This window comes from Pseudomonas sp. Pso3, assembly GCF_055393275.1.
On sequence record NZ_AP043687.1, the window covers coordinates 4,760,131 to 4,870,351 of the forward strand.

Sequence of the window (110,221 nt, forward strand, 5' to 3'; positions counted from 1 at the left end):
CCTTCTCGGGAGTCTTCCATGCGCGCACCCTACGCCACCGCTTGCCTCATACCCGCCTGCGCCGGGGCGGCCCTAGGCCTACTGCTCCAAGGCTGCACCCCACTGCCATCCGACCCAGAAAGCGCGCTGTCTGACACCCCTCCTGTGCGCTCGCCAGCGCCCGTACCGGAACAGGATCTTTTGGTTGTCCGCCAGGGACGCTACACCCTGGTCGAGCAAGGACCTGAACTCGCTCAACGCAACCTGATGCGTCAGGTTGTGGGCGTTTCCATCCCCACCGGCGCCGACCGTACCGTGGGCGATGCCCTGCGCTACGTGCTGATCCGCTCCGGCTTTTCGCTGTGCGAGACGCCAGAGGCGGCTCGGCTCTATGCGCTGCCCTTGCCGGCCGCACACCTGCAGTTGGGACCGCTGCCGCTGCGTGACGCCCTGCAGACCCTGGCAGGCCCTGCCTGGACGCTACAGGTTGATTCGCTCGCTCGGCGTGTGTGCTTTGCACCTGCGCCCACCCATCCAATCGAGGGCCGGCCATCGTGAGGGTGCGAGCGCCTTTTCTGGCCATGCGTGCTGATCGTCTACAACGCCTGGGCGGCGCTGCCTGGTTACTCGCGCTCAGCATCCTGATCGTGCATGACCACAGGGGCCAATCGCGTCTGCATCAGCAGCTAGCGCAACACGATGACCAACCGGGCCTTCATGCACTGCAGGCGGACATGGTCACCCTCAGCGCCCGACTGGATGCCCTGCCAACGCCAGAGCGCCTGGTCAGCCCGACCGAGCTAAGCGCGGTACGCGAGGACCTTGAAGCCAGATTGGCCGCTGTTGTTCATCAGCAGGAAAAGCATGCCCAGACCGCGGACGTGCTGACCTTGCAACAACGCACTGACCGACTTGAAGCTCGGTTGCAGACCCTGATGCACCAGGCAACGGCGCCTCGCGAGAAGCGCCAAACACCGGCACGACCTGCGCCAAAGGCCAAGGCGTCCAAACCGCCCTTTCAGCTACTCGGTGCAGAACAACGTGGCGGCCACACCTTTCTGTCCCTGTTACCTGCTCATCAGCAAGGGCTCAACGCCGTCACGCTGCTCCGCGTGGGCGAGTTCTTGGGCCAATGGCAGCTCACCGGCTTGACCCAGTACACCGCGACATTTCAGGTGGGTGGCCAGGTGCGGCGTCTGCCGCTGCCTGGAGGAGACACGCGATGACACAACGGTTACCTGCTACCGCGTTGCTCAGTCTGATCCTTGGCTCTATTCAGGCTGTTCAGGCATCTCCTGCGCCCGCCTCCCACGACCAGACGCGTTGGAGCGAGACCCAACACAGCCGACTCATGCTGAGCGAGGACGCACATGCCCGGGCCTGGGGTCTGCAGGCCAGTGACTGGGTCCGCTATCGCGAGCTGATGCAGGGTCCGCTAGGCATCTACGCGCCGCACCTGGACCCGTTGACCGCCCTGGGTATCGAGGCACGCAGTGACGAAGAGCGTGCGCGCTTTGCGGAGTTGCAGGTCAGAGCCGAGGCCCGACGCGTCGAGAAACTGCTGACCTATCAGCGCGCCTACGACGCTGCCTGGCAGCGCCTTGCACCTGACTTGCAGCGGGTCACGCTCGAGGATGCCAAGGTGGTAGAGGAAGCGCGCCTTTCCGTGTTCGTCAAAGCGGACTGCCCGCCCTGCCTTGAACGTGTCCGGCAGCTGCAGGCACAAGGTCGGGCCTTCGACCTGTACCTGGTGGATAGTAAAGGCGATGACGCACGACTCCGGCGTTGGGCGCGTCAGGCGCGCCTGGATCCGATGCGGGTTCAGCAGCGGACCATCACCCTCAACCATGACAATGGCCGCTTTCAGTCGCTAGGTCTTGCCGGCGAATTGCCCGTCGTCGCACAGCGGGTGAATGGACAATGGCAGCGACAGTAGCCACGCCAACAAGGCGCCGTCGAGCAGTCGCTGGACTGTCGTTTTTGTTGTCGGCTTTGGTCAGCGTCGCCACCTGGGCGCAGGCTCAGCTGCCGCCACCGGCCTATCAGCTTGCAGCCCAGCAAGCCGGCGTTCCCTCTCTGGTTCTGTACGCCATAGCACTGCAGGAAAGCGGGCGACGCTGGCAAGGACGGTCAGTACCGTGGCCCTGGACCCTGAACGTGGCTGGCGAGGCCAAGCGGTTTGCCAATCGCCATACGGCATGCACCGGCCTGCTGCAGGCCATGGACACTACCCCAGACCGCAAAATCGACGTGGGTCTCGGCCAGATCAACCTGGGTTACCACCGCCATCGCGTCACTCATCCGTGTGACTTGCTAGACCCCTATCAAAACCTTGCGATTGCCGCTGCAATCCTCGTCGAGCAGCGCGCAGCCGCTCCTGATTGGCCAGCCGCCATCGGCCGCTACCACCGCCCGGCCGGCGGCGCCCTTGCCGCACGCTATCAGCGCCTCGTCCAGGCGCATCTGGATCGCCTACAGGGTCAGGTAGCCAGTGGACTGCAGGTGGGAGAGCTGCCGTGAGACCTGGGTTCGGAAGACGCTCACTGTTCGTACTTGGTACGGGATGGCTATCCCTGCAGGCAATGGCGGACCCACTCATCGTGGTGGGGCACGAGGGAGGTGTTTCCACCCAGCCGTACTTCGAGCCGTTCAAGCGGACAGCTCCACCACGTACGTCTACTGTGACCCCATTTCCTGCCGATGCTCATGAGGCTGAGGCCGCAATGCTACCGGTGCGGTCACAAAGACTGCTTCCTGGCGAAGCCTCGACACGAGCGCTCCAAGCACCTGGGCTTAGCCCCCTATTTCTCATCGGTGATGATGAGTACTCACGTCATTGGCTGCGCCAGCAGCGGCGGCAGCTGAAGGACCAGCAGGCTATTGGCCTGGTGGTAAATATCGACACTGCCGCGGCCTTGGCAAAACTTCGGCGCCTGGCCCCCGACCTCACCCTCATTCCAACGTCGGGGGATGACCTCGCCCAACGCCTGGGGCTGCACCACTACCCTGTGCTGCTCGTGCCAATGGCGGATGACAGGTAGCGCAGGCCATGTCCCATCCGACCGGCTATGAGCGCTGGCTTCGTCCAGCCGTGGAGTTGTACAGCGTTGGCGCCTGCATGCTAGCGGCTGGCCTTGTTGCACTCATTCCCGAAACGCTCGGGCTCTCGGCCCCAATGGCCTCGTTCGCCACAACGGCATTCCTATGCCTCGCCGCCGCACGGCTGTATCAGGCTTATCGCATCCTGCGCTACCGACGCAATCTTCGGCGGCTGCCTGCCTACACCCTGTCCAGCGCTGCGATACCGGTCAGCACGCAAACGCTGTTCATCGGCCGTGGGTTTCGCTGGGAGGCGCGGCATACCCAACGCTTGCTCGAGACCTATTTGCCGCAGTGCCGCCGCTATGTCGAGCCAGGCCGGTATGGCCGCTTTATCCAACACCTTTTCAAACAGTCTTCGCGGCGCGCTCCCCTGACTCAAGCCGCCATTGGCGGCTTGCCTCGCCTGCATGGCGTCGAGCCTGACGAACAAGACGTCTGCCTACCCTTGAACGAGCGTGTGGGCCATACGCTGGTACTGGGTACCACGCGGGTCGGCAAGACGCGGCTGGCCGAGCTCTTCATCGCGCAGGACATCCGCCGTCGCAATGCGCAGGGCGAGCATGAAGTGGTCATCGTGTTCGATCCCAAAGGCGATGCAGATCTGCTCAAGCGGATGTACGCCGAAGCCAAACGCGCCGGCCGTGAGCAGGAGTTTTTGGTGTTCCACCTGGGCTGGCCCGACAGCTCGGCTCGGTACAACGCCGTCGGCCGTTTTGGTCGTATCTCCGAGGTGGCTACTCGTCTTGCCGGGCAACTCTCCGGTGAAGGCGATAGCGCCGCCTTTCGCGAGTTTGCCTGGCGCTTCGTCAACATTATTGCGCGCGCGCTGGTGGAGCTGGGTCAGCGCCCTGACTATCGGTTGATCCAGCGCTATGTCATCAACATCGATGCGCTGTTTATTCAGTATGCCGAACACTACTTCGCCACACGTGAGCCCGACGCGTGGGAGGCGATCCTCAAGCTTGAGGCGGGATTGAACAACCGTAATCTGCCGCGGCACATGATTGGGCGGGAGATCCGAGTCGTTGCCCTCGAGCAGTACCTTTCCAGTACGCATCACTTCGATCCGGTGCTCGATGGCCTGCGCAGCGCCGTGCGCTACGAGCGCAGCTTTTTCGACAAGATTGTGGCATCCCTCCTGCCCCTGCTGGAGAAGCTCACCACCGGCAAGATCGTCCAGTTGCTCTCGCCTGACTACGAGGATCTGCAGGATCCGCGGCCGATCTTCGACTGGCTACAAGTCGTTCGCCAACGCGCCATTGTTTATGTGGGCTTGGATGCCCTGTCCGATGCCGAGGTCGCCGCAGCGGTAGGCAATTCCATGTTTGCAGATCTGGTTTCGGTGGCCGGACACCTTTACAAGTTCGGCGTCGACAGCGGATTACCCGGCGGCAAGCCAGGCACCAAGCCCACCATTAATCTGCACGCCGATGAATTCAACGAACTGATGGGTGATGAGTTTATCCCCCTGGTCAACAAGGGCGGCGGCGCTGGCGTTCAGGTGACGGCCTATACCCAGACCCTGTCGGATATCGAGGCACGGCTAGGTAATCGCGCCAAGGCAGGTCAGGTGATTGGCAACTTCAACAACCTGTTCATGCTGAGGGTACGCGAAACAGCCACAGCCGAACTGCTGACCCGCCAGCTCCCACAGGTCGACGTCTATACACCCGCGCAATCCAGTAGCGTCACCGATACCTCTGATCCACAGGCCGCCAGTGCCTTCACCTCCAGCACCCAAGATCAGCTCGTGGGCAGCCGCCGGCCTCTGATTGAGCCTGCTCATCTCGTCGCGTTGCCCAAGGGGCAGTGCTTTGCGCTGCTTGAAGGCGGTGCGCTGTGGAAGGTTCGCATGCCCTTACCGCTACCAGACACCGATGATGATTTACCGGCTGATCTTCGCGCGTTGACCGCTGCCATGCGTCGGCGCCCGTTCAGACCCAAGACGGCTGAGCCATCTGGCGAACCAGACTCACCACTCCCGACCGCCCCAGAGCCACCGGTGACTTCGATTGCTGAGGCATCTCCTCATGAGTGAAGCTGTAGACGCCCGGCCGCGTCGTTACGGAGGGTTTACCCAGCTTCTGCTACTGCCCTTTACCGTCCTGGGCCTGCTGTGCGCCGCGCTGCTCCTTCGGCTTTTGCTGGAAGGTTTCGGCATGCTGTTCGTTTGGCCGGATAACCGCGATCTGCACGCGCAGATCCTTTACGAGCAGGATCGACGCGATCTCACCCGCACGCCTTGGCCGGATCGATGGCAGTCGATTTCTCGTATGTGGCGAGATACCCAACGCTCAGTACAGCTCATGGCGCTATCCAACCCATGGATCGAGCTGCAGGGCAGGCTCCCAGCCGTACCCAGCCTCCTTGGCCACAGAACGCCGAGCCTGCCTTGGGCAAAAGAACGTTCGGGGGTAAAAGAGGCGTTATCTGCAGCCCGGCATAGCGCGCTGAGCGTTGGCATGCGAAGCCTACTGCTGCTTCAGGCGCTTCCTTTGCTGATACTGAGCGCGCTCGTCGGCACCGTAGACGGCTTGGTCCAACGGCAGGTGCGCCGCTTTAACGTACAACGTGAATCGGGCTATCTCCATCACCGCGCGAAGGCCCTCTTCGTTCCACTCACGCTGCTGCCAGGGTTCATGTACCTGGTGCTGCCCATCAGTCTGTCTATTGCCAGCTTTGCGATTGTGAGTGCGATCTTGTCCGGACTGATGGCCGCAATCGCCATTGGATCATTCAAGAAGCATCTCTGACGAACAGCTTCGGCTATTCCGTCTAAGCAAGACATCTAGGGCAGTAATCGCCAGCCGGGCTACGACACGTTTCACGTGGAACCCTGCACTGTCTTTTGATCGTGCGGGCCCAGATTATAACCCTTAGCAGTTCTCCAGCTGTTCGCTCATCAAGCCAAGCACGATAAGCCGCCCAACGAGCGGTCCTTTTACTTCACCACCTGATGGATAGAAGCTGCTCCCAGGCAGGGCTTTAAGGATCAACCCGAATCGCACGAAGACGTTACGCTCTGGTCGTCTCGAGTAGCTCAGCATGCTGTTCGAAGTCATCCGCTAGCTGCTGCAGCGTGATACTTCGTAGGCGCGTCAGCAGCAAAGCCTGCGCGGCATCGAATGCCTCGGTCAGCGCATTGTTTACGGCTCGCTCAACCAGACATTCGGGATGATCGGTCGCCAAACCTATGGCGAAAATCGACGACGACCCGAGCGCCTGATGGATATCTAGCAGTGTGATCTCTGCAAGGGGCTTTGCCAGCATCCATCCTCCCCGATGACCCTTTTCAGAGCGAACGTACCCCTGCTCCTTGAGCAGGGCCATCGTCCTGCGCACGACTACCGGATTAGTACTCAGCATCTGCGCCAACGTGTCAGACGTCGCAGGCTGTTCATGGCGAGCCATGTGAATCAGCGTATGCAGCATCCGCGATAGGCGCGTGTCATTTCTCATAGCTCAAAAGCCTCATTCCAGCCGGCCAGCATCTCTCGACACAGGAAAAGTTACAAGATCTAGACTTTCGCTCATCACGTAACTTATGTTGTTTCCTGAAATTCACGAGGGAAATTCCATGATCTACGATGTGATCGTTGTGGGGGGTAGCTACGCCGGCGTGTCCGCTGCCATGCAACTGGCCAGGGCGCGCCGTTCTGTGTTGGTGATTGATGCTGCGCAACGCCGTAATCGATTTGCTGCCATGTCTCATGGGTTCCTGGGGCAAGACGGCAACAGCCCAGATGCAATTGCTGACCAAGCACGTCGGCAACTACTCGCCTACCCATCCGTCACCTGGCATGACGCGTCTGCGGTTGCAGTAGAGAAACAGGCCGATGTGATCTCTATCGCTACAAGCGATGGCCTCACCTTCAATGCCCGTCGGCTGATTCTGGCTTCCGGCGTCACCGATGAGCTGCCAGATATTCCTGGCTTGGCTGAGCGCTGGGGGCGACAGGTCTTCCACTGCCCTTACTGCCATGGGTATGAGCTGGACAAAGGAAACATCGGTGTCCTGGCCAGCTCACCACTCGCTATCCATCAGGCCCTGATGCTGCCTGATTGGGGAGCAACAACCTTATTCCTCAACGGCGCCTTCCAGCCCGATGCAGAGCAAAGCGAGAAGCTTGCACAGCGTGGCGTTTTGCTCGAGCAAGAGCAGGTTGTTTCTATTGGTGGGGAGCGGTTGGAAGTGACACTGGCCAGTGGTCATGTGATTACGCTTGCAGGCCTGTTCGTCCAACCACGCACGCATCTGAACAACCCCCTGATCAAGCAGTTGGGCCTTGCCGTTGAAAGCGGTCCCTTAGGCGATTTCCTGACAGTAGATCAGATGCGGGAAACCAGCGTGGCAGGCGTGTTTGCCTGCGGAGATGCGGCAGTGGCTGCCGGTAACGTGGCGATCGCGGTCGGCGACGGTGCTCGCACAGGTGGCGCAGCTCACCAGTCGTTGATCTTTCGCTGAGCGAAGCAACTTCAGGCCGCCGGCTTTCTACCAAAGCACTAGCACGTATTAACCTGTCTTCTTGGCAAGGACAGTAGCGCACCTGCCAGCTCTACCTTATCTGACAGGTGCAGCGTCATTGCTCAAGAGGGTTGTTAACGTCGTGCTTCTGTCAGGGCTTGGCGGTAAAGCACGACAACATCGTTAAGCAACTCGCGCATCATCGACGCAAGCAGTTGCTGACGAAGTTCTCCGTTCTCTACCGACTCAGACGCCAACTGATCCAGCAGATCGTTCAGCACTGAAATATGCAACTCAGCTTCGGCTTCCGGCGTATCCGACTCGAAGTCTGGCTGGCGCGCTCGAAGCAGAGGCGTTGGAAAAGGGACTATGGTGCTAGTGCGACTAGTCATGGCGCACCTCCATGCGAGAGGTAAGACACGTAGTCGGATGTGCCAGGCGGAGCCCGGGCTTGAAAGGAGGACGAGGCATTTTCCTTTTACTCCTTGGACAGGTTAAGGAACCGCCTACCAGCCTTCTCACGAGCATAGGAGGCGGACCGTGCAAGGGTGAGAATCCGGCGTCCAAGGGAACCGGCCAGGCAAAAGCCTGCCTCACACGGCCCGCCATAGAGGAGCATTAGCGCAGCATGCAAATACTGGCTAAGCACTATGACGCTACCGCGCCTTGGACAACTTCCAGGTTCTCACGCCCGGTCGCGGGATTGACCACGACAGCCAAAATCTAACGTTCGCGGTTACCGGTTGCAACCAACAAACCGGCTGGCGTGCGCTCCGCTTTCTCGGTGAGGCCACCGTCTACAAAAAACCGGGTACGCGCTGAATCGGATTTTCTGCGGCGTGACGCTCCCGTAAACGGCACCTTCGCGCCATCGAATCGCTCAGGACGCGAGCAAGATGGCAACGCGCAAAGGCCTCGCCCTACTTCAGTGGGCACTCCTCCTCACACCGCTCTCGGTTGCCCTAAGCGCCCCCCATGCATGGGCGGGCGACGGTGACGCTGAACGTGAGCAGCTAGCTGCCGTCATCCGGCAATTGACGATCTCTGAACACCTGGCCGTTCAGACCGCTGCGCACGCAGCCCCTGCAGGCACCCGCTACCACTTCGACTATGCCCGCCTGCAGCAAGACCTGCAGCGCATCCGCCAGGGCATCGAACACTACCTGACACCGTCCCGTGCCCAGCCCAGGGATCTGCAGCAGCTGGCAGGTGACTACGCCCGCGAGGTCGATCCACATGAGGCGTCCTCGCTATGACCCTCTCCGCCGCACAGAGCACCGCCTTTCAGGCCAGCGGTGGCTTCACCCCTGCTGCCGTCTCCACGGTGGTGCTGAGCCTGGTCTTTGCCGTCTTTCAGCTCTGGGGCGTCTGGGCCCTGCGTACGGCCTTCGTGAGCTGGGCCGAACACCGCATGACCCAACGCCAATTGCTGGGCGTCGCGGTGCGTTTTTTCTTCCTGTACCTGGCCCTGATTTTTCTACTGCTCTCCTGACTTGTGGAGGACCTGAACGTGTCTACGTCGCTGCTGCGCATCTGCCCTCGCCGTCTTGCTCAATCCCTGACGGCCGTCAGTGGTATCGGGCTGATTGAAGGCGCCTACGCCGCTGGCTTACCCAAGATGGAAGCGCCCACCCGTGGCCAGGGCACCGGCATCCTACAAACCCTGCAGAACTACGGCTACGACATCGTCATGCTGGTTGCGCTGCTGGTCGTGGCGTCCATGTTTATCGGCGTGTGCTACCACGCCTATACCCGCTACTCCGAGATCCACACTGGCCGCGCCACCTGGGGGCAATTTGGTCTCACCGTGGCCGTAGGCGCCATGCTGTTGGTCGTGGGGATCTGGCTGCTGACCACCGCCATCGGTGTGCTCTGACGCGCGGAGCCGATCCTTAACATGGAGACCGTACGCGCCGAAGACGGCCAGGTTCTGTTCCTGCCCCATCGACTCAATCGCCAACCGGCCGTTGTTCGAGGCCTGACCGCGGACGAACTCTGGTTTGCCACCACGCTGTTTGCTTTGATCGGGCTAGGGCTGAGTCTGCCGCTGGCGGTTGTGGTTGGGCAGCTGGCGGTGTTGCCCACCGGCATCCTCATCACCCTGGCGGTTGGGCTCTACCTGAGCAGCGGATTGCTGCAGACCCTCAAGCGCGGACGACCTGATACCTGGCTGCATCGGCACCTGCAATGGCAGGTAGCAACCCGCCTCCCCTTCCTGGCCGCCTGGGTCGGCGGACAGGCGTTGATCCTTCGCTCAGGCACCTGGAGCACACGACGCTCCCGGCCGGTCCTGCGTGAAGGGGAGCGCTGGTCATGAGCCGCTTTCGCCACGAAATCGTGCATCTGCAGGCGCACATACGCACCCTTCGCCTGGCCGCCGGTGCCCTGGCCCTACTGGCGCTGCTACTGGGCCTCGGCTGGTGGAGCGCGCCGCGGGATCTGACCATCCATATACCGCCTGACCTGCGTTCAGGCAGCACTCGACGCTGGTGGGACGTACCGCCCGAAAACGTCTATGCCTTCGCCTTCTACATCTGGCAGCAGCTGCAGCGCTGGCCCAGCGATGGCGAGGCGGATTACCCGCGCAACCTCAAAACCCTCTCGGCCTACCTCACGCCCGCCTGCCAGGCCTTCCTCGAGCAGGACTATCAGCGTCGACGCGCCAACGGCGAGCTGCGGCTACGTGTCCGGGGCCTCTACGAAATCCCAGGACGCGGCTACGGCGAGGACCCGGCGCGTAGGGTCAGGGTGATCTCGGCTCGCGACTGGGTCGTCACGCTGGATCTGACGGCGGATGAGTACTACAGCAGCGAGCAGATCAAGCGGGCGCTGGTGCGCTACCAGCTCAAGGTCGTACGGCTGGATCAAGACCCCGAGCACAACCCGTTCGGCCTTGCGCTGGACTGCTATGCCCAGCCGCCACAACGCATCGACCCCCATCCGGACCCGACGCCTGCTCAAGAATCAGGAGCCGCCACATGACTCGCCAGCCCCTATCCCTGCTCGCCGCGCTGTTCCTTGGGCTCGGTGTGGCAGCACCCGGTCATGCCACACAGATCCTGCATTGGAAGCGCCTGCCCCTCGCGGTGCCGCTTACGGTAGGCCAGGAACGTGTCGTGTTCCTTGATCGCAAGGTGCGCGTTGGCGTCCCTACAGCCCTGAGTGATCGCTTGCGTATCCAAAGCACCGGCGGCGCGCTGTACCTGCGCGCCAGCACCGTGCTTCCGCCCACGCGGCTGCAGGTACAGGATGTGCAGACGGGCATGATCATCCTGCTCGACATCGCCGCAGAGCCGGCCAAATCGGGTCAACCGCCAGCGGAGCCGATTCGAATCGTTCTGGATGCGCCAGGCGAAGAGTCGTCGCCCGCGTCGACTACGCCCGAAGCCGGTACTGCTCAGAGCGCTCCGGACGCGGCCCTGGCGATGACCCTGACCCGCTATGCCGCCCAGCGTCTCTATGCCCCCTTACGCACCCTTGAGCCAGTCGAGGGCATTCGCTCCGCCGCGGTGGAGAAAGAGCTGCCGCTGGACAGCCTGTTGCCGGGGCTACCGGTTAGGGCACACGCCCTTGCCGCCTGGCAACTGCAGCACCTGCGAGTCACCGCAGTTCGCCTGAGCAATCAAAGCGCACGTCCTATCGCGTTGGTGCCCGAGGCACTACAGGGCGACTTTGTGGCTGCCACCTTCCAGCACCCCGACCTTGGCCCGTCTGGTCAGGCCACCGATACCACAGTGGTTTATCTCGTTACTCGCCACCAGGGACTGCGGGGCGCCGTGCTCCCCAGGGTCACGCCCTTCCCAGACGTCACACCTCGCCCTCCTGTCTTGCCCGCGCTGCGCCACGGTAATGTCGATGAAGATCAGTAGCCTACTCAAATGGGCAGCCATTCCCCTGGCCGGAATGATGACTGTCGTTGGCCTTACGCGATGCACCGGGTCCTCCAGTACGTCTGATGTTGAGCCCGAAACCGCTAATGCGCTGACCCAAGAGGAGCGCGCTGCCTTGGGGGTTGAAGGCGACTCCCCTCGGGACACCGTCGCGACCCTGGTGGCGCAGGTCAAGCAGCTGCGTCAGGAGCTGGAGACTGCAACGCGCGATGTGCAGCACTCACGTCATGCGCCCGGCCGTCCAGAGGATGCAACCGCGCTGGTTGATCAGCGAATCGAACACGCCCTGCAGGCTGAGCGGGCGCAGCTGCAGCAGGCTCAGGAGCAGCTGGCGCGTGAACGGCAGCAGACCGAACAACTGCTCAACGACGTCAAGCAGCGCCTGCACACCCCCGCACAGGACGATGCCACGGCGCTGCCGGTAGGGCTCGGCCTGGAGCCCACCCAAGAGGCGTCGACTGAAGTACCACTGCGCTGGATTGAGCCAAGCGATGTGCCGCCTGACGCTGCGTCCAGCAAGAGCCAGGCGCACCCACTGCAGCTGGGATTAGCCCCTGAGTCGCCACCTGCGCCAGCCCCTGACGACCGAATGAGCCACGCACCTGATGCTCCGGCCAAACCGGTCTATACCTTGCCGGCCAATGCCACCCTGGTGGGCTCGGTCGCCATGACGGCCCTGATCGGCCGCGTCCCCGTCGACGGCACGGTGAATGACCCCTACCCCTTCAAGGTGCTGATCGGCCCAAACAACCTGACCGCCAACGGCATCGAATTACCCGACGTGGCCGGCGCCGTGGTTAGCGGAACGGCCTCCGGTGACTGGACTCTGTCCTGCATCCGCGGACAGATCCGCAGCCTGACCTTTGTCTTTACCGACGGCACGATCCGCACCCTACCTGACGATGACCCGCCCAGCGGCCAGGCCCGACGCGGTGAGTCGGCAGACAACGCTTTGGGCTGGATCAGCGATGACCAGGGCATTCCCTGCGTAGCGGGTGAGCGGCGTAGCAATGCGGCCCAGTACCTGGGCTCGCAGGCCTTGATGACCGCAGCAGGTGCTGGCGCGGCATCGCTCCTGTCAGCCGACAAGGGCACGCATGCCGTCTTCAGCGGCGCCGGCACGTTCGGCACCACCCGCATGTCCGGACAGGGGGCGCTCAACCAGATCCTGGCCAGTGGCATGCAGGACCTGTCGCAGTGGGTCAATCGGTTCTATGGCCAGGCCTTCGCGGCGGTGTACGTCAAACCCGGCGCCCAGGTTGCCGTTCACCTGGAGCGGCCCGTCACGCTGGATCACGCCCCCCAGGGGCGACGCGTTCATCACCTGACAGGAGGCTTCCATGCAGCGCCCTTGGACTGACGTGACCTTCGCGCTTGCCACTCCGCTGCTGGCCCTAGTGCTGGCAGGCTGCGCCAGCAAGGACAAGCTACTGCCGCCCGGTGATCACACCATGCTCGACCTCTGGCGTACCTACACAAGCAGTGTCCAGGGCGCCGAGGCTCGCCTGAGCGAGGCCCGGCAGCAGGTGCGTCGCCCACTGTCCGTCGCAGATGAGCACCCCTCCAGCGGCACGCGTGCGGACCTGCGCCAGCGCGCTCAGGTACTCAACCAGCAATTTCCCCGCCTGCCCAACCCTGACCTGGTGATGTATGTCTTCCCGCATTTGGCCGGCGAGGAGTCGGTTCCGGTACCAGGCTACAGCACAGTATTTCCGCTCTATCGACACGTACCCTACGCCCTGCCCGGTGAGCGCGTGGAGGACTACTGATGCGCCGCGTTTGGCTCCGCTGGCCGCGCCTGCGCCAGACGACACTGGATCCTCACTCGCCGGATGCCTGGCAGGCCCATGTCATGCGGCTAGCCAAGCACGGGCTGGCCGCCCCGGGCGCCTGCCTGGACCCGTCCAAACGCCGGCCTGCTACCCAGGCGGATCAGGACAGGCTGTACGGCCAGGTGCCCTCGTTCGTCGATCTCCTGCCGTGGGTGGAATACCTGCCTGATGCGCAGTGCATGCTCTTGGACGATGGCCGCTCGGTGGCGGCCTTCTTCGAGTTGCAACCACTGGCGACAGAAGGACGCGAGCCTGACTGGTTCGCGCAAGCGCGCGACGCCGTAGAAACCGCTCTGCAGGAAACACTCGATGAGCACGACGAGAGCCCCTGGGTCGTACAGTTCTATGCCCAGGACGAGCCCACCTTCGAGACTTACCTAAACACACTGTCCGACTACGTCCGCCCTCTCGCACGTCACAGCGTCTTCACGGACTACTACCTGGGCCTGACCGCCCGCCACCTGCAGGCCGTCAGCACGCCCGGCGGACTGTTCGACGACACCACCGTGACCCAGTTGCCCTGGCGTGGGCAGCACCGCCGTACCCGGATGGTCGTCTACCGGCGCCTTCCCGCCACCACGCGCCGCAGCCCTGTGTCAGCGCCTGAGCAGGATCTGAATGCAACCTGCGACCGCCTTACAGCGGCGCTCGCCAGCGCGGGTGTGTCCAGCACACGCCTGGACGCTGCCGCCATCCATGATTGGCTGCTCCGCTGGTTCAATCCCGATCCCACTCACCTGGGCCATACCGACGCCGACAAGGCACGCTTCTATACCCTGACCCGCTATCCGGACACGACACCACCCGACGCCCTGGAATTGGCCAGCGGGACCGATTTTGCGCAGCGCCTTTTCTTCACGCCACCTCGCTCAGACCGAACAACAGGGGTGTGGTACTTCGACGATCAGCCTCATCGCGTCCTGGTGGTTGATCGACTGCGTCAGCCTCCGGAAGCAGGCCACCTGAGCGGTGAGATGCGGCATGGTGAGGCTCTTAACGCGGTAATGGATCAGCTACCAGCGGGCACGGTGATGTGCCTGACGGTAGTCGCAACGCCACAGGATGGATTGGAAGCGCAGCTCAATACGCTGGCACGCAAGGCCGTGGGCGACACTTTGGCCTCCCTGCACACCCGCCAGGACGTCGAGCAGGCCCGCGCCCTGATTGGCGGACAGCACAAGCTGTATCGAGGCGCGCTGGCGTTCTATGTGCGCGCACCGGCGATGGAGAGTCTGCGCCAACGCTGCCACACGCTTAACAACGTGCTGCTGACGGCAGGCCTGCAGGTGGTACGCGAAGACGCGGAGGTGGCGCCGCTTAACAGCTACCTTCGTTGGCTACCCGCAGTCTTTGATCCTGCGGCCGACCGCCGGCATTGGTATACCCAGTTGATGTTCGTGCAGCACGCCGTGAACCTGGCCCCTGTCTGGGGCCGTAGTACGGGAACGGGTCATCCCGGCATCACCTTCTTCAATCGAGGTGGAGGTCTGGTGACCTTCGACCCGCTGAGCCGCCTTGATCGCCAGATGAACGCCCACCTGTTTCTGTTCGGTCCAACCGGGTCGGGCAAGAGCGCGACCTTGAATTACCTGCTGCAGCAGGTGACCGCGCTGTACCGACCTCGATTATTCATCGTCGAGGCCGGTAACTCCTTTGGACTGTTTGCCGACTTCGCCGCCCGCCTGGGGTTGTCCGTTCACCGCGTAACCCTCACACCGGGCAGCGGCATCAGCCTGGCACCCTTCGCCGATGCCTGGCGGCTGGTCACACCGACCTCCCCCAAAGCGCTCGACAGTACAGAGGGTAATCAGTCAGAGGCGTCGGATGAGCAGCGTGATGTCCTGGGCGAACTGGAGATCATCGCGCGCCTGATGATCACCGGCGGAGATCCACGCGAGGACGCACGCATGACCCGCGCAGACCGGAGCCTGCTGCGTCAGTGCCTATTGGCGACCGCCGAACGTTGTGTAGCGCAGGGACAGCCCGTGCTGACCCGCGATCTTTGCGCCACGTTACGCGAACAGGCGCGCGACGACGCCCTTCCCGAACCTCGACGCGCCCGCCTCTTGGACATGGCCGAAGCCATGAGCCTGTTTTGTCAGGGCAGCGACGGCGAACTCTTTGATCGCCCTGGCACGCCGTGGCCTGAGGCTGACATCACCCTGGTGGATCTGGCGACCTTTGCCCGGGAGGGCTATGGCGCGCAGCTTGCCGTGGCCTACGTCAGCCTCATCAACGCCGTGAACAACCTGGCTGAGCGCGATCAGTTCCTGGGGCGTCCCTTGATCAACGTCACCGACGAAGGACACATCATCACCAAGAACCCACTGTTGGCACCCTATGTGGTCAAGATCACCAAGATGTGGCGAAAGCTCGGCGCCTGGTTCTGGCTGGCCACTCAGAATCTGGACGATTTGCCAGCGGCGGCTGAACCCATGCTCAACATGATCGAGTGGTGGATCTGCCTGTCGATGCCGCCCGATGAGGTCGAGAAGATCGCCCGCTTTCGCGAGCTAACGCCTGCTCAGAAGGCCTTGATGCGCTCGGCACGCAAGGAAGCCGGCAAGTTTAGCGAAGGAGTCATCCTGTCCAAGTCGATGGAAACGCTCTTTCGCGTGATACCACCTAGCCTGGTTCTGGCCTTGGCCATGACCGACCCGGAAGAAAAAGCTGAGCGCTACCGCTATGTGCAACAGGACGGGCTCAGCGAGTTGGACGCAGCGTTCAAGATGGCAGAGGCGCTTGACCAGCAGCGTGGCATTACCACGGCCCTCCTTGACCCTCCTAGGCCGCCGCCTAACTGAACGAGCGGGCGCTCAGGCAGACCTGTCGCTCATTATCCGCAGGGATGATCAGTCGCCGCGCTGCCATAGGCTTTCTAGAAAACGCCTACCCCAATCTGCATGCTCCACCCAAGCGTGGCCAAATCGATTTATCCAAGCGAGGCGGTAATTTACCGTCAGCAGGAGCGGTGCTTCACATCCGTAAGGCTGGTTTCACGCTGGAAAATCCACCCGAAAGCATGCGAAACGCAAATCAGAGTTATGGGTTTGCGTTAGCAACGCTTTTGATCTTTCTACTCTTCGCTCACTTTTTTAAGCAATCTCGTATCGAGGCCAAACCGCTCCTGGCTTTCCAACCGGTATGAGCCTTCTGCCAAATCGCAGCTCATGAGCAGATTCCACGAGTGTCGAGATACCGTGGAGGGGATGAGAACAAACGGATGCTTATCTAACAGGTTGTCCCCGAACTGACACTGATTCGAGGAAGGCCGGGCACCTGTTAACCAATTGGGGTTAGGAACGTCCTCGAGTTGCACGACCTTGATCAGGTCTGGATCAAGCACAGTGAAGCAAGTCAGCACATGCGGGACGATGTCCAGCAGGTCAAACCCGGTGTGGACCGCGACTTCCAAGATCGCGGTAGCAGGATCCGCAGCCGCGTACACAACGTGGCGCCCCGGCGGATTCCATCGGCCACCCACCTTATGAGCTCCGATTCCTTTGTCCCATGTGTCCGCAAACTCAGCACGATCGAGGCGCCAGGCATGCCACGCTCCCGACCAAGGCAAAGCATTCACTGATAGACCCCGTACTTAATCCGCTCTAGATAGTCCTCGACCGCCTGAAACCCCATCGGGTTATGGATGACATCTAAAGGAATGTCTCCGTCGAGATACTTACAGGGCCGACTCAACCACTGCTCTGCAAGCTGCTGGTCACCGAACACATTGATCGCGTCCTCTAGCACCTTGGCGTACTGGAACGCGATAGCGCTTTGAAGAGCATCCAGCCTTTCAGAGCGGCCTGCGCTGTTCTGGCGTTGCAGCGTACGGATCGATTTGCCAATGATGCGGCTGGTGATCTTTTTGTGCGCCAGAGGCTGATATGCCGAAATCAATGCATCTACGTCGTGACGGTAAAAGCCCTCTGTAGTGCGTTTGTAGATGTCGTAATCACTAAGCTGGCCAGCATCAACATGGATGAGAAACCATGTCGGCTTGGCTAGGTTGTAGTCTTTGGTCGACCGGCTGGTGACAGTAGTCATGACAAAATCCTCCAGCGTCATTTGACGCATACACTACCGCCGTTTGGCGCATAACGCACTATACCTACGAGCGATTGCGCGCTGGCCTGGCGCTCATTTCAGCCTTACAACGCAGCATGGGGCAGTGAGGTCCAGACCCGCTGCCAATTGAATTTTCGTTGAGCGTCGATCACTGCAGCTCACAAAGGATGTTCTCCGGTGCTGACCGCATGCGCGCTCAAGCAAAAACGTCGCTAAAAAATCCGGTAAGGCCCGCTTCCCTATTCTTTCTGGTACTCGGCTTCGTCGTCTTTTGAACTAGGCATATCCCCGCGCCTGGAGACGACTGCCGCCATGACCCATCGTAATGCCCGGTATCGCCCTACCTGTCTGGGACCCTTGGTCCTGGGGCTAGCCTGCCTTCGCGCAGAGGCTGTGGACGTTGTGGCCTATACGGACCGCCACCATCCACTTACCCAGACTCAAGGTGCCCGTGTCGTTCTGCTCGACGAGGCCTCGTGGCTGCAAGAAGCGCTTTCTCGAGACCTACCACCCAACCTTACGACTGCTGAACAAAGGGTTCGCCATCGTCTGGAACAGACGCCGGCCCTCGCCCCGCAACTGGCCAATGCCTACCAAGACCTCCTACAGGCCTGGCATCTGGGCCTTACTCACCTGCCGGCCGTAGTGGTTGATCACCGCTACGTCGTCTATGGCGATACGAACGTGGCCCGGGCCGTGGCACGTATCGAACGCCAGCTGGGCCGCCGGCCATGAAGCGCTCTGCTCGCCTGCGCCCTTTGCTGCTGGCCGGCACCCTTGCCAGCACGACCGCGGCTTTGGCGCTGGATACCCCGGCGATCGTGGCTTCGGTGGCCTCACCCGACTGCCTGCAGTACCGCGTTGTCGGCATCTGTTACTGGCTTTACTGCACCTTAAGCGGCTGTAGCGTCCGCACCTCGCTCAAGGTCAGGCATTACGTTCCGGACGCCGTCGTTGCCAGCTATTCGAACACCGGTGAAAACCCGTGGCAGGCCCTGCGTGCACTGAGTCCGGCGACTGCCATGGCACGCTCAGGCGGCGCAGGAACCAGCGCCGAGGTGCATGAAAACAACCTTGCCCTATTCAAGAATGCGGATGTGATCGGTCATCCCGGCGCTGCCGCCCTGGGTCAGTATGCCGGCCAGTTTGGCTACACCTGCGGTGGCGCCGGGACACCGTTCAAACCCTATTTGCTCAGCACGCTCGATACCCTGGCCTGGCGATATGGCATACCCGAGCGCGCCTATCCTGAAGCGGTGTCACCCGGCCTACGGGAGATTGGCACCCGCGCGCAAGCCAACCTCTGGGGCACCGTCTATCCCCGGACCGGCTTTGTGCATCAAGCCGATGACTACAAGGGCGCTGCCGTCATCGCCCAGCGCGCAGGCGATATCGTCACACGCGAGGGACAGCCCCACGTCTACCAGCCGCTGCGGGCGCAGCCGCAACCGGGTTACTGGCCCGCCGGCCCGCTCAAAGAGGGCGATGCCCAAACCGGTAGGTGGCAGCCCTTGGCGCCTCGGCTTTCGTCCACCTGCGTGGTGTTCCCGCATGACCAAGCAGGGCCACAGGCCATGCAGGGCGACTACGCCTGGGCGTTGTGGCGCCCCTATGCCTGCTGTGAGCGCCAGGGCCAGGTGCTGCTGGGCAGCCAGGACTTTCTGTAGCGATCTCAGTAGGTATCTCCATGACCCCTTCTCATCGAATGGGCCTTTGGCGGGCTCTGCACCTCGTCACAGGCATGCTGCTGCTCACCACCAGTAGCGCGCAATCACTTCGCCTGGATAACACAGGCATCAACCTCAGCGGACCAATCTTCAGTGACGAGGTGTTCTACAGCATCGGCGGCGGCCGGGCGGTGTCCATGAGCCCGGCGGGCAACATGGAGAGCCTGGGTGTGGGCGTTGGCTGGAACAGCAACCTGGTCTGTGGCGACATGAGCCTGTCGACCACGGTGCAAAATCAGCTCAATGGCGTCACCAACGGCTTTCATAGCCTGATGAACAACGTCATCCAGAACGCCACCAGCGCGGTGGCCTCACTGCCCGCGCTCATCATCCAGCGGGCAGATCCTGCCCTGTATAACCTCCTCACCAACGGCATCCTGCAGGCGCGCCTGGACTTCGATCGCTCCAAGGCCAGTTGCCGCGCCCTGGCCGGTCGCATGGCAGATCTTGCAGGCGGAAGCGCCGGATGGGATCAGCTGGCCGAAGGCATGGCGCTCAAGCAAACCCTTGCCAGTCGCGACGGAGTGTCCGCGGTCGAGCAGGCTGAAACCCGCGGGGGTCAGCAGGGCGTGCCCTGGGTGGCCGGCGCGCCAGCGGGAGGACGTGATCAGCCCCCGATCCGCCTGATTAGCGATGTCACCCGGGCAGGCTACAACCTGCTCAACGGGCGAAATGCTCAGGAGACCACCGACCTGGACCCCGCGCAGTGCCACGACCGGTTGATCTGTCAGGTCTGGCCGTCGCCCCACGCCGCGACAGCCTGGGCCAATCGAGTCTTGGGAGAGCGCGAACTCAGAACCTGTACGCAGTGCACCAAGACCCAAACCACACCCGGCGTAGGCCTGACGCCGCTGATCCAGGAGGAGTACGACAAGGTCCTGCGCGCGCTGCGCGACCTCGTGGCAGGCACCACGCCCACCACCTCCGAGCAGCTTGCCGCTGCGGGTAGCCGCGCACTGCCCGTCACCCGAGGTGTCATCGAGGCCTTACGCGATGAGCCGGACCGAGATGTACTAAGCGAGCGTCTTGCCTCCGAGGTGGCCTTGTCACGCGTTGTGGAGCAAGCACTGTTGCTCCAGCGGTTGCTGCTGACCGGGCTCAAGGAGCCCAACGTCGCCGCAAATGAGATCGCCACGCGCACCCTTCGTACCGAGCAGGAAACCCTGACCCAGGAGGTCGGTAACCTGAAGACCGAGCTGGAGCTGCGCAGGACGCTGACGACCAATGCGGCGTCGCGTGTGGTAGATCGCCAACGCGAACGCGCCGCTCGCTCAGGCGGCATCTTCCAGGGTGATGCCACGCCCCGCCGCCTGGATGTGATTCAGGCTCCTCAGGAGGATGCGCCATGAGGCAACTCATTTGGCGTGCGGTCCGCAAACAATGCCTGCGGCGTCGCTCACTGGCCGCGCTGGTGCTCTTGGTGGTGTTCCTCCTGGCACCACAATTCGGCCAACCCTCCCTAGACCGACTACAGGCCTGGACCGCTTGGCTGGAGGCGCACGCGATGCTCCTGTTGCTGTGGCGGCTGTGCCTGTATGGCCTCACGGCGTGGGGCTGGTATGGGCTGCACCAACGGGTACGTGCCCGCGAAAGGTCATCGCGTGAGCTGGTACGTCTGTACCTGCTGGAAGGCCTCGCCCTGTCGACGCTGGCGGCTGCGGAATGGCGCCTTTGGACCCACGCCGTGTAGTGAGGACACCCTGCCATGACGCTCTACACCACGGACTACCTCGAGTACTACCTCACCCTGGTCGGCTGGCTTATCCATAACGGCATCTGGAATCTGTTGCTGGCCAGCGGTCTCTTTGCGCTGCCCTTTCTGCTGATCGTGATCCAGGAATGGCTGCACACCCGCACCATCAGTGCGGATGAAAGTCAGCAGAGCCTGCTCTCTACCCGACGCATCGAAAGCCGCATGCTCCTGGCGATCGGCATCATCGCCTTTGCAGCGATTCCCATGATCCCGGTATCGCTAAACACCCTTCAGTTTGATATGACCCGCTCCCGCCAATGCCAGGTCGATGTGGCAGCCCCTTCCAAGACGGGCTGGGCCCTGAGCTATACCCAGCTCAATGGACAGCAGGCCCTGATACCGGTCTGGTGGTTCTTCGTGCATGGGCTGTCCAAGGCCGTCACCGGCGCGGCCATCGCGGCCATTCCCTGCGGTACGGACTTGCGACAGATCCGTATGGAGCTCGATGCCACACGCATTGCCGATCCACTGCTCGCGCAGGAAGTAGCCGACTTTACCCGTGAGTGCTACGGCCCCTCGCGCGCCCGACTGTTCATGCAGCGCCCGGGCCTGGCTGCGGATCAGCGTTATGACGTCACCTGGATCGGCTCTCGCTATTTTCTCAACTCACCTGGCTTTTACGACACTGACCGCGCACGCACCCCTCGCCAGGCCTGGCCTTACGAGCCCACCCGTGATGCGGGCCTGGCACCGGGCGCGAATGGCGCGGGCTACCCAACCTGTCGCCAATGGTGGTCCGATCCGGGGCGCGGGCTGCGCGAGCGATTGCTGACCCAGGTCGATGCTGGACTGCTGAACCGCTTGGCACACTGGGCAGGCTTTGTCTCCCGGCAGACCGTAGACGATGCGGTCATACGCACTGTCGTCGCGCCGCGCCAGCAGAAGCTCAATCAGGGACAGGTCTATAGCGACTATGGTGGTCAGGTGGATATGTCGCTGCCCAACATGGCCGCACGCCTGGCGGGCGACACGGGATTAGCCTTGGGATCCCTGGGGTTCTTTCCAGCCATGGACGTCGTGCGTCAGGCACTGCCGATGGTGCTGTCACTGCTGAAGATGGCGCTGGTGATTGGCCTTCCCTTGCTGCTGGTCATAGGCACCTACGACCTCAAGACCACGCTGACGCTTAGCACCGTGCAGTTTGCGCTCTTCTTCGTGGAGTTCTGGTTTCAGCTGGCCCGTTGGCTAGACAGCACCATCCTGGATGCTCTCTATGGTTGGGGCTTTGGCGCCGGACGTCCCCATCGAAATTTCGATCCACTGATCGGCCTGAACAACGCCTTCGGTGACCTCCTGCTGAATTTCGTCATGGCCACCATGTTCATCGCCTTTCCAACGTTCTGGATAACGGCTCTGACCTGGGCAGGCTTACGGGCCGGTGCGGCCCTTCAGGCGCTGGCAACGGCCACCCAAGATGCACGAGGCGCAGGCGGCAAGGGAACCCAAGCGCTGCGACAAGGGATGCAGTAAAGGCTTACTCCTGACGCACGAGGTACCACCCGTGAACCAGCACATACGCTTTTTCCATCAGGTGATGCGATTAGCCACCAGAGACCTCAGCCTGCTCAGACATTGGCTCAATCGTCGCACCGACGCCTCTCCGCCTGATCCAGGCCCTACGACAGATTCGGCTCAACGCCTACGTCACCCCCTGCCAGGAGACGTCTTGTTGGCGCGTCCTGCGCGCACTGTCCTGGTCGAACAAATCTGGCAGCGCACCGCGGTCTCGCGCGAGCAATTCGCACAGCTGTACCTCGCTCCCCTGCAGCGGTACGCCCATTTGGTTCAGGAATTTCCCGCTTCACAGGACGGGCACTACCGGTACGCCGGAGGCATGCTCGATCAGGCGCTTCACCGCGTCATCTGCGCACTTCGTCTGCGCCAGGCCTGCCTGTTACCTGCCGGCGCGCCACCCGAGGAGCAGGCCGAGCAAGCCGAAGCCTGGACGGCCGCGGTGGTCTACGCCGTGCTGCTGCAGGATCTGGGTAAGCTGGTCGTTGATCTCCGCGTAGAACACGATGACGGAACACCATGGCGGCCTTGGCAGGGCCCGCTGCAGCGCCCCTATCGCGTTCACTATCCGGATGAGCGGCCCTATCGCTTACAAGCCGCGGCCACCGCACTGCTCCACGTCCACGTGCTGGATCCGGAGCTGCTCACCTGGCTCTCAAGCTACGATGTGCTCTGGACACAGATGCTGTACATGATGAGCGGCCAGGAAGCGCACGCAGACATCCTGGGAGATCTCGCCTTTCAGGCCGCTCAAGCTGTGGCAGATCAAGCCTCCTGTTAAGCGCGCGTAAGGGGCTCTAAGCTAAGTCGCAGCCTGAATAGCGCATGCGGATAGGCCATTTCAACGCTACCTGCCAGGTTCCACGTGAAACGTTTAAGGCCTGGGCTAGGCCAGACGACGGGCGTCGCGTCGGATCATCTGTGGCGGCACGCCGAAGCCGCGCATGAACAATCCGCGCAGATGGCGGTGATTGCGAAAGCCGGTCTCCCGCGCCACCGTTTCCAGGGAATGACGGGGCTGCTCTATCATCAAACGTGCCGTCTCCAGGCGCAGCCCCTCGACGGCCTTTGCCGGTGACTACCTCGTCTCGGCGATAAACACCCGACTAAATTGCCGCGGACTCAGGTGAGGCACCTCGGCCAGCTTCTCAACACTCAGGGGGCGGCCCAGGTGCTGCCGGGCGTATGCGAGCGCGGTCTGAATCCGATCCGATTTGGGCATCAGGGTCAGCAGTTCTGAATGCTAAGTCTGGCCGCCAGAGCGGAATTGCTGCATGACCAGCCGATGCGCCACCGAGCGCGCTACCTCCATATCCAAGCCTTTTCCACCATGCCCAGCGCCAGGTCCAGGCCGGCGGTGGTCCACACGGGGCCGTCGACGATGAAGATGCGGTCCTCCTCGACACGGATCTGTGGATAGCGATCCTGCATGGCCCGTGCGAAGGACCAATAGGTGGTAGCCCGGCGCCGGTGGAGTAGACCGGCCGCGACCAGCGCAAAGCCACAGGTACAGATCCCCGCTGTGCGGCGCGCCTGGGCGCCGGCCAAGCGGACGAAATCCAGCAGTGTGAGCAACGGCTCGATGGCCAGGGCTTAGTCTCCACCAGCAACTGCTGGCGACAGCCGCGCCATGCCACTGGACGCTTTCGTCTCCTAGACTTTGGACAAGCTGGTCACTGCCGAGACCGAGGTGCTAGTGGATCGTGTGGTGCCGCTGCGGGCCAATGCCGGCCCGCAGGAGCATGCGCTGATCAACCGGTTCAACCAGGCACTGGCCGACAACCCCATCCCCGTTGCCTGACCAAGATTGCCGGCCGCCTCCCGCGGTCGGCAGGTATCAGTGGTCGACGTGCATGTCACTCCAGCAGTGATAAGTAGGCATCAACGTTCTTTCGTTTATTTCGAATATTGCACGTTTCGTTTATTTCGACTATAAACGCTAGTGGCGTATGAGACGCCAGGAATGTGCGTTGCCTTTGGGAGATACATCATGACCACCGCCGATCTTGCTCGAACCATTCTCCCGGATGAAAAAGCAATCGCTACGGCTACTGAATCAAGCCGTCAGATCGCTGCTTTCGTTTCAACGAAGCTAGATACTCAGCGTATTGAACTGGTTGATGAGGCCCAGCAACGCCAGGTTGTTGAACTACCTACGCTCGCGCTTAAGTTGCTCGGGGACATACTCAGCGAATTGGCCTTAGGCAACACCGTGAAGGTAGTGCCGATTCATGCAGAGCTGACGACCCAAGAATGTGCCGACATGCTCAATGTCTCGCGCCCTCATCTCGTTAAGCTGCTGGACGAAGGCCAGATTCCGCACACCAAAACCGGTAGCCATCGACGTATTAGGTTCACCGACCTCATGGTCTACAAAGCTGACCGTGATAGGGCGAGTCAGGACGCTATGGAAGAACTGGCTGCGCAAGCCCAAGCGCTTAACATGGGGTATTGATGAGACATTCACCGTTCACTGTCATCTACGATGCCTGTGTTCTGTACCCCGCACCTCTGCGCGATTTGCTGATGCAACTGGCCCTCACTGGAGCGTATCGAGCGCGCTGGTCCGAGCAGATCCATGATGAGTGGACGAGAAACGTGCTGAAGAACCGTCCCGACCTGACAAGCGCGCAGCTCGATCGCACTGTCGAACTCATGAATCGGGCAGTTCCTGACTGTCTTGTGAAGGACTATGAGCCTTTGGTGAAAGGGCTCGACCTACCAGACGAAGACGACCGGCATGTATTAGCCGCTGCCATCAAATGCGGTGCTTCGGTCATCGTCACCTATAACCTCAGGGATTTTCCTGCTGAAATCCTCAAGTGCTTCGAGATCGAGGCGTTGCATCCCGACGTCTTCCTGTCCGACATCTGGGACTTGGATCAAGCAGCTGTGCTTGAAGCGGCCCGAAGACAGCGTGCTTCTTTGAAGAACCCTACCCATACGCCCTGCGAGCTACTCGATACGTTGCTTAAGCAGCAGCTCCCCGAGCTCGTTAAGCATCTCTCCAACTTCGAGTCATTGATCTGACCTCTGCTAGGGCCAGAGCTCTAGGCCGGTAGGTGCGGGCCAGGTCCATCTGCTGCGCGGCGGACGCCTGAGCTTCGAAACCGCACGGGGCGAGCGGCGGGACTTGGTCGAGCCTAGCCTCATGCTGATGATTCGCCCGCGTGCGCATCAGCGCTTGCAGCAGCGCCGCCCCCTGGCGCTGATCGCCGACGAGGTCGGCTACGATAGTCCCTCGGCCCTGGCCCGCGCCTTTCGCCGCATCACCGGCGCGAGCCCGACCGAATGGCAGCGGGCACAGGCTCAGGCCTTCCCGGCAGCCGCCCCATCCCGCCATTCCACCACCCGATCCGCCCGCGCCCGGTCGCCGTCGATCAGTCGTGCATTAGGCTCATCGGTGCTTTCCACCCAGGCTTCGGCGTCCGCACGGCTGCGGCCAAAGTGCATGTGGCGGGCGACCAGCCGTTCGCGACGCTCTTCAGGATCGACACGCACATACCAGCACTCGTCGAACACCTCGGCGACATCGCTCCAGGGCGCCTGGGTCAAGAGCAGGTAGTTGCCCTCGCTGATCACCAGCTGGGTCTCGGCGTGGACCGGAATGGCATTGGCGATGGGCTCTTCGATCTCGCGATTGAACAGCGGCGCATAGACGGTCTCGCCGGCCACCGGCGCCTTCAGCCGCTGCAGCAGGGCGCGATAGCCGCGGGCGTCGAAGGTGTCCGGCGCGCCCTTGCGCTGGGCGCGGCCCAGACGCGCCAGCTCGCGATTGGCCAGGTGATAGCCGTCCATGGGCACCACCACGGCGCGCTCGCCGAGCGCTGCGGCCAAGAGTTCAGCGACGGTCGACTTGCCCGCGCCGGGAGTACCGGCGATACCCAGCAGGCGACGTCCACCCTGGGCCAGCAGCGCCTCGGCGCGGGCCAGGAGTTCAGCGGGGAGTTGCAGGCCCTCGACCGGACGCTGACTGCTCATGCCGGCACCCCCGGCAGCGCAAGGATGGAAATGGCAGGCAGGCACAGGAGAGCGGTCATGGCGGAGGTTCCGGCAGTGGGGATCGCGGCACGCTAGCACCCAGCGGAGCTGGTCGTCGACTCGGCGCCGGCATGGTCGGAAAGCCATCACAGTCTGCAGCCCGGCGAGCCGATACCGGCTGCTCCCCCTCGGCATCCACCCGGCGCTCTCGTACACTCCGCCTCCTATCGGCCGCGCGCCGCCGTGAGCCTCATACAAAAGGATTTGGTCACCATGAAGAAACCGCTACTTACCACCCTCGCCGGTGTGGCCCTGGTCGCCGTCGGCACAGCCGTGGGTGGCGCCTGGTACACCGGCACTCGGCTGGAAGGCGAATTGCGCCAGGCCGCGAGCCAGGCCCAGCTGGCTCTGCAGGCGCAACTCCCCGAGTACCCCTTGCAGCTCCAGCTGGTCGAGTTGCAGCGGGGTATCTTCAGCAGCACCGCCACCTTCAGTCTGAGCGTACAGGCCGAGGATCGGCCGCCCGTAGAGGTGCTGCGGGTGCTCGACAACATCCAGCATGGCCCCCTCCCCCTGACCCGCCTTAAGTCCCTGCAGTTGGCGCCGGTCATGGCGGTCAACCGCTTCACCCTGGCGCGCACGCCGGTCACGGCCGATCTCTTCACCCTGGCCAAGGGCGCCGAACCTGTACAGCTCGACGCCACCCTGGGCTACGACCGCGCGGTGGATGGCGGTCTCGCCCTGGCCGCCCTGCACGTGGACCAGCCCCAGGGCGCGGTGGCCTTCTCCGGCCTGACTGCCACCTTCAATACCGACATGGAAGCCAGTCGGCTGCGCCTGGACAGCACCGTCGGGCAATTCAGCCTTAATGTGCGCACGCCGGATGGCTGGGCCAAGCTGGAGACCGAAGGCTTCGGCCTGACCGGCGACAACCGTCGCAATGCCGATGGCTTCTGGCTTGGTCCAGGGCAGCTGCGTCTCGGCCGCCTGCTGTTGGCCATGCCCGGTAAGCCCGCAGTCGAGCTGCGGGATCTGCAGATTCAGGGCGACACCCGGCAACAGGGCCAGCAACTGGCAGGTACGCTCAACGCGAGCCTCAGTCAGCTTAATATCGCCGGCCAGACCCTGGGCAAGGCGACCCTGAGCAGTCACTACAGCAATCTCGACAGCCCGGCCCTGGCTCAGCTCAATGCCCTGCTGCAGCACCTGCAGCTGGATACCGAGCAAGGTCTCGACCCCACCACCCAGGCTACCCTGCAGCAGCATCTCGGCGATGTGCTCGCCGCGCGTCCCCAGCTGGTGGTGGATGATCTGCGTCTCGACACCCCAGGCGGCAGCAACCACCTGCGCCTGGACCTGACCCTGGCCAAGCCGGCGACCTACGATCTGCCGCCCGAGCAACTCGCGGCCCAGATGCTGGCCGGTCTCGATGCGCGCCTGTCGGTCGCGCGGGGCAGCCTGGTGGATGGCGTGCTGTTCCAGGCGGGCGCCCAGCGCACCCAGCCGGCCATGCAGCAGCAGGCTCAGGCCACCGCCGAAGCGCTGGCCGGCATCGGCCTGAACAGCGGCCTGCTCAAGGCTGAAGGCGAGGATCTGGTGGCTACCCTGAATTACAGCGCTGGGCGGCTGCTGCTCAACGGCCAGGAAGTCCCGCCAGAACAGCTGCTGGCCTTGTTGGAGCGCCCGCAACCCGCGGCACCCGCCAAACCCCAGGGTAAGGCGCCGAAGCGCTAGCGGATGCTTGGGCTGTTGGGCTTCGGCGATAGAGCCGCCTCAATTCAACCTACGTCACCAATCTCGTAGGTTGAATTGAGCAACGCGAAGCCCAACGCTTTAACCGCCTTACTTGAGCTCTAACCCGCCACTGGCCTTGTTCAGCTCACGCAGGTGCTTGCCGAGTAGGTCCAGGTTGGCTTCGGTCAGGTCCAGGCCATCGCGGGCCTCCGGCGAGAGCAGTTGGCGGACCTCGTTGTTGAGGGTGTCCCGGAGGCTGCGCAGGTGCGCTTGGCGCTTCTGGCTCTCGGCGGTCAACTGTTCCCACTCGCCCGGTTGCGGCAGGCCATAGCCGTCGGTGCCGAGCAGCTCGGCCGGACGGCTCAGGTAGCCGCTGTCCTTGAGGATCTGCTCCAGGGCGCCACCGGCCTTGCCGAAACGCGCCTTGTCCACCGCGTCCTGGCCCAGGTAGCGATCCTTGAGCTCGGTCTGCGCCTGCAGCAGCGCCCGGCGATAGGCCGCCTGCTCCAAGAGCAGCAAGGCGGCGCTGGCGCGCAGGTCGGCGCGCTGGAACTGCTCGCGACGCTGCTGCGGAGTCAGTGCCAGCCAGGCCTCGACATCCGCCTGGGGCAGCTTCAGGCGCTCTCGGGCCACCTTGAACATCGCCTGGAAGCGCTCGCGGAAGCTGTCGAAGCGATAGCCCAGCCGCAGCGCCTCACGTGGATCGTCTAGCACCGAGGTGTCCACCAGGTCCTTGAACCTCAGCGCATCCATCAACCCAGTGGGGGTGATGACATCGAGCTGGGCATCGGCCAGGCGCGGCACCCCGTCGTGCAGCAGCTTGAAGGTCTCCACCGCGCAGTTGTTGGTCACGAAGTAGTACTGGCCGTCATAGCTCCAGTGCACCTGGGCGGTTCGCTCGAGGAAGTCGGCGATCTCCGGACGGGTCAGCTTGAGCGGCACGGATTGCAGGCCGCGCAGCTCCACCTTGGTGTACTCGTCCACCACCTGGGCCAGGGGCAGCACGAACAGCCGCGACGGATAGGAGCCGGTCAGGCCGCGCCAGCTGGAGAGCTGGACGTCGTTGACGAAGGCGCGGAACGACAGCACCAGGTGGTATTGCAGATCCAGTCGGCAATCCGGGCCACGCGGCCGGCCGGGCGCGCAGACCACCAGGCGCAGCATGCTGTGCCCCCAGCGGCTCATGACCTTCTCGTTGCCCTCGGCCAGCAGGTAGTCCACCGCATAGACCCGCTCCGGATCGAGCCAGCCCAGGGGCGCCTCGCCGAAGTCGTTGCCGGCGTTGAGATAGGGATAGCGCCCCGGACAGGCATCGTGCTCGGGCGACCAGCCGAAGTGCTCGGCGAAGTAGCGCTGCAGCGCCGGCCGCCGGCAGGCGTAGCTGGGGTCGAGCAGGAAGTACTCCATGTTCACCGCCACGAATTCCTTCGGGTTGGTGACTTCATAGAGATCGGGACTGCGGGCGATGAAGAGATTCTTGGACTCGCGATTGCCGTGCTTGCGGGTCTTCACCTGCCAGCCTGCCAGGTCCAGCAGCCGTGGATCGTCGGACAGGGTATAGCTGCGCCCGGCCTGGCCCTGGCATTTCACCGGCAGCTGGTCGGAGGTCAGCCCCAGGCCGCCGCAGGAGAGGATCAGCTGGCGCTGCGCGGGCGTCCAGACGCGCTCGCGGTCATAGAAGTGGGTCAGCTCGTGCAGCACCGTGGCCAGCAGCTCGCGGTGCTGGGTGCCATGGGGCCGGCCGGTCTGGATGCGGGTGTCGCTGCCGTCGACCAGGCTGGGCAGCAGGCGGCGATTGAGCAGCAGATTGCGCCGATCCGCTTCGCCATAGGCCTCTTCCAGCAGCTCGCTGCTCCAGCGCACCGGGATGCGCTCGTCCAGCGCCGCCTTGAATCTGGGTGGCAGCAGGGCCTGGCCTTCATCCAGCAGTTGCTGGGTCGCCTGGATCTGCGCGGGCGTCAGGCCCTGGGTATCGAGTTCGAGGTGCAGGGCGGCCTGGGCCCCACCGAGAGCCAGGCCGGCCGCGAGGCCGGCCAGCCACTGCCGCAGCCGGCCGGCGCGGTTCTTCACAGTGCCAGGATGGCCTGGGCCAGCTGCAGGTCGTTGGCCTGGCGCGCGGCCGGGAACTGGTCGCGCAGGCTGCGGAAGGCTTCTTCCAGCTGGACGCCACGGATGTCGCCGTCGGTGGCGACAAAGCTGGCGGCATCGCCGCGCGCGGCCTGGATCATCTTGGCGTCGCGGATGGAGGTGGTGGTATCGGAGGTGAAGTCGATGCTGCGCTGCAGCGCCCGCACCACGATGTTACTGGTGGCCACCAGGGTCTGGGCCTGAGCCAGGCTCGAAACGCCCAGGGTCAGGGCAGCGGCGATAAGCAGGGAACGGCGCATGGATACTCCAGGGATGTCACGGAATTGAAACGGACTACTGACTCAGAATCGCCTGGGCGAGTTCCCGGTCGGAGGCGTGCAGTGCCGGATCGGCTGCGCGCAGGGCGCGGAGGGTTTCCTCCAGCTGAGCACCGCGCAGGGCGCCGTCGGTGGCGACGAAGGCCGCGGCATCGTCACGCGCCGCCAGGACCAGCTTGTTCTGGAAGGGGCCAGTGGTGAGCTGGCTGGTGCCGTAGATGGTCTTCACCAGACCCTCGGTGGTGGAGTCGAACGCCAGGACCGGCGTGGCGAGACAGAGGCCGAGCAACAGCGCGGCAGAACGACGGATATGCATGGATGACGACCCTCCGGTGGCAGATGGTCGCCAAGGCTAACGCAGCCCCCCGCTCCGGGCTAGCAGCCACGGGGTACGGGGGGTATCGCGGTGTTGCGCGTCAGATGGCGAGAATCGCCTGGGCCAGCTGGTCATCGCTGGCCTGCCGCAGTTCGGGCGCCTGACTGCGCAGGTGGTCCAGCGCCGCTTCCAGGCGTACGCCGCGGATGTCGCCGGCGCTGCCGACGTAGGTGGCCGCATCGTCACGGGCTTCCTGGACCAGCTTGTCGTTCTTGAAGGAGCCGGTGATGGACGAGGTGGTGTCCGAGGTCGCATCGATGGCGTTGACGATGATGTCGGTGGTGACATAGAAGCTCGACGCCGAGGCGGCGGTGGACAGGCAGAACAGCGCCGCGGCGGCGCCCAGGTGCAGGGTTTTCATGGGGGACTCCCGTCTGGATAGGCCTGAGTGAGACTACCGTCAGCCCGAGGAAGTCGCATCCCGGCGCAGATTTTCACTCCCGCCAGAAGGGTTTGTCGCCTTCCCGCCGCTGATCCGCCAGATTCAGACCCAGATCGCCCAGCGCCCGGCCGTCCAGCTGCTGCAATTGCCGCCGGCCCAGGGCACGCAGGCGCCAGCGGACGAGCAGCGCGAACAGGGCGCGGCATCCGCGCCGAGGGGAGACCGAGCGGGCAATGGCACTGTCGGGCGAAAGGCGATCCATGGCGATATCCAGCGAAGCGGCAGAGGAGACTCAGCTTCGCCGCTGACGTGGAACCAGACCACTTACAGCTAAAGAATACTGTATCCGTACAAAATTCCAAATCTCGGATCTGTACCTGTCACTCCTGTCCGAACCACTCTGGCACGGCTCACTGCGCCGGTCGGACGGGATACGGCTGTATCACCTGCCTGCGGCGTATGCCTGATCTGTCCGAGTCGCTACAATCGAGGCTTTCAGCGCCCATCCGCGAGAGGCACCGCCATGAGCTTCAAAGTTTTCGTCGACGGCCAGGAAGGCACCACCGGCCTGCGTCTGCTGGACTACCTGACCGGCCGTTCGGACATCGAACTGCTGCGCATCGACGAGAGCAAGCGCAAGGATCCGGCCGAGCGTGCGCGCTTCCTCAATGCCGCCGACGTGGCCTTCCTCTGCCTGCCCGATGCCGCCTCCCGCGAAGCGGTCAGCCTGGTGACCAATCCCAACACCTGCATCATCGACGCCAGCACCGCCTTCCGCACCGACAGCAGCTGGACCTACGGCCTGCCGGAACTGGCGGCCGGTCAGCGCGAAGCGCTGCGCGCCAGCAAGCGCATCGCCAACCCCGGTTGCCACGCCACCGCCTTCATCCTGCTGGCCCGGCCGCTGGTGGATGCCGGTCTGCTGGCCCCGGACACCCCGCTGTCGGCCTTTTCCCTGACCGGCTACAGCGGTGGCGGCAAGCAGATGATCGCCGCCTACGAAGCCGGCGGCGATGCGCGCCTGCTGAGTCCGCGCCCCTATGCCATGGGCCAGGGCCACAAGCACCTGCCGGAAATGCGCGTGCAGAGCGGTCTGGCCGCCGCGCCGGTGTTCAGCCCCATCGTCGGCCCCTTCCTCAAGGGCCTGGCGGTGACCATTCCGCTGCATGCCAGCCAGCTGCGCCCGGGCACCACCGCTGCCGACCTGCAGGCGGCGCTGGCCCGTCACTATGACGGCGAAGCCTTCATTCGGGTGGCCCCGGTGGCCGCCGAGGAGGAGCTGGACAATGGCTTCTTCGACGTCCAGGCCAGCAACGACACCAACCGCGCCGATCTCTTCGTCTATGGCAATGCCGAGCGGATGACGCTGGTGGCGCGCCTGGACAACCTGGGCAAGGGCGCGGCAGGTGCTGCGGTCCAGTGCATGAACGTGCACCTGGGCGCCGACGAGGGTCTGGGGCTCGCCAGCGGCCGCTAGTCAGGGCGCCGGCTTTCTGCTCGGACGGGGCGAACCTTTTTCCTGGCGCCCCGTCTGAACTGCTGAACGGTTTGGATAGCCGTTCTGCTCCTTTGCTGTTTAGTGTTGGCAGATGCTGGACCCCTGCTTGGCGGTCCAGTCTTGAACTCCGGACTTCTCCCCTCCCCCGATGGAAGTCCGGAGTTTTTTTATGCCTCGGCGACGGGCTCGTCGAGGCCCAGCCAGCGGGCCAGCACACGCTGCGCGTCTTCCACGCCCTGACGCTTGGGCGCCGAGAACAGCTGGATGCTGGCGGTATCGCCCCAGCCCTGGCGTACGTCGCGCTGCACCTTGAGCAGGGCATTCTTCTGGGCGCCGAAGGCCAGCTTGTCGGCCTTGGTCAGCAGGATGTGCAGCGGCATGGAGCTGGCCTGGGCCCAGTCCAGCATCAGGCGGTCGAATTCGGTCAGCGGATGGCGGATGTCCATCATCAGCACCACGCCGCTGAGCGAATTGCGGCTGCTCAGATAGGCCTCCAGGTGCTCCTGCCAGTGCTGCTTGAGCGGAATCGGCACCTTGGCGTAGCCATAGCCGGGCAGGTCCACCAGGCGCCGCTCGTCGTCGAGGCTGAAGAAGTTGAGCAGCTGGGTCCGCCCCGGCGTCTTGGAGGTACGCGCCAGATTGGCGTGGGTCAGGGTGTTGAGCGCACTGGACTTGCCGGCGTTGGAGCGACCGGCGAAGGCCACTTCCAGGCCGCTGTCGAGCGGGCACTGATCGACCTTGGCGGCGCTGATGAGAAAGGACGCCTGCTGGCACAGACCGACGATGGGATTCTTGAAGCTGGACATGGGGGTACTCGCGAGCGCGCGGCAAAGCCAGCAGTATATCGGATGCGCCGGGCGAGAGCCGTGCCCCCGGCAACCTGAACGAAGCCTGAACATGGCCGGCCTCGGGCGCGCCGGCGACTAGGCGCGGCGATGCACCCGGCTACAATGCCCGCAATCCGTCATGCCCGGTTGGTGGGCGTGCCTTCTTCCAGGAGTAGTCCCATGCGCAACCTGCTTTTCTCCGCCGTGTTCGCCGCCGCCAGTCTGTTCGGCGCGGCCGCCCATGCCGACGACATCCAGGCCGGCAAGCAGTACACCGAACTGAGCAGTCCGGTTCCGGTGTCCGAACCCGGCAAGATCGAAGTAGTTGAGCTGTTCTGGTACGGCTGCCCGCACTGCTATGCCTTCGAGCCCACCCTCAACGCCTGGTCCAAGAAGCTGCCCGATGACGTCGCCTTCAAGCGCGTGCCGGCCATGTTCGGCGGCATCTGGAACGTCCACGGTCAGCTGTTCGTGACCCTGGAAGCCATGGGCGTGGAAGCCAAGGTGCATGACGCCGTCTTCGCCGCCATCCACAAGGAGCACAAGAAGCTGGCCACCCCCGAAGAGATGGCCGATTTCCTCGCCACCCAAGGCGTGGATCGTGACAAGTTCCTCAGCACCTACAACTCCTTCGCCGTGAAGGGTCAGGTGGAAAAGGACAAGAAACTGGCCATGGCCTACCAGATCACCGGCGTGCCGACCATGGTGGTCAACGGCAAGTACCGCTTCGACCTGGGCTCCTCGGGTGGTCCGGACGAGACCCTGAAGGTCGCCGACTTCCTGATCCAGAAAGAACGCGCCGCCAAGTAAGCGTTACCCGCCGCCGCGTCCCGCGGCGGCGGCTCCTCAGCTCGTCCCTCTCAAGCGGCCTCCGGTCGTCCTGCTCAAACTTTCCCCGAAACCGCCGATACCCTAGCCACTATCAAGTCGGCTGGCCGCCCCGTCGTGCCTGCCTGCTGGCCACCCTCAAGCCTTTGGAGCGGGCGGATGGAGCGCGCGGACGTCGAACGCTGGAAAAGCAAATACCTGGAGAGCCTCGAGAATCTCGAACGCCTGGAAAGCCGGTGGGAAAACCGCCTGGACCTGGTGCGTCGTGGCCTCGTGCGCAGCAGCCTGGCCGCCGAAGGCAACGACGCGGCGGTGGACGCCTGCCTGGTCGAACTGCGCGACATCCTCCGCCGTGACGACAGCGACGCCGACCTCGCCAAGCTGATTCCGCGCCTGGAGCGCACTGTGCTCGACTCCGAGCAGCGCCGGGAATTGCGTGCGCGCCAGGTGGCCGAGGCCTTTGCCGAACTCTGCCGGCTCTTGCAGACCCTGGAGTTGCCGCGCGACCAGCGCAAGGCGCTCAAGGGTTTCGCCAAGCGCGCCCAGGCCGCGGCCGACCAACCGGGTGAATTGCCCGCGCTGCTCGGTGAATTCAGCCGTCTGCAGCAACAGGCGCTGAGTCAGCTGCACCCCGAACAGCCCGCCCGCGCCGGTTTCCTGCAGCGCCTGCTGGGCGGTCGAGGCGAGGCGGCGGAAGAGGCGCCGGCGACCGCGTCGAGTCCGCTAGCTACAGACGCCTCGCCGGCGCCAGTAGCCTCGCCAGCGACGGAGGCGCTGGCAACGCCCGAACCGCCGCCGCTGCCGGTCGAAGGTATAGCCGCTGCGCCATCTGAAGCCCCTGTAGAGCCCCTGGCAGTCCAGGCCGATCCGGCCTATGCCCTGCCCCCGGTGCCCGAACCCGGCTACAGCGCCATTGCCCCGCACCTGGAAGCCACCCTGCTGCGGCTGCTCGACGACCTGGCGCTGCCGGACAGCCACAAGCCCCAGGCCGAGCACCTGCGCCAGCGCATCCAGGGCAGTCTGAACTGGTACGAACTGGTGCCGGTGCTCGACGATCTGTCGGTGCTGGTGCTGGCGCTCAACCATTCCGGGCAGAGCGAATTCCAGCTCTACCTGCGCCGCCTCAACGAGCGCCTCGCCGCCTTCCAGACCGGTTTGCAGGACGTCCATGTCGGGCGCCAGGACGGCCAGACCCAGGAGCGCGCCTTTGGCGACGCCCTGCGTGGCCAGGTCAATGAATTGCAGAACGAGGTGCAGGAGGCGACCGACCTGGACAGCCTCAAGCTGTCGCTCGACAGCCGCCTGGAAGGCCTGCTGACCAGCCTGGCCGACCAGCAGAGCCAGCGCGAGACCCGCGAGCAGGAAGCCAGCGAAAGACTCAGCGCTCTCACCGAGCGCGTCGCCGGCATGGAGCGCGAGGCCCAGCAGTATCGCGGCCATCTGGAAGAACAGCGGCAGAAAGCCCTCTGCGACCCCCTCACCGGGTTGCCCAATCGCGCCGCCTGGAGCGAGCGCCTGGAGCTGGAGGTGGCCCGCTGGCAGCGCCACGGCGGCGACCTGCTGCTGGCGGTGCTCGACGTCGATCTGTTCAAGCGCATCAACGATGGCTACGGCCACCTGGCCGGTGACAAGGTGCTCAAGATCATCGCCAGCGAATTGCAGCGTCGCCTGCGCAAGACCGACTTCATCGCCCGCTTCGGCGGCGAGGAATTCGTCATGCTACTGGGTGCCACGCCGGTCGCCGGCGGGGTCACCCTGATCGAGCAGCTGCGTGCCGCGGTCGCCGCCTGCCCCTTCCATTTCAAGGGCGAACGGGTGGTGATCACCCTGTCCGCTGGTCTCGCGGCCTTTGCGCCGGGCGAGGATGCCGATACCGTATTCGAGCGTGCCGACCAGGCGCTCTACCGCGCCAAGCGCGCCGGACGCGATCGCCTGGACGTGGCCTGACCCCTTCCACGTTCGCGAGGTAATCGTGCGAAAGCCCTTCAAGCTCCTCCCCTGGCTGCTCTGCGGCCTGCTCCTGGCCGGCTGTTCCAGCGGTCCGCGCATCAATGACGACTACACCGCCCGCGATCAGGACAGTCGGGTGCAGTACATCGTGCTGCACTACACTGCGGCCGATTCCAAGCAGTCGCTCAAGCTGCTGACCCAGGCCGGCGTCAGCGCCCACTACCTGATCGATACCGACGGCACCATCTATCGCCTGGTGGACGAGAATCGCCGCGCCTGGCATGCCGGCGTGAGCGAATGGGAAGGCCGCACCTGGCTCAATTCCACCTCCATCGGCATCGAGATGGTCAACCTGGGCTTTCGCGACACCCCGGCCGGACGCCAGTGGTATCCCTTCAGCGAAGCCCAGATCGAGGCGCTGATCCCGCTGCTCAAGGACATCGAACAACGCCACGGCCTGGATCGCCGCGCCATCGTTGGCCACAGCGACATCGCCCCGGGGCGCAAGCAGGATCCGGGTCCGCTGTTTCCCTGGGCGCGCCTGGCCGCCGCGGGCCTGATCAACTGGCCGGATCCGGCGGTGGTCGCCCAGCGCCAGGCCAGCCTGGGGGGCGTGCTGCCACCCCCGGCCTGGTTCCAGGATCAGCTGGCACGGATCGGCTATACGGTGCCCCGCACTGGCGTGCTCGATGCGGCCACCCGCGATGTGATCGGCGCTTTCCAGATGAAGTACCGGCCGGGCCGCTTCGACGGCCAGCCGGATCTGCAGACGGCGGCGCTGCTGCTCAGCCTGCCCAGCGGTCGCTAGGCGGCCGCAGGCGGCTTACAGCCGCACGCTGGCAAAGGTGGATTCGCCCTGGGCCTGGCTCAGGGCCGCCAGCGCGGACGAGGCCGGCATCAGCGACAATTCCTGGGACAGCGGCATTAGCGCAATGGGCTGCTGGATGGTCGGACCCTGGCGCTCGTCACGCGGCGGGATGCCGAAGTATTCGCGGTAGCACTTGGAAAAGTGCGGAGTGGAGACGAAGCCGCACACCGAGGCCACCTCGATGATCGACAGGGTGGTCTGCTTGAGCAGCTGCCGGGCGCGGATCAGCCGCAGCTTGAGGTAGTAGCGCGACGGCGAGCAGTGCAGGTACTTCTGGAACAGCCGCTCCAGCTGGCGTCGGGACACGTCCACGTAGACCGCCAGTTCGTCGAGGTCGATGGGTTCTTCGAGGTTGGCTTCCATCAGCGCCACGATTTCCTGCAGCTTGGGCTGGTTGGTGCCCAGCATGTGCTTGAGAGGGACGCGCTGGTGATCCTGCTCGTTGCGGATGCGCTCGTAGATGAACATTTCCGAGATCGCCGCCGACAGCTCGCGGCCATGCTCGCGACCGATCAGGTGCAGCATCATGTCCATCGGCGCGGTGCCGCCCGAGGCGGTGCAGCGATTGCGGTCGATGGTGAACAGGCGGGTGCTGAGCACCACGCGCGGATAGGCTTCCTGCAGGGCCGCCAGGGTTTCCCAGTGCACGCTGCAGTCGTAGCCGTCGAGCAGGCCGGCCCGGGCCAGGGCCCAGCTGCCGGTACAGACCGCGCCCAGCTTGCGGCCCTGGCGCGCTTGGCTCTGCAGCCAGGTGCAATGTTCGCGCGACACGCTACGCTGGATGCCCACGCCGCCGCAGACGATCACCATGTCCATCACCGGGGCGGCGCTCACGGCGCTTTCCGGGGTGATCTGCAGGCCATCGCTCGCCCGCACCGGTCGGCCGTCCAGGCTCAGGGTGCACCAGCGATAGAGTTCCCGTCCCGACAGCTGGTTGGCCATGCGCAGCGGCTCCACCACCGACGCCAGGGAAATGAGTGTGAAGTTGTCCAGCAGCAGAAAGCCGATGGACTGGATCGCACGGGCCTGTGACGAGGTGGGAATGGGCGACATGGTTTGAATCTCCTTCACGCAGGCTGGGGCCCTTGGCTGGGCTCTAATGAGGTGCGGCGGACAACGTTGGGCGAAAGATGTGTCGCGGACGCATAAGTCATGTCGCAATTCCCATGCCGAAACTGGGTGAACCCCTGTCCAGGCAAGCTGTCTGGCACGAACAACCCATTCAGCAGCGCTCAATGACGTTGATTAGCTAGGGTTTTTATTTGCGACCTTTCTGATCCGAGACCGACCCTTTGCCGATGGCACTTCGCCAGATAAACGCCATCGGTAACACCGGGACGTAACCGACGCGCGCCAAAATGTGGCATGGCGACTCAACGGGCACGGTTGTAGGTCAGGCCCTACGACCGTCCGTCGCCCTTCTGGCCACTTATGGCGAAAAGCCACCAGGCCCCGGGTCAGACGGACCGGTACGTGCAGCGGCCAGCGGCCCTTCCCCTCGCGACCCCTAGAGTTCAGGATGAAAATCTCCCCAGCGCTGTGGTTGTCCGGTCTGTTGCTGAGCGCTGCCGTACAGGCAGGCGAAGCCGAGAATTGTCAGCAAGTACGCCTGGCCGATGTCGGCTGGTCGGATCTCAATATCACCAACGCCACGGCCCGCTATCTGCTCAGCGCCCTCGGCTACGAGACCGAGGTGCTGCGCCTGTCCCTGCCGCAGACCTACGACGCCCTGGCCGCGGGCGAAGCCGATGTCTTTCTCGGCAACTGGATGCCGGCGCAGGCCAAGCTCAGTCAGCCGCGGGTTGATGCGGGTGCGGTCGAACGCCTGCACGCCAACCTGGAAGGGGCCCGCTACACCCTGGCGGTCCCCCAGTACGTCTATGACGCCGGGGTGAAGAACTTCGCCGATATCGCCCGCTTCGCCGAGCGCTTCGATCACACCCTCTACGGCATCGAGCCCGGCAACGACGGCAATGCCCTAGTGAAGAAGATGATCGCCAGCAACGCCTTCGGCCTGGGCGACTTCAAGCTCGATGAATCCAGCGAGCAGGGCATGCTCACCCAGGTGCGGATGAAGGAACTGCTGGACCACCAGTGGATCGTCTTTCTCGGCTGGGAACCCCATCCGATGAACGTCCGGCACAAGCTGGCCTACCTCGACGGTGGCGACGAGTATTTCGGGCCGAACCAGGGCGGGGCGACGGTCTACACGGTGGTGCGCAAGGGCTATGCCCAGCAGTGCCCCAACGTGGCCCGGCTGCTGGGCAACCTGGTGTTTTCCCTGGACATGGAAAACCAGCTGATGGATCGGGTGCTCAACGAAAAGGACAATCCGCGCCGCGCCGTGCGCAACTGGCTCAAGCACAATCCCGAACGCCTCGACGCCTGGCTCAAGGGCGTCGCCACCCGCAGCGGCGCGCCGGGTAACGTGGCGGTGAAGGCCAGTCTGGCCAACTGATCCAAGGCCGCTCCGGCCGACGCCAACGCCTCTGGCCAGCGTTCCGCTACGGCGATGGACGCTGCTGCCCGCCTCTCTCGCTCTGCCGCAACGCTCCGGGCGCGGACGTGCCCTGGGGCTCACGCTGGATACGACATCTCCGCTTCTGGTTACGACGCCGCGTACACTGGTAGCGACGCAGGCGGTAGGCGAGCCTGGGGGGATGGGTTACAGATAAATACACGTGGGGCGCACCGAAAGGTACCCCGCCAAACGCAAGGAGATGTGTCCATGAAAGGTTGTTCCCGTTGGCTCTTGAGTGCTGCCCTGCTGGCGCCACTCGCTGTTCAGGCAGCCGAGCCGGCTTCCTGTGCCAAGGTGCGCTTTGCCGATGTCGGCTGGACCGACATCACCGTGACCACGGCCGTGACCAGCGAGGTGCTGCACGCCCTCGGCTACCAGACCACGACCAACATGATCTCCGTACCGGTCACCTACAAGTCCTTGCAGAACAAGGACATCGACGTCTTCCTCGGCAACTGGATGCCGAGCATGGCGGCGGACATCAAGCCCTATGCCGACAACGGCAGTGTCGAGACCGTACGCGCCAACCTGGAGGGCGCCAAGTACACCCTGGCCGTGCCCCAGTACGTCTACGACGCCGGGGTGAAGAGCTTCGCCGACATCGCCAAGAACGCCGACAAGTTCGACGGCAAGATCTACGGCATCGAGCCGGGCAACGACGGCAATCGCCTGATCCAGGGCATGATCGACAAGAACACCTTCGACCTGGGCAAGTTCAAGCTGGTGGAATCCAGCGAGGCGGGGATGCTGTCGCAGATCCAGCGCGCCGAGCGCCGCCAGCAGTGGGTGGTCTTCCTCGGCTGGGAACCCCATCCGATGAACACCCGCTTCAAGATGGCCTATCTCGAAGGCGGCGACGACGTCTTCGGTCCCAACTTCGGCGGCGCCACCATCTACACCAACGTCCGCAAGGGCTACGTCCAGGAATGCCCCAACGTGGGCAAGCTGCTGACCAACCTGTCCTTTACCCTGGACATGGAAAACCAGCTGATGGACAAGGTCCTCAACGAAAAACAAGCCGCGAGCGCCGCCGCCAAGGCCTGGCTCAAGGCCCATCCGCAGGTGCTCGACCAATGGCTGGCCGGCGTGACCACCCGCGATGGCAAGCCTGCGCTGGAAGCGGCCAAGGCCACCCTGGCCCCTTGATAGAACAATAACATTCGACTGTCCCGCGCCAGTTCGGGCGGGTACTGCCACAGCCGAAGCACGAATCCGCGGTTCTCGTGCTTCGACCTGTCCACTCCTACCTGACGGGCACCGTTATGTTACTTACCGACCACAAGCTCCCTCTCGGTCAGCAGATCGCCGACTTCATCGACTGGCTGACGCTGCATGGCGCCAGCGTCTTCGACAAGATCTCCGATGTGCTGTCCGGCCTCATCCACGGCCTCACCGCCGGCCTGATGTGGTTCAACCCGCTGGCCTTCATTGCCCTGGTCGCGGTAGGGGTCTATCTGCTGCAACGCAGCATCGGCCTGGTGATCTTCGCCCTCGTCTCCCTGCTGCTGATCCTCAACCTGGGGTACTGGCAGGAAACCATGGAAACCCTGGCCCAGGTGGTCTTCGCCACCCTGGTGTGCATCGCCGTCGGCGTACCGCTGGGCATCGTCGCCGCGCACAAGCCCTGGTTCTACACCGGCCTGCGCCCGGTCCTGGACCTGATGCAGACGGTCCCCACCTTCGTCTATCTGATTCCGACCCTGACCCTGTTCGGCCTGGGCGTGGTGCCCGGGCTGATTTCCACGGTGGTGTTCGCCGTAGCCGCGCCGATCCGCCTGACCTGCCTGGGCATCCAGGACGTTCCCGCCGAGCTGATGGACGCTGGCAAGGCCTTCGGTTGTTCGCGCTGGCAGCTGCTGACCCGCATCGAGCTGCCCCACGCCATGCCCAGCATCGGCGCCGGCATCACCCAGTGCATCATGCTGTCGCTGTCCATGGTGGTGATCGCCGCCCTGGTGGGTGCCGACGGCCTCGGCAAGCCGGTGGTGAACGCCCTCAACACCGCGGACATCGCCCTGGGCTTCGAAGCCGGCCTGTCCATCGTCCTGATCGCCATCCTGCTCGACCGGGTGTGCAAGCAACCCGCCCCTCGCGAGGTTAAGTAAATCATGACCGCCATACGTTTCGAACATGTCGATGTCATCTTCGGCAAGCAGAACAAGCGCGCCTTGGAGCTGCTCGACCAGGGCAAGGGTCGCAGCGAGATCCTCCAGGAGACCGGCCAGGTGCTGGGTGTCGAAGACGCCTGCCTGGAGGTCCAGAAGGGTGAGATCTGCGTGCTGATGGGCCTGTCCGGCTCGGGCAAGTCCAGCCTGCTGCGCTGCATCAACGGCCTCAACACCGTGAGTCGCGGCAAGCTGCTGATCGAGCACAAGGGCAGCGAGGTGGATATCGCCAACTGCTCGCCCGCGGTGCTCAAGGACATGCGCACCACCCGCATCGCCATGGTGTTCCAGAAGTTCGCCCTGATGCCCTGGCTGACCGTGGCCGAGAACGTCGGCTTCGGTCTGGAGATGCAGGGCCGCTCGGCCGCCGAGCGCAAGAAGCTGGTCGAGGAGAAGCTGGAGCTGGTCGGCCTGACCCAATGGCGCAACAAGAAGCCCGACTCCCTGTCCGGTGGCATGCAGCAGCGCGTCGGCCTGGCCCGCGCCCTGGCCATGGACGCCGACATCCTGCTGATGGACGAGCCCTTCTCCGCTCTCGATCCGCTGATCCGCCAGCAGCTGCAGGACGAATTGCTGCAACTGCAGGCCAAGGTCAACAAGACCATCGTCTTCGTCAGCCACGACCTCGACGAAGCCCTCAAGATCGGCACCAACATCGCCATCATGAAGGACGGTCGCATCATCCAGCACGGTCGTCCCGAGGACATCGTGCTCAATCCGGCGGACGAATACGTGCGCACCTTCGTCGCCCACACCAATCCGCTCAACGTGCTCAGCGGCTACAGCCTGATGCGCGGCTTGGACAAGTGCGGCCGCGAGGGCAACGAGATCTGCCTGGAGCGCAGCCACGACATCTGGCTGGCACTGGACAACCAGACGGTCAAGGCGCTGCGCCGCGGCGGCGAGAGCCTGGCCCTGCAACGCTGGACCCCGGGCATGCCGATCAACAGCCTGCAACGCCAGCCGACCCTGGCACCGGCCGATATCCGTATGCGCGACGCCCTGGAGATCCGCTACCACACCGGGCACAAGCTGGTGCTGGAGACCGATGGCCGCGCCGTGGGCATCCTTGGTGACAAGGAGCTCTACCACGCCCTGCTGGGCAAGAACCTGGAAAAGGCCGGCGAAGACGTCGCCCCGCCCGCGGTCCGCTCCACCCTGTCCCAGGCGGGCTGACCGCCCGCCCCGCCACCCGCCTCTCCGCTGCAGAGGCGGGTGCGCCCCTCTCCTGCTCCATCGCCGGCAGAGCCAGCAGGCTCGCCTGACAGGCTCCCGCCTCCCGTGCCCCTGAGCTACGCCTTTGACCCTGGCCAACAGACGCGCAGACGCCTTCCCCGGCAACGCCTGACGGTGCCGCCGAGCGACCAGGAGATGATCGAGGTAATACAAGGCAGGCGGGCTGCGAGCGCCTCGGCGCTCTCGCAGCCTGCCTGGAGAAGTAGTGGAAAACCCTAGAGCACCACCGTCCGCCCGGCGTTGAGGAAAACGCGGCGTTCCAGGTGATAGCCCACCGCCCGAGCCAGGGTCAGGCACTCGATGTCGCGGCCGCGGGCCACTAGGTCCTCGGCGTAGTGGGCATGGTCCACCGACTCGACGCCCTGGGCGATGATGGGGCCTTCGTCCAGGTCGTTGTTGATGTAGTGCGCCGTGGCGCCCACCAGCTTGACGCCCTTGGCATAGGCCTGGTGATAGGGCCGCGCGCCCTTGAAGCCGGGCAGCAGCGAGTGGTGAATGTTGATCGCCCAGCCGTCGAGGCGACGGCACAGCTCGGGCGACAGCACCTGCATGTAGCGCGCGAGGATCACCAGCTCGGCACCGGTCTCCTGCAGCACCTGCCAGACCCTGGCCTCCTGGGCCGGCTTGTCCTGGGGATCCAGAGGGAAATGGTGATAGGGAATGCCGTGCCAGGCCGCCAGGGGCTCCAGATCCGGGTGGTTGGAGATCACCGCCACCACGTCCATGGGCAACTGGCCGATGCGCTGGCGATAGAGCAGGTCGTTGAGGCAGTGGTCGGCCTTGGAGACCATGATGGCGACCTTGGCACGATAGCCGGGTGGGGTCAGTTCGAAGGTCATGTCGAAGGGCGTGAAGCGCAGGTCCAGACCGACGCGGAACAGGCCTTCGTTGAAGTCGCTGGGTACCTGGAATTCCACCCGGATGAAGAAGCGCTGGGCTTCACGGTCGTCGAAGCTGTGGTGCTGGGTGACATAGCAGCCCTGCTCGAACAGATAGCGCGTGACCACGTCCACGGTGCCGAGGCGACTCGGGCTCTGGGCGGTGAGAATCCAGGTATCGGGCGTGCGGCTCATGATGAATTCCTTTGCATGGAGATTAAGCCAGAATCACAAAACCCGACCTGCGCCTCACGCAGGTCGGGTTCGAGAGAACGACTGGACGCAGCGACCGATCAGGCCTCGATGCGCAGTCCGTACTCGGCGCTCGCGTCCTGCAGCCACAGCCAGACGTAGTCGGCGAAGCTGCGTCGCACCACCAGCTCCCAGGTGTCTTCCGCGGTATGGCGGATCATCAGCTGGGACTTGGCGAACACCGTCCCCACCGCCTTGCCCACCGGGAAGTTGCTCGGATGGACGTCGTAGGAGGTGGACTTCATCAGCACTTCACGCACCTTGGGGCCCTTGAGCTCGACCAGGGTCTGGCCGCCGCCGACGTTGACGATGGCGACATGGCGCTCGCCCAGGGCCTGGCGCAGGGCCTGCTCGGTGGCGAACTCGCTGCCACCAGGCACCACCAGCAGCCACTCGTCCGGGCCGAGCCACTGCAGCGAGCTCTCGCCCTTTTGGGTGATTGCCAGCGGACCGGGCACTTCCAGGCCGACCACACTCTGCACCGCGCCAGTGAAGCCTTCGTCATGGGCGTCGCCACGGAGGACCAGATGCCCCAGCAGGGCCCGCTCGCGCAGGGTCACCCCGGCGGTGGCCGGGCCGCGGCCGGCGAGCTTGTTCAGCTCGGCGTGGAACAGCGGGGATTCGGCGCGCGCCGTGGCGGAGTATTGGTCGTAGACATTGATGTTGTTCATGGGGCGCTATCCTCGTTAGGCGACGTTCTGCCGCTCACCCTTGGGGTCGTAGAACACCGGCGAGACGATCTCGGCAGCGATGTAGCGGCCATCGGCCAGCGGGGCGTAGACGGTCTGGCCCATGCGGCCCAGGCCACCCTTGACCATGGCCATGGCGAAGCCGTAGCCCAGGGTCGCGCTGTGGTAGCTGGAGGTCACGTGACCGACCATGTCCATGGGGATCGGCTGGTTGCGCTCGAACACCAGTTGCGCCCCTTCCGGCAGGACGTCGCGGGCATCCAGGGGCTTGAGGCCGACCAGCTGCTTGCGATTCTCGCGGACGCAATCCTGGCGATGCATGCCGCGCTTGCCGATGAAGGAGAAGCTCTTGTTCAGGCTCACCGCCCAGCCCATGCCCAGGTCCTGGGGCGTGACCGAACCATCGGTGTCCTGCCCGATGATGATGAAGCCCTTCTCCGCCCGCAGCACGTGCATGGTCTCGGTGCCGTAGGGGGTCAGGTCGAATTCCTTGCCCGCCGCGACCACCTGCTCGAGTACGCCCATGGCGTAGTTGGCCGGCACGTTGATCTCGTAGGAGAGTTCGCCGGTGAAGGAGATACGGAATACCCGCGCCGGTACCCCGCCCACCTGGCCTTCCTTCCAGGCCATGAAGGGGAAGGCGGCGTTGTCCAGAGCGATGTCGGTCAGCTTGGCCAGCAGCTTGCGGCTGTTGGGACCGGACAGGGTCAGGGTCGCCCAGTGGTCGGTGACCGAGGTGAAGTACACCTCCAGTTCCGGCCATTCGGTCTGGTGGTAGAGCTCCAGCCATTCGAAGACGCGCGCGGCGCCGCCGGTGGTGGTGGTCATAAGGAAGTGGTTGTCGGCGAGACAGGCGGTGACGCCGTCGTCGAAGACCATGCCGTCTTCCTTGCACATCAGGCCGTAGCGGGCCTTGCCAATGTCCAGCTTGGTCCAGGCGTTGGTGTAGACGCGGTTGAGGAATTCCCGCGCGTCCTTGCCCTGGATGTCGATCTTGCCCAGGGTCGAGGCGTCGAGCAGGCCGACGCTGCGGCGCACGGCCAGGCACTCGCGATTGACCGCGGCGTGCAGGTCCTCGCCCGCCTTGGGGAAGTACCAGGGACGCTTCCACTGGCCGACGTCCTCGAACAGCGCGCCCTGCTTGAGGTGCCAGGCATGCAGCGCGGTGTAGCGCTTGGGCTCGAACAGGTGGCCGCAATGCCGTCCGGCGATGGCGCCAAAGGTGATAGGCGTGTAGTTCGGGCGGAACATGGTGGTGCCGACTTCCGGGATGGCCTTGCTCTGCACCCGGGCAGCGATGGCCAGACCGTTGATGTTGCCCAGCTTGCCCTGGTCGGTGCCGAAGCCCATGGCGGTGTAGCGCTTGACGTGCTCGATGGACTCGAAGCCCTCGCGGCAGGCCAGCTCGATGCCGGCGGCGGTCACGTCGTTCTGCAGGTCGACGAACTGCTTGGGGGCACGCGACGACGGCTTGTCGTGGGGCACCTGGAACAGCGCCAGACTCGGCTCTTCCTGACGGAATTCGGCCTGGGGCAGCTCGCCGCTGACCACCTTGGCACCGGCTTCGGCCGCGGCGGTGGCGCCGGCCTCGAAACCGTCGGCCAGGACATCGCCCAGGGCGAAGACGCCATTCACGCCACCGGCGCAGAGGCGCTTCTGCGGCGCCGGACCGGGCACGAAGGCCTGGATGTCATCGCGCCACAGCGGACGACCGCCCAGGTGCGAGGCCAGGTGGACCACCGGGCTGTAGCCGCCGGAGGTGGCGATGAGGTCGCAATCGAGCCACTCGCCGCCACCCAGGGTACGGAAGGCGGTCAGATCGATGGTGGCGATCTTGGCGCCGGTCACCCGGGTATTGCCGCGGGCTTCGCTGACGGCGGTACCGCCCATGACGCGCACGCCACGCTTGCGCACTTCCTCGACCCAGGCGCCGCGGGGATTGGGGCGCGCATCGGCGACTGCCACTACCTGGCGACCGGCTTCGAGCCAGTCCAGGGCCACGCGGTAGGCGTAATCGTTGTTGGTGGACAGCACCAGGCGCTGACCTGGGGCCACCGCATAGCGACGGATGTAGGTGGACACGGCGCCGGCCACCATGTTGCCCGGCAGGTCGTTGTTGGCGTACACCAGCGGCCGCTCGTGGGCGCCGGTGGCCAGCACCACGCGGGTGGCGCGGACGCGGTGCAGGCGCTGACGCACCTGGCCATGGGGCGCGCGATCACCCAGGTGATCGGTGAGTCGCTCGTGAATGGTGAGGAAGTTGTGGTCGTGGTAGCCGTTGACCGTGGCGCGCGGCAGCAGCACCACGTTGTCCAGGCCCTGCAGCTCGGCCACGGCCTTGGCGGCCCAGTCGGCGGCCGGGGCGCCGTCGAGACGCTCGCGGCTGTCCAGCAGGCTGCCACCGAATTCTTCCTGTTCGTCGGCCAGGATCACCCGGGCGCCGCTGCGACCGGCGGCCAGGGCGGCGGCCAGGCCGGCGGCGCCACCACCCACCACCAGCACGTCGCAGTGCTGGTTGAAGTTGTCGTAGGTATCCGGATCGACCTGGGTCGGCGCCCGGCCCAGGCCGGCGGCCTTGCGGATGTACTTCTCGTAAGTCATCCACAGGTTCTGCGGATACATGAAGGTCTTGTAGTAGAACCCGGGCGGCATCATCTTGCCGCCGACCTTGCCGAGGATGCCCATGAGGTCGTTGTTGACGCTCGGCCAGCCGTTGGTGCTGGCGGAGACCAGGCCCTGGTACAGCGCCTGCTGGGTGGCCCGCACGTTGGGCACCTGGGTGGCCTCGGTGGCGCCGATCTGCATGATGGCGTTGGGTTCTTCGGCACCGGCGGCGACGATGCCGCGCGGCCGGGAGTACTTGAAGCTGCGGCCGATCACGTCGACGCCGTTGGCCAGGAGGGCCGAGGCCAGGGTGTCACCCTTGAAGCCCTGGTAGGTCTGACCGTTGAAGGTGAAGGTGATGGCCTGGCTGCGGTCCAGGCGACCGCCCTGGGTGAGTCGATGGACCTGGCTCATGTGCGCTCTCCTCGCTCGGCGGTGAAGCGGGGTTGCTCGCCGATCGGATAGGTTTCGAGAATTTCGTAGGTCTCGGTGTTACGGGTCGCGTTGAAGTACTGGCGGCAGCCCGAAGCGTGGACCCACAGCTCGTGACGCAGGCCGCGCGGGTTGTCGCGGAAGAACATATAATCGCCCCACTCCGCGTCGCTGCAGGCCTCGGGATCCAGCGGACGCGGGATGTGCGCCTCGCCGGCGGCGTGGAATTCTTCTTCGGAGCGCAGTTCCCCGCAGTGGGGACAATGGATGTACAACATGCTCGGGCTCCTTAGTGCGCGACGGCCGCTGCGCCGTGTTCGTCGATCAGCGCGCCGGTGTGGAAACGGTCGATGGAGAAGGGCTTGGCCAGCGGATGCATCTCGCCGGAGGCCAGGGACGCCGCGAAGACGTTGCCCGAGCCGGGGGTGGCCTTGAAGCCGCCGGTACCCCAGCCGCAGTTGAAGAACAGATTTTCCACCGGGGTCTTGGAAATGATCGGGCAGGCGTCGGGCGAGGTGTCGACGATGCCGCCCCACTGGCGGTTCATGCGCACCCGCGAGAGGATCGGGAACATCTCGACGATGGCCTGCAGGGTGTGTTCGATCACCGGGTAGGAGCCGCGCTGGCCGTAGCCGACCCAGCTGTCGATACCGGCGCCGATCACCAGGTCGCCCTTGTCGGACTGGCTGATGTAGCCGTGTACCGCGTTGGACATGATGACGCTGTCGATGATGGGCTTGATCGGCTCGGACACCAGCGCCTGCAGCGGGTGGGATTCCAGCGGCAGGCGGAAGCCGGCCAGCTTGGCCATGTGCCCGGAGTTGCCGGCGGTGACCACGCCGACGCGGCGGGCGCCGATGAAGCCACGGTTGGTTTCCACGCCGATCACCTTGCCGTCCTGCTTGCGGAAGCCGGTGACCTCGGTCTGCTGGATCAGGTCGACGCCCAGGGCGTCGGCGGCGCGGGCGAAGCCCCAGGCCACGGCATCGTGACGGGCCACGCCGCCGCGGCGCTGCACGGTGGCACCGAAGATCGGGTAGCGGGTGTTCTTGCTGCAGTCCAGGTAGGGAATCTCTTCGGCCACCTGACGGGTGTCGAGCAGTTCGCCGTCCACGCCGTTCAAGCGGTTGGCGCTGACGCGGCGCTCGGAATCGCGCATGTCCTGCAGGGTGTGGCAGAGGTTGTAGACGCCGCGCTGGGAGAACATGACGTTGTAGTTGAGGTCCTGGGACAGGCCTTCCCACAGCTTCATGGCGTGCTCATAGAGGTGCGCCGATTCGTCCCACAGGTAGTTGGAGCGGACGATGGTGGTGTTGCGCGCGGTGTTGCCGCCGCCCAGCCAGCCTTTCTCGATCACCGCGACGTTCTTCACGCCGAACTGCTTGGCGAGGTAGTAGGCGGTGGCCAGGCCATGACCGCCACCGCCGACGATGACCACGTCGTACACCGGCTTGGGCGTCGGGGTGCGCCACATCCGCTGCCAGTTCTCGTGATGGCTCAGGGAGTGCTTGAAGAGGCCGAAGCCGGAATAGCGTTGCATCTGGAGACTCCTGCAGACGACGCCCCTTTCCGCAAAGGGGGAAAGGGGTTGGATAAGGGTTGCGTCAGGCGCGCGGCGACTAGCGGTAAACCGGGTAGTCGCGGCACAGCGCGGCCACTTGGCGCGCCACCTGGGCTTCCACATCGGCATCGCCGAGGTGGTCGAGGATGTCGCAGATCCAGCCGGCGACGCGTTCGCTTTCGCTGACGCCCAGGCCACGGGTGGTCAGGGCCGGAGTGCCGATGCGCAGACCCGAGGTCACGAAGGGCGACTGGGGATCGTTGGGCACGGCGTTCTTGTTCACGGTGATGCAGGCGCGCCCCAGGGCGGCGTCCGCGTCCTTGCCGGTGATGCCCTGCTTGATCAGGCTGACCAGAAACAGGTGGTTGTCGGTGCCACCGGAGACCACGTCGAAGCCGCGGGCCTTGAACACGCCGGCCATGGCCTGGGCGTTCCTGATCACCTGCTGCTGATAGGTCTTGAAGCCCGGCTCGAGGGCTTCCTTGAAGCACACCGCCTTGCCGGCGATGACGTGCATCAGCGGACCGCCCTGGGCCCCCGGGAATACCGCGGCGTTGAGCTTCTTCTCGATGTCGGCGTTGGCCTTGCACAGGATCAGGCCGCCTCGGGGGCCGCGCAGGGTCTTGTGGGTGGTGGTGGTCACCACGTCGGCGAAGGGCACCGGATTGGGGTAGACCCCGGCGGCGACCAGACCGGCCACGTGGGCCATGTCGACGAACAGCAGGGCACCCACGCTGTCGGCGATGTCGCGGAAGCGCTGGAAGTCCAGGGTCTTGGAGTAGGCGGAGAAACCCGCCACGATCATCTTGGGCTTGTGCTCTTCGGCCAGACGCTGGATCTCGTCGTAGTCGATCAGCCCGGTGTCGGTGTCGATGCCGTACTGCACGGCGTTATAGAGCTTGCCGGAGGAGCTGACCTTGGCGCCGTGGGTCAGGTGACCGCCGTGGGCCAGGCTCATGCCCAGGATGGTGTCGCCAGGCTGCAGCAGCGCCAGGTACACGGCCGAGTTGGCCTGGGAACCGGAGTGCGGCTGGACGTTGGCGTAGTCGGCGCCGAACAGCTGCTTGGCGCGCTCGATGGCCAGCTGCTCGACCTTGTCGACATGCTCGCAGCCACCGTAGTAGCGCTTGCCCGGATAGCCTTCGGCGTACTTGTTGGTCAGCACGCTGCCCTGGGCTTCCATGACGCGCTGGCTGGTGTAGTTTTCGGACGCGATCAGTTCCAGGTGATGCTCCTGGCGCCGCGCTTCCTCGCCCATGGCGGCGAACAACGCATCATCGTAGCCCTGGATTTGGTCCTGCTTGCTGAACATCGCGGCGCTCCTAAAGTCTGTGGCGGTGAAAACCACCCCCTTGGCCGCGATGGTAGGCCCGGCCCCAGACCCCAAGATGCCTGTTTACGCCCCGGGCCGGCGCGTTTGCGACAGCCACTCAACGGCCGAGTTCTGCCGTTCGCCGCGTGCAATCAAGTCGCCCCGATCCGCGCCGATAGGCTGACTACCTCTCCCCCGGCCAGCGAGTTCTGCCATGTTCAATGCGCACCACAAGAAGACCATCGCTCGGCTGGAGGCCGAGTTGCACGCCAACCAGGGCCTGACCCAGGCGCTGGAGCGGTCCATGGCGGTGATCGAGTTCGATCCCGACGGCACCATCCTGCGTGCCAACGACAACTTTCTCCGCCTGACCGGCTATAGTGCCGACACCCTGGTCGGTCAGCACCATCGCCGCCTCTGTCCGGCCAACGTGGTGCAGGGTCGCGACTATGGCGATTTCTGGGCCCGCCTCAAGCGCGGCGATTTCGTTTCCGGCACCTTCCACCGCCTGGACGCCCAGGGCCGTACCCTCTGGCTGGAAGCCAGCTACAACCCGGTGCCCGACAGCAGCGGCAGGATCGCCAAGGTGGTGAAGTACGCCCTCGACGTCACCGCCCAGGTCGAGCGCGACAGCGAAGCCCAGAGCAACCTCGAGGCCTTGGACCGCGCCCTGGCGCGCATCGAATTCGACCTGGACGGGCGCATCCTCACGGCCAACGACAATTTCCTGGCCACCCTGGGCTACAGCCTCAAGGAGATCCAGGGCCAGCAGCATCGCCTGTTCTGCGAGCCGGCCCTGGTCAATAGCAGTGAATACGCCGACTTCTGGCGCCGCCTCAATGCCGGCGAGTTCTTTCGCGGCCAGTTCAAGCGGCTGGGTAAGCACGGCCGGGTGGTCTGGCTGGAGGCGAGCTACAACCCGGTGTACGACGCCACCGGTCGGCTATACAAGGTGGTCAAGTACGCCAGCGACATAAGCGAGCGGGTGGAAAAGCACGAAAGCGACAGCCGCAGCGCCTCGCGGGCCTATCACATCTCCGCCGAGACCGAGAAGGTCGCCGAGCACGGCACCCGGATCATCCAGGCGGCCGCCGGCGAGATGCGCGAGATCGCCCACAACGTCAGCGCCTCCGCCGAGGTGATCGGCCAGCTGGGACAGCGCTCCGAGCAGATCACCGCCATCGTCAACACCATCCGCGGCATCGCCGACCAGACCAACCTGCTGGCGCTCAACGCCGCCATCGAGGCCGCGCGCGCCGGTGACCAGGGGCGTGGCTTCGCCGTGGTCGCCGACGAGGTCCGCCAGCTGGCGGGACGTACCAGCAGCGCCACGGCGGAAATCGCCGAGATGATCGGGCGGATCCTGAGCGAGACCCAGCAGGCGGTCGCCAGCATGGAAAGCACCCAGGGTCGAGCGGTCAAGGGCGTCGAGCTGGCCGACCAGGCCGGTGCGGTGATCGTGCAGATCCGCGATGGGGCCAGCGACGCCGTGGAAGCCGTGAGCATGTTCGCCAGCAAGCTGGACGAATCCGAGGTGATTCCCAAGGGCGCGCGCAACTGGGTGGGGCATTGAGGCCGCGGCCTTGATTGGGATCAAGCGTCCCTGACAGCCAGGGTCTAGCATGAAGGCATACCCCTCTCGTGGAGATGCCCCATGCACAATGTCCTGGTCGCCTACGACGGTTCCCCCAGCGCCGACAACGCCCTGCGCTACATCCTCGACCTGGTGAAGGCCGGGCTGTCGCTGGAGCTGCACCTGCTCAACGTCCAGAACGAGCCGGAGATCTACGGCGCGCCCTTCGACGACCGCATCCTGCGCGAATGGCGCGGCAGCCTGCAGGACAAGGCCGAAGACATCCTCGTCCGGGCGCGCCCGGCCCTGCTCGAAGCCGGTATCGAGGCCCAGACCCACGTGGGCTTCGGCGGCATCGCCGAGACCATCGGCGAGACGGCGCGGCGCCTGCAGGTGGACACCGTGGTCATGGGCACCCGCGGCCTGGGCTCGCTCAGCGGCCTGCTGCTCGGCTCGGTGGCCCATCGCGTGGTCCATCAGGTGCCCTTGCCGGTGATCCTGGTGAAATAGTCGCCCAACAAAAAACCAGCCCTCGGGCTGGTTTTTTCGTTCTGGAGCAGCGTCTGGATCAGATGCTCAGGGTCCAGTCGTAGTCGACGATCAGCGGCGCGTGCTCGGAGAAGCGCGGCTGCCGTGGCAGGCGCGCCGAGCGGACGAAGCGGCGCAGACCCGGGGTCAGGATGTTGTAGTCGAAGCGCCAGCCCAGGTTGAGGTGCTCGGCCTGGTCGCTGTCCGGCCACCAGCTGAACTGGTCGCCTTCGCGGCTCACTTCGCGCAGGGCATCCACATAGCCCATGTTGCCGATCACCTCGTCCATCCAGGCCCGCTCGGGCGCCAGGAAACCGGGGATCTGCTGGCAGTCGCGCCAGTTCTTCACGTCCTGCTTCTGGTGAGCCACGTACAGCGAGCCGCAATAGATGTACTCGCGACGCTTGCGGCGCTGCTTGTTCAGGTAGTGGGTGAAGTCGTCCATGAACTTGAATTTCATGTTCAGGTCTTCGTCACCGCGCTTACCCGAGGGCAGCAGCAGGCTGGCGATGCTGACCTTGTCGAAGTCCGCCTGCAGGTAGCGACCGAAGCGATCGCAGGACTCGAAGCCCAGGCCGCTGATCACCGCCTTCGGCTGGACCCGCGTATAGAGTGCCACCCCGCCCTGGGACGGCACTTCGGCGTCGCAGGCATAGAGGATGTAACCCTCCAGCGCATAGGCCGGATCGTCCATGTCGTAAGAAGAGGCGCGCGTATCCTGCAAGCAGATCACGTCGGCATTCTGCGCCTTAAGCCAGGGCAACAGGCCCCGCTCCACAGCGTCCTGAATACCATTGACGTTCAAGCTGATGATCCGCATAAATGGCCCCCAAAAAATCGTGGATGTATGATACCCGAGCTAAACCGGTTTAGCTAAATACAAGCCGCGCAAGGACTTATATGCAGGCGTATCAGCGTAATTTCATTCGTTTCGCCATCGAGCGCGGAGTTCTGCGCTTTGGTGAATTCACCCTGAAATCGGGTCGTATCAGCCCCTATTTCTTCAACGCCGGCCTGTTCCACAGCGGTGCGGCCCTGGCCCAGCTCGGCCGTTGCTATGCCGATGCGCTGGTGCAGGCCAACCTGCCCTTCGACGTGCTCTTCGGCCCGGCCTACAAGGGCATCCCCCTGGCCGCGGCCACGGCGGTGGCCCTGGTCGATCACCACGGCCGCGACGTGCCCTGGTGCTTCAACCGCAAGGAAGCCAAGGACCACGGCGAAGGCGGCCTGCTGGTGGGCGCGCCCCTGACCGGTCGGGCGCTGATCATCGATGACGTCATCACCGCCGGCACCGCCATCCGCGAGGTCATGCAGATCATCGAAGGCCAGGGCGCCAGTGCGGCCGGGGTGCTCATCGCCCTGAACCGCCAGGAGCGTGGCCGCGGCGAATTGTCGGCCATCCAGGAAGTCGAGCGCGACTACGGCATTCCGGTGCTCAGCATCGTGGCGCTGGATCAGGTGCTCGAATACCTGGCCGAGGACGCCGAGCTCAAGCGTCACCTCCCCGCCGTCCAGGACTATCGCGCTCAATACGGCATCTAGCCCCAGGAGAGACAGCCATGGTCGTACGTCGCGCCGCTGCCAGCCTGTTGCTCATCGCCCTGCCCCTGGCCGGCCAGGCGGCCGAGCTGTACCGCTATCTGGACCGCAACGGCACCCTGGTCATCGACCGCCAGGGCGTGCCGCCGGAATACGCTGGCAAGGGCTATGACGTGCTCAACGAGCAGGGCCGGGTGATCCGCAAGGTCGCCCCAGCCCTGCCCGCCGCCGAACTCGACCGCCAGGCGCGCGAGCGCCAGCAGGCGGTCGTCGATGGCCAGTTGCGCAAGCTCTACAGCAATGTCGAGGACGTCGACCGCGCCAAGGCGCGCAAGCTGACAGAGCTCGATGGCCTGATGCAGATCAAGAAGGCTAACCTTGAGGCGGCACGCCAGCTGCAGAGCCAGTTGATGGAGCAGGCGGCGGTGCAGCAGCGCAATGGCCAGGCGCTGCCGGCGGACCTTCAGGCCCGCCTCGACGCCGCGGCGGCCGATCAGGTGCGTCTGCAGGCCGATCTGCAGCGCTACGCCCAATTGCGCACCAGCACCAGCGCAGCCTTCGACGCCGATCGTGCGCGCATGCAGCGCCTAGAAGCGGCTCAGGCCACGGATCGCTAGCCTTTCTGCGTTCACTGCCGGCGGCCCCCTCCGCCGATGGCATGCTGGGCGGCACGACAAGGTTGCCGCCTCTTCACGCCATATTCTGGCACGTACCGTGCAGTTCGATTTTCTACGTATTGTTGAACAATCGGGCTTGAAGACCTATGAGCGGCAAAGACGCAGGCGCGCTGTCCTTGGGGGCTCAGCTGCTGCAGGAAATGCGCGAGGACATCATCGGCGGTCGCCTGCTACCCGGTACGGCGCTGGTCGAGGCTGAACTGGTCAAGGCCTACAACGCCTCGCGCAACACCATTCGCGAAGCCCTGCACCAGCTGGATCGCGAGGGCCTGGCCACCTATGTGCGGCACAAGGGGGTGATGGTGCGGCGCCTGGGCCTGGCCGAGGTGCGCGACCTCTTTACCGTGCGCCGCACCCTGGAACTGCAGGCCATCCTCACCAGCCGCCCGCTGCGCGAATACCAGTCCGATCGGATGCTGGACGCCCTGGAGGCCGCCGAACTGGCGCAGTCGCGTGAAGACTGGCGCGCCCTCGGCACCCATGGCCTGCATTTCCATCAGCACATCGTCGGCCTGCTGGGCAGTCCGTTGTTCGATGAATTCTTCGCCACCGTCGCCGCCCAGATACGCCTGCTGTTTTCCCTCGCGCCCGACGAGGAGCACTTCCAGCGGCCCTGGATCATCCGCGACCGCCAGATCCACGACCTGCTCGCCGCCGGACAGCGCCAGGCGGCGGCCGAGGCCATGGCCAGCTATCTCGACGATTCCGAAAACCGGCTGCTGGATCTGCTGAGCGCAGCCAGGCCGCTCTGACCGAGGAGACCTCCCATGTACAAGGACTACCCCGCCGCCTACCAGTCCACCCAGGGTTCCGCCCTGCAGGTCGACCAGGCCTTCTACGATCGCCTGCGCGAGGACAAGGACGCGCGTACCCTGATCGAGCAATTCGAGATCCCGATCCGTACCGGTCGCGCCTGGAAGGTCCCGGCGGGCCATCTGTTCCGCGTCACCACCCCGCACGGTCCCCAGGTGGGCGACTTCAACGTCTGGAACGCCGAGGACCCACGCGAACGCATGTGGGCCGCGCGTACCCGGCAACTGCAGGGGGCCCACGTCAGCACCTACGACCGCCTCTGGTCGAACCTGCCCTTCCTGCGTCCGCTGCTGACCATCACCGACGACAGCCTGGCCGGCTACGGCATCGACGAACACGGCGGCCGCCTGCACGATCTGCTCGGCACCCGCTGCGATCCCTACGTCAACAAGATGCTCACCGGCGAGGACTTCCACCACCACTGCCACTCGAATCTGACCCGCGCGGTGCTGCCCCACGGTCTCACCGAGTTCGATGTCCACGATGTGCTGAACATCTTCCAGTGCACCGGGCTCAACCATGACGACCTGTATTTCATGAAGGCCTGCCCGGCCAAACCCGGCGACTACCTGGAATTCTTCGCCGAGATCGACGTGCTCTGCGCCCTGTCCACCTGCCCGGGCGGCGATCTGTCCCTGGCGATGTGGGGTCCTGACGCAGAGGACCCGCTCAAGGTCTGCCGCCCGTTGGGCGTGGAGATCTACCGGGTCGAGGAGGCGTTGCTGCAGGGTTGGGAATCGCCCAAGCGGGCGGCCTACAACGGCCAGCATGGCCTGACCCTGCCCAAGGCCAGTTGGGAGTCCTGAATCCGGGCCAGCAATAGAAACGGCGCCCTGGGGCGCCGTTTCTGGTCCGACCGAAAGCGCTCAGCGCTTGCGGTTGGAGATCAGGGTACCGACGCCGACGTCGGTGAAGATTTCCAGCAGCACCGCGTTGGGCACCCGGCCATCGATGATGTGGGCGCTCTGCACGCCGCCCTGCACCGCTTCCAGCGCGCAGCGGATCTTCGGCAGCATGCCGCCGTAGATGGTGCCGTCGGCGATCAGCGAATTGACCTGCTCGGTGGACAGCCCGGTGAGCACCTGGCCCTGCTTGTCCATCAGACCGGCGATGTTGGTCAGCAGCATCAGCTTCTCGGCCTTGAGTGCCTCGGCCACCTTGCCCGCCACCAGGTCGGCGTTGATGTTGTAGGACTCGCCGTCCGGACCCACACCGATGGGCGCGATGACCGGGATGAAGTCGCCACGCACCAGCATGTTGATCAGGTCGGTGTTGACCCCGGTGACCTCGCCCACATGGCCGATGTCGATGATCTCCGGCTTGGTCATTTCCGGCGTCTGCCGGCTGACCTTGAGCTTGGTGGCGCGGATCAGGCCCGCGTCCTTGCCGGTCAGGCCGATGGCCTTGCCGCCATGGCGGTTGATCAGATTGACGATGTCCTTGTTGACCTGGCCGCCCAGCACCATCTCCACCACATCCATGGTCTGGGCGTCGGTGACGCGCATGCCATCGATGAAGTGGCTTTCGATGGACAGGCGCTTGAGCAGGTCGCCGATCTGCGGACCGCCGCCATGCACCACCACCGGGTTGATGCCCACCGCCTTCATCAGCACGATGTCACGGGCGAAACCGGCCTTGAGCTCGTCGCTCTCCATGGCGTTGCCGCCGTACTTGATCACCAGCGTCTTGCCGACGAACCGGCGGATATAGGGCAGCGCCTCGGACAGCACCTCGGCGACGTGCGAGGCATCCTCGCGGCTCAGGGTCATGGCTCACCTCTCAAGGTCGACATAGAAAAGACAAAGGGCGCCTAGGCGCCCTCTGTGCTACCGCTGACCCAAGGTCAGAACGGCAGATTCAGATCCGGCTGTACCGCCAGCAGCTGCTTGCGGAACACCGTCTTGATGCGCTCCAGCTCTTCGAGGGTTTCTGCCTCGAAGCGCAGCACCAGCACCGGCGTGGTGTTGGACGCACGCACCAGGCCCCAACCGTTCTGGTAATCGACGCGGACGCCGTCCAGGGTGGTGATCTGGGCATCGCCCCACTGGGCGTCGCGCTGCAGGGTTTCGATGATGCCGAACTTGCTCTCTTCGGTCACCTGGATATTGATCTCCGGGGTGGAGATGTCTACCGGGAAGGTATCGAACACCTGCTGGGCGCTGTTCTTCTCCTGACTGAGGATCTCCAGCAGGCGCACGGCGCTGTAGATGCCGTCGTCGAAACCGAACCAGCGCTCCTTGAAGAACACGTGGCCGCTCATCTCGCCGGCCAGCAGCGCGCCGGTTTCCTTCATCTTCTTCTTGATCAGCGAGTGGCCGGTCTTCCACATGATGGGACGACCGCCGTAGCCGGCGATGAGGTTGTTCAGGCGGCGGGTGCACTTGACGTCGAAGATGATGTCGGCGCCCGGGTTGCGGGAGACCACGTCCTTGGCGAACAGCATCAGCAGCTGGTCGGGATAGATGATCTTGCCTTCGTTGGTCACCACGCCGACGCGGTCGCCGTCGCCGTCAAAGGCCAGGCCCAGGTCGGCACCGGTTTCCTTGACCTTGGCGATCAGGTCTTCCAGGTTCTCGGGCTTGCCCGGATCCGGGTGGTGGTTGGGGAAGTTGCCGTCCACCTCGCAGAACAGCGGGATGACCTCGCAGCCCAGGGACTCGATCAGCTGGGGCGCGTTGACCGCGGCGACACCGTTGCCGGCGTCCACCACCACCTTGAGCTTCTTGGCCAGCACCACGTCGTTGCGGATGTAGTCGGCGTAGCTCTTGAGCACGTCGACCTGCTTGATCTGGCCCTGGCCGCTGGCCACGTCACCGGTCTCGATGCGCTCGCGCAGACGCTGGATGGATTCGTTGGCCAGGGTCTCGCCGGCGATGACGATCTTGAAGCCGTTGTAGTCCGGCGGGTTGTGGCTGCCGGTCAGCATGACGCCGGACTTGCCTTCGAGCACGTTGGCGGCGTAGTAGAGCACCGGGGTCGGCACCATGCCGACATCGCTGACATTGGCGCCGCTGTCGGCCACGCCCTTGATCAGTTGGGCGACCAGCTCGGGGCCGGACAGGCGGCCATCACGGCCGACGGCCACGTTGGGCTCGCCACGCGCCAGGCTCTCCGAGCCGATGGCGCGCCCGATCCAGTAGGCGGCTTCGGCGGTCAGGGAGTCACCCACCACGCCACGGATATCGTAGGCGCGGAAGATGCTGGCGTTGAGTTGGGGGGCTTGCGAGGTAGTGCTCATCGGGGGTTTCTCCAATCCCAGGAGATCCTGGTCTTCGTCGAGGATACTGATATCGAGGATGTCGGTGGTCTGGAACAGCGGCTCGCTCTGCTGAGAGCGGCCTCTGTCGGCAAACTCCGCCAGGGTCTTGGCCACCGCATCGCTGGGAGCGGTGGCGTACAGGTCCGGCGACGACCCGGCCGATCGGCTGGCCAATCGGGCCGTCGACTTGGCCACGGGTTCCATTACCGCCAGGCGCAAAGTCGGGCTTTTGGCTATCTGATTGGCTTCTAGTTCCTCGGCATAGGCCGTCAGACTGCGGACGTCGTCACGGAGCCGGCGTGACAGCTCCCGGGAAAACAGCCAAAAGCCCGCCAGCACGCCAAACAGCGCCAGCAGCAGCGCCACCAAGGGAATGCCCAGCGGTGTATCGGCGCCGGCCTCGGCGGCAGGTGCCAACTCAAGCGTCCAGAGCGGGCTGCCGGTGGCGAGCCGCCGCATCAGCGCCGGATCACCGGGGCTGCCGCCACTGGCCAGCACCTGCATGCTGCCCCCGGGAAATTGCTGCAGCAGGCGCCACTGGCCGACGGTCGCCGGTGGCGTGGCCCAGCCCTGCAAGACGGCCGGGAGTTCTTCCACCAGCACGGCGCTGCCAAGCAGCTGATCGCCGCGGCGGATGGGTTGGGCGCTGTAGACCAGCCAGCGATTGCCCAGTCGATAGGCTTCCGGCGGGGTCCGCTGGCCGCTTTCCAGGCGCTTGAGCAGATCGAGGGCGGCATAGTTGAGGGGGCCGGGACGATCGTCTTCGATCTGGCGCATGCCGGCTGGCACCACCAGCACGTCGACCACGCCGAGGCGCTCGCGCAGCTGGCTTTCCGCCGCCGCGCGCGCCGCCGGATCGTCGCCCTGCAGGGCCTGCAGCACCAGGGCATCCCCGGCGACACCCTGCAGCCGGCGGGTCAGGCCGACCAGCAGCTGATTGAGAGAGGTCGCCTGCGCCTGCAGCGCCTGGTCCGCCTGCTGCTCCTGGTTGCGCGCGCCCTGCGGCTGCAACACCAGGAACCACAGCAGCAGCGCGGCCAGCAGCAGGCCGGCGAGCGCCAGCAGCAGTCCCGCGCCCATGCCGGGCAAGCCAGCGACCCGGGGAGCCGCCTTGCGCACATCCTTGTCGTTCTTGCCCCTTGCCATGCCGTTCTTCTCCTTTATGTCACGGCGCGCCTTGCGTGTCTGGCGTCAGCGGGTACCGGAGTGGCCGAAGCCGCCAGCGCCCCGCTCGGTCTCGGTAAAGCTGTCGACGATATCGAAGTGCGCCTGCACCACAGGTACGAGCATCAGCTGGGCGATACGTTCGCCCACGCTCACGGTGAAGGTGGTCTGGCCGCGATTCCAGCAGGAGACCATCAGCTCGCCCTGGTAGTCCGAGTCGATCAGGCCGACCAGATTGCCCAGCACGATGCCGTGCTTATGGCCCAGGCCCGAGCGCGGCAGGATCAGCGCCGCCAGCGACGGATCGGCCACATGGATGGCGAGCCCGGTGGGAATCAGCGCGGTCTGCCCCGGCTCCAGCACCAGATCCTCCTGCAGCATGGCGCGCAGGTCGAGGCCGGCCGAGCCGGGGGTGGCGTAGGACGGCAGCGGGAAATCGCGCCCCAGGCGCGGGTCGAGGATCTTGGCTTGAAGGCTATGCATGGTTCTGGGTGGTGTCTTTCAGGTGGGTGGAAATCAGGGCGATGAGCTGCCGGGCGATCTTGCCCTTGCTGGTCTGCTCGAAGCGGATCTCGTGCAGGCCACGGTCGATCACGGTAACCGCGTTGTCTTCGCTGTTGAAGCCGATGGCCGGATTGGCCACGTCGTTGGCGACGATGAGGTCGAGATTCTTGTCGCGCAGCTTGCGCTGGGCGTACTCCAGCAGATTCTGGGTTTCCGCGGCGAAGCCGACGCTGAAGGGGCGATCCGGGCGCCCTGCCAGGGTGGCGAGGATGTCCGGGTTGCGCACCAGCTCCAGCAGGAGACCATCACCGCGGGTGGGATCCTTCTTCAGCTTGTGCGGCGCGATGACCTCGGGGCGATAGTCCGCCACCGCCGCCGAGGCGATGAGCACGTCGCAGGGCATCAGCGCCTCGCAGGCGGCCAGCATGTCGCGAGCGCTGATCACGTCGATACGCTCGACGCGATCGGGGGTCGGCAGATGCACCGGGCCGCTCACCAGGCTGACGCGCGCGCCCGCCTCCGCCGCCGCTTCCGCCAGGGCGAAGCCCATGCGGCCGGAGCTGTGGTTGGTGATGTAGCGCACCGGATCGATGTTTTCCTGGGTCGGCCCCGCGGTGATGACCACATGGCGACCGGTCAGGTCCAGGCGCTGGAAGCAGTCGGCGGCGAGCTGGGCAAGGTCGGTGGCCTCCAGCATCCGGCCGGGGCCGACGTCGCCACAGGCCTGACTGCCGCTGGCCGGGCCGAACAGCTTGATGCCACGGCTGCGCAAGAGCTCGGCATTGGCCTGGGTGGCCGGATCGCGCCACATGGCCTGATTCATGGCCGGTGCCAGGGCGACCCGGGCATCGGTGGCCAACACGATCGTCGTGAGCAGATCATCCGCCACGCCCTGGGCCAGGCGCGCCATGACATCGGCGGTGGCCGGCGCGACCAGCACCAGATCGGCCCAGCGGGCCAGCTCGATATGCCCCATGGCCGCTTCGGCGGCCGGGTCCAGCAGATCCAGATGCACCGGCAGACCCGACAGTGCCTGCAGGGTCAGCGGCGTGATGAATTCGCGACCGCCGCGGGTCAGCACCACCCGCACTTCGGCGCCCTGATCCTTGAGTCGGCGCACCAGCTCGGCGCTCTTGTAAGCGGCGATGCCACCTCCGACGCCCAGCACGATGCGTTTACGATGGAGCCGCTGCATATAGCCTTTCCGTTCTCAAACCGTCTAGAGCGGGCATCGCACGGCCAATCGAGGCCTGCGCGCACCCGCGAATGATCCGGTTAAGATAGCACAGCGCCTGCCGGACGCAGGCGCCCCGCCAGACAAGGAGCGTCCATGAGCATCAAGGATTGGCCGGCCCAGGAACGGCCGCGGGAGAAACTGCTGGAACAAGGCGCCCAGGCCCTCACCGACGCCGAACTGCTGGCGATCTTCTTGCGCACCGGCGTAGCCGGCAAAAGCGCGGTGGACCTCGCCCGCCACTTGCTCGGGGAATTTGGCAGCCTGAGGGCCCTGCTGGAGGCCGATCTCGCCGCCTTCAGCGCTCACCTCGGCCACGGCCCGGCCAAGTTCAGCCAGTTGCAGGCGGTCCTGGAAATGGGCCGCCGCCACCTGGCCGAAGGCCTCAAGCGCGACTTGGCCCTCGAAAGCCCCCAGCAGGTCCGCGACTATCTAAAGGCCCGCCTGCGCCACGAACCCCACGAGATCTTCGGCTGCCTGTTCCTCGACACCCGCCACCGGGTGCTGGCCTTCGAAGCCCTGTTCCACGGCACCATCGACGGCGCCAGCGTCTACCCCCGCCAGGTGCTCAAGCGCGCCCTCGCCCACAACGCCGCTGCCGTCATCCTCACCCACAACCACCCTTCCGGCATCGCCGAACCCAGCCAGGCCGACCGCCTGCTCACCACCCGACTCAAGGACGCCCTGGTGCTGATCGATGTGCGGGTGCTGGATCATTTCATCGTGGGGTGAAATGACCCCCGAAAGTTGGACGCTGCCTTGAAGGCGTACCATGCCCAAGTACTCTCTAGCGTTCAAATTGAAGATCGTCGCTCAGTACCAAAAGGGCGATTGCAGCTACGGCCACCTCGCTAGGGTGCATGACGTCAGCGTGGTGCAGGTAAAAGGATGGATTGGCGCCTATGCCAATCACGGAAAAGCGGCTCTACAAAAGCGTTATCGTTATCACAGCATCGATTTCAAGATCGAGGTGGTGCGACAGATCGTCGAAGGCCTATCAATCCGACGGGCTAGTGAGCGATTTAGTCTCAATCGCTCCCAAATGCAGCGCTGGGTCGATGCGTGGCAGAGGTATGGTATCGAGGGGTTGGCCAGCAAACGCAGAGGTGACTCCTTGCCCCTTCTTCCCGTTCCAGATCCATCCGCTTTCAAGCCCCACATCGCAAACCCAGTCCGAGAGCTGGAAAAGCAGGTTGCCTATCTGCAGGTCAAAAACGCCTTTCTGCGCAAAGCCATGAGCTTGGGTCTCAAGGACAGTGACCTGGACAATCAGCAGAAAGCACTTATCGTGCAGGAGTTGCGGTCACGATATCCACTTGATGCGCTTCTTCAGGGAGCATGTCTTCCTCGAAGCAGCTTCTACTACCACCTCAAGGTCACTCGCCAACCAGACAAACAAGGTGCCCGCAAAGAGAGCATCCGGACGATGTTCGCGCATCATCGGGGTCGCTATGGCTATCGCCGCATCACGCAGGCGCTACGCAATCAGGGGCAGCAGATCAATCACAAGGCAGTACAGCGGCTGATGGGCGAAATGTCGTTAAAGTGCACGCTGCGACGCCGTCGCTATCGTCCATTCACAGGGCCGGAGTCCTGCGTGGCGCCTAACCTGCTGGAACGCCGCTTTACCGCACCGCAGCCCAATCAGCGGTGGGCGACTGACATAACGGAGTTTCGTGTCAATCAAAACCGGCTATACCTGTCACCGATTCTTGACCTCTTCAATAAGGAAATTGTGGCTTTCGAGATAAGTGAGCGCCCATCGTTCGAGATGGTCTTACGTATGTTGAAAGACGGATTGAAGACCCTTCGGCCTCATGAGAAACCGCTCATCCATTCCGATCAAGGCTGGCACTATCAATACCCTGCCTACCAACAGCTGATCCGTCAGCATGGACTGACTCAGAGTATGTCAAGGCGAGCCAATTGCCTCGACAATGCGGCAATGGAAAGCTTTTTTGCAGTACTAAAATCTGAGCTTTTCCACTGCAACAGGTTCTCAAGCGTAGAGGAGCTGGCAGTAGCAATTCGGGCCTATATCGACTACTACAATAAGGAGCGAATCAAATTGGCACTGGGTGGGCGCAGTCCAGCTGAATATCGTCTGGCAATAGCGAAAGCTGTGAATACCTGTGACGAATAGGACGTTTGCCTCATAGCTACCGCAGAGTCGATCGGTTTCTAGACCCTCGGCGTTTGAGGAGTGCAGGCATGCTCCGGGTCTCAATAAGCAGTGGCAGGCATGTCGGCTTCAAGAACGAGCCATCTTCAAAGTCATCTGCTGCGCTGCTATGATCCGCTAAGGAGATGGCATTCCTCCTCAAACCGCCTCGTGCTGATGATGCCTACGTAACCCCTTGGCAGGGTGCGTAGGTGCGCCCTGTCTTTTTCGAGGACAGCGCTATGCACCGACCATATCCCTCCCCGGCCCCTAGTCTTCCATTCCCCTTGGGAGACGTTCCATGCTGAAGCCGCTCATAGCCATCGCACTCGGTGCGACCTTGGGTGCCTGGCTCCGTTGGATACTGGGCTTGAAGCTAAATGCCTGGTTCCCGTCGCTCCCGCCTGGGACGGTCGTTGCGAATCTTGTAGGTGGCTACATCATCGGAATGGCCGTAGCCATCTTCGCTGCTTGGCCCGGGATTGCGCCTGAATGGCGGCTGTTTCTGATCACCGGATTTTGCGGCGGCTTAACCACCTTCTCGACGTTTTCTGCTGAGACACTGATGCTAATCCAGCAAGGAAGGCTGCTCATGGCGCTGACTGCAATCAGCGTTCATGTCGTGGGGTCCCTGTGCATGACAGCCCTGGGTATCTTGACCATCAACCTGCTGCACCCACGCTAAAGGCAATAGCATGAACGACTATCTCGTTACGTTCTATACCGAACAAAATCGTCGCCATGAACATCAGCAGATTGGAGATTGGCTTCTGGATCTTGCTAAAGAGCTTCACCTAAGTGGCGCAACGTTGTCAGTGGCGGCTGAAGGCTTTGGCCAAGATGGAAAACGCCACTCCGCTCATTTTTTTGAGCTTGCCGATCAGCCCATCCAGGTAACGATGGCGCTGACTCAAATTCAACACGACATGCTGTTTCAACGCCTCGAATCGGAAGACTTGGCACTGTTCTACATCAAGACGCCTGCCGAGATTGGCACGGTAGGACGCCACCGCCCTTCCCAAGAGACAGAGTCATCCTCGTCCTGAGCTGACGCACCTTTGAATCGGTTAAGGCGGCCGCGGTAACCAACGGCATCAAGGGATGGCTTTCACTGAGCCCCATTTGCGGACTCATCAGCTCACTCGTCGTAGAGAGTGGGCTGATGGTCCTAGCTTGGTAGCGTTGCTCAGCGAGGCGCCACCTAATCGACCTCATTTGCGTGGTTGCAGATGAGCAATGCAAGGCGAGACGAACAGCGTCCCGCGGTAGGCACCGGCTAGGGTGCGTCCCGCGACCACCGCCCACAGAGCAGTCAAGGCGACGACCAAAAAGGCACCGAAGACGGTAAGGAAACCTGACCCAAGCGTGCTTCCCAAACGTAGCGTCGTGACGGCATAGACGCCCAGTGGAAAAGTAAAACCCCACCATCCCAGGTTGAAAGGGATGCCGTGGCGCGCGTACTTCAGCGTGATCAGTATGGCAAGGCTCATCCACCACAAGCCGAGTCCCCATAGTAGGATCCCGCCAATTACGCCTAGCCCCTGCGCGACGGCGCCAATTCCGGCCATACCGTGAGCAGCGAAGATGACCGGCGCGTCGCTGCCCATCACGAGCAGACCCAACGCACCTGTACCAATGGGGCCAAGCGATAACCAGCTCGATGCAGCCATGTTCTCGTGAGGCAGCTTGTGCAGTGCCATCCGCAATAGCAGGATCACGAGGACACTTAGGGCGACAGGTACCGAATAGGCCCAAAGCACATAGCTGGTCACCAGCACGGTGAATTGGTGCCCGCCATCGGCTAGGTGCGGTGCCAACAGCCCGCCACTGGCAGCGGCCACTTCGGCGGCTACCACAGGTAGCAACCATACCGCCGTCATTTGATCGATGCTGTGCTGCTGACGAGTAAACATCAGGTACGGAATCGCTACTCCGCAAACCAGTGCCATGGCCGCATCGACCCACCAAAGTCCGGTGGCAATCGTGACAGCCACCTCACCCCATCGTGGCAGCCCAAAGATCAGCATCCCGTTGATGATTGTTGCCAACCCCATCGGAATGGTGCCGAAGAACATCGATACGGTGGAGTGGGCAAAAATTTGCTTGGCTTCGTTGTAGAACAAGATCCAGCGAGCGGCATACAAGCCGCTGAATAGAACGAAAAGCAAGATGTTGAACAGCCACAGTCCTTCGGCGATCAGACGCAAGCCGGGTACCGACGCGGGAAAACTCGCTAAGGCGATTGCCAAAATACCGGTGCCCATCGTTGCCGCAAACCAGTTGGGGGTGAACTGGCGAACGACTTCGAGCGGCTGCTTGAGCTGGCTGAGCGGCTTGCCGCCGGTGCGCAGGGCTATAGCATCCTTTAATGTCATGAGGTGAGCTCCGCTGAGGAATGCAAACAGTCTAGCCCGGCTCGATTATCTGAAAAATTGAATATGATATAAAAAGTAATCTACTAAATAGATAAGCAGTCCCCGCTGTCCGCAGGGACTGCTCCACGATCAAGGCTTCGCGACGTGCCAGACTTGATTGACACCTTCACCGGTCGTTTCACCGGGCTTGCTGTCCTTTACCCAGGTATAGAGTGGCTGCCCCTTATAGGCCCATTGCTGGCTACCATCCTCACGCTGTACTACGGTATAGCCGTCACCGCTCTTGGCCCCTGCCGGTGCCATCAGCGGCGGCCAGTTCTTGGCGCACGGGCCGTTGCAGGCGGACTTACCCTCGCTGTCCTTGGTGAAGGTGTAAAGCGTCATACCCTTTTCATCCACAAGCACCTTACCCAAGGTGGTGTCGCCAACCTTGGCGGGCGTGGCCGCCACGGCCAGCCCTGTCATGGAGAAAATGGCAGTGGCAATCAACACTTGTCTGAGCATGCTGGACCTCGATGGTTATTGGTTATTAGTATTTCGATTGGAGCACTTGCACTTGCACGGGAGCACCTGGCGCATCGGCTGCACCAGGTGCGATGACGAGGTAGCGCTGTTCATCCGCCTGGGATTGCTGAACCAGTTGGCGTATCGGTCCTACCGCATTCACGATAGCTGCGCCGGCGGGATTGGTTTGAAAAGCGGCGAGAGACTCAAGAGCGCCGCTACCGTCTGCATGACGAGCCAACGCTAGTACATAGGGCTGCTTGGCCACCAGGCCCGTAACCGAGGCCTGCAGGACCTGAGTCAAGCCCTGGTCGAAAAGTGTCACCTGAGTGGTATGACGTTCGTGTTGACCCGGCGGAGCCAGGGCGATCTGAATACTCTTGGCGGCGCTCCCTAACGGCTTAAGATTTGCCAGCCCAGCGCCCTGGGTAGCGGCGCGGGGAACGTAGACCAAAGCCTGGGGCGCCTGCCCCACGGGTACAGTGGTTTCAACGCTATTGGTCAGCGTATTGATGACGGCCACACTGTCAGCATTCTCTAGTCCCACGTACAACCGCGTGCCATCTCCTGACGGCCAGAGACCGTGGGGCAAAGCGCCAACAGGAATGCTGGCGACTTGGCTGAAATCATCGGTTCGGAAGACCTTGACTCGATTTTCTCCGCCTACCGTTACATAGGCGAAGCTTCCGCGGGCATTGCGAACCAAGTTGACGTGATTAGTGATCGCGCCAGTATCAAGCGTCTTAATCAAGCTGAACGGCGGTTTGGCTGCGAACACCTGGGTCTTACCGACATCTTTTAGGGTGAGCCAGACCTGTTGGCCATCTGCAGACGCAGCGATGTTGGGGCAGAAGGGACTCGCCTGAGCGACGCGGCCAACAATTCGATGCTCGGCAACCGAAACCACTACGGTTTCCGGAGTGAACGAGGAGCAGACGTAGCCATAGCGGCCATCAGGGGAGAAGATCTGCATGCCAGGGCCTGGCGGTACGCCAATTCGCGTCTTCTCTTTGAAAGTCACCGGGTCGATCACGGCGATATAGTCCTCGCCCCGTACCGTGACCCAGAGCTCTTTGCCGTCAGGGGTGAAAAAGGCTTCATGAGGCGCGCGACCCAGATAGGTTTTACCCTTCACCTGGTTGTTGGCGGTGTCGATGAAGGACACGGAGTTCGAGCCTATCGCTACGACGGCCAAGGTTCGCCCATCTGGCGAAAATCCCAAGCCATGCACCAGTAGCTCGCCCTTGTACAAAGGACTCAAGTTCTTGGGTTGGCTGTCGCCTAGGGTGATGACGCCGAGCAATTTTTCCGTGCTGGGATCAATCACCGATACCGTGTTGGAGAACTGCTCCGCCGTATACACACGGTCTTGGGAACTAATCGTGATGTCCGGTTGTGCAGCAGCACGCGGAACTTGACCGGCTGAAGCGGTGCAGGAGATTACTAACAACACAGCGGCGAGCGGGGTGAGCGACAATCGAGGCATGAGGATTACCGAGTTGGAGAGGCGGGCAATTCAGAAAGCGCCTGCTGCATGACGGCGATTTCCTGTTGTTGGGTGACAATGATCTCTTGGGCCAGACGGCGTAGGCGTTCGTTATGGCCATACCGCAATTGGATCCGTGCCATTTCGATCGCACCCTGGTGATGTGCCGTCATCTGGGTCACAAAGTCGCGGTCTACGTTGCCACTGCTGGGCTTGTGCATCGCGGCCATCATCTGATCCATGGCCTGGCGGTTGTCGGCCTGCGCCGTGGCGGCGCTGCTATCAGGTTCGGCCCAGGCAATGGGAAGCACGAGCACCAGAAGGGTGACTGCCAACAACGGGTGTTTGACTGAAAACACGTGGCGCTCCAGCAGACTGGTGAGTTTCCAATGCAGACGTTTGTACGGTCTGGGTTATTCCATACCTACAAAAATAAAAATTGTGGGGAATAAAAGGTCAGCTCAAGCGTCTGTCAGCGATACCAGGGGAATGTCCATGCTTGATGACGCCATGCTTTCTCAGCTACTACCGTCTCTGCGTCGCTTCGCAAGATCGCTTACTCGTCACGAAGCCAGCGCCGATGACTTGGTCCAGAGTTGTCTAGAACGGGCGCTTACGCATGGGAACACGCGCTGTCCCGCCGGTGATGTGCGAGCCTGGCTGTTCACCATCCTGTACCGCCAATTCGTTGATGGCCGACGTCGTGAGCGCCGCTATGGTCGTCTGTTGGAGTGGCTGGGATTCCAAGAGGTCCCGGTTGAGCCTTCGGCTGAGACGATCTATCTGGATCAAGAAGCGTTGACGAATCTTGAGAGACTCAATGACGAACAGCGTGCCCTGCTGCTGTTGGTCGCGGTGGAAGGCATGAGCTATCGCGATGTATCACAGGCGCTTGGCATTCCACTGGGAACCGTCATGTCTCGTTTGGCGCGGGCACGCGCGGCCTTGAGACAGATCCACGAAAGTCCTTTGGCTACCGCCGCTTTGCGAGTATTGAAATGATGTATCGACCTCCTACTCCTGAAGAGTTGATGGCTTATGCCGACAATCAGTTGGATGCGCTGCGGCACGAGGAGGTGATGCGCTATCTTGCAACCCATCCGGAAGATGCCGCACGGGTAGCTGATATCCGCGAGCAGAATCGTCGGCTACGGCTGATTTTTTCTCCCGTGCTTGAGCCTTTACCGACACACCTTATGCCAGCAGTCGTGCGACACCGGATAGTCGCCAGACGTAAAAGACGTATGACTTATCTCGCTTCGCTAGTGCTGACGTTAGGCCTGGGTAGCGGCTTAGGGTGGCAGGCACGGGAATCGATGCTGCGGCGGGCGCACGTTCCAATGGCGGATGCCGTGGAGGCTTATCGACTATTTGCGAGCGCCGAGGGGCGGCCGCCAGTCGATGTAACCGGCCAGGACGGTGCGATTCAGCATTGGCTTGAAAGGACATTTGTGCAGGCGCCCGCCCTCCCTAACCTGGAGCGCTTCGGCTTGATCCCAGTGGGTGGTCGTCTCATGGCCACGGACACCGGCGCCGCCGCGATGGTGCTCTACCGGGATACGAAAGGGCGCCAAGTGATCTTCTATGTGCGGCATCCCAACAGCCAGCGCGACGTTGGCCACGGATCTCGTAGGGAAAGCGATGTTACGGCTGACTATTGGTCAGGACAGGGCTACAACTTTGCGTTGGTGAGTCCTAGCGAAGCATCGTTTGATACCTTGCGTGAGGCGATCTCGCAGAGGCCACCTCTCTAGTTCCCGTTCAGACCAGTGCTCGTTGCTTGAAACCAACCCTGTCCAACATTTGGGGGTCATTTCAGGGGGATGGGGAGCCCTTGTCGATGGCGGAATATGGTTGGCTTTAGGCTTCTAAGACTATTTAGGAACTACGTACTGCTATCTTGCGATGGCACTCCAGTGGGAACACCTTTCGAATAAGATTTCCAAGAGGAATTACGTTCGTGAGAACGCTTGATAGCTTCTTCCGTAAAAATAATAAATTTCGTCGGATCTAAGTTAGTCTCACCTATCAAATGATTTCTAACCTTACTCAATACCTACCTAACATCAGGCGCACCGGGAGAATGTGAAAGCACTGCAGAGAGATCTTCTAGAATTTCATCGGGAAGCCACAAAAAAGCTTCGAAAGTCAATAGGTCAAGCTGCTTTTGGCTCTTCAGCCAGGAATACCATTCAGAAATTAGATCTGCGATCTTTGCCGCTCTATCTCTTATCTGGAGCTCTCTTTTTAACTCTTCGAATGATCTAGCTTGATCTCTAATTATCTCATCCTTGATTCGTTCCAAACTTTTAGCATACTCGTGATCTATACTTGCCTTTACCCGATTCTCCACCCAAGTCTTTCCTAAGAAACCTACAAGGAAAGTACCTAGTCCCGCCCCAAATATAGAGCATATGAACGACCAGAACTCTTCCATTGCAATATCCAATCTGGCTAGGAATGTCTTATAAGACTATACGAGTTTCTTAATCCTGCTCTCCAACAACCCCGGAAACCTCGTATACCAAGTCTGATTCAACGGCGAAGGATGCGGCAGAGGGTAAAGCGTTAGCGTCTTGCGGATGCCCTCCTCCGTTTCCAGGGTGACCTCAATGCTACTTTCGAAGCGCTCTTCGCTTTTCCAGAAAGCTTCCAGGCGGGCGCGTTCTTCCTTGGTTTGGCCGATGCCGAACCAGAGGAAGGCTTCACGGCCGAGGGTGATGAGCTGGGTGCCGTGCCAGTGCTCTATCAGCAGGCGGCGCATCAGGGGGTGAAAGGTCTTTTTCACCCGTTCCGACCAGGCTTTGTTGCCGAGCGGCTTGTAGGGCACGGTGTTGGCCCAGAAGAATTGCTGGCTCAGGCTGCGGGTGGCTTCGAAATCGGCCGGGGGCTGGCCGTACAGGTGGGTATAGAGGACCTTGCGGGCGATCTGGCCGCCGCTGCCGATGAAGGGTTCGCCGTACTTCACCTCGTCCCGCCCTGGATCGCGACCAAAGAAGCCTAGCGGCGCATCGGGATCGCCCAGACCAATGATGGGGTCCAGCGGGTCTTTGGCGAACTGTTCATAGACCGGAAGATCGACACCCGGAAGATCGGCAGCGAGCTGGCGAAAGGCTTCGCGCTCTGCGGAAGACAGCGGCATGCAACAGGTCTCCATCAAGGAATTAATCCCTCTAGTAGAGCCCTGCCCCGCGGGTGACGTTCCGTAACGACTGGCGGAGCGGCAGCCCGGGAGCGATAGGGTAAACTGCCCGGCTCGAACGACCCTCAAGGTGAATCGCGTTGATCAATCTGCTACGCAACGGCCTCGGCCAGGTGATCGTCGGCCTGGATCTGGTGACCCGGCCACGCAAGCTCAAGCGCACTGAGCAGGCTCAGGCTGCCATCGAGGCGGAGCTGGCGAATCTGTCGCTCTACCAGTTCCAAGCCTGCCCCTTCTGCGTGAAGACGCGCCGGGCGCTGCATCGGCTGAACCTGCCGATCCGCCTCAAGGACATCAAGAAGGACCCGCAACTGCGCGCCGAGCTGGAACAGGGTGGTGGCCGGGTGAAGGTGCCTTGCCTGCGGATCGACGAAGGCAGCCAGAGCGTGTGGATGTACGAGTCGGACGACATCATCGCCTATCTGGAGCAGCGCTACGGCGAGCGGCAGCCGGCCTAGGGTCTGCGTGTGATCGTTGGTGGACAAGGCTGCGCCGTTGTCCACGCTACGGGGCTGCCTCTGGCTGTTGGGCTGCGACGGTGGAGCTGTCTCAACCCAACCTACGATCGTTAGAGATCGCTTTCTTCGACCTTGCGGACCTTGCTGGCGTCCAGGGTATAGGACGCCTCGGCCAGGGCGTTGTCGACCGCCTCGGTGTGCAGGGTGCCGATGACCCAGTAGGGCTCGTAGATGTCGGGAAGCGGCACGCCCTTGGGGTAGCGTACCAGCACGATCTGGTTGGGCGGGGGCGGCGGGACGTGGATGCAGGCGCCCGGATAGGGCACCAGGAAGAATTCGCGGAAATTGCCCTTGGCGTCGGTTTCCAGCGGCACTGGAAAGCCGCCCAGGCGCACGTTCTGGCCATCCAGGGTGGCCACGGTGCGGGTGGAGTGCATCACCTCGGGCAGGCCACTGTCCTTCTGCTTGAGCCCGCCCGGTGAGCCGAAACCACCGGGGGCCTCGGGGCTGTTGTGGCTGATTTCGGGCATGGTTTCCAGGGCATGGCGATCCTCCGCGGTGAGCAGATCGAGCCAGTTGGTTTCCGGGGGCTCGCCCTTGGCGGCGTGAGTCAGCAGCGGCAGGCTAGCGAGCAGCAGGGCGATGAGCAGTCTGGGCATGGTCGGCAGGTCGGACGCAAAAGTCCGAGTGTGAGGCGCGCCAGGTCGGGGGTCCAGTCTCCAGGCCGCAAAGCAGAGCCTCGCCCATGAAAAAGCCCCTGGGTCGACGGGCGACACCAGGGGCGAAAACGCTGTGCTACTTGGCTTCGCCGAGGCGAAGCGGCGTCTTAGCGACGCTTGGTCACCATGCCGTAGATGAACAGCACGATGATGGCGCCGACCACGGCACCAATGAAACCTGCGCCTTCACCGGCACGGTAGATGCCCAGAGCCTGGCCCAGGTAGGTGGCGACCACGGAGCCGACGATGCCCAGGATGATGGTCATGATCCAGCCCATGCTGTCGTCGCCCGGCTTCAGGAAGCGGGCAACCAGGCCGACGATGAGACCGATGATGATGGTTGCGATGATGCCCATGTGAAGAATCCCCTGTTTGAGTGCTGGTAAGACAACGCCGGTCAGCAGGCGTCGTTGTAGTCTCCGACCACCGGTGATCCGTCGAGGTTCAGGGGAAAACGGCTTCCGTGTGCGGAAGCCGTCTGGCATCAATCCTGGATCAGGGCTTCCAGGGCGGCGATGCGGGTCTGCAGGGTCGCGGCATCGGCGCTGCGCAGGGTGGCGTGACCGACCTTGCGTCCGGCCTTGAAGGCCTTGCCGTAGTGGTGCAGGTGGCAGTCTTCCAGAGCGGTGACGGCCGCCACCGGCGGTACCGAGCCGATGAAGTTGACCATGGCGCTCTCGCCGACCTTGGCGGTGGAACCGAGCGGCAGGCCGGCCACGGCGCGCAGGTGGTTCTCGAACTGGCTGCACTCGGCGCCTTCGATGGTCCAGTGCCCGGAGTTGTGCACGCGCGGGGCGATCTCGTTGGCTTTCAGCCCACCCTCGACCTCGAAGAACTCGAAGGCCAGCACGCCTACGTAGTCGAGCTGCTCCAGGACGCGGCGGGCATAGTCTTCGGCCAGCGCCTGCAGCGGGTGGTCGGAGCTGGCCACCGACAGGCGAAGGATGCCGCTCTCGTGGGTGTTGTGCACCAGCGGGTAGCAGGCGACCTCGCCATCACGACCGCGCACCGTGACCAGAGAGACCTCGCCGGTGAAGGGCACGAAGCCTTCCAGCAACAGGGGCACGCTGCCCAGTTCGGCGAAGGCGTCGGTGACGTCTTCCGGCTGGCGCAGGACCTTCTGGCCCTTGCCGTCGTAGCCCAGGGTGCGGGTCTTGAGCACCGCCGGCAGGCCGATACGGACCACGGCAGCGTCCAGGTCGGCCTGGGAGAGGACGTCGGCGAAGGCCGGGGTGGGGATCCCCAGGTCGCGGAACATGGACTTCTCGAACAGGCGGTCACGGGCGATGCGCAGGGCTTCGGCGGACGGATAGACCGGCACGAACTGCGAGAGAAAGGCCACGGTCTCGGCCGGGACGCTCTCGAATTCGAAGGTCACCAGATCGACCTCGTCGGCCAGCTGGCGCAGGTGATCTTGGTCGCCGTAGTCGGCGCGCAGGTGTTCGCCCAGGGCGGCGGCGCAGGCGTCAGGCGCCGGATCGAGAAAGGCGAAGTTCATGCCCAGCGGCGTGCCGGCCAGGGCGAGCATGCGGCCCAGCTGGCCGCCACCGATGACGCCGATCTTCATGCCTGCTCCCTCGGATCGGGGTTGTCCAGCACGGTGCGGGTCTGCTCTTCGCGGAAGGCGTTGAGCCGCTCGTGGTATTCGGGGTACTTGCCGCCGAGGATGCTGGCGGACAGCAGGGCCGCGTTGATGGCGCCGGCCTTGCCGATGGCCAGGGTGGCGACCGGTACACCGGCCGGCATCTGCACGATGGACAGCAGGGAGTCGACGCCCGAGAGCATGGACGACTGCACCGGCACGCCCAGCACCGGCAGGTGGGTCTTGGCGGCGCACATCCCCGGCAGGTGGGCAGCGCCACCGGCACCGGCGATGATCACCTCGATACCGCGCCCGGCGGCCTCTTCGGCGTACTGGAACAGCAGATCGGGGGTGCGGTGGGCGGAGACCACCTTCACTTCGTGGGGAATGCCCAGCTTGTCCAGCATGTCGGCGGTGTGGCTCAGGGTGGACCAGTCGGACTTGGAGCCCATGATCACGCCTACGAGTGCGCTCATCGTCGTGCCTCTGAAATGAAGAAGCCACGCGATGGACGTGGCTTGGGAAATGAGCGGCCTAGTATAGACGAAAGCGGGGCGGAGCGTGCCCCTGCGCCGGGTATCGCCTGTCGGTTGGAGGACAGGCTGTGGCGCTCATGGGATGGGTGGTGGTGTGGGGCGAGAGGTGCGGGCTAGATGCCTGGACGCTTGAGGTGGGATCGCCCTGAAGAGCGCCCTCACCCCAGCCCTCTCCCGCAAGCGGGAGAGGGGGCGGATTGGCGCGGCGTGAGGGGTGGTTTTTATCGCGGCCATGGGCCGTTCCTACAGGTTCAGACACGATTGTAGGAGCGGCCGCGTCGGCGTACCGCCATGGCCGCGATAAGGCCTTGCCTCAGATCCCCACGTCAGGCAACTGCGGGCGGGTTTCCAGGGCCTTGGCCATCAGGCGTTCGACGAAGGCGCGGTCCGCGTCGGGCAGGGCCAGGCGCGGCGGACGGGTCAGGGCGCTGCCGCGGCCGGCGAGTTCTTCGCAGAGCTTGATGCACTGCACCAGGTCCGGGCGGGCATCCAGGTGCAGCAGCGGCATGAACCATTCGTAGAGCGGCATGGCCTCGGCGAAGCGACCGTCCTTGGCCAGGCGGAAGATGGTTTCGCCTTCGGTGGGGAAGATGTTGGACATGCCCGAGACCCAGCCCTCGGCGCCCACGGCGATGCTTTCCAGCACCACGTCGTCGAGACCGGCGAAGAGCACGAAGCGGTCGCCCACCTCGTTGCGCACGTCGATGAAGCGACGGGTGTCGCCGGAGGAATCCTTGAAGCAGACGATGTTGTCGACGTCGGCCAGGGAGATGAGGATGTCCGGGGTGACATCGTTCTTGTAGATCGGCGGGTTGTTGTAGACCATCAGCGGCAGGTCGAGGGCGCTGGCCACGCTGCGGAAGTGGGCGGCGGTCTCGTGGGGCTTGGCCGAGTAGACCAAGGCCGGCATGAGCATGATGCCGTCGGCGCCGGCGCGACCCACCGCCTGGGCGGTGCGGGTGGCATTGAGGCTGGTGAATTCGGCCACGCCGCAGATCACCGGTACGCGACCACCGGCGGCGTCCTTGGCGACCTCCACCAGGGAGATCTTTTCTTCCAGGGTCAGGGAGGTGTTCTCGCCCACGGTGCCGCACATCACCAGGCCGGAGACGCCATCGCGCACCAGGTTGCTGATCACGCCATGGGTCTTTTCCAGGTTGACCGAGAAGTCGTCGTTGAATTGGGTGGTGACGGCGGGAAAGACGCCGCTCCAGTTGACGCGGGGAGTGCTCATGCGGGGGTTTCCTCCAGACGGGAACGGGGCTTGAGAGAGTCGCGGTATTGCCGGGGCGACAGGCCGGTGAGACGGCGGAACTGACGGCTGAAGGCGCTGTGGTCGGTATAGCCACAGGCCAGGGCCACCTCGGTGACGGGCAGGTCGCGGGCCAGCAGGCGCGAGGCGGCGTCGAGCCGGGCCTTGTGCAGCAACTGCTGGGGCGTGAGGCGCAGGATGCGCTTGCACTGGCGTTCGAGCTGGGAGACCGACAGGCCGACCCTCTGACTCAGTTCGCCTACCGAAAGCGGCTGGGCGTAGTGCTCGCGCAGATAGCGATCCACCTCGGCCACCTTGGCGTGGGCCGGATGATCGGCGGCCGGGGCCTGCAGATCGTGGGAGATGCCGGCCATGCCCATCAGCCGCCCCTGGGCGTCGTGCAGCGGCAGCTTGCGGGTCAGGCACCAGCCCGGGGTACGACCGGCGTAGAGGTGCAATTCCAGTTGATCGTCCAGCGCCAGGCCTTCGCGCAGCACGCGGCGATCCTGTTCGGCGTAGGCGCCGCCCAGGGGGGCGGGAAAGACTTCCTCGGCGGTCCGGCCGAGCAACTCGCTGACGTCCTCGAAGCCGCAGCGCTGGGCCAGGGTCAGGTTGACCAGCACATAGCGCGCCTCCAGATCCTTGACGAAGAACACCACGCCGGGGATGGCGTCGAGCAGCGGCGCCACCAGGCTCAGGCTGGCGAGCAGCGCGGGCAGGTCGGCGGGCCGGGCGCGGTTCAGGGCGTCCAGGTGGGCGGCGGCGTTCATCTCTCGTCCTCGGTCAGGGCCAACAGGCTGTCGATACGGGTGGGTTGCAGGGGAAAGCGCGGCGCCGGGGGCGTCCAGCCCAGCAAGACGCGGGTGGCCTGGCCGCAAATGCGGCCCTGGCAGGCGCCCATGCCGCAGCGGCTGCGCAGCTTGGCCTGGGTCCAGTCGGCATGGCCAACCAGGGCGCCTAGGGCGACGTCTTCGCAGCGGCAGACCAGGGTATCCGGCTGGGCCAGCCGGGCAATGGCCGGATTCAGGGCGAAGGTGCGAGCCAGTCGGGCGGCGAAGCGGCGCCAGGCCCGGGCTTCGGCCTGCACACTGGCAATGGCGTCGAGGCGGCCGCTGGCGACCAGACCAGCGATACGGCCGGTGGCCTGGGCCAGTTCGTTGCCGCCGATGCCGGTGCATTCGCCGGCGGCCAGGATGTGCGGCTGGCTGCTGCGCTGGTTGTCATCCACCGCCACCGCACCATCCAGGGTCGCGCAGCCAAGGCTCTGGGCCAGTTCGACATTGGGCACCAGGCCATAGCCACAGGCCAGGCGATCGCAGGCGATCTCCCAGCGACGCTCGCCCTGGCGCAGGCGTACGGCTTCGAGACGGTCGGTACCGAGCGCCGCCTCGACCCAACTGCCGGGGCTATAGCGGGGGGTGGCCAAGGTCAGCGCCTGGCGCAACTTGTTGGGCCAGCGCCAGAGCTGCAGACCGAACTCGAGTACCGCTCGGCGCCCGGCCTGTTCGGCGACCAGGGCGACCCGGGCACCCGCCTGGCGCGCGGTGGCGGCGCTGGCCAGCAGCAGCGGACCGGTACCGGCGACCACCAGGCGCTCGTCGGCCACCTCCACGCCACCCTTGATCAGCGCCTGCAGACCACCCGCGCCGGTCACTCCGGGCAGGGTCCAGCCAGGGAACGGCAACAGCAGTTCGCGGGCACCGGTGCAGAGGATCAGGGTGTGGAAATCCAGGGTACGGCTGCCGTGGGCGTCTTCCAGCAGCAGCTGGTGTGAGCCCAGGACCGCGGCGACGCGGGTCTGGATAAGCAGGGTGACGTCTGCCGGCAATTGACCGACTTCGGCGGCGACCTGGCCCGCACGAGCGCGCCAGATCTGACCACCAGGCAAGGGATTGTCGTCCAGCAGCACCAGGTTCAGGCCCCGACCACTGGCGGCGCGGGCGGCGGCGAGACCGGCCGGGCCGCCGCCGATGATGAGCAGATCGCAGCGCGTGGCGTTCATGACAGGCGCTCCACCTGCATGCCGTCCTGGCACGGCGTCTGGCAGGCCAGGCGGCGCACGCCGTCGACCTGTACCCGGCATTCCTGGCAGATGCCCATGCCGCAAAAAGGGGCCCGGGCTTCTCCGCCTACCGAACGGCGCGCGGCGGGATTGCCGCTCTTGGCCAGGGCCGCGGTAAGCAGGCTGCCGGGACGCATCTCCAGGCGCTCGCCATCGATGAACAGGGTCAGCATGCCAGGCTCCTCGGGGTGGTCGCGAAGCGAGCCGGTGCGAAGGGTTCCACGTGGAACGTGGAACCCTCGTCGAACAGTCCGTTGACGATGGCTTCGGCGGTCGCCGGCGCGGTGGTGACGCCCAGGCCCTCGTGACCGACCGCCAGCCACAGACCGGGCTGATCGGGATGGGCGCCGATCAGCGGCAAGCCATCGGGACTGGCGGCGCGCTGGCCGGTCCAGCCGCGGATCAGCGAGGTATGGGTCAGACCGGGCAGGAAATCCAGGGCGCGGCGCAGCAGCTGGCCGACCACCGCAGGTTCCACGGCCATGTCCGGACGCTCGAACTGGCGCGACGAGCCGATCAGCAACTGGCCGGTGGGGCGCGGCTGGACGTTGAAGGCCACCGAGGCACCACTGCTGGCATGGGCGCTGGCGCCGTAGCCGATCTCCACCAGCTGGTGGCGGACCTGCTCGGGATAGCGGTCGGTGATCAGCAGATGGCCCTTCTTGGGCACCAGCGGCAGGTCCGGGCAGAGACTGGCGGCCTGCAGGCCGGCGGCGAGCACCACGGCGTCGGCGGTCAGCCACCGCCCGTCATCCAGGCGCACCCGTCTGCCTTCGACGGCGCTTACCCGGGCACGCTGGAATTCGATCAGCGGCGAGCGTTGCAGCAGCCAGGCGGCCACCACGGGTGCATAGAGCAGGCCGTCGCCGGGCACCTCCAGGCTACCAGCCAGGGCGGTCAAGGCCGGTTCCGCCGCGGCGGTCGCCGCAGCGTTCAGCGGCTGGTTGGCGACGCCCTGGGCGTCCAGACGCTGGCGCTTCGCCTCGATCAAATCCAGCTCGGCGGCATCGCGGGCCAGCCAGAGGGTGCCGCAGTTACGGTAGTCGGCGGCGGCTGGCAACTGGGGCACCAGCTCGCGCCAGAGCGCCAGGGAGCGTGCGCTCAGGGTCAATTCGACGGGGTCGTCGTCCATCACCACCAGGTGGCCCATGCCGGCGGCGGAGGCGCCAGGCAGGCCAGCGTCCAGCACCCGCACGCGACAGCCGCGCGCGGCCAGGGCCGCGGCGCAACTGGCCCCGACGATGCCGGCGCCGACGACGAGGACGTCCGCCACCTGCTTCACCCCGGAATACCCCAGGCGAAGGGATCGTCCGCGGCCAGCAGCAGGGTGGCTTCGGCCATGACATGGGCGCGGCCGCGGATCACCGGCAGGATACGGCCTTCGTCGCCGGGCTGATAATGGGCTTCGAAACGGCTGCCGATGACGCTCGCCTGCTGCCAGACGGCGCCAGGGGCCAGGTCGCCATCGGCCGCGAGACAGGCCAGCTTGGCGCTGGTGCCGGTGCCGCAGGGCGAACGGTCGTAGGCACGGCCCGGGCAGAGCACATAGCTGCGACTGTCGGCGCCGTCCGGATCCTCGGCGAAGAGTTCGATGTGATCAATGTGCCCGCCCTGCTCGCCGGTGATGCCGGCGGCCTCCAGGGCGCCACGCAGGGCCAGGCTGAAGGTAAGCAGGCCGTCGAGATTGTCGGCGGCGATGCGCTGGCCGTGATCGGCACAGAGAAAGAACCAGTTGCCACCCCAGGCGATGTCGCCGGTGACCGGGCCATGGCCGGGAATCTCCATCCGGACGGCGTGGCGATAGCGATAGGCCGGAACGTTGCGCACGCTGACGCTACCGTCGTCATGCAGGGTGGCGGTGACGTCGCCGACCGGGGTCTCGATCAGGTGATCGCCGGGGCCGATCCGGCCGAGATGGGCCAGGGAGACCACCAGGCCGATGGTGCCGTGACCACACATGCCCAGATAGCCGACCTCGTTGAAGAACACTACGCCAGCGCTGGCCGCAGGCGATACCGGCTCGCAGAGCAGCGCCCCGACCAGCACCTCGTTGCCACGCGGTTCGCGCATGCAGGCCTGGCGGAAGGCGTCGTGCTCGCCGGCCAGACGGCTGCGGCGTTCGGCCATGCTGCCGTGGCCGAGCTCGGGAAAACCATCCAGCACCAGGCGCGTGGGTTCACCGCCGGTGTGGGAGTCGATGACGCGGATGCGCTGCATGGCTGACCTCCGTGAGAGAGAGGCCAGTGTCGCGCAGATCGGCACAAAAGGCTTGCAGGACGTCGGCTAGACAAAAGCCGATATCAGCACAATCAGGGCTAGATTTTCAGCTTGAGGGCCCCTGCTTTTCGAGATGCCGCCAGACCTGCTGTACCAGCCGCTTGCGCAACAGGGCACAGCGGTAGAGGCGGATCTCCAGGCCGACCTGCCAGGCGGCATCGCCGCAGATGGCCAGTTCGCCGCGGGCCAGCTCCGCGGCCACCGACAGCTGCGGCACCCAGGCCACACCCAGGCCCTGCAGCGCCATGGTCTTGAGACTGTCGGCCATGGCGGTTTCATAGAGGGTCACGGCGCGCAACTTGCGCTGGCGCAGCAGGAGATTCACCGAGCGACCGAGGAAGGCGCCGGCGCTGTAAGCCAGCAGCGGCACACTGCTTTGCCCGTCGAGCTGGAACAGGGGTCGTCCTTCGCTATCGGTGGCGCAGACCGGCAGCATGGCGGTGTGCGCCAGGTGCAGCGAGGGAAAGAGCTCCGGATCCATCTGCAGGGCGGCATCGGGATCGTGGAAGGCCAGCATCAGGTCGCAGGCACCGTCGCGCAGGGCGTGGATGGCATCACCGACGTTGGTGGCCACCAGGCGGCTGGCCAGGGCCAGGCCCTGGCCGCGCAGGCCGGCGATCCACTGCGGAAAGAAGCCCAATGCCAAGGAGTGCGCGGCGGCGAATTGCAGCACCTCGCCCTGCCCGCCTTCCAGGTGGTGCAGGTGGCGCACCGTCTCGCCCAGCTGCTCCACCACGCTGCGCGCCGTGACTAGGAACAATTGCCCGGCCTCGGTGAGGCTGACCGGGGTGTGGGATCTGTCCACCAGGGTCAGGCCGACGCTTTCCTCCAGGGCGCGGATGCGCCGGCTGAAGGCGGGCTGGGTGACGAAACGCTTTTCGGCGGCCTGGGAAAAACTGTAGGTGGCCGCCAGGGCCACGAAGTCTTCCAGCCATTTGAATTCGATGTTCATGGCACCCATACGTCATCTGATCTCGTGAGGTCACAACCCGAGTTATGCCGATCCGGCATGAGGCTTGGCGGATCGGCATTGGCCGAGATCGGCTGGCAAGCCTAGATTCTAGGGCATCGCGGCGCCCGCCGCTCGATCGAAGCCCAACGCTATCATGTCCGACTCTGCATCATCCGTCCGCCTCGAAAAAGATCTCCTCGGTACCCTCGAAGTCCCCGCCGATGCCTACTACGGCATCCAGACCCTGCGCGCCGTGCAGAACTTCCGCCTCTCCGGCGTACCCCTCGGTCACTACCCCAAGCTGGTGGTGGCCCTGGCCATGGTCAAGCAGGCGGCGGCCGACGCCAACCACCGACTGGGCCATCTGCCCGCGGAAAAGCACCAGGCGATCAATGACGCCTGCTCGCGCATCATTCGCGGCGAATTCCACGACCAGTTCGTGGTGGACATGATTCAGGGGGGGGCCGGCACCTCGACCAACATGAACGCCAACGAGGTGATCGCCAACGTGGCCCTGGAGCTGCTCGGCCACGCCAAGGGCGAGTATCGCCACCTGCACCCGAACAACGACGTCAACATGGCGCAGTCGACCAACGACGCCTACCCCACCGCCATCCGCCTGGGTCTGCTGCTCGGCCATGACGCCCTGCTCGCCAGCCTGGACAGCTTGATCACCGCCTTCGCCGCCAAGGGCGTGGAATTCGCCGAGGTGCTGAAGATGGGTCGCACCCAGCTGCAGGACGCGGTGCCCATGACCCTCGGCCAGGAATTCCATGCCTTCGCCACCACCCTGGGCGAAGACCTGGCGCGGCTGAAGAGCCTGGCGCCGGAACTGCTCACCGAGGTCAACCTGGGCGGTACCGCCATCGGCACCGGCATCAACGCCGATCCCGGCTACCAGCTGCTGGCCGTGCAGCGCCTGGCGGAGATCAGCGGCCAGCCGCTCAAGCCCGCCGCCGACCTGATCGAGGCGACCTCGGACATGGGCGCCTTCGTGCTGTTCTCCGGCATGCTCAAGCGCACCGCGGTGAAGCTGTCGAAGATCTGCAACGACCTGCGCCTGCTCTCCAGCGGCCCGCGCACCGGCATCAACGAGATCAACCTGCCGCCGCGCCAGCCAGGCAGCTCCATCATGCCGGGCAAGGTCAATCCGGTGATCCCCGAGGCGGTCAACCAGGTGGCCTTCGAGATCATCGGCAACGACCTGGCCCTGACCCTGGCGGCCGAGGGTGGCCAGCTGCAGCTCAACGTCATGGAGCCCCTGATCGCCTACAAGATCTTCGACTCCATCCGCCTCTTGCAGCGCGCCATGGACATGCTGCGCGAGCACTGCATCACCGGCATCACCGCCAACGTCGAGCACTGCCGCCGCCAGGTGGAGCATTCCATCGGCCTGGTCACCGCGCTCAACCCCTACCTGGGCTACGAGACTTCCACCCGCATCGCCAAGACGGCGCTGGAAACCGGTCGCGGCGTGCTGGAGCTGGTGCGCGAGGAGAATCTGCTGGACGAGGCGACCCTGGACGACATCCTGCGCCCGGAAAACATGATCGCCCCGCGACTCGTACCGCTGAAAGCCAAGGTCTGAGTCCCACACGCCAGACCTGAGCGGTAACCGACGGCAACTCCCCGCGGGCGCGGTATCCTTCTTGCTTGGAAGGCTGCCACCGCCCCGGGGAGTTTTCGCATGCGTCAGTCCGGTCTGATCAATCTCAACCTGGTGTCCCTGGTCCTCCAGCAACTGGCGGCCGACACGCCCGCCCGGGCGGCGCCCCTGCTGGCCGGCAGCGGCCTGCGGCTGGACGATCTCGAACAGCCCCATCGGCTCATCACCCTGGCCCAGGAACAGCGGGTCATCGCCAACGCCCTGCCGATGGCACCGCCCGAACTGGGGCTGCTCCTGGGCTGGCGGCTGCGCGTCTCCGGCTACGGCCTGCTCGGCTATGCCCTGCTCAGCGCCCCGACCCTGGGCGCCGCGCTGCAGGCGGCCCTGGCCCACCAAAGCCTGCTGGGTGCCTATTTCACCCTGCGCCTGGAGCGCCACGGCGAATTGGCCTGGCTCAGGGCCGACGACCATCCCTTCGCGCCGGAGCTGGAGCGCTGCAACGCCGAGTGCTGCCTGGCCTCGCTCCTGGCGATCTGCTACGACCTCCTGGGTACGCCCCTGCCCCTGGTGCAGGTAGTCTTCCGGCACCCCGAGCCAGCCTATCGCGCGCGCTATGCCGACTGCTTCGGCGCCACGCCCCTGGCCTTCGCCGCCGCCTTCAACGGCCTGGCCTTTCCCGCTGCCTGGCTTGATCGCGGGCTGCCACTGGCCGATCCAGTGACCCATCGTGACGCCCTGGAGCAGTGTGGCCGCCTCGCCCCCGAACAGGATCGCCAGCGCGCCCTGCTCGCCCGCATCCGCACCCTGCTGGGTGCCGATCTGGCGGCCCCACCCTCCTTCGCGGCCCTGGCCGGCCACCTCGGCATGGCACCGCGCAGCCTGCGTCGCCACCTGCAGGCCGGCGGCAGCAGCTATCAACGGTTGCTGGATGAGTTGCGCTTCGCGCGGGCGCGCGATCTGCTGGCCCAGGAGCGGCTGCCCATCTATCGCATCGCCGAGGCGATGGGTTTCAGCGAGACAGCCAGCTTCCGCCATGCCTTCCGCCGCTGGAGCGGCCGGTCGCCGCGGGGTTATCGACTCTAGCGGTCGGCGTATGCTGAGCGCTTCCCGTCCCCATGGAGGATTCCCCATGCCCTCGCTGACCCTGCTCGCGGACCGCGGCCAACCCACCGATCAATACCGCCTGCCGGCGGAAAAACGCCTGGAGGGCGATCCGCTGCAGAGCCTCTGGCTCGACTACGAGGATGGCAGCGGCGTGTTCGCCGTCGGCCATTGGCACAGCGAGGTGGGCAAGTGGCGGGTGAACTACACAGAGGAGGAGTACTGCCAGATCCTCGAAGGCGTGAATCTGGTCACCGATGACCAGGGCCACGCCACCCGTCTCGGGCCCGGCAGCAGCTTTGTCGTGCCGCGCGGCTTCCAGGGCACCTGGGAGGTGCTGGAGCCGACCCTGAAGCGCTTCGTGGTCTACGAAGCCAAGGGCGGCTGATGGCCGCCGCCGGGCGCAATCTGGCCGGATCTATCCCCTTTTGGCCGCAGCGCCTCTCGTCGCGGGCCGCCGGGCTGGCAAGAATCTGGAGAGAGCCCGCCGCCCGGAGTCGCCATGCGCATCCACCACAGTCCCGATCACGCCCTGCATCACGGCCGCTGCGAATTGATCGATGGCCAGTTGCAGCCCTGTTTCGAAAAGCCCCAGCGCGTCGAATTCATCCTCACCGAGTGTCACCGTAGGCAGCTCGGCGAGGTGGTGCCGCCGAAGGACTTCGGCCGGGCGCCACTGGCACGCATCCACAGCACGGCCTATCTCGACTTTCTCGCCGGCGCCTGGGACGAATGGGCGGCCCGCGGCGAGACCGTGGACCTGCTGCCCTATACCTGGCCGGCGCGCACCCTGCGCCAGGTACTGCCGCCCACCAGCCTGCACGGGCGCATGGGTTACTACAGCTTCGACGGCGGCGCGCCCATCACCGCCGGCACCTGGCAGGCCGCCTACAGCGCCGCCCAGGTGGCCTTGAGTGCCGGAGCCGAGGTCGCTGCGGGCGCACGCAGCGCCTTCGCCCTCTGCCGCCCGCCGGGCCACCACGCCGCCGCCGATGTCATGGGCGGCTACTGCTATCTGAACAACGCCGCCATCGCCGCCCAGGCCGCCCTCGACGGCGGCGCCCGGCGGGTGGCCATCCTCGATGTCGACTACCACCACGGCAACGGCACCCAGGACATCTTCTATGCGCGCGACGATGTGCTGTTCCTCTCGCTGCACGGCGATCCGGGTTTCGAATTCCCCTTCTTCCTCGGCTATGCCGACGAGACCGGCAGCGGGGCGGGCCAGGGCTTCAACCTCAATCTGCCGCTGCCCGCCGGCAGCGCCTGGGACAGCTGGAGCGCCGCCCTGGAGGTAGCGCTGGCGCGCGTGCAGGACTATGCCCCGGACCTGCTGCTGGTCTCCCTGGGCGTGGATACCTTCAAGGCCGATCCCATTTCCCAGTTCAAGCTGGAGAGCGACGACTACCTGCGCCTGGGCGAACGCCTGGCGCGGCTCGGCCTGCCGACCCTGTTCGTCATGGAAGGCGGTTACGCCGTGGCGGAGATCGGCACCAACACGGTGAACGTCCTGGCCGCCTTCGACGGCGCCTGATCCCTATCGCGAGGAATCCGACCATGCACAGCCTCCTGCGTCCGCTCACCGCCCTGCTCGGTGGCGCCCTGCTCGCCACCGCCGTCCAGGCCGCCGATCCCGGCGAACTGCGGGTCTACAACTGGGCCGACTACATCCTGCCCGAGACGCCCAAGGATTTCGCCAAGCAGACCGGCATCCGCGTCACCTGGGATACCTTCGACAGCAACGAGTCGCTGGAGGCCAAGCTGCTCACCGGCCGCTCCGGCTATGACCTGGTGATTCCCTCCAACCAGTTCCTGGAAACCCAGATCAAGGCCGGCGTATTCCAGAAGCTGGACAAGAGCAAGCTGCCCAACTGGCGGAATCTCGATCCCGAGCTGCTCAAGCTGCTGGAGGTCAACGACCCGGGCAACCAGTACGGCGTGCCCTACATGTACGGCACCATCCTCATCGGCTTCAACCCGGCCAAGGTCAAGGCGGCGCTGGGGGCGGACGCACCGGTGGACAGCTGGGACCTGGTGTTCAAGCCGGAGAACATGGCCAAGCTCAAGAGTTGCGGCGTGGCCATGCTGGACTCGCCCTCGGACATCCTGCCGGTGGTGCTGCACTACCTGGGCCTGGATCCCAACAGCGCCAACGCCAAGGACTACGAAAAGGCCACGGCGCTGATGCTGAAGATCCGCCCCTACATGGCCTACTTCAATTCCACCAAGTACATGACCGATATCGCCAACGGCGACATCTGCGTGGCGGTGGGCTATTCGGGCAGCTTCTACCAGTTCGGCAATCGCGCCAAGGAAGCCGGCAACGGCGTGGTGGTGGACTGGCGTCTGCCACGCGAGGGCGCGCCCATCTGGTTCGACACCTGGGCCATTCCGGCCAGTGCCGCCAATGTCGACCAGGCCCATGCCTTCATCAACTACCTGCTCGAGCCCAAGGTGATCGCCGGGATCAGCGATTACCTCGGCTACCCCAACGCCAACAAGCCGGGCATGCCGCTGGTGACCGCCGCCATCCGCGACAACCACGACCTGGTGCCCACCCCGGAGATGCTCAAGAAGCTCTATGTGGTGCAGCCGCTGCCGCAGCCCATCGAGCGGGTCCGCACCCGTGCCTGGAGTCGCATCAAGGCCGGTAATTGAAGGTCGAATCCTCCACGATCATCCGAATGGTAGCCAATGGCTACCATTCGGCAGTTACATCCCCGCGTCCGGGAACCCTCTATCGCGCTAAGGGACTTATTGTGCTGAAGTGACCCATTGGATTTACCTGCCAGGTACGGCGTCATGTCCCTCAGTCTCGCCCTCACCCGAGCGCTGGCTCGGCCTTTCTGGGCCCTGCGCTTCGAACCGGTATTGGAACGGCATTACCAGCACGACATCGCCCGTTCGCGCCGGCGGCACCTGCGCATCAGCCTGACCGTGGCCATCCTCGCCTACGCCAGCTTCTCGATCTGGGACTGGATCCTGATGACCGATGCCTTCTGGCTCATCAGCCTGCTCAGCGCGCTGGTGGTGATCGGCGGCGGGCTGGTCTTGCTGGCGCTCGGGTTGATACCCGCCGAACATCCCGCGCGCGAGTGGCTGGGTATCCTGCCCTGCCTGCTGGCCTATGCGCCGCCGCTGCTCGACGTCGAGGCCACCGATGCCGCGCATCGCGCCCTCTGGCTGGCGACCATGCCGCTGATGACGCTCTTCACCAACAGCTGCATCGCGCCACCCCTGCGCCAGGCCGCGGTCCACACCCTGATCGCCCTGCTGGCCATCGGTCTGGCCACCCAGATGCATACCCTGCCGGCCCTGGAGGCGTCGCTGGTCATGACCCTGGCGTTCGCCACCGCGAGCTTTACCCTGCTCAACAACTTCTGGATGGAGCGCGCCCGCCGTCAGGGCTATCTACTGATCCTGCGCGACCGCTTGCGCAACGAAGAGCTGACCGCTTCCAACCGCTTCCTGGCGCAGCAATCCGCCACCGATCCCCTGACCGGCGTGGCCAATCGCCGGGCGCTGATGCAGGCCCTGGCCACCGCCCTGGCCCATCCCCCGCCCCGGCCGCTACTCCTGCTGATGATCGACGTCGATCACTTCAAGGCCTTCAATGACCGCTATGGGCATCCGGCGGGCGATCGCTGCCTGCAACAGGTCGCCAGCGCCCTGGCCGCCGAATTGCGCGCCGGCGATTGCCTGGCCCGCTACGGCGGCGAGGAATTCGCCATCCTCTGCACGCCGTCGCGCGAAGAGGATGCCGCCAAGCTGGCGCAGCGCCTGCTCGACGCGGTACGGCGCCTGGAGATCCCCCACCTCGGGCCCCAGGCCGGTCCGCGGGTGACCGTGAGCATTGGCGGCGCCTGTGCGCGGCCGGATCACGACTCTGCCGAGAGCTTTATCGAAGCCGCCGATCGCCAGCTCTACTGGGCCAAGCAAGCCGGGCGCGACCGCGCCATCCTCGAGGACTGCGATCGCTGCCACCCAGCGATGGAAGAATCCCTCTAGCCCAGGCGATAGACCCGATCGATCAGGACCATGCTGGCCAGGCGCTGGCGCAGATCGTCGTCCAGGCTGGGATCCTGCCAGTCGTAGAGGCCGATGCGGGCATAGGCCCGACCCCGTGGCGGCCGGGTGCCCAGGTACTCCCAGACCACCCGGGTGCAGGCCGGCTCGCGCCGGTCGGAGGCGCTGACGCCCAGCTTGAGTCCGTTGAGGCGATCGATGCGGTTGCGCGCGCTGGGCAGCAGCACCGTCTGCGACAGCTCGTTGCCGGTGAGGGATTCGTAGTCGGTAAAGAACAGCCGGCTTTCCAGGCTCATGGCCAGGCCCAGGTAGCGAAAGCGTGCCTGGCTGGTGGTCTCGCCGCGGCGACGCAGGCGCTCGAAGCGCACGTAGCGGAAGACGCCCGCTTCCGCGAACAGCCAGACCAGTCCGCAGAGCACCACGCCCGGCGTCGACAGCGACGGATAGTATTCGTGGTAGTAGCCCTGGTAGCGCGCCAGGCCTTCCTGACGCTCGCCGAACAGGGCCAGGGCCTGCCCGGCCCACCCCGTTTCCTGGCCGACCGGCGCGCCCAGGCGCGCCGCGAACTGCCGCTGTGGCAGCTGCAGATCGCCCACCGGCAGGCCGAAGAATTCCGCCAGCCGCTGCAGGTTGTAGGGCGACGGACGGCTCTGCCCGTTGAGGTAGCGATTGAACTGGGCGCGGTTGATGCCGACGGCGCGACAGACGGCGGCAATCGAGCGGTGGCGCTGGCAGAGCAGCTGCAAATTGGCGGAAAAGTCGCTCATGAGTCCGGCCCGAGCTTGACAGACGGCCAGAAAACTAGCATCAAGTCGCGCCATTTTGAAGCGAGGCGCGGAATTGTTCACGCCGGTGGGATAGCCGAATCTAGGCGCCCGGTCCGACCTACTGCCCGTTCCACCCGGACCGACCCGTCCCAGCGCCTGTTGCCGTCGTCTCCCCACGACGGGAGCAGACCCGGGCGGGATATTCCACAATAATAGCCCCAAGGCTTGCGAGCCGGCCTTGGAGCATCACTAGCATGCTCGAGGATTCTTCATGCACTACCTAGAAATGCTCAACGACTTCCTGTCCGGCCACGTGCTCATCGTGCTGATCGTCGGCCTGGGCAGCTATTTCACCCTGCGCTCGCGATTCGTGCAGGTGCGCCATTTCCCGCACATGTTCACCGTGTTCAAGGACTCCCTGCGCAACAGCGGTGATGGCCTGAGCTCCTTCCAGGCGCTGATGCTCAGCCTGGCCGGTCGCGTCGGTGCCGGCAACATCGCCGGCGTGGGCCTGGCCGTGACCCTGGGCGGCCCCGGCGCGGTGTTCTGGATGTGGGTGACCGCCCTGGTCGGCATGGCCAGCAGTTTCTTCGAGTGCACCCTCGCGCAGGTCTACAAGCGCGCCGACGGCGACGGCCTCTATGTCGGCGGTCCGGCGTACTACATCCAGCACGGCCTCAACAAGCGCTGGATGGCGCTGGCCTTCTCGGCGCTGCTGCTGGTGACCTACGGCTTCGCCTTCGTCGGCCTGCAGTCCTTTACCGTGACCCATTCGCTGGAAAACGCCTTCGGCCTGCCGGTGCAGTACACCGGGATCGCCCTGGCCATCCTGCTGGGCCTGGTGTTCATCGGCGGCATCAAGCGCATCGCCGCGGTCTCCGACATCCTGGTGCCGGTCAAGACCCTGGCCTACATCGCCGTCACCCTCTATGTGATCGTCACCCAGATCGACCTGGTCCCCGGCACCCTGCTGACCATCGTCAAGAGCGCCTTCGGCCTGGAACCGGCCTTCGCCGGCCTGCTGGGCGCCGCCATCACCATGGGCGTCAAGCGTGGCGTCTTCGCCAACGAAGCCGGCCTGGGCGCAGCGCCCAACGTCGCCGCCGTGGCCGCGGTCAAGCACCCGGCCGCCCAGGGCGTGGTGCAGGCCTTCAGCGTCTTCCTCGACACCTTCGTCATCTGCACCTGCACCGCGCTGCTGATCCTGCTGTCGGGCTTCTACACCCCGGGCTTCGAAGGCGATGGCATCGTCCTGACCCAGAACTCCCTGGCCGCGGTGGTCGGTGACTGGGGTCGCATCTTCATCAGCGTCGCCCTGTCGCTGTTCGTCTTCACCTGCATCCTCTACAACATCTACCTGGGCGAGAACGGCCTGCGCTACCTGCTCGGCCGCGGCAAGGCCGTGCTGCTCGGCTATCGCGGCCTGGTGCTGGTGCTGATCTGCTGGGGCTCCATGCAGAACCTGACCACGGTGTTCGCCTTCGCCGACATCACCATGACCTGCCTGGCCTTCGTCAACCTGATCGCCCTGGCCATGCTGATCAAGGTCGGCATGCGCGTGCTCAACGACTACGACGCCCAGCGCCGTGCCGGGGTCGACCAGCCGGTGTTCGACGCCGACCAGTTCCGCGACCTGGACCTGGATCGCCAGGCCTGGCCGGCGCTGGAGCGTCTGGAAGAGACCGTCGCCGAAGCCCGCGCCGCCCAGCCGCGCCAGGCGCACTGACCGCCGCCACCGGGTCGCGCTGACCCGGACCGCGACCGCTTTCCTGCCCCCACCCCGTGTGGGGGCAGTCTTATCAGGAAGTCCCTCATGAGCTCACCCTACCTGCACATCCTCTACACCGGCGGCACTATCGGCATGCAGGCGACCGCTGCCGGCCTGGCTCCAGCCGCCGGTTTCGAGGCGCGCATCCAGGCCCTGCTGGCCAGCCGTCCGGAGCTGGGGAATCCGGCCTGGCGACTGCAGGAACTGCTGCCGCTGATCGACAGCGCCAACATGACCCCCGCCGCCTGGGAACGCATGGCCCAGGCGATCATGGCCGTGGCCACCGATCCGGCCTGTCGCGGCGTGCTGGTGCTGCACGGCACCGACACCCTGGCCTACAGCGCCGCCGCCCTGGCCTTCCGCCTGCTGGGCCTGACCATTCCGGTGCTGCTGACCGGTTCCATGCTGCCGGCCGGCGTGCCGGACAGCGATGCCGACGGCAACCTGGCCGACAGCTTCGCGGCCTTCTCGAGCGGACTGGCGCCAGGAGTCCAGGTGCAATTCCATGGCGAACGCCTGCCCGCGGCGCGCTGCACCAAGCAGGCCAGCAGCGGCTGGAAGGCCTTCGTGGCAAGCGCCCGGCCGCGCAGCGGTGACGCCCTCGTCGCCGCACCTGCCGCGCTGCGCTTCAACCAGCCGCGCCAGCCGGTGCGGGTGGCGGTGCTGCCGCTGTTTCCGGGGGTCGATGGCGCGGTCCTGCGCGGCCTGATGGGCAGTGGTGTACAGGGGCTGGTGCTGGAGTGCTACGGCAGCGGCACGGGGCCGGCGGACGACGCCGACTTTCTCGCCGCCCTCGCTGAACTACGCGACGCCGGGGTCCCCGTGGTCGCCCTCAGCCAGGGTGCCCGTGGCACCGTGGAATTGGGCACCTACGCCGCCGGCAGCGGCCTGGCCGACGCCGGGGTCATCTCCGGTCGCGGCATGACCCGCGAAGCCGCCCTGGGCAAACTGCACGCCCTGCTCGGCTGCGGCCTGGAGCGCGCGGCGGTGGCCGAGTGGATCGGGCGGAATCTGTGCGAGGAGTTGTGATCGTCGCCTGAGGGGTGGCTGCTCCCTCACCCCGGCCCTCTCCCTGGGGGAGAGGGGGGCGTTTGGATATACGCCGCAGCACGGCAGTGACCCTGCCACGCCAGGCGTGAGCCCTGCGCATGCGCCAATACCCAGCACGCCAAAGCCTATCGGAGCATCCCCTCTCCCTCTGGGAGAAGGCCAGGGTGAGGGTGCGCTTGAAGCCCAACAGCTCCAAGCCCCAAGCCCTTCGCACCAAATTCCCCCTTAAGCGCCCCCTCTCCCTGCGGGAGAGGGTCGGGGTGAGGGCCGACCCAGGCGCCCGCTCAGTCCCTTACAGCGCCTCGCGCCACAGGCTCACCGCCATCTCGGCGGAGGCGCCCGGTGCCACGGTGAGGACGTCGTCCATCACCCGGGCGGTCTCGATGCAGAGCATGCCGGTCCAGGCGTCGTCGGCGAACTGGCTCAGGCGCGCGGCCTTGTCGATCCAGGGATTCCACAGCACCGCCGAATGGCTGTTGCGGGTCTCTACGAACAGCCGGCGCTGCCACTGGGGATCGCGGATCGCCAGGCGGGCCGGCAGGCCGACATAGACCCGGTCGGTCTCGGAGGTGATGGTGGGCTCGCCGTTCTGCCGCTTGCGGGTCCAGCCGTCCAGGCAGTCGTAGTAGTCGGCATTGGCAAGGCCTTCGATACCCACCTCGCGCACGTCGCTCACGGCGAAATAGGTGTGCAGCGCCTGGCTCAGCACCAGCGGATGATCTTCCAGATTGCGCACGCTCAGGGTCAGCTCCAGGCGCTCACCGACGCTCAGGCTCAGGGTCAGCTCGGTGGCATGGGGCCAGCCCGGGGTGGTCTCGGCGGAGGTGCGGTGGTGGAAGTCCAGGCGCACCCGGTCGGTGTCCACCTCGACGCCGCCGGCCTGCCAGGCGACCTGCCGCGCCAGGCCGTGGGCCGGGGCGTCCGCGGTGGTGGTGCACATGGCCTGGACCGCGGGCGGATTTTTCAGCAGATCGCCGAACCAGGGCCAGCAGACCGGGATGCCGCCACGGATCGGGGTGCCGGGCTCGAACACGGCTTCCGGATTGCCCCAGACGATGTCCGGCTCGCCGTCGAAGCCGTAGCGCAGCACATGGGCGCCCTGGCAGGCCACCAGGGCTTCGGCCTGGCCGACGCGGATGCGCCAGACGGGCAATTGACCCAGTTGGATCTGTTCGACGAGGAGGGCAGCGGACATGGGATGACTCCTGGAAAAGGTGAGAGGCGACTGTAGTCCAGTCGAGGACCGGGCTCCAGCCAGCCATGGACAGCAGCGGCGGGAAAACCTTCCAACGCTGGCCGCGTCTCATACCGGTGCCGCACCGCTCGGCTAGACTCCTGGCCTCCCCTCTTCAGGAATGGCTCCCGCATGTCGGCTTTCCCGCGTCTTTCCCTGCTGCTCGGCCTGGGCCTGGCCCTGCCGCTCCTGGCCAACGCGGCCAATCCCCTCGACGACGAGGTCCGCGCCGCCGCTCGCGCGGTGATGGCCGAGCAGGACATCCCGGGCCTGGCGATAGGCGTCAGCGCCCCGGGCCTGCGCCGGCTCTACTACTTCGGCACCGCCGACCGCCGCAGCGGCCAGCCGGTGGACGCCGCCACCCTGTTCGAGATCGGCTCCCTGAGCAAGACCTACACCGCCACCCTGGGTGGCTACGCCGCGGTGACCGGTCGCCTGCGGCTGGACGAGTCCGCCGCTCAGGTCCGCCCGGCCCTGGCCGGCAGCGCCATCGGCCAGGCCAGCCTGCTGCAACTGGCCACCTACAGCGCCGGCGGCCTGCCGCTGCAATTTCCCGATAGCGTCACCACGGACGATCAGGCGACGGCCTTCTACCGCGCCTTCCAGCCGCCCTTCCCCGCCGGCAGCCGCCGCCTCTACGCCAATCCCAGCATCGGCCTGTTCGGCGCCCTGGCGGCCCAGCGGCTCGACGAGCCCTTCGCCACGGCGCTTCTGCGCCACGTGCTCAAGCCCCTGGGACTCGATCACACCTATCTGCAGGTGCCGGCGGCCGAGCAGGCCCACTATGCCTGGGGCCATGGCAAGAACGATCAGCCGCTGCGGGTCAATCCGGGTGTCTATGCCGAAGAGGCCTATGGCATCAAGACCACCGCCGGCGATCTGCTCGCCTTCGTCGAGGCGAATCTCAATCCCGGTCGGCTGCCGGGCCCCCTGGCCAAGGCGCTCGACGCCACCCAGCAGGGCTACTATCGCAGTGGTCCCCTGACCCAGGGCCTGGGCTGGGAGGCTTACCCCTATCCGCTGGCCAAGACCCAGCTGCTGGCCGGCAACACCCCGGCGATGGCCCTGGAGCCGCAACCGGTGGACTGGCAACACCCGCCCCTGCCGGCGAGCGGTGCCCGCCTGCTGAACAAGACCGGCTCCACCAACGGCTTCGGCGCCTATGCGCTGTATATCCCGGAGCGCCAGCTCGGCCTGGTGATCCTGGCCAACCGCAATTATCCGATCCCGGCGCGGATCGAGACGGCGTGGCGGATCTTGCAGAAGCTCGATAGCCGGGTGCAGTGAGGTACCACAATCGCGGCCATGGGCCGCTCCTACAGGGTGTGATGCTTCTGTAGGAGCGGCCCATGGCCGCGATAATGCGAGCAGACAGTCATCTGTAGGAGCGGCCGCCTCGGCGGACCGCCAGGGCCGCGATCAACTAGAAACCCGTAGCGTGGATGACGGCGCAGCCTCATCCACCAAACCGCGCCCGATTACTCGCGTCCTTTCACCGGCAGCCGTAGCGTGGATGACGGCGCAGCCTTTTCCACTGGGAGTTCGCAGCAGGGGGCTCCCCCACCCCAGCCCTCTCCCCAGGGGAGAGGGCCATCCGAAGTGGCGCTCAACTTCATTGGCGCTGACAAGATCAGATCAGTCGCGTGGATGACGGCGCAGCCTCATCCACGAAACCCAACCTCAGGCCCCACCCGATTCCTCGCGCCCTTCCACCGGCAGCTCGTGCTCGGTGGCGTAGCCGGCGTCGGCCGCCTCCAGCACGCCGTGGGCGATGCTGCAGAACAGCGAATTGACCCGCCGCATGTCGCTGAGCAGGCCCAGGTGCAGGGAGCTGGTCTCGAAGCTCTCCACCACCTGCTGGTGCAGCCGCTCGACGTGGGCATGGGCATAGCGCCGTTCCAGCAGGCGGAAGCGCTGCTTGAGCCGACGCAGGCGCCGCGCCGCGTCCAGGTCGCCGGAGAGATAGACCGACAGGCACAGCTTGAGGCTGTCGACCAGCAGCCGGTGCAGGGCGGAAAGTTCGTCCACCCCGGAAGCCGAAAAGGAACGGCGGGCGGCGATCTTCTTGCTGTCGACGTCGCTGGCCATGCGCTCGATCAGATCGCCGGCCTGCTCCAGGTTGATCGCCAGTTCGATGGTCTCGGCCCAGCGCCGGCTGTCGCGCTCGTCCAGGTCGTCGCGCGGCATGCGCGCCAGGTACAGCTTGATCGCCGTGTAGAGGGCATCGACGTCATCATCGAGACGGCGCACCTCGCGCGCCAGCTGCTTGTCGCCGGCGTTGATCAGCACCAGCAGGTGCTGCAGCATCTGCTCGATGACGTCGCCCATGCGCAGGAGCTCGCGGGAGGCATTGGTCAGCGCCAGGGCCGGGGTGTCGAGGGCGGCGGTGTCCAGGTGGCGCGGCCGCAGGATGGTCTCGGCGCTGTCCTTGGCCGGCAGCATGGCGGTGCAGAAGCGCGCCAGGGGCCCGGTCAGCGGCAGGAACAGCAGGCAGCGCACCAGGTTGTAGGCGACGTGGAAGCCGATCACCACCTCGGCGTCATTGAAGTCGTAGCCCTGCAGCCAGTCGGCCAAGAGGCCGATCCAGGGCAGCACCAGGATGCAGCCGGCGAGCTTGAACAGCAGGCTGCCCACCGCCACCCGCCGTGCCTCCACGCCCTGCTTGGCCGCGCCCATCAGCGCCAGCACGCCGCTGCCCAGGTTGGCGCCCACCACCAGGCACAGCGCCACCTTGAGCGAGATGACCCCGGAGCCGGCCAGGGTGGCGGTCAGCAGCACCGCAGCCAGGCTGGAATAGGAGACCATGGCGAAGACCGCGCCGGTCAGGGCATCAAGCAGCTGGTCGCCGGTCAGCGAGGAGAACAGCACCTTGACCCCGGCCGCGTGGGTCATCGGCGAGGCGGCTTCGACGATCAGCTGCAGCGCCAGGATGATCAGCCCCAGGCCGATGGCGACCCGGCCGAGCTGGCCGGCGCGGGTCTGCTTGCGACCGAGAAAGAACACCACGCCCAGAAAGATCAGCAGCGGCGACAGCCAGGACAGGTCGAAGGTCAGCACCCGCGCCATCAGCGCGGTGCCCACGTCGGCGCCGAGCATGATGGCCAGCGCCGGGGTGAGCGGCACCAGGCCCTGGGCGACGAAGGAGGTCACCAGCAGCGCCGTGGCGTTGCTGCTCTGCACCAGGGCGGTGACGGCGATACCGGAAAGAAAGGCCAGCGGCATGCGCTGCATGCTGCGGCTGAGCACCCGGCGCAGACTGGCGCCGTATACCCGCAGGATGCCGGTGCGCACGATATGGGTGCCCCACACCAGCAGGGCCACAGCGGATAGCAGATTGAGCAGTGTCAGCATCGTGGCGCCCTCCCGGCGCGTGTCCAAGAGCTCCTGGCGAGCTTGTCACAAAATCGTAATGACCGTTCTGCACAGACGCACGAGCCCGAAGGCAGGGCACCTTCGGGCTCGTGGGGACTTGCTGGATTAGGCGGCGGAGAGCCGGGTGGGTTCCGCCGCTGGGCTCAGATCTGCTCTTTGCGCAGCTTGACCGCTTCGCGGGCCTTGGCCTTGCCGCGCAGGCGGATGTTGATGGCTTCCACCGCCAGCGAGAAGGCCATGGCGAAGTAGACGTAGCCCTTGGGCACGTGGACCTCGAAGGCCTCGGCGATGAGCACGGTGCCGACCACGATCAGGAAGGACAGCGCCAGCATCTTCAGACTCGGGTGCTTGTCGATGAAAGTGCTAATGGCGCCGGCCGCCAGCATCATCACCAGCACCGCGACGATGATCGCCGCGACCATGACCGGCACGTGGCTGACCATGCCGACCGCGGTGATCACCGAGTCCAGCGAGAAGACGATGTCGATGATGGCGATCTGGATGATGGTGCCGATGAAGCCGCTGCCCTTCTTCGTGGGCGCGTCTTCGTCCTGCTCTTCCTCGCCTTCCAGGCCGTGGTAGATCTCGGCGCTGCTCTTCCACAGGAGGAACAGGCCGCCGAAGAAGAGGATGAGGTCACGGCCGGAGATGCCTTGGCCGAAGACGAAGAACAGGTCGGCGGTGAGGCGCATCACCCAGGTGATGGACAGCAGCAGCAGGATGCGGGTGACCATGGCCAGGGCCAGGCCGAAGAACCGGGTCCGCGCCTGCATGTGCTTGGGCATGCGGCTGACCAGGATGGAGATCATGATGATGTTGTCGATGCCGAGGACGATCTCCAGGGCCGTCAGGGTAAAGAAGGCGACCCAGATTTCCGGGTTGGTCAACCAGTCCATTGCAAATCCTCTCGTAGCTAAGGCGCGCTCGGGCGCGCGCTCTAATGGAAAAGGCGCATCGGGCGACGCGCCGTTTTCGAACAGCCGGCAAGGCTAGTCGTAGCTCTGGCAAAACTCTAGCGGCTGTACAGCGGAAACACACCCAGTAACAAAGCGCCGACCAGCAGGAACATGCAGGTCACGGTGGCCCACTTCAGGGTGAAGCGCTGATGGTCGCCGAATTCCACCTTGGCCAGGCCCACCAGCAGGTAGGTCGAGGGCACCAGCGGGCTGAGCAGGTGCACGGGCTGACCGACGATGGAGGCCCGGGCGATCTCCACCGGACTGATGCCATAGGCCGCGGCGGCCTCGGCCAGCACCGGCAGCACGCCGAAGTAGAAGGCGTCGTTGGAGATGAAGAAGGTGAACGGCAGGCTGACCAGGGCGGTGATCACCGCCATGTACGGGCCCAGGGCGTCCGGGATCACCGCCAGCAGGCCCTTGGACATGGCGTCGACCATGCCGGTACCCGAGAGGATGCCGGTGAAGATGCCCGCGGCGAAGATCAGCGAGACCACCGCCAGGACGTTTTCGGCATGGGCGGCGATGCGCTGCTTCTGCATGTTCAGGCAACGGTAGTTGACGGTCATGGCGATGCCGAAGGCGATCATGAACAGCACCGGCATCGGCAGCACGCCCATGATCAGCGCAGCCATCAGCGCCAGGGTCAGCAGGCCGTTGAACCAGCGCAGGTGCGGGCGGCGGGCCTCGGCGCACTGGGAGACGGTGACGTCGGCGCCTTCGGTCTCGCCGATCTGCAGAATGCCCAGGCGTGCGCGCTCGCTGCGGCCATAGAGGTAGGCCAGGAAGAACAGCCAGGCGATGGCCAGCAGCATGGGCGCGATCATGGGCACGAAGACGTCGGCCGGATCCACGTGCAGGGCACTGGCGGCGCGCGCGGTCGGACCGCCCCAGGGGGTCAGGTTCATCACGCCACTGGAGAGCAGCATCAGGCAGGTCATGATCAGCGGATTCATGCCCAGGCGCCGGTACAGCGGGAACATGGCCGCCACACAGATCATGTAGGTGGTCGAGCCGTCGCCGTCCAGGGAGACCACCAGGGTCAGGAAGACGGTGCCCATGGCCACCTTGAGCGGATCACCCTTGACCAGCTTGAGGATCCAGCGCACCGCCGGATCGAACAGGCCGGTGTCGATCATCACGGCGAAGTAGAGGATCGCGAACAGCAGCATCACGCCGGTGGGCGCCAGCTTGCGGATGCCGTCGAGCATCATCGGGCCGAGGGCGTCGAGCTTGACGTGGCCGAGGCTGGCGAATTCGCTGGACAGCGCCCAGGCCAGCACGGCGAAGGCGATCGGGACCATGGTCAGGGCGATCAGCGGAGACAGGCGCTTGGTCATGATCAGGTACATGAAGGTCATGACCATGGCGAAGCCGAGGAAAGTCAGCATGGGGATACCTCTGAATTTTCGCGAAGAGAAGGAGGGTTCAGCCGCGGCGCAGCGGCGCGGAGAGGGCGAAAATCCAGGGGAGAGGGGCGCGCGGGGACGCCTGGAAGGACAGATACGACATGGCAAGAATCCTGGTTATTTTTGTAGGCACGTCGCCCGCTCACGGGGGCGGGTCTTGAGCGGATCCTAAGAGGTCAACCTTTCGCCAGCCTTGCGTGGTGGCGAGTGGATGTTGCCGGATGTCACGAAGCCGACACGGACGGGGCTGTTCGGCCCGCTGCCAGCCCGGGATGCTCAGGTGGTCGACGAAGAAATCGAGCAGCACCTGGATATTGGTCGGTCGGCTACGCGCCAAGCTGTTCGCCGATGCTGGCCAGGCGCAGGTCTGAACGGCGTCTGATGGCAAGAAAAAAAGCGGACAGCGCCCGGGGCGCTGTCCGCTTTTTTGCCAACCTAATGCGGGCGTCAGCCGCGCAGTCGTGTGTTGAGTACGGCGATATGCTCCGGGCCGATACCGCAGCAGCCGCCGATCAGACTCGCGCCACGTGCCTGCCAGTCCTGGGCGAAGCTCAGGTAGCCGGGCGGATCCAGATCCGGCCGCAGGGGGTCGAGGCCGTCGTTGGCGGTGGCCTCTTCCGGCTGGGGCGGGAAGGCGTTGGCATAGGCGCCAAATGGAATCTCGATCCCTGCCGCAGCAAAGGTCGCCCGCGCGGTATCCAGCGCCGCGGCCATCACCTCGGGCTGGCTGCAATTGAACAGCAGGGCTCCGGCGCCCAGCTCCACCGCCAGCTGCGCCGCCTCGACCACCGGCTCGCCGGATCTCAGCCGTGGGACCTCGTCGACGTCTTCGTCCTTGAGGGTGAAGGACAGCCACAGCGGCTTGCCGTCTCTGGGCAGCCCGGCGGCGATGGCGCGCACCTCGGCCAGGGAGCTCTGGGTTTCCGCCAGCCAGAGATCGACATGGGGCGCCAGGCCGCGGATCAGCGGCTGCAGCACCTCGTCCACCCGCGCCGGCTCGAACAGATCGGGACGATAGGAGCCGAACAGCGGCGGCAGCGACCCCGCCACGCGCACCGGCTGACCGCTGGCCGTCACCGCCTGCCGCGCCAGCTCACCCGCACGCGCCGCCAGGGCCTCGCCTTCGGCGGCGAAGCGCGCCTCGCCGATATGGAAGGGCACCACCGCATAGCTGTTGCTGGTGATCACCTGGGCGCCGGCCTCGATATAGGCACGATGCACCGCCTCCACCTGCTCCGGCGCCTCGCTCAGGGCCAGGGCCGACCACTCCGGCTGACGGAAGGGCGCGCCGCGGCGCTGTAGCTCGCGGCCCATGCCACCGTCGAGAAGCACAAGATTCATGTTGGCCATATAGCTATTTCACTTTTCCTTATAACCAAAACAGAGTTCAATATCGGTTCTCATATCTCTCTAATACCAGGCCCTCTTACCCTTTGCAAAGGACGCCCCCATGAGAACCGCTCTGCTATCGGCCCTCGGCCTGACCCTGGCGCTGGTCGCCACCTCGGCCTCAGCCGGCGCCACCCTGGATCGCATCAAGGCCAAGGGCGAGCTGGTCAACGTGCTCATGGAGAGCTATCCGCCCTTCTCCCAGCTCAATGCCCAGAACCAGCTGGAGGGCTTCGACGTGGACGTGGCCAAGGCCGTGGCCGACAAGCTCGGCGTCAAGCTGCGCCTGGAAACCCCCTCCTGGGACGTGATCGCTGCTGGTCGCTGGAGCGGTCGCTACGATGTCTGCATCTGCTCCATGACGCCCAGCCAGGCGCGCGCCCAGGTGTTCGATTTCCCGGTCAACTACTACGCCTCGCCGGCGGTGATCGTGGTCAACGCCGGTGACGACCGCATCTACGGCGCCAAGGACCTCTCCGGCAAGAAGGTCGGGGTCACCAGCGCCTCTTCCTACGAGAGCTACCTGAACAAGGACCTGACCATCGAGGGCCAGGAGGACAAGCCGCTGAGCTACCCCTTCGACGACGTCCAGGTGGTGCCCTTCCCCGACGACAACGTCGCCTTCCAGGACCTCGGCCTGGGTGCCGGCAAGCGCCTGGACGCGGTGCTGACCAACCTGGTGACCGCCCAGCCGCGCCTGGCCCAGGACAGCAAGTTCAAGCTGGCCGGCGCACCGCTCTATGCCGAGCCCAACGCCGTGGCCATCGAGAAGGGTGACCCGGAATTCGCCGCCACGCTGCGCGAGATCATCGACGGGCTGCGCCAGGACGGCACCCTGAAGCGGATCTCCGACAAGTGGATCGGTGCCGACATCAGCCAATGAGTCCGCTACCGCCCCCAGACCAGCGCCGCCCCCTGCTGAGCTTTCGCACCCGTGTCTGGCTGACCTGGCTGGCGCTGCTGGCCGGGGGCGTGGTCTTCGTGCTCGGCTTCGATCTCAAGTTCGCCAGCGTCTGGCCGCGCCTGTCCAACCTGGTGGGCTGGCGCCTGGGCCCCAACGGCTTCCTGCAGGGCGCGGCCCTGACGCTGTTTCTCAGCCTCAGCTCCATCTTGGTGTCGGTGCTGCTGGGCTTCGCCGCGGCCCTGGGCCGGCTGTCGTCCAGCGCCCTGGCCTATGGCGTGGCGACCTTCTACGCCTCCTTCTTTCGCGGCACCCCGCTGCTGATCCAGATCCTGCTGATCTACCTGGGCCTGCCGCAGATCGGCGTGGTGCCCGGCGCCATCAGCGCCGGCATCCTCGCCCTGTCGCTGAACTATGGCGCCTACCTCAGCGAGATCTTTCGCGCCGGCCTGCTCGGCGTCCCCGCCGGTCAGCGCGAGGCAGCCCAGGCCCTGGGCCTGTCATCGCGGGTGACCTTCTGGCGCGTCACCCTGCCCCAGGCCATGCGCAGCATCATCCCGCCCACCACCAGCCAGTTCATCTCCATGCTCAAGGATTCCTCCCTGGTCTCGGTGATGGGTGTCTGGGAAGTGATGTTCCTCGCCCAGTCCTATGGCCGCTCCAGCTATCGCTATCTGGAACTGCTGACCACCGCGGCGGTGCTCTACTGGTTGATGTCCCTGGCCATGGAATTCATGCAGTCGCGCCTGGAGCGGCACTACGGGAAGGCGTATCGGGGGCGGTAGAGTCTCCCGATGTTCCCGCTGGATCGTGCTAGCCCTTTGATACCAAACCGGATTTTGGTGAGCCCGATCACAACACCTCCGGATCAAGCCTCTACCATTCCCTCCTCCTAAATTCCTGCTTCGGAAAGGACTCACCATGAAGCCTCGTCATCGCCTTGCCGTTCTCTGCCTGGGTGGCAGCCTCGCCGTCACTGGCTGCTCCAACATGTCGCAGAACGAGTGGCTCAATCAGGAAAATGTCGGCACCGTGGTCGGTGCGGCGGCTGGCATCCTCATCGGCAGCCAGATCGGTGGTGGCAGTGGCCGTACCGCCGCCATGCTGGCCGGCGCCCTCGCCGGTGGCGCCCTGGGCAAGACCCTGGGGGCCAAGCTCGACCAGCGTGATCGCGAGGCCCTGGCCGTGCAGACGCAGAAGGCGCTGGAGCACGCCCAGGACGGTCAGGTGACCACCTGGACCTCCGACCACAGTGGCGCCACCGCCCGCATCGTGCCGGTGGCGACCGAGACCGAAGCCCGCCAGGTGGCGGTCAAGCGCACGCCCAAGGTGCAGAAGGTCGAGCAGCTGACCCTGCTCAACAAGCCCTACCAGTCGATCAAGTCGGCCAACCTGCGCGCCGCGCCCAACGACAATGCCGCCAAGGTCGGCGGGCTGCCCACGGGTACGCGCTTCACCGCCCTGGGTCGTACCGGCAACGACTGGATCGCCGTGGGCCGCAAGGGCGTCACCATCGGCTATGTCTACGCGCCCCTGGTGACGCCGGCGACCGCTGCCACGGTGGCGACCGCTGGCAAGACCAAGGCGCAACCGGCACCGGCGGTGGATCTGGACACCCTGGACGTGGCCAGCGCCAAGCAGCAGGGCGTGGACCTCGACGCCGCCGATCTCGATGCCGCGCCGGTGCAGGACAAGGTCGCCGCCAAGACCACCTGCCGCACCCTGAACTACAGCCTGAGCCAGGACGGTCAGCAGGATCAGCAGACCACCAAGGCCTGCCAGGCCGCTGACGGTGCCTGGGAACTGATCTAAGGAAGGATGACCATGAAACCCACCCTGCTGGCCCTGACGCTGTTGGCCACGGCCACGGCTGCCCAGGCCGAAAGCACCCGCCTTGCCTATTCCAAGGCCGAAGACGTCGAGGTCTTCGTCGACCACGCGGCAGCCGCCTGGTGCGCGCCCGACCTGGCGCTGCGCTTCGTCTATGGCAAGCCCGCCGAGGAAGTGGCCGTCGAACGCCTGATGCCCAAGATCGGCGCATTGCTCGGCAAACAGTGCGACCAGGCCGAACGCCTGACCTGGACGGCGACCGGTAGCACCGACGCCCGGCTGAACGGCACGGCCACCAAGGCCACGGCCTGGACGGCGCAGGTACAGAATCCGGCTGCCGTTGCCGCAGCTCCTGCCCCGGCCGCCGTCGAACCGCCCAAGGCGGCGCCACCTGCCGAGGCGCCCACTGCGGCGGTGCCTGAAACGGCCAAGCCCGCCACTCCTCCAGCAGTCCCAGAGACACCGGCACCCGCAGCGCCAGCGGCCCCGGTCGCCGAATCGACACCTGTCGCGCCGGCCAAGGTCGAGCCTGCACCTGCACCTGCAGCCAAGGCCCCTGCCGGTCAGATCGCCACCGATTTCGATGTCGCCGGCTGGCGCCCGGGCGATGGCGAGGCCGAACTGGCCAAGAGCGATTTCATGACCATCCTCAAGGACAGCCAGGGCTGCGCCTTCCGCGTCCCTTTCAAGGCCGAGGAAGACAGCCGCTACCTCCAGGTTCGCTCCAGCGGTATCCGGTGCGAGAACGGCTTGGCCCAGGGCGAGGGTGAACTCGTTCTGGAGCGGAGCGACGGCAAGCAGTTGCAGCGCTGGAAGGGTTTCTTCCTCAACGGACTGCCGCTGGACAAGCCCTTGCCGCCGCTGCGCTTTGTCGGCTTCGATAGCCAGAAGCAGGCGCTGTTCCTGCTGGCCAGCGATCCGGCGACCGCCAGCTACAGCCTGCTGCGCCTCGGCTACAGCTATCGCGGCCAGTGGTCGATCAATGCGCCGGATGTGCTGTTTGTGACCGGTAACAGCGAGCAATTCCGTCAGCTCGATCAGATCCGTCCCATCATCGCCAAGACCCAGCAACAGCTCGACGACCTGGGTACGATGATCCCGCACTTCACCTTCCTGGCCGTGCGCGATTTCACCAAGGGCATCTTTCCCCGCCCCTGGAACAGCAACGAATCCAGTCAGGACTTCTGGCTGTATCGTGTCAATGTCGACCGCAACTGGCGCAGCAAGGCCTGGCAGTTCAACCCCGAGCAGGCTACCAACTACCTGTTCATGTGGGACGAGAAGCAGGCGCGCCAGCGCGAGCAGGCCGCACGCGAGCGTGAGCGCGAAGCCCGGCAGGCACGGATGCAGCAGGCGGCTCGTGCCCGTGATCAGCTCGACACCTACGAGCGCCTGACCCGGGAAGCGCGCAGCAATCCCCAGGCGCTGCTGGCACGGCAGGTCAACGATGTGGACTACGCGCCGGGCAGTGGTGGCGACTATGGCGACCTGGTGCGTGGCGCTACCCATCCCGTACGCCTGATCGCCCGGGTGACCAAGACGAATAGCGATGGCTGGACCCTCGACTATCCCTATCCGATCCAGGCGCAGGTACTGACCGGCACCTCGGCCAAGACCGGCTGGTATGTCCTGAGCGGGACCCTGCAGCTTGATCCGAAGGCGCGTGACGCCGACGACCTGCCCCTGACGCACCTGACGGCCAAGGTCGTGCAGCCCTGCACCAGCGAAGGTTGCAGCGACCTGCGCGATCCCCTGGCGCTGGCACGGGTGCAATTCGAAGACCCCGCCTGGACCCCCGAGGCGGCCCGCCAACAGCTCAAGGATGCCGGTCTCGGCGAGGAGCGCTTCTGATGAAACGGACTCTCAACGTCAAACTCCTGGCCGGTGCGGCGCTGGTCGTGGTGGTCGGTGGCTATTTCGGTCTCAAGGCCTACGCCGCCCATGTCGCCGACGGACGTCTGCGCGACTGGCTGTTCGAACACCGCCTGCAGGACAGGATCAGCTGGCAGTCGCTGTCCTCCTCACCGCTGGGCGGCACGATCAAGCTGCACGAGGTGCGCATCAGCGATGGGCCGAGCATCGCCCAGTTGACCCTCTCCGACCTCAAGGACGAACCCGCTCACCGCCGGGCCGATGTCCAGTTCGAAGGCGTGGCGTTTCCGCCCGACGCCAAGGGCCGCTCGACGGCGCTGCGCCTGCCCCTGGTTGGCGATCTGCTGCTCGCCAGCGGACGTGCCGAACTGGCGCCCTTTTCCGGCCGGCTGAAATGGAACGTCGAGGACGAGCTGGCGGACATCGGCCTGACCCTGGACCTGCCGGAGCTGCTGGACGTGGATGCGAGCCTGTCGCTGGCCCAGGTCCGCCGCCTGGCCGAAGACCTGAGTGACTTGGCCGACAATGGCCAGCAGATGGGCCAGCGCGGTCTGCTGTCATCCTTCGGTCTGCTGGGCAAGCTGCAACAGAGCGCGCAACGCGCCGAGCTCAAGGGCTTGCGGGTGGATGTCACGGATCAGGGCTATTTCAAGCGCAGCCTGGCCCTGACCCGCCGCTATCTGCCGCTCGACCCTACCGCGGGCGACTTCGACAAGCAGCGGGACCGGGCCCTGGCCGCGGAGCACCAGCAGCAGCGCAACGACTGCCTGCAGGAGTTCCAGAGTCTGGGCGCGCGCGGCAAGGACCTCTGTAAGGGTCTGGTCGATCTGGCCGCCGGCGAGGAAGACGGTCTGCGGGTAAGCCTTGCGCCCAAGGAACGCGTGCGTCTGAGCGATACCCTGGAAGTCGCCCTGACCGCGGCCCTGGATCCCGCCGGCGCCGCCGGCCTGCTGGACCGCCTCAACCTGGAGTCGAAAAGCCTCTGACGGCAGCGCTCAGGCCCAGGCCCCCCGCAGCCTGGCCAATGCCTCCTTGATCCGCGCCTCCGGCACCGCCGCGAAGCCCAGCACCAGTCCGGCGCGGGCGTCGGGCGGGGTCGGGCCTTCGGGTAGCCAATAGCGCGACAGCGCATTGAGTTCCACCCCGACCGCGGCCGCCCGCGCTACCAGCTCGGCTTCGCGGGCCAGGCGGGTGACCGGCAGGCACAGATGCAGGCCGGCAACCGGGACACCGGGCGGGGCGCAGCCGGCAACCTCTGGCCAGCCGGCCAGCAGCACATCGCGGCGATTGCGCGCGGCCCGCCTCATGCGCCGGATATGGCGCTGGAAATGACCCTGCTCGATGAAATCGGCCATGACCGTCTGGGTGGCGCTGTCGAGATGGCGGATGCCGGCCCGTTGCAGCTCCAGCAGCGCCGGCACCAGCGCAGGCGGAGCCACCAGATAGCCCAGGCGCAGGCCGGGAAAGGCGATCTTGGAAAAGGTGCCGACATAGAGCACCCGATCGTGGCGATCCAGGGCGGCCAGGGGCGCCAGCGGCGCGCCCTGGTAGCGGTATTCGCCGTCGTAGTCGTCCTCGACGATCCAGCCGTCCGCCTGCCGTGCCCAGTCCAAGAGCGCCAGGCGGCGCGGCAGGGACAGTACCGCGCCGGTGGGATACTGGTGCGAAGGGGTGACATAGACCAGTCGGCAGTCCCGCTGGCCAGCCAGCTGCTCCACCACCAGCCCTGCCGCATCCACCGCGATTCCCTGCAGCCGCGCCCCGCCACTCTGCAGGGCCAGGCCCGCGGCACGATAGCCGGGATCCTCCATGGCCGCCAGGGCGCCCGGCGCCAGCAGCAGCCGGGCGCAGAGTTCGATGGCCTGCTGGGCGCCGCTGGTGATGAGGATCTGCTCGGGTGCGCAGACCAGGCCCCGCGCCTGGCGTAGATAGGCACAGAGCAGGCGGCGCAGCTGCGGTTCGCCGCCGGGTTCGCGATAGCCCAGCAGCGCCGGTTCCGGCTGACGCCAGAAGCGCTGCTGCAGCCGCGCCCAGGTGGCGAAGGGAAACAGATCCACCGCCGGCAGGCCGACCCGAAAGGCGCACGGCGCGCCGGGCGGCACGCTGGCCAGGGGCACAGGGGCCGCCCTGGTCGTGGCTTCGGGAGCGGCCAGCGCCCGGGTCACGGGCGCGACATAGGTACCGTCACCCGGGCGACTGTCGAGAAAACCCTCGGCCAGCAACTGCTCGTAGGCGGCGGTCACGGTATTGCGCGAAACCCCCAGCAATCGCGCCAGTTCGCGACTGGCCGGCAGCCGTACCCCGGCGGCCAGCTCACCGGCCAGGATACGCCCACGCAGGCCCTGGTAGAGCTGGCGCGCCAGCCCTTGACCCGGCTCCAGCAACAGCCCCGACGGCTCGAATCCCAGCATGGATTGGCACCCTGAAAGTTATGGAAATTGGCTCTTACAGGGAGCCAAAGGCGACCTTAGCATGGCCGGACGTCGCTGGAGTTCCTGCCCATGTATCCCAATCCCGCCTTCTGTTTCGACGACCTGCCCAGGCTGCACCAGCACCTGCGCGATCACGCCCTGGCGCTGCTGGTCAGCCAGACCGAGGCCGGTCCGCTGGTGAGTCATCTGCCGCTCTGGCTGGCGCCCGACGAGGGTCCCTATGGCACCCTCTATGGCCACCTGGCACGCAGCAATCCACAGGCGCAGGCACTGGTCGAGGCCCCTGTCGCACTGGCGGTGTTCCAGGGTCCCCAGGCCTATGTCAGCCCGGCCTTCTATCCCGGCAAGGCCGAACATGGGCGCGTGGTGCCGACCTGGAACTACCAGGCGGTGCACGCCCGCGGCAGCGTCGAGGTGTTCGATGACCCCGAGCGCCTGCTGCAGCTGCTGGAGCGCCTCACCGACCAGCACGAAGCCGGGCGTGCCCGCCCCTGGCAGGTCGCGGATGCACCGGCGGATTATGTCCAGGGCATGCTGCGCGCCATCCGCGGCCTGCGCCTGCCTCTCGACAGCCTCCAGGGCCTCGCCAAGCTCAGCCAGAATCGCAACGCCGCCGATCGCGAAGGCGTCCGCCAGGGTCTGGCCGCCAGCCCGGTACCCGGCGACCAGGCCCTGGCCGCCCTGATCCCCTCTCCCGCCTGACCCTGGAGCCACCCATGACCATCTGCCCCCTGAGCGAAGCCGATCACGCCGTCTGGCACGACCTCTGGCAGGCCTACCTGGCCTTCTACGAGACCGTGCTGCCGGAGGCCACCTATGCCCGCACCTGGCAACGCCTGCTCGATCCCGCCCAGCCCCTGCATGGCGCCCTGGCCTGGGACGGCGAGCGGCCCCTGGGCCTGGTGCACTTCATCTATCACCCCTCCTGCTGGACCGAGAGCGACTACTGCTACCTGCAGGATCTCTATGTCGCCAAGGGCCATCGCGGCGGCGGTCTGGGCCGCGCCCTGATCGAGCACGTCTATGCCCGCGCCGAAGCGGACGGCTGCGACCGGGTGCACTGGCTGACCCAGGAGACCAACTATGCGGGACGCCAGCTCTACGATCGCATCGCCACCCGCTCCGGCTTCATCCAGTACCGCCACCTGCTGGGAGACAGATCATGACCCCGCTCGACTGGACCCCGGCCCTTCCGCCCCAGCCCCGCTTGCTGCAGGGTCGCCTTGTACGCCTGGAACCCCTGGACCCGCCGCGCCATGGCGCCGATCTCTGGAAGGCCCTGCACGACCAGGACCCGGCCCTGTGGGACTATCTGCCCTATGGCCCCTTCGCCGAGCGGGCCGCCTTCGACAGCTGGCTGGCCGGTCTGGCCCAGGGTCGTGATCCCTTGTTCTACGTCGTGGTGGATCCCCGCGACGGTCGCGCCCTCGGGCAGCTCAGCCTGATGAGCATCGTCCCCGAACACGGCAGCATCGAGATCGGCCATGTCGCCTTTGGCGGGCGCCTGCAGCGCACGCCGCTGGCCACCGAAGCCTTCTATCTGCTGATGCAGGAAGCCTTCACCCTCGGCTATCGGCGCCTGGAGTGGAAGTGCGACAACGCCAATGCCCGCTCGAAACGTGCCGCCGAACGGCTGGGCATGCGCCATGAGGGGCTGTTCCGACAGCATCGGGTGGTCAAGGGACGCAACCGCGACACCGCCTGGTTCAGCCTGCTGGATCACGAGTGGCCCGCCGTGGACGCCGGCTTCCGGCGCTGGCTGGCGGCGGAGAATTTCGATGCCGAAGGACGCCAGCTCAGCGCCATCGCCGTGAGCGCCGGACGGACCGGCTGATCCGTCACTCGCCGCGGATATAGCCTTCCAGGTGGCGGATCAGCTCCGCCTGCTGGACGGTGGTCGCCTTGACCAGGTCGCCGATGGACAGCAACCCGATCAGCTTGCCGTTGCCCATCACCGGCAGGTGGCGCAGGTGGTGATCGGTCATCATCTGCATGCAGTCGCCCACGGTCTGCTGCGGCAGCACGATGATGACCGCCTCGGTCATGATCTCGCTGACCGGGGTCGCATAGGAGGAGCGCCCCTGCAGGGCCACCTTGCGCGCATAGTCGCGTTCGCTGACGATGCCCACCAGTTCGCCGTCGCGCATCACCGGCAGCGCGCCGACGTTCTTTTCCGCCATCAGCCGCAGGGCGTCGAGCCCCCAGGCGTCGGGGGCGATGGTGTAGACGTCCTGCTGGGTCTTCAGGGCGAGCAACTGGGCGACGGTTTTCATTGTAGTTCTCCTGAGGTGAGGCGAGCGTGACCGGAGGTGCCTGGCAGGGCCGGTCAGCCGATTACATCAGGCCACCTGAACGCCCCTGTCGCCCGAACGACGTCGATCCCGCCACAGGCGCCATGCCAGGGCCAGCAGGAAACCGGCCGTCAGCAGCACGACCAGGGTCGGCGCCGGGGCGCTGTCCCACACCAGGCTCAGCAGCACCCCGCCCAGGGCCGCCGTCACGGCCAGGGTGGTGGCCAGCAGCAGCATCCAGCCAAAGGAACGGGTCAGCAGAAAGGCCGTGGCACCGGGGGCGATCAGCAAGGCCACCACCGGCACCATGCCCACCGCCTGCAGGGCGCCGACCACGGTCAGGGCGATCAGACCGAGCAGGCCGTAGTGCAGCAGCCCTACCCGCAGACCCAGGGCCCGGGCCTGGGCCGCGTCGAAGGCCAGCACCAGCAGGTCGCGCCAGCGACAGGCCAGCGCCAGCACCACCAGGCCGGCGATCACCGCCATCTGCCAGAAGGCCGCCGGGGACACCCCCAGCAGGTCGCCGAGCAGGA

The 110,221-nt window shown here is 65.0% G+C and carries 112 protein-coding genes, 4 pseudogenes and 1 riboswitch (1 of these 117 cut by a window edge); of the genes and pseudogenes, 66 read left to right on the top strand and 50 right to left on the bottom strand.

Annotated features, from left to right (window positions below):
* Positions 1–246: 246 nt before the first annotated feature.
* The 7 genes from pilL2 (at position 247) to ACZ5R1_RS22345 (ending at position 5,834) form a co-directional block, all read left to right on the top strand.
* Entirely contained in the window at positions 247–537 is a 291-nt protein-coding gene (gene pilL2 / locus ACZ5R1_RS22315) for a PFGI-1 class ICE element type IV pilus protein PilL2 (protein ID WP_464712720.1), read from the top strand.
* Positions 538–560: 23 nt separating this feature from the next.
* On the top strand, positions 561–1,205 hold the full coding sequence (locus ACZ5R1_RS22320; protein ID WP_464712721.1) for a hypothetical protein: 645 nt from the start codon (positions 561–563) through the stop codon (positions 1,203–1,205).
* The gene (locus tag ACZ5R1_RS22325; RefSeq protein ID WP_464712722.1) at positions 1,202–1,915 is read left to right on the top strand and encodes a TIGR03759 family integrating conjugative element protein; all 714 of its coding nucleotides are present in this window, start codon (positions 1,202–1,204) and stop codon (positions 1,913–1,915) included. Before ACZ5R1_RS22320 ends, ACZ5R1_RS22325 begins: the two co-directional genes overlap by 4 nt.
* A complete protein-coding gene (locus ACZ5R1_RS22330; RefSeq protein WP_464712723.1) occupies positions 1,900–2,499 on the top strand; it encodes a transglycosylase SLT domain-containing protein in 600 nt (199 codons plus the stop codon). Before ACZ5R1_RS22325 ends, ACZ5R1_RS22330 begins: the two co-directional genes overlap by 16 nt.
* Positions 2,500–2,561: 62 nt before the next feature.
* Complete coding sequence (locus ACZ5R1_RS22335; RefSeq protein WP_464712724.1) at positions 2,562–3,020, top strand: integrating conjugative element protein; 459 nt, start codon at positions 2,562–2,564, stop codon at positions 3,018–3,020.
* A gap of 8 nt (positions 3,021–3,028) precedes the next feature.
* On the top strand, positions 3,029–5,119 hold the full coding sequence (gene traD, locus ACZ5R1_RS22340) for a type IV conjugative transfer system coupling protein TraD (protein WP_464712725.1): 2,091 nt from the start codon (positions 3,029–3,031) through the stop codon (positions 5,117–5,119).
* Complete coding sequence (locus ACZ5R1_RS22345; RefSeq protein ID WP_464712726.1) at positions 5,112–5,834, top strand: IncC plasmid conjugative DNA transfer DtrJ family protein; 723 nt, start codon at positions 5,112–5,114, stop codon at positions 5,832–5,834. Before traD ends, ACZ5R1_RS22345 begins: the two co-directional genes overlap by 8 nt.
* A 262-nt stretch (positions 5,835–6,096) precedes the next feature.
* On the opposite strand, the gene ACZ5R1_RS22350 is transcribed toward ACZ5R1_RS22345, so the two are convergent.
* Positions 6,097–6,540, bottom strand: coding sequence for an Rrf2 family transcriptional regulator (locus tag ACZ5R1_RS22350; protein ID WP_314559745.1), 444 nt, complete (start codon positions 6,538–6,540; stop codon positions 6,097–6,099).
* Positions 6,541–6,658: 118 nt separating this feature from the next.
* Between ACZ5R1_RS22350 and ACZ5R1_RS22355 the strand changes: the two genes are divergently transcribed.
* Positions 6,659–7,546 carry an NAD(P)/FAD-dependent oxidoreductase gene (locus ACZ5R1_RS22355; protein ID WP_377709006.1) on the top strand — a complete coding sequence of 296 codons (888 nt, stop codon included), beginning with the start codon at positions 6,659–6,661 and terminating at the stop codon, positions 7,544–7,546.
* 134 nt (positions 7,547–7,680) lie between these two features.
* Here the strand turns inward: ACZ5R1_RS22355 and ACZ5R1_RS22360 are convergent, their stop codons facing one another.
* A complete protein-coding gene (locus ACZ5R1_RS22360) occupies positions 7,681–7,938 on the bottom strand; it encodes a hypothetical protein (RefSeq protein ID WP_288505142.1) in 258 nt (85 codons plus the stop codon).
* Between the two features lie 642 nt (positions 7,939–8,580).
* Between ACZ5R1_RS22360 and ACZ5R1_RS22365 the strand changes: the two genes are divergently transcribed.
* Genes ACZ5R1_RS22365 through ACZ5R1_RS22405 form a run of 9 tightly spaced genes read left to right on the top strand, consistent with a single transcriptional unit; the run spans position 8,581 to position 16,072 of the window.
* A complete protein-coding gene (locus ACZ5R1_RS22365; protein WP_464712727.1) occupies positions 8,581–8,802 on the top strand; it encodes an integrative conjugative element protein, RAQPRD family in 222 nt (73 codons plus the stop codon).
* Positions 8,799–9,038 carry a TIGR03758 family integrating conjugative element protein gene (locus ACZ5R1_RS22370; RefSeq protein ID WP_115946264.1) on the top strand — a complete coding sequence of 80 codons (240 nt, stop codon included), beginning with the start codon at positions 8,799–8,801 and terminating at the stop codon, positions 9,036–9,038. Before ACZ5R1_RS22365 ends, ACZ5R1_RS22370 begins: the two co-directional genes overlap by 4 nt.
* 12 nt (positions 9,039–9,050) lie before the next feature.
* Entirely contained in the window at positions 9,051–9,422 is a 372-nt protein-coding gene (locus tag ACZ5R1_RS22375; RefSeq protein WP_115946408.1) for a TIGR03745 family integrating conjugative element membrane protein, read from the top strand.
* Positions 9,423–9,443: 21 nt separating this feature from the next.
* Complete coding sequence (locus tag ACZ5R1_RS22380) at positions 9,444–9,863, top strand: TIGR03750 family conjugal transfer protein (RefSeq protein ID WP_464712728.1); 420 nt, start codon at positions 9,444–9,446, stop codon at positions 9,861–9,863.
* The gene (locus ACZ5R1_RS22385; protein WP_464712729.1) at positions 9,860–10,528 is read left to right on the top strand and encodes a PFL_4703 family integrating conjugative element protein; all 669 of its coding nucleotides are present in this window, start codon (positions 9,860–9,862) and stop codon (positions 10,526–10,528) included. The genes ACZ5R1_RS22380 and ACZ5R1_RS22385 overlap by 4 nt, the downstream gene beginning before the upstream one ends.
* On the top strand, positions 10,525–11,415 hold the full coding sequence (locus ACZ5R1_RS22390) for a TIGR03749 family integrating conjugative element protein (RefSeq protein ID WP_464712730.1): 891 nt from the start codon (positions 10,525–10,527) through the stop codon (positions 11,413–11,415). The genes ACZ5R1_RS22385 and ACZ5R1_RS22390 overlap by 4 nt, the downstream gene beginning before the upstream one ends.
* Positions 11,402–12,796 carry a TIGR03752 family integrating conjugative element protein gene (locus tag ACZ5R1_RS22395; RefSeq protein WP_464712731.1) on the top strand — a complete coding sequence of 465 codons (1,395 nt, stop codon included), beginning with the start codon at positions 11,402–11,404 and terminating at the stop codon, positions 12,794–12,796. The genes ACZ5R1_RS22390 and ACZ5R1_RS22395 overlap by 14 nt, the downstream gene beginning before the upstream one ends.
* A complete protein-coding gene (locus tag ACZ5R1_RS22400) occupies positions 12,777–13,205 on the top strand; it encodes a TIGR03751 family conjugal transfer lipoprotein (RefSeq protein WP_464712732.1) in 429 nt (142 codons plus the stop codon). The genes ACZ5R1_RS22395 and ACZ5R1_RS22400 overlap by 20 nt, the downstream gene beginning before the upstream one ends.
* The gene (locus tag ACZ5R1_RS22405) at positions 13,205–16,072 is read left to right on the top strand and encodes a conjugative transfer ATPase (RefSeq protein WP_464712733.1); all 2,868 of its coding nucleotides are present in this window, start codon (positions 13,205–13,207) and stop codon (positions 16,070–16,072) included. The genes ACZ5R1_RS22400 and ACZ5R1_RS22405 overlap by 1 nt, the downstream gene beginning before the upstream one ends.
* Before the next feature lie 272 nt (positions 16,073–16,344).
* Here ACZ5R1_RS22405 and ACZ5R1_RS22410 read toward each other — a convergent pair whose 3' ends face one another.
* Positions 16,345–16,848, bottom strand: coding sequence for an RES family NAD+ phosphorylase (locus tag ACZ5R1_RS22410; RefSeq protein ID WP_042134811.1), 504 nt, complete (start codon positions 16,846–16,848; stop codon positions 16,345–16,347).
* Entirely contained in the window at positions 16,845–17,315 is a 471-nt protein-coding gene (locus ACZ5R1_RS22415; protein WP_042135426.1) for an antitoxin Xre/MbcA/ParS toxin-binding domain-containing protein, read from the bottom strand. Before ACZ5R1_RS22415 ends, ACZ5R1_RS22410 begins: the two co-directional genes overlap by 4 nt.
* 333 nt (positions 17,316–17,648) lie before the next feature.
* On the opposite strand from ACZ5R1_RS22415, the gene ACZ5R1_RS22420 reads away from it, so the two are divergent.
* From ACZ5R1_RS22420 to ACZ5R1_RS22445, 6 genes are all read left to right on the top strand, one after another.
* Complete coding sequence (locus ACZ5R1_RS22420; protein WP_081875179.1) at positions 17,649–18,071, top strand: TIGR03757 family integrating conjugative element protein; 423 nt, start codon at positions 17,649–17,651, stop codon at positions 18,069–18,071.
* Positions 18,068–19,003 (top strand): TIGR03756 family integrating conjugative element protein, encoded by a 936-nt coding sequence (locus ACZ5R1_RS22425; RefSeq protein WP_115946258.1) that lies wholly within the window; start codon positions 18,068–18,070, stop codon positions 19,001–19,003. Before ACZ5R1_RS22420 ends, ACZ5R1_RS22425 begins: the two co-directional genes overlap by 4 nt.
* A gap of 74 nt (positions 19,004–19,077) precedes the next feature.
* Entirely contained in the window at positions 19,078–20,412 is a 1,335-nt protein-coding gene (locus ACZ5R1_RS22430; protein WP_115946406.1) for an integrating conjugative element protein, read from the top strand.
* Positions 20,409–20,753 (top strand): hypothetical protein, encoded by a 345-nt coding sequence (locus ACZ5R1_RS22435; RefSeq protein WP_042134816.1) that lies wholly within the window; start codon positions 20,409–20,411, stop codon positions 20,751–20,753. The genes ACZ5R1_RS22430 and ACZ5R1_RS22435 overlap by 4 nt, the downstream gene beginning before the upstream one ends.
* Positions 20,754–20,768: 15 nt before the next feature.
* Positions 20,769–22,286, top strand: a complete 1,518-nt coding sequence (locus ACZ5R1_RS22440) for a conjugal transfer protein TraG N-terminal domain-containing protein (protein WP_042134818.1) — start codon at positions 20,769–20,771, stop codon at positions 22,284–22,286.
* Positions 22,287–22,482: 196 nt separating this feature from the next.
* A complete protein-coding gene (locus ACZ5R1_RS22445) occupies positions 22,483–23,109 on the top strand; it encodes a TraI domain-containing protein (RefSeq protein WP_042134820.1) in 627 nt (208 codons plus the stop codon).
* 105 nt (positions 23,110–23,214) lie between these two features.
* On the opposite strand, the pseudogene ACZ5R1_RS22450 reads toward ACZ5R1_RS22445, so the two are convergent.
* Positions 23,215–23,864: pseudogene (locus tag ACZ5R1_RS22450) on the bottom strand (GlxA family transcriptional regulator); the annotation flags it as partial.
* Between the two features lie 454 nt (positions 23,865–24,318).
* Between ACZ5R1_RS22450 and ACZ5R1_RS22455 the strand changes: the two are divergent.
* The 3 genes and pseudogenes from ACZ5R1_RS22455 to ACZ5R1_RS22465 form a co-directional block, all read left to right on the top strand.
* Entirely contained in the window at positions 24,319–24,783 is a 465-nt protein-coding gene (locus ACZ5R1_RS22455) for a helix-turn-helix domain-containing protein (RefSeq protein WP_042135427.1), read from the top strand.
* On the top strand, positions 24,783–25,358 hold the full coding sequence (locus ACZ5R1_RS22460) for a PIN domain-containing protein (protein WP_042134822.1): 576 nt from the start codon (positions 24,783–24,785) through the stop codon (positions 25,356–25,358). The genes ACZ5R1_RS22455 and ACZ5R1_RS22460 overlap by 1 nt, the downstream gene beginning before the upstream one ends.
* A gap of 142 nt (positions 25,359–25,500) precedes the next feature.
* A pseudogene (locus tag ACZ5R1_RS22465) lies at positions 25,501–25,626 on the top strand (helix-turn-helix domain-containing protein); the annotation flags it as partial.
* 11 nt (positions 25,627–25,637) lie between these two features.
* On the opposite strand, the gene ACZ5R1_RS22470 reads toward ACZ5R1_RS22465, so the two are convergent.
* Positions 25,638–26,309 (bottom strand): nucleoside/nucleotide kinase family protein, encoded by a 672-nt coding sequence (locus tag ACZ5R1_RS22470; RefSeq protein WP_464712734.1) that lies wholly within the window; start codon positions 26,307–26,309, stop codon positions 25,638–25,640.
* A 273-nt stretch (positions 26,310–26,582) separates the two neighbouring features.
* Here ACZ5R1_RS22470 and ACZ5R1_RS22475 point away from each other — a divergent pair, with 273 nt between their 5' ends.
* Complete coding sequence (locus tag ACZ5R1_RS22475; protein ID WP_042134826.1) at positions 26,583–28,043, top strand: YdgA family protein; 1,461 nt, start codon at positions 26,583–26,585, stop codon at positions 28,041–28,043.
* Positions 28,044–28,151: 108 nt separating this feature from the next.
* On the opposite strand, the gene ACZ5R1_RS22480 is transcribed toward ACZ5R1_RS22475, so the two are convergent.
* From ACZ5R1_RS22480 to ACZ5R1_RS22500, 5 genes are all read right to left on the bottom strand, one after another.
* Positions 28,152–30,113 carry a DUF7844 domain-containing protein gene (locus ACZ5R1_RS22480; protein ID WP_042134828.1) on the bottom strand — a complete coding sequence of 654 codons (1,962 nt, stop codon included), beginning with the start codon at positions 30,111–30,113 and terminating at the stop codon, positions 28,152–28,154.
* Positions 30,110–30,430 (bottom strand): DUF2388 domain-containing protein, encoded by a 321-nt coding sequence (locus ACZ5R1_RS22485; protein WP_007160025.1) that lies wholly within the window; start codon positions 30,428–30,430, stop codon positions 30,110–30,112. Before ACZ5R1_RS22485 ends, ACZ5R1_RS22480 begins: the two co-directional genes overlap by 4 nt.
* A 34-nt stretch (positions 30,431–30,464) precedes the next feature.
* Positions 30,465–30,764 (bottom strand): DUF2388 domain-containing protein, encoded by a 300-nt coding sequence (locus tag ACZ5R1_RS22490; RefSeq protein WP_037006567.1) that lies wholly within the window; start codon positions 30,762–30,764, stop codon positions 30,465–30,467.
* Positions 30,765–30,864: 100 nt separating this feature from the next.
* A complete protein-coding gene (locus ACZ5R1_RS22495) occupies positions 30,865–31,185 on the bottom strand; it encodes a DUF2388 domain-containing protein (RefSeq protein ID WP_007160027.1) in 321 nt (106 codons plus the stop codon).
* A gap of 73 nt (positions 31,186–31,258) precedes the next feature.
* Positions 31,259–31,468, bottom strand: coding sequence for a DUF1127 domain-containing protein (locus ACZ5R1_RS22500; protein WP_042134830.1), 210 nt, complete (start codon positions 31,466–31,468; stop codon positions 31,259–31,261).
* 261 nt (positions 31,469–31,729) lie between these two features.
* Here ACZ5R1_RS22500 and argC point away from each other — a divergent pair, with 261 nt between their 5' ends.
* Entirely contained in the window at positions 31,730–32,683 is a 954-nt protein-coding gene (argC, locus tag ACZ5R1_RS22505) for an N-acetyl-gamma-glutamyl-phosphate reductase (protein ID WP_042134831.1), read from the top strand.
* 188 nt (positions 32,684–32,871) lie between these two features.
* On the opposite strand, the gene yihA is transcribed toward argC, so the two are convergent.
* Positions 32,872–33,510, bottom strand: coding sequence for a ribosome biogenesis GTP-binding protein YihA/YsxC (gene yihA / locus ACZ5R1_RS22510; RefSeq protein WP_027598614.1), 639 nt, complete (start codon positions 33,508–33,510; stop codon positions 32,872–32,874).
* Between the two features lie 201 nt (positions 33,511–33,711).
* Between yihA and ACZ5R1_RS22515 the strand changes: the two genes are divergently transcribed.
* The 3 genes from ACZ5R1_RS22515 to ACZ5R1_RS22525 all read left to right on the top strand — a co-directional run bounded on the left by ACZ5R1_RS22515 (position 33,712) and on the right by ACZ5R1_RS22525 (position 37,117).
* Positions 33,712–34,341 carry a thiol:disulfide interchange protein DsbA/DsbL gene (locus ACZ5R1_RS22515; protein ID WP_027598615.1) on the top strand — a complete coding sequence of 210 codons (630 nt, stop codon included), beginning with the start codon at positions 33,712–33,714 and terminating at the stop codon, positions 34,339–34,341.
* A gap of 177 nt (positions 34,342–34,518) precedes the next feature.
* Positions 34,519–36,306 (top strand): diguanylate cyclase, encoded by a 1,788-nt coding sequence (locus tag ACZ5R1_RS22520; protein ID WP_042134835.1) that lies wholly within the window; start codon positions 34,519–34,521, stop codon positions 36,304–36,306.
* Between the two features lie 25 nt (positions 36,307–36,331).
* Entirely contained in the window at positions 36,332–37,117 is a 786-nt protein-coding gene (locus ACZ5R1_RS22525; protein WP_464712735.1) for an N-acetylmuramoyl-L-alanine amidase, read from the top strand.
* Positions 37,118–37,132: 15 nt separating this feature from the next.
* On the opposite strand, the gene gbdR is transcribed toward ACZ5R1_RS22525, so the two are convergent.
* Positions 37,133–38,230 (bottom strand): choline metabolism transcriptional regulator GbdR, encoded by a 1,098-nt coding sequence (gene gbdR, locus ACZ5R1_RS22530; RefSeq protein ID WP_464712736.1) that lies wholly within the window; start codon positions 38,228–38,230, stop codon positions 37,133–37,135.
* 466 nt (positions 38,231–38,696) lie between these two features.
* On the opposite strand from gbdR, the gene choX reads away from it, so the two are divergent.
* The 4 genes from choX to choV all read left to right on the top strand — a co-directional run bounded on the left by choX (position 38,697) and on the right by choV (position 43,039).
* Positions 38,697–39,635, top strand: a complete 939-nt coding sequence (choX, locus tag ACZ5R1_RS22535) for a choline ABC transporter substrate-binding protein (protein ID WP_042134838.1) — start codon at positions 38,697–38,699, stop codon at positions 39,633–39,635.
* A 270-nt stretch (positions 39,636–39,905) separates the two neighbouring features.
* Positions 39,906–40,844 (top strand): choline ABC transporter substrate-binding protein, encoded by a 939-nt coding sequence (locus ACZ5R1_RS22540; RefSeq protein WP_027598620.1) that lies wholly within the window; start codon positions 39,906–39,908, stop codon positions 40,842–40,844.
* A 116-nt stretch (positions 40,845–40,960) separates the two neighbouring features.
* Complete coding sequence (gene choW / locus ACZ5R1_RS22545; protein WP_027598621.1) at positions 40,961–41,803, top strand: choline ABC transporter permease subunit; 843 nt, start codon at positions 40,961–40,963, stop codon at positions 41,801–41,803.
* 3 nt (positions 41,804–41,806) lie between these two features.
* Complete coding sequence (gene choV, locus ACZ5R1_RS22550; RefSeq protein ID WP_027598622.1) at positions 41,807–43,039, top strand: choline ABC transporter ATP-binding protein; 1,233 nt, start codon at positions 41,807–41,809, stop codon at positions 43,037–43,039.
* Positions 43,040–43,314: 275 nt separating this feature from the next.
* Here the strand turns inward: choV and purU are convergent, their stop codons facing one another.
* From purU to glyA, 6 genes are all read right to left on the bottom strand, one after another.
* Positions 43,315–44,172, bottom strand: a complete 858-nt coding sequence (gene purU, locus ACZ5R1_RS22555) for a formyltetrahydrofolate deformylase (RefSeq protein ID WP_042134842.1) — start codon at positions 44,170–44,172, stop codon at positions 43,315–43,317.
* 98 nt (positions 44,173–44,270) lie between these two features.
* Entirely contained in the window at positions 44,271–44,900 is a 630-nt protein-coding gene (locus ACZ5R1_RS22560; protein ID WP_042134845.1) for a sarcosine oxidase subunit gamma, read from the bottom strand.
* A 15-nt stretch (positions 44,901–44,915) separates the two neighbouring features.
* Positions 44,916–47,936 (bottom strand): sarcosine oxidase subunit alpha, encoded by a 3,021-nt coding sequence (locus tag ACZ5R1_RS22565; RefSeq protein ID WP_115946254.1) that lies wholly within the window; start codon positions 47,934–47,936, stop codon positions 44,916–44,918.
* Positions 47,933–48,232, bottom strand: coding sequence for a sarcosine oxidase subunit delta (locus tag ACZ5R1_RS22570; RefSeq protein WP_017639232.1), 300 nt, complete (start codon positions 48,230–48,232; stop codon positions 47,933–47,935). The genes ACZ5R1_RS22565 and ACZ5R1_RS22570 overlap by 4 nt, the downstream gene beginning before the upstream one ends.
* A gap of 11 nt (positions 48,233–48,243) precedes the next feature.
* On the bottom strand, positions 48,244–49,494 hold the full coding sequence (locus ACZ5R1_RS22575; RefSeq protein WP_017639231.1) for a sarcosine oxidase subunit beta family protein: 1,251 nt from the start codon (positions 49,492–49,494) through the stop codon (positions 48,244–48,246).
* A 79-nt stretch (positions 49,495–49,573) separates the two neighbouring features.
* Positions 49,574–50,827: a serine hydroxymethyltransferase gene (glyA, locus tag ACZ5R1_RS22580; RefSeq protein WP_027598628.1), complete on the bottom strand. Its 1,254-nt coding sequence runs from the start codon at positions 50,825–50,827 to the stop codon at positions 49,574–49,576.
* 304 nt (positions 50,828–51,131) lie between these two features.
* Here glyA and ACZ5R1_RS22585 point away from each other — a divergent pair.
* The 3 genes and pseudogenes from ACZ5R1_RS22585 to ACZ5R1_RS22595 all read left to right on the top strand — a co-directional run.
* Positions 51,132–51,764 (top strand): annotated as a pseudogene (locus tag ACZ5R1_RS22585) (PAS domain-containing protein); the annotation flags it as partial.
* A 159-nt stretch (positions 51,765–51,923) separates the two neighbouring features.
* Positions 51,924–52,400: pseudogene (locus ACZ5R1_RS22590) on the top strand (methyl-accepting chemotaxis protein); the annotation flags it as partial.
* Positions 52,401–52,481: 81 nt separating this feature from the next.
* A complete protein-coding gene (locus tag ACZ5R1_RS22595) occupies positions 52,482–52,910 on the top strand; it encodes a universal stress protein (protein ID WP_007160045.1) in 429 nt (142 codons plus the stop codon).
* Positions 52,911–52,968: 58 nt separating this feature from the next.
* Here the strand turns inward: ACZ5R1_RS22595 and ACZ5R1_RS22600 are convergent, their stop codons facing one another.
* Entirely contained in the window at positions 52,969–53,748 is a 780-nt protein-coding gene (locus ACZ5R1_RS22600) for an exodeoxyribonuclease III (protein WP_007160046.1), read from the bottom strand.
* An 80-nt stretch (positions 53,749–53,828) separates the two neighbouring features.
* Between ACZ5R1_RS22600 and pyrE the strand changes: the two genes are divergently transcribed.
* From pyrE to ACZ5R1_RS22620, 4 genes are all read left to right on the top strand, one after another.
* Positions 53,829–54,470, top strand: a complete 642-nt coding sequence (pyrE, locus tag ACZ5R1_RS22605; protein WP_115946252.1) for an orotate phosphoribosyltransferase — start codon at positions 53,829–53,831, stop codon at positions 54,468–54,470.
* 17 nt (positions 54,471–54,487) lie between these two features.
* On the top strand, positions 54,488–55,084 hold the full coding sequence (locus ACZ5R1_RS22610) for a DUF4124 domain-containing protein (protein WP_464712737.1): 597 nt from the start codon (positions 54,488–54,490) through the stop codon (positions 55,082–55,084).
* Positions 55,085–55,230: 146 nt separating this feature from the next.
* Complete coding sequence (locus ACZ5R1_RS22615) at positions 55,231–55,896, top strand: GntR family transcriptional regulator (RefSeq protein WP_042134856.1); 666 nt, start codon at positions 55,231–55,233, stop codon at positions 55,894–55,896.
* A gap of 15 nt (positions 55,897–55,911) precedes the next feature.
* Complete coding sequence (locus ACZ5R1_RS22620) at positions 55,912–56,763, top strand: urea carboxylase-associated family protein (protein ID WP_286731981.1); 852 nt, start codon at positions 55,912–55,914, stop codon at positions 56,761–56,763.
* Between the two features lie 60 nt (positions 56,764–56,823).
* Here the strand turns inward: ACZ5R1_RS22620 and argB are convergent, their stop codons facing one another.
* From argB to coaBC, 4 genes are all read right to left on the bottom strand, one after another.
* Positions 56,824–57,726, bottom strand: a complete 903-nt coding sequence (gene argB / locus ACZ5R1_RS22625; protein WP_007160051.1) for an acetylglutamate kinase — start codon at positions 57,724–57,726, stop codon at positions 56,824–56,826.
* Between the two features lie 74 nt (positions 57,727–57,800).
* Positions 57,801–59,195 carry a phosphomannomutase/phosphoglucomutase gene (gene algC / locus ACZ5R1_RS22630; RefSeq protein WP_220376268.1) on the bottom strand — a complete coding sequence of 465 codons (1,395 nt, stop codon included), beginning with the start codon at positions 59,193–59,195 and terminating at the stop codon, positions 57,801–57,803.
* 1,212 nt (positions 59,196–60,407) lie between these two features.
* Positions 60,408–60,863: a dUTP diphosphatase gene (gene dut / locus ACZ5R1_RS22635; protein WP_027598635.1), complete on the bottom strand. Its 456-nt coding sequence runs from the start codon at positions 60,861–60,863 to the stop codon at positions 60,408–60,410.
* Positions 60,856–62,079 (bottom strand): bifunctional phosphopantothenoylcysteine decarboxylase/phosphopantothenate--cysteine ligase CoaBC, encoded by a 1,224-nt coding sequence (gene coaBC / locus ACZ5R1_RS22640; protein ID WP_077171190.1) that lies wholly within the window; start codon positions 62,077–62,079, stop codon positions 60,856–60,858. Before coaBC ends, dut begins: the two co-directional genes overlap by 8 nt.
* A 135-nt stretch (positions 62,080–62,214) precedes the next feature.
* Between coaBC and radC the strand changes: the two genes are divergently transcribed.
* The 4 genes from radC (at position 62,215) to ACZ5R1_RS22660 (ending at position 65,325) form a co-directional block, all read left to right on the top strand.
* Positions 62,215–62,850 carry a RadC family protein gene (gene radC / locus ACZ5R1_RS22645; RefSeq protein WP_115946248.1) on the top strand — a complete coding sequence of 212 codons (636 nt, stop codon included), beginning with the start codon at positions 62,215–62,217 and terminating at the stop codon, positions 62,848–62,850.
* A 40-nt stretch (positions 62,851–62,890) separates the two neighbouring features.
* Positions 62,891–64,261 (top strand): IS3 family transposase, encoded by a 1,371-nt coding sequence (locus ACZ5R1_RS22650; protein ID WP_081049679.1) that lies wholly within the window; start codon positions 62,891–62,893, stop codon positions 64,259–64,261.
* 151 nt (positions 64,262–64,412) lie between these two features.
* Positions 64,413–64,473, top strand: a riboswitch (Fluoride riboswitch).
* 107 nt (positions 64,474–64,580) lie between these two features.
* Positions 64,581–64,964, top strand: a complete 384-nt coding sequence (gene crcB, locus ACZ5R1_RS22655) for a fluoride efflux transporter CrcB (RefSeq protein ID WP_027597932.1) — start codon at positions 64,581–64,583, stop codon at positions 64,962–64,964.
* 10 nt (positions 64,965–64,974) lie between these two features.
* A complete protein-coding gene (locus ACZ5R1_RS22660) occupies positions 64,975–65,325 on the top strand; it encodes a DUF190 domain-containing protein (protein ID WP_027597933.1) in 351 nt (116 codons plus the stop codon).
* Between the two features lie 165 nt (positions 65,326–65,490).
* Here ACZ5R1_RS22660 and ACZ5R1_RS22665 read toward each other — a convergent pair whose 3' ends face one another.
* The 4 genes from ACZ5R1_RS22665 to ACZ5R1_RS22680 all read right to left on the bottom strand — a co-directional run bounded on the left by ACZ5R1_RS22665 (position 65,491) and on the right by ACZ5R1_RS22680 (position 69,003).
* Positions 65,491–66,654 (bottom strand): TDT family transporter, encoded by a 1,164-nt coding sequence (locus ACZ5R1_RS22665; protein ID WP_027597934.1) that lies wholly within the window; start codon positions 66,652–66,654, stop codon positions 65,491–65,493.
* A gap of 129 nt (positions 66,655–66,783) precedes the next feature.
* A complete protein-coding gene (locus ACZ5R1_RS22670) occupies positions 66,784–67,158 on the bottom strand; it encodes a COG4315 family predicted lipoprotein (RefSeq protein WP_027597935.1) in 375 nt (124 codons plus the stop codon).
* Between the two features lie 25 nt (positions 67,159–67,183).
* Complete coding sequence (locus tag ACZ5R1_RS22675; protein ID WP_037007585.1) at positions 67,184–68,644, bottom strand: YncE family protein; 1,461 nt, start codon at positions 68,642–68,644, stop codon at positions 67,184–67,186.
* Between the two features lie 5 nt (positions 68,645–68,649).
* Complete coding sequence (locus ACZ5R1_RS22680; protein WP_051398701.1) at positions 68,650–69,003, bottom strand: DUF305 domain-containing protein; 354 nt, start codon at positions 69,001–69,003, stop codon at positions 68,650–68,652.
* Between the two features lie 130 nt (positions 69,004–69,133).
* Here ACZ5R1_RS22680 and ACZ5R1_RS22685 point away from each other — a divergent pair, with 130 nt between their 5' ends.
* A complete protein-coding gene (locus ACZ5R1_RS22685; RefSeq protein ID WP_027597937.1) occupies positions 69,134–69,646 on the top strand; it encodes an RNA polymerase sigma factor in 513 nt (170 codons plus the stop codon).
* Between the two features lie 29 nt (positions 69,647–69,675).
* Positions 69,676–70,398: an anti-sigma factor family protein gene (locus ACZ5R1_RS22690; RefSeq protein WP_108576350.1), complete on the top strand. Its 723-nt coding sequence runs from the start codon at positions 69,676–69,678 to the stop codon at positions 70,396–70,398.
* Positions 70,399–70,700: 302 nt separating this feature from the next.
* On the opposite strand, the gene ACZ5R1_RS22695 is transcribed toward ACZ5R1_RS22690, so the two are convergent.
* Together ACZ5R1_RS22695 and ACZ5R1_RS22700 are read right to left on the bottom strand one after the other, a co-directional pair.
* Positions 70,701–71,081 carry a hypothetical protein gene (locus ACZ5R1_RS22695; RefSeq protein ID WP_147302577.1) on the bottom strand — a complete coding sequence of 127 codons (381 nt, stop codon included), beginning with the start codon at positions 71,079–71,081 and terminating at the stop codon, positions 70,701–70,703.
* 36 nt (positions 71,082–71,117) lie between these two features.
* Positions 71,118–71,786: a uracil-DNA glycosylase family protein gene (locus tag ACZ5R1_RS22700; protein WP_042134867.1), complete on the bottom strand. Its 669-nt coding sequence runs from the start codon at positions 71,784–71,786 to the stop codon at positions 71,118–71,120.
* 140 nt (positions 71,787–71,926) lie between these two features.
* On the opposite strand from ACZ5R1_RS22700, the gene ACZ5R1_RS22705 reads away from it, so the two are divergent.
* Positions 71,927–72,304 carry a glutaredoxin family protein gene (locus ACZ5R1_RS22705; protein ID WP_042134870.1) on the top strand — a complete coding sequence of 126 codons (378 nt, stop codon included), beginning with the start codon at positions 71,927–71,929 and terminating at the stop codon, positions 72,302–72,304.
* A 110-nt stretch (positions 72,305–72,414) separates the two neighbouring features.
* On the opposite strand, the gene ACZ5R1_RS22710 is transcribed toward ACZ5R1_RS22705, so the two are convergent.
* The 11 genes from ACZ5R1_RS22710 to ACZ5R1_RS22760 all read right to left on the bottom strand — a co-directional run bounded on the left by ACZ5R1_RS22710 (position 72,415) and on the right by ACZ5R1_RS22760 (position 81,684).
* On the bottom strand, positions 72,415–72,963 hold the full coding sequence (locus ACZ5R1_RS22710; protein WP_115946246.1) for a DUF3299 domain-containing protein: 549 nt from the start codon (positions 72,961–72,963) through the stop codon (positions 72,415–72,417).
* Between the two features lie 167 nt (positions 72,964–73,130).
* Complete coding sequence (locus ACZ5R1_RS22715) at positions 73,131–73,379, bottom strand: GlsB/YeaQ/YmgE family stress response membrane protein (protein ID WP_007160058.1); 249 nt, start codon at positions 73,377–73,379, stop codon at positions 73,131–73,133.
* A gap of 128 nt (positions 73,380–73,507) precedes the next feature.
* Positions 73,508–74,590, bottom strand: a complete 1,083-nt coding sequence (locus ACZ5R1_RS22720) for a 5-(carboxyamino)imidazole ribonucleotide synthase (RefSeq protein WP_115946245.1) — start codon at positions 74,588–74,590, stop codon at positions 73,508–73,510.
* Positions 74,587–75,081: a 5-(carboxyamino)imidazole ribonucleotide mutase gene (purE, locus tag ACZ5R1_RS22725; RefSeq protein WP_027598658.1), complete on the bottom strand. Its 495-nt coding sequence runs from the start codon at positions 75,079–75,081 to the stop codon at positions 74,587–74,589. Before purE ends, ACZ5R1_RS22720 begins: the two co-directional genes overlap by 4 nt.
* A 373-nt stretch (positions 75,082–75,454) precedes the next feature.
* On the bottom strand, positions 75,455–76,375 hold the full coding sequence (locus ACZ5R1_RS22730) for a dihydrodipicolinate synthase family protein (RefSeq protein WP_115946244.1): 921 nt from the start codon (positions 76,373–76,375) through the stop codon (positions 75,455–75,457).
* Positions 76,372–77,163 carry an AraC family transcriptional regulator gene (locus tag ACZ5R1_RS22735; protein WP_115946243.1) on the bottom strand — a complete coding sequence of 264 codons (792 nt, stop codon included), beginning with the start codon at positions 77,161–77,163 and terminating at the stop codon, positions 76,372–76,374. The genes ACZ5R1_RS22730 and ACZ5R1_RS22735 overlap by 4 nt, the downstream gene beginning before the upstream one ends.
* A complete protein-coding gene (locus tag ACZ5R1_RS22740) occupies positions 77,160–78,395 on the bottom strand; it encodes an FAD-dependent oxidoreductase (protein ID WP_464712738.1) in 1,236 nt (411 codons plus the stop codon). Before ACZ5R1_RS22740 ends, ACZ5R1_RS22735 begins: the two co-directional genes overlap by 4 nt.
* Positions 78,392–78,628, bottom strand: coding sequence for a (2Fe-2S)-binding protein (locus ACZ5R1_RS22745; protein WP_042134880.1), 237 nt, complete (start codon positions 78,626–78,628; stop codon positions 78,392–78,394). Before ACZ5R1_RS22745 ends, ACZ5R1_RS22740 begins: the two co-directional genes overlap by 4 nt.
* Positions 78,622–79,737 (bottom strand): NAD(P)/FAD-dependent oxidoreductase, encoded by a 1,116-nt coding sequence (locus ACZ5R1_RS22750; protein ID WP_115946241.1) that lies wholly within the window; start codon positions 79,735–79,737, stop codon positions 78,622–78,624. Before ACZ5R1_RS22750 ends, ACZ5R1_RS22745 begins: the two co-directional genes overlap by 7 nt.
* A complete protein-coding gene (locus tag ACZ5R1_RS22755; RefSeq protein ID WP_115946240.1) occupies positions 79,734–80,672 on the bottom strand; it encodes a 4-hydroxyproline epimerase in 939 nt (312 codons plus the stop codon). The genes ACZ5R1_RS22750 and ACZ5R1_RS22755 overlap by 4 nt, the downstream gene beginning before the upstream one ends.
* Before the next feature lie 106 nt (positions 80,673–80,778).
* Positions 80,779–81,684 carry a LysR substrate-binding domain-containing protein gene (locus tag ACZ5R1_RS22760; protein ID WP_027600461.1) on the bottom strand — a complete coding sequence of 302 codons (906 nt, stop codon included), beginning with the start codon at positions 81,682–81,684 and terminating at the stop codon, positions 80,779–80,781.
* Positions 81,685–81,838: 154 nt separating this feature from the next.
* Between ACZ5R1_RS22760 and ACZ5R1_RS22765 the strand changes: the two genes are divergently transcribed.
* The 6 genes from ACZ5R1_RS22765 to ACZ5R1_RS22790 all read left to right on the top strand — a co-directional run bounded on the left by ACZ5R1_RS22765 (position 81,839) and on the right by ACZ5R1_RS22790 (position 88,399).
* Positions 81,839–83,272 carry an aspartate ammonia-lyase gene (locus ACZ5R1_RS22765; RefSeq protein WP_027598670.1) on the top strand — a complete coding sequence of 478 codons (1,434 nt, stop codon included), beginning with the start codon at positions 81,839–81,841 and terminating at the stop codon, positions 83,270–83,272.
* Positions 83,273–83,371: 99 nt separating this feature from the next.
* Positions 83,372–84,373, top strand: a complete 1,002-nt coding sequence (locus ACZ5R1_RS22770) for an AraC family transcriptional regulator (protein ID WP_115946239.1) — start codon at positions 83,372–83,374, stop codon at positions 84,371–84,373.
* Positions 84,374–84,419: 46 nt separating this feature from the next.
* Positions 84,420–84,779 carry a cupin domain-containing protein gene (locus ACZ5R1_RS22775; protein ID WP_115946238.1) on the top strand — a complete coding sequence of 120 codons (360 nt, stop codon included), beginning with the start codon at positions 84,420–84,422 and terminating at the stop codon, positions 84,777–84,779.
* 114 nt (positions 84,780–84,893) lie between these two features.
* Positions 84,894–85,925 carry a histone deacetylase family protein gene (locus ACZ5R1_RS22780; RefSeq protein ID WP_115946237.1) on the top strand — a complete coding sequence of 344 codons (1,032 nt, stop codon included), beginning with the start codon at positions 84,894–84,896 and terminating at the stop codon, positions 85,923–85,925.
* 23 nt (positions 85,926–85,948) lie between these two features.
* Complete coding sequence (locus ACZ5R1_RS22785) at positions 85,949–87,049, top strand: polyamine ABC transporter substrate-binding protein (protein ID WP_042134890.1); 1,101 nt, start codon at positions 85,949–85,951, stop codon at positions 87,047–87,049.
* A 144-nt stretch (positions 87,050–87,193) separates the two neighbouring features.
* The gene (locus tag ACZ5R1_RS22790; RefSeq protein ID WP_042134891.1) at positions 87,194–88,399 is read left to right on the top strand and encodes a GGDEF domain-containing protein; all 1,206 of its coding nucleotides are present in this window, start codon (positions 87,194–87,196) and stop codon (positions 88,397–88,399) included.
* Here the strand turns inward: ACZ5R1_RS22790 and ACZ5R1_RS22795 are convergent.
* A complete protein-coding gene (locus ACZ5R1_RS22795; RefSeq protein ID WP_042134893.1) occupies positions 88,396–89,184 on the bottom strand; it encodes a helix-turn-helix domain-containing protein in 789 nt (262 codons plus the stop codon). The genes ACZ5R1_RS22790 and ACZ5R1_RS22795 overlap by 4 nt on opposite strands.
* A gap of 271 nt (positions 89,185–89,455) precedes the next feature.
* Here ACZ5R1_RS22795 and ACZ5R1_RS22800 point away from each other — a divergent pair, with 271 nt between their 5' ends.
* Both ACZ5R1_RS22800 and ACZ5R1_RS22805 read left to right on the top strand, forming a co-directional pair.
* On the top strand, positions 89,456–90,910 hold the full coding sequence (locus ACZ5R1_RS22800) for an alanine/glycine:cation symporter family protein (protein WP_037006575.1): 1,455 nt from the start codon (positions 89,456–89,458) through the stop codon (positions 90,908–90,910).
* Between the two features lie 87 nt (positions 90,911–90,997).
* Positions 90,998–91,981 carry an asparaginase gene (locus ACZ5R1_RS22805; protein WP_042134896.1) on the top strand — a complete coding sequence of 328 codons (984 nt, stop codon included), beginning with the start codon at positions 90,998–91,000 and terminating at the stop codon, positions 91,979–91,981.
* Positions 91,982–92,294: 313 nt separating this feature from the next.
* On the opposite strand, the gene ACZ5R1_RS22810 is transcribed toward ACZ5R1_RS22805, so the two are convergent.
* Positions 92,295–93,197, bottom strand: coding sequence for a D-hexose-6-phosphate mutarotase (locus ACZ5R1_RS22810; RefSeq protein ID WP_115946236.1), 903 nt, complete (start codon positions 93,195–93,197; stop codon positions 92,295–92,297).
* Between the two features lie 171 nt (positions 93,198–93,368).
* Here ACZ5R1_RS22810 and ampC point away from each other — a divergent pair, with 171 nt between their 5' ends.
* Entirely contained in the window at positions 93,369–94,523 is a 1,155-nt protein-coding gene (ampC, locus tag ACZ5R1_RS22815; RefSeq protein WP_115946235.1) for a class C beta-lactamase, read from the top strand.
* A 393-nt stretch (positions 94,524–94,916) separates the two neighbouring features.
* Here ampC and ACZ5R1_RS22820 read toward each other — a convergent pair whose 3' ends face one another.
* The 4 genes from ACZ5R1_RS22820 to ACZ5R1_RS22835 form a co-directional block, all read right to left on the bottom strand.
* Positions 94,917–96,587 carry a Na/Pi cotransporter family protein gene (locus tag ACZ5R1_RS22820; protein ID WP_027600470.1) on the bottom strand — a complete coding sequence of 557 codons (1,671 nt, stop codon included), beginning with the start codon at positions 96,585–96,587 and terminating at the stop codon, positions 94,917–94,919.
* Positions 96,588–96,751: 164 nt separating this feature from the next.
* A complete protein-coding gene (locus ACZ5R1_RS22825) occupies positions 96,752–97,504 on the bottom strand; it encodes a TerC family protein (protein WP_027598678.1) in 753 nt (250 codons plus the stop codon).
* Between the two features lie 116 nt (positions 97,505–97,620).
* Entirely contained in the window at positions 97,621–98,955 is a 1,335-nt protein-coding gene (locus tag ACZ5R1_RS22830) for a CitMHS family transporter (protein ID WP_027598679.1), read from the bottom strand.
* 465 nt (positions 98,956–99,420) lie between these two features.
* Positions 99,421–100,323: a homocysteine S-methyltransferase family protein gene (locus ACZ5R1_RS22835; RefSeq protein ID WP_464712739.1), complete on the bottom strand. Its 903-nt coding sequence runs from the start codon at positions 100,321–100,323 to the stop codon at positions 99,421–99,423.
* Positions 100,324–100,423: 100 nt separating this feature from the next.
* Here ACZ5R1_RS22835 and ACZ5R1_RS22840 point away from each other — a divergent pair, with 100 nt between their 5' ends.
* The 5 genes from ACZ5R1_RS22840 to ACZ5R1_RS22860 all read left to right on the top strand — a co-directional run bounded on the left by ACZ5R1_RS22840 (position 100,424) and on the right by ACZ5R1_RS22860 (position 105,951).
* On the top strand, positions 100,424–101,245 hold the full coding sequence (locus ACZ5R1_RS22840) for a transporter substrate-binding domain-containing protein (RefSeq protein WP_288473694.1): 822 nt from the start codon (positions 100,424–100,426) through the stop codon (positions 101,243–101,245).
* A complete protein-coding gene (locus ACZ5R1_RS22845) occupies positions 101,242–102,048 on the top strand; it encodes an amino acid ABC transporter permease (protein ID WP_464712740.1) in 807 nt (268 codons plus the stop codon). The genes ACZ5R1_RS22840 and ACZ5R1_RS22845 overlap by 4 nt, the downstream gene beginning before the upstream one ends.
* Positions 102,049–102,184: 136 nt before the next feature.
* Positions 102,185–103,075 (top strand): SH3 domain-containing protein, encoded by an 891-nt coding sequence (locus tag ACZ5R1_RS22850; protein ID WP_169854594.1) that lies wholly within the window; start codon positions 102,185–102,187, stop codon positions 103,073–103,075.
* Between the two features lie 12 nt (positions 103,076–103,087).
* Complete coding sequence (locus ACZ5R1_RS22855) at positions 103,088–104,944, top strand: hypothetical protein (protein WP_288473690.1); 1,857 nt, start codon at positions 103,088–103,090, stop codon at positions 104,942–104,944.
* Complete coding sequence (locus ACZ5R1_RS22860; protein ID WP_464712741.1) at positions 104,944–105,951, top strand: hypothetical protein; 1,008 nt, start codon at positions 104,944–104,946, stop codon at positions 105,949–105,951. Before ACZ5R1_RS22855 ends, ACZ5R1_RS22860 begins: the two co-directional genes overlap by 1 nt.
* A gap of 9 nt (positions 105,952–105,960) precedes the next feature.
* Here ACZ5R1_RS22860 and pdxR read toward each other — a convergent pair whose 3' ends face one another.
* Entirely contained in the window at positions 105,961–107,376 is a 1,416-nt protein-coding gene (pdxR, locus tag ACZ5R1_RS22865) for a MocR-like pyridoxine biosynthesis transcription factor PdxR (RefSeq protein WP_288473686.1), read from the bottom strand.
* A 90-nt stretch (positions 107,377–107,466) separates the two neighbouring features.
* Here pdxR and ACZ5R1_RS22870 point away from each other — a divergent pair, with 90 nt between their 5' ends.
* From ACZ5R1_RS22870 to ACZ5R1_RS22880, 3 genes are read left to right on the top strand one after another with little or no spacing between them, the layout of a single operon-like run.
* Positions 107,467–108,099, top strand: a complete 633-nt coding sequence (locus ACZ5R1_RS22870; protein WP_288473684.1) for an FMN-binding negative transcriptional regulator — start codon at positions 107,467–107,469, stop codon at positions 108,097–108,099.
* 14 nt (positions 108,100–108,113) lie between these two features.
* A complete protein-coding gene (locus tag ACZ5R1_RS22875; RefSeq protein ID WP_288473682.1) occupies positions 108,114–108,563 on the top strand; it encodes a GNAT family N-acetyltransferase in 450 nt (149 codons plus the stop codon).
* Positions 108,560–109,231: a GNAT family N-acetyltransferase gene (locus tag ACZ5R1_RS22880; protein WP_464712742.1), complete on the top strand. Its 672-nt coding sequence runs from the start codon at positions 108,560–108,562 to the stop codon at positions 109,229–109,231. The genes ACZ5R1_RS22875 and ACZ5R1_RS22880 overlap by 4 nt, the downstream gene beginning before the upstream one ends.
* A gap of 4 nt (positions 109,232–109,235) precedes the next feature.
* Here ACZ5R1_RS22880 and ACZ5R1_RS22885 read toward each other — a convergent pair whose 3' ends face one another.
* Both ACZ5R1_RS22885 and ACZ5R1_RS22890 read right to left on the bottom strand, forming a co-directional pair.
* The gene (locus tag ACZ5R1_RS22885) at positions 109,236–109,670 is read right to left on the bottom strand and encodes a CBS domain-containing protein (RefSeq protein ID WP_464712743.1); all 435 of its coding nucleotides are present in this window, start codon (positions 109,668–109,670) and stop codon (positions 109,236–109,238) included.
* Positions 109,671–109,736: 66 nt separating this feature from the next.
* Positions 109,737–110,221, bottom strand: the 3' portion of a protein-coding gene (locus tag ACZ5R1_RS22890; RefSeq protein WP_377709119.1) for a metal ABC transporter permease. It continues 361 nt past the right edge of the window; the window shows 485 of its 846 coding nt (coding positions 362–846); its start codon lies beyond the right edge, outside the window; it ends in the stop codon at positions 109,737–109,739.

Coding starts and splice junctions, on each gene's coding strand:
- pilL2 (WP_464712720.1), top strand. CDS start 247: ATGCGTCAGGTTGTGGGCGTTTCCATCCCCACCGGCGCCGACCGTACC.
- ACZ5R1_RS22320 (WP_464712721.1), top strand. CDS start 561: ATGCGTGCTGATCGTCTACAACGCCTGGGCGGCGCTGCCTGGTTACTC.
- ACZ5R1_RS22325 (WP_464712722.1), top strand. CDS start 1,202: ATGACACAACGGTTACCTGCTACCGCGTTGCTCAGTCTGATCCTTGGC.
- ACZ5R1_RS22330 (WP_464712723.1), top strand. CDS start 1,900: ATGGCAGCGACAGTAGCCACGCCAACAAGGCGCCGTCGAGCAGTCGCT.
- ACZ5R1_RS22335 (WP_464712724.1), top strand. CDS start 2,562: ATGGCGGACCCACTCATCGTGGTGGGGCACGAGGGAGGTGTTTCCACC.
- traD (WP_464712725.1), top strand. CDS start 3,029: ATGTCCCATCCGACCGGCTATGAGCGCTGGCTTCGTCCAGCCGTGGAG.
- ACZ5R1_RS22345 (WP_464712726.1), top strand. CDS start 5,112: ATGAGTGAAGCTGTAGACGCCCGGCCGCGTCGTTACGGAGGGTTTACC.
- ACZ5R1_RS22350 (WP_314559745.1), bottom strand. CDS start 6,540: ATGAGAAATGACACGCGCCTATCGCGGATGCTGCATACGCTGATTCAC.
- ACZ5R1_RS22355 (WP_377709006.1), top strand. CDS start 6,659: ATGATCTACGATGTGATCGTTGTGGGGGGTAGCTACGCCGGCGTGTCC.
- ACZ5R1_RS22360 (WP_288505142.1), bottom strand. CDS start 7,938: ATGACTAGTCGCACTAGCACCATAGTCCCTTTTCCAACGCCTCTGCTT.
- ACZ5R1_RS22370 (WP_115946264.1), top strand. CDS start 8,799: ATGACCCTCTCCGCCGCACAGAGCACCGCCTTTCAGGCCAGCGGTGGC.
- ACZ5R1_RS22380 (WP_464712728.1), top strand. CDS start 9,444: ATGGAGACCGTACGCGCCGAAGACGGCCAGGTTCTGTTCCTGCCCCAT.
- ACZ5R1_RS22385 (WP_464712729.1), top strand. CDS start 9,860: ATGAGCCGCTTTCGCCACGAAATCGTGCATCTGCAGGCGCACATACGC.
- ACZ5R1_RS22390 (WP_464712730.1), top strand. CDS start 10,525: ATGACTCGCCAGCCCCTATCCCTGCTCGCCGCGCTGTTCCTTGGGCTC.
- ACZ5R1_RS22395 (WP_464712731.1), top strand. CDS start 11,402: ATGAAGATCAGTAGCCTACTCAAATGGGCAGCCATTCCCCTGGCCGGA.
- ACZ5R1_RS22400 (WP_464712732.1), top strand. CDS start 12,777: ATGCAGCGCCCTTGGACTGACGTGACCTTCGCGCTTGCCACTCCGCTG.
- ACZ5R1_RS22405 (WP_464712733.1), top strand. CDS start 13,205: ATGCGCCGCGTTTGGCTCCGCTGGCCGCGCCTGCGCCAGACGACACTG.
- ACZ5R1_RS22415 (WP_042135426.1), bottom strand. CDS start 17,315: ATGACTACTGTCACCAGCCGGTCGACCAAAGACTACAACCTAGCCAAG.
- ACZ5R1_RS22420 (WP_081875179.1), top strand. CDS start 17,649: ATGACCCATCGTAATGCCCGGTATCGCCCTACCTGTCTGGGACCCTTG.
- ACZ5R1_RS22425 (WP_115946258.1), top strand. CDS start 18,068: ATGAAGCGCTCTGCTCGCCTGCGCCCTTTGCTGCTGGCCGGCACCCTT.
- ACZ5R1_RS22430 (WP_115946406.1), top strand. CDS start 19,078: ATGCTGCTGCTCACCACCAGTAGCGCGCAATCACTTCGCCTGGATAAC.
- ACZ5R1_RS22435 (WP_042134816.1), top strand. CDS start 20,409: ATGAGGCAACTCATTTGGCGTGCGGTCCGCAAACAATGCCTGCGGCGT.
- ACZ5R1_RS22440 (WP_042134818.1), top strand. CDS start 20,769: ATGACGCTCTACACCACGGACTACCTCGAGTACTACCTCACCCTGGTC.
- ACZ5R1_RS22455 (WP_042135427.1), top strand. CDS start 24,319: ATGACCACCGCCGATCTTGCTCGAACCATTCTCCCGGATGAAAAAGCA.
- ACZ5R1_RS22460 (WP_042134822.1), top strand. CDS start 24,783: ATGAGACATTCACCGTTCACTGTCATCTACGATGCCTGTGTTCTGTAC.
- ACZ5R1_RS22470 (WP_464712734.1), bottom strand. CDS start 26,309: ATGAGCAGTCAGCGTCCGGTCGAGGGCCTGCAACTCCCCGCTGAACTC.
- ACZ5R1_RS22475 (WP_042134826.1), top strand. CDS start 26,583: ATGAAGAAACCGCTACTTACCACCCTCGCCGGTGTGGCCCTGGTCGCC.
- ACZ5R1_RS22485 (WP_007160025.1), bottom strand. CDS start 30,430: ATGCGCCGTTCCCTGCTTATCGCCGCTGCCCTGACCCTGGGCGTTTCG.
- ACZ5R1_RS22490 (WP_037006567.1), bottom strand. CDS start 30,764: ATGCATATCCGTCGTTCTGCCGCGCTGTTGCTCGGCCTCTGTCTCGCC.
- ACZ5R1_RS22495 (WP_007160027.1), bottom strand. CDS start 31,185: ATGAAAACCCTGCACCTGGGCGCCGCCGCGGCGCTGTTCTGCCTGTCC.
- ACZ5R1_RS22500 (WP_042134830.1), bottom strand. CDS start 31,468: ATGGATCGCCTTTCGCCCGACAGTGCCATTGCCCGCTCGGTCTCCCCT.
- argC (WP_042134831.1), top strand. CDS start 31,730: ATGAGCTTCAAAGTTTTCGTCGACGGCCAGGAAGGCACCACCGGCCTG.
- yihA (WP_027598614.1), bottom strand. CDS start 33,510: ATGTCCAGCTTCAAGAATCCCATCGTCGGTCTGTGCCAGCAGGCGTCC.
- ACZ5R1_RS22515 (WP_027598615.1), top strand. CDS start 33,712: ATGCGCAACCTGCTTTTCTCCGCCGTGTTCGCCGCCGCCAGTCTGTTC.
- ACZ5R1_RS22520 (WP_042134835.1), top strand. CDS start 34,519: ATGGAGCGCGCGGACGTCGAACGCTGGAAAAGCAAATACCTGGAGAGC.
- gbdR (WP_464712736.1), bottom strand. CDS start 38,230: ATGTCGCCCATTCCCACCTCGTCACAGGCCCGTGCGATCCAGTCCATC.
- choX (WP_042134838.1), top strand. CDS start 38,697: ATGAAAATCTCCCCAGCGCTGTGGTTGTCCGGTCTGTTGCTGAGCGCT.
- ACZ5R1_RS22540 (WP_027598620.1), top strand. CDS start 39,906: ATGAAAGGTTGTTCCCGTTGGCTCTTGAGTGCTGCCCTGCTGGCGCCA.
- choW (WP_027598621.1), top strand. CDS start 40,961: ATGTTACTTACCGACCACAAGCTCCCTCTCGGTCAGCAGATCGCCGAC.
- choV (WP_027598622.1), top strand. CDS start 41,807: ATGACCGCCATACGTTTCGAACATGTCGATGTCATCTTCGGCAAGCAG.
- purU (WP_042134842.1), bottom strand. CDS start 44,172: ATGAGCCGCACGCCCGATACCTGGATTCTCACCGCCCAGAGCCCGAGT.
- ACZ5R1_RS22560 (WP_042134845.1), bottom strand. CDS start 44,900: ATGAACAACATCAATGTCTACGACCAATACTCCGCCACGGCGCGCGCC.
- ACZ5R1_RS22565 (WP_115946254.1), bottom strand. CDS start 47,936: ATGAGCCAGGTCCATCGACTCACCCAGGGCGGTCGCCTGGACCGCAGC.
- ACZ5R1_RS22570 (WP_017639232.1), bottom strand. CDS start 48,232: ATGTTGTACATCCATTGTCCCCACTGCGGGGAACTGCGCTCCGAAGAA.
- ACZ5R1_RS22575 (WP_017639231.1), bottom strand. CDS start 49,494: ATGCAACGCTATTCCGGCTTCGGCCTCTTCAAGCACTCCCTGAGCCAT.
- glyA (WP_027598628.1), bottom strand. CDS start 50,827: ATGTTCAGCAAGCAGGACCAAATCCAGGGCTACGATGATGCGTTGTTC.
- ACZ5R1_RS22595 (WP_007160045.1), top strand. CDS start 52,482: ATGCACAATGTCCTGGTCGCCTACGACGGTTCCCCCAGCGCCGACAAC.
- ACZ5R1_RS22600 (WP_007160046.1), bottom strand. CDS start 53,748: ATGCGGATCATCAGCTTGAACGTCAATGGTATTCAGGACGCTGTGGAG.
- pyrE (WP_115946252.1), top strand. CDS start 53,829: ATGCAGGCGTATCAGCGTAATTTCATTCGTTTCGCCATCGAGCGCGGA.
- ACZ5R1_RS22610 (WP_464712737.1), top strand. CDS start 54,488: ATGGTCGTACGTCGCGCCGCTGCCAGCCTGTTGCTCATCGCCCTGCCC.
- ACZ5R1_RS22615 (WP_042134856.1), top strand. CDS start 55,231: ATGAGCGGCAAAGACGCAGGCGCGCTGTCCTTGGGGGCTCAGCTGCTG.
- ACZ5R1_RS22620 (WP_286731981.1), top strand. CDS start 55,912: ATGTACAAGGACTACCCCGCCGCCTACCAGTCCACCCAGGGTTCCGCC.
- argB (WP_007160051.1), bottom strand. CDS start 57,726: ATGACCCTGAGCCGCGAGGATGCCTCGCACGTCGCCGAGGTGCTGTCC.
- algC (WP_220376268.1), bottom strand. CDS start 59,195: ATGAGCACTACCTCGCAAGCCCCCCAACTCAACGCCAGCATCTTCCGC.
- dut (WP_027598635.1), bottom strand. CDS start 60,863: ATGCATAGCCTTCAAGCCAAGATCCTCGACCCGCGCCTGGGGCGCGAT.
- coaBC (WP_077171190.1), bottom strand. CDS start 62,079: ATGCAGCGGCTCCATCGTAAACGCATCGTGCTGGGCGTCGGAGGTGGC.
- radC (WP_115946248.1), top strand. CDS start 62,215: ATGAGCATCAAGGATTGGCCGGCCCAGGAACGGCCGCGGGAGAAACTG.
- ACZ5R1_RS22650 (WP_081049679.1), top strand. CDS start 62,891: ATGCCCAAGTACTCTCTAGCGTTCAAATTGAAGATCGTCGCTCAGTAC.
- crcB (WP_027597932.1), top strand. CDS start 64,581: ATGCTGAAGCCGCTCATAGCCATCGCACTCGGTGCGACCTTGGGTGCC.
- ACZ5R1_RS22660 (WP_027597933.1), top strand. CDS start 64,975: ATGAACGACTATCTCGTTACGTTCTATACCGAACAAAATCGTCGCCAT.
- ACZ5R1_RS22665 (WP_027597934.1), bottom strand. CDS start 66,654: ATGACATTAAAGGATGCTATAGCCCTGCGCACCGGCGGCAAGCCGCTC.
- ACZ5R1_RS22670 (WP_027597935.1), bottom strand. CDS start 67,158: ATGCTCAGACAAGTGTTGATTGCCACTGCCATTTTCTCCATGACAGGG.
- ACZ5R1_RS22675 (WP_037007585.1), bottom strand. CDS start 68,644: ATGCCTCGATTGTCGCTCACCCCGCTCGCCGCTGTGTTGTTAGTAATC.
- ACZ5R1_RS22685 (WP_027597937.1), top strand. CDS start 69,134: ATGTCCATGCTTGATGACGCCATGCTTTCTCAGCTACTACCGTCTCTG.
- ACZ5R1_RS22690 (WP_108576350.1), top strand. CDS start 69,676: ATGGCTTATGCCGACAATCAGTTGGATGCGCTGCGGCACGAGGAGGTG.
- ACZ5R1_RS22695 (WP_147302577.1), bottom strand. CDS start 71,081: ATGGAAGAGTTCTGGTCGTTCATATGCTCTATATTTGGGGCGGGACTA.
- ACZ5R1_RS22700 (WP_042134867.1), bottom strand. CDS start 71,786: ATGCCGCTGTCTTCCGCAGAGCGCGAAGCCTTTCGCCAGCTCGCTGCC.
- ACZ5R1_RS22710 (WP_115946246.1), bottom strand. CDS start 72,963: ATGCCCAGACTGCTCATCGCCCTGCTGCTCGCTAGCCTGCCGCTGCTG.
- ACZ5R1_RS22715 (WP_007160058.1), bottom strand. CDS start 73,379: ATGGGCATCATCGCAACCATCATCATCGGTCTCATCGTCGGCCTGGTT.
- ACZ5R1_RS22720 (WP_115946245.1), bottom strand. CDS start 74,590: ATGAAGATCGGCGTCATCGGTGGCGGCCAGCTGGGCCGCATGCTCGCC.
- purE (WP_027598658.1), bottom strand. CDS start 75,081: ATGAGCGCACTCGTAGGCGTGATCATGGGCTCCAAGTCCGACTGGTCC.
- ACZ5R1_RS22730 (WP_115946244.1), bottom strand. CDS start 76,375: ATGAGCACTCCCCGCGTCAACTGGAGCGGCGTCTTTCCCGCCGTCACC.
- ACZ5R1_RS22735 (WP_115946243.1), bottom strand. CDS start 77,163: ATGAACGCCGCCGCCCACCTGGACGCCCTGAACCGCGCCCGGCCCGCC.
- ACZ5R1_RS22740 (WP_464712738.1), bottom strand. CDS start 78,395: ATGAACGCCACGCGCTGCGATCTGCTCATCATCGGCGGCGGCCCGGCC.
- ACZ5R1_RS22745 (WP_042134880.1), bottom strand. CDS start 78,628: ATGCTGACCCTGTTCATCGATGGCGAGCGCCTGGAGATGCGTCCCGGC.
- ACZ5R1_RS22755 (WP_115946240.1), bottom strand. CDS start 80,672: ATGCAGCGCATCCGCGTCATCGACTCCCACACCGGCGGTGAACCCACG.
- ACZ5R1_RS22760 (WP_027600461.1), bottom strand. CDS start 81,684: ATGAACATCGAATTCAAATGGCTGGAAGACTTCGTGGCCCTGGCGGCC.
- ACZ5R1_RS22765 (WP_027598670.1), top strand. CDS start 81,839: ATGTCCGACTCTGCATCATCCGTCCGCCTCGAAAAAGATCTCCTCGGT.
- ACZ5R1_RS22770 (WP_115946239.1), top strand. CDS start 83,372: ATGCGTCAGTCCGGTCTGATCAATCTCAACCTGGTGTCCCTGGTCCTC.
- ACZ5R1_RS22775 (WP_115946238.1), top strand. CDS start 84,420: ATGCCCTCGCTGACCCTGCTCGCGGACCGCGGCCAACCCACCGATCAA.
- ACZ5R1_RS22780 (WP_115946237.1), top strand. CDS start 84,894: ATGCGCATCCACCACAGTCCCGATCACGCCCTGCATCACGGCCGCTGC.
- ACZ5R1_RS22785 (WP_042134890.1), top strand. CDS start 85,949: ATGCACAGCCTCCTGCGTCCGCTCACCGCCCTGCTCGGTGGCGCCCTG.
- ACZ5R1_RS22790 (WP_042134891.1), top strand. CDS start 87,194: ATGTCCCTCAGTCTCGCCCTCACCCGAGCGCTGGCTCGGCCTTTCTGG.
- ACZ5R1_RS22795 (WP_042134893.1), bottom strand. CDS start 89,184: ATGAGCGACTTTTCCGCCAATTTGCAGCTGCTCTGCCAGCGCCACCGC.
- ACZ5R1_RS22800 (WP_037006575.1), top strand. CDS start 89,456: ATGCACTACCTAGAAATGCTCAACGACTTCCTGTCCGGCCACGTGCTC.
- ACZ5R1_RS22805 (WP_042134896.1), top strand. CDS start 90,998: ATGAGCTCACCCTACCTGCACATCCTCTACACCGGCGGCACTATCGGC.
- ACZ5R1_RS22810 (WP_115946236.1), bottom strand. CDS start 93,197: ATGTCCGCTGCCCTCCTCGTCGAACAGATCCAACTGGGTCAATTGCCC.
- ampC (WP_115946235.1), top strand. CDS start 93,369: ATGTCGGCTTTCCCGCGTCTTTCCCTGCTGCTCGGCCTGGGCCTGGCC.
- ACZ5R1_RS22820 (WP_027600470.1), bottom strand. CDS start 96,587: ATGCTGACACTGCTCAATCTGCTATCCGCTGTGGCCCTGCTGGTGTGG.
- ACZ5R1_RS22825 (WP_027598678.1), bottom strand. CDS start 97,504: ATGGACTGGTTGACCAACCCGGAAATCTGGGTCGCCTTCTTTACCCTG.
- ACZ5R1_RS22830 (WP_027598679.1), bottom strand. CDS start 98,955: ATGCTGACTTTCCTCGGCTTCGCCATGGTCATGACCTTCATGTACCTG.
- ACZ5R1_RS22835 (WP_464712739.1), bottom strand. CDS start 100,323: ATGGCCAACATGAATCTTGTGCTTCTCGACGGTGGCATGGGCCGCGAG.
- ACZ5R1_RS22840 (WP_288473694.1), top strand. CDS start 100,424: ATGAGAACCGCTCTGCTATCGGCCCTCGGCCTGACCCTGGCGCTGGTC.
- ACZ5R1_RS22845 (WP_464712740.1), top strand. CDS start 101,242: ATGAGTCCGCTACCGCCCCCAGACCAGCGCCGCCCCCTGCTGAGCTTT.
- ACZ5R1_RS22850 (WP_169854594.1), top strand. CDS start 102,185: ATGAAGCCTCGTCATCGCCTTGCCGTTCTCTGCCTGGGTGGCAGCCTC.
- ACZ5R1_RS22855 (WP_288473690.1), top strand. CDS start 103,088: ATGAAACCCACCCTGCTGGCCCTGACGCTGTTGGCCACGGCCACGGCT.
- ACZ5R1_RS22860 (WP_464712741.1), top strand. CDS start 104,944: ATGAAACGGACTCTCAACGTCAAACTCCTGGCCGGTGCGGCGCTGGTC.
- pdxR (WP_288473686.1), bottom strand. CDS start 107,376: ATGCTGGGATTCGAGCCGTCGGGGCTGTTGCTGGAGCCGGGTCAAGGG.
- ACZ5R1_RS22870 (WP_288473684.1), top strand. CDS start 107,467: ATGTATCCCAATCCCGCCTTCTGTTTCGACGACCTGCCCAGGCTGCAC.
- ACZ5R1_RS22875 (WP_288473682.1), top strand. CDS start 108,114: ATGACCATCTGCCCCCTGAGCGAAGCCGATCACGCCGTCTGGCACGAC.
- ACZ5R1_RS22880 (WP_464712742.1), top strand. CDS start 108,560: ATGACCCCGCTCGACTGGACCCCGGCCCTTCCGCCCCAGCCCCGCTTG.
- ACZ5R1_RS22885 (WP_464712743.1), bottom strand. CDS start 109,670: ATGAAAACCGTCGCCCAGTTGCTCGCCCTGAAGACCCAGCAGGACGTC.